This is a genomic window from Stenotrophomonas sp. YJH_SMC_21 (genome assembly GCF_059369555.1).
Genome location: NZ_JCAFSU010000011.1, coordinates 1 through 114,644 on the forward strand (window position 1 = coordinate 1; position 114,644 = coordinate 114,644).

Below are 114,644 nucleotides of genomic sequence, written 5' to 3' on the forward strand. Positions count from 1 at the left end.
ACGCTGGCCTGAAGGCCAAGGGCAAAGCGAGCAAGGTGGCGCTCGTGGCGGTCATGCGCAAAATGCTGGTGATCCTCAACGCCCGTAAGCGAGACGCCGAGGTGGCCCTCGGCTGCCCCTGACAAGACAGTTGCTACTGCCTCCGGTAGTGCCGGCCGCTGGCCGGCAACCCGTATCCCGCCTATCCACGCATGGCGTGGATCTACCGGGCGTCGTCGAGCAGCTGTTCGAGGTCGGCGGTTTCCGCAGCGTCGTTGAAGTGGCCGTCCCCCAGCCGTGCACGCACAAACGCCAGGCCATCCGCCGCCGCCGCGTCCAGCGTGCCGCGATGGTCGACCGGGTAGCGCCGGAACGCTACCGGCTCGCCGCGCAGCGCCAGGCCTGCGGCATACAGCAGGGTGGTCAGATAGGGGACGTCGCGGTCCTCGCTGCCGTGGCCCAGCATCAGCGGTTGGCTGAAACCGCGGCGCGGTACGCCGAGATAGTCGTACAGCACGGCCCAGATGCCCGGCACGCTGGTCAGCGGTGCGGTGAACATGCTGCCGGTATCCGCGCCGTCCAGCGTGGTGGCCAGTTCGCCCAGGCACTGCTCGCGTGCCACTGCCACGCGGGTGCGGCCGGTGTCGCTGAGGACGCGGTCGATCTGCGGCGCAACCTGCAGCAGACCGTCGAGCAGATACGCGTGATACGCGTTGAGCGCGCCAGGATTGGCGGTGCGGTTGTCCGGCTTCATCACCAGTGCGGTCAGCTCGACGGCGGTGGGCGTGCCGGTGGTGAAGCTGCCGCGGTAGTGCAGCGACGGGCCAGCATAGGTGGGTGCCAGATGCCCGGCAGTGAGCGCGGCGGCACCACCCTGCGAATGGCCGACCGAGACCCAGCGCGGCGACAGCGTTGCGGTGCCCAGATACTGGCGGCTGGCTTTGACGAGGTCGATGGCATTGCGCGCGGCAGTGCGCACATGCAGATAGGCATGGTCACCTGGACTGCCGAGGCCCTGGTAGTCCGCAGCAACCACCGCATAGCCCTGTGCCAGGAACTGATCGAGGAAGCGGCCGTCGCGTTCGGGTTGGTAGGGGCCGGACACCGAGGGCGCACAGCGATCCGCGATGCCCTGGGTGCCATGTGCCCAGGACACCACCGGCCAGCCGCCTGCAGGCGGCTGGCCGGCGGGCAGGTACAGCAGGCCGGTGCCTTCGGCCAGCTGGCCGCGATGATCCGGGGTGCGGTAGTGCAGCTTGTAGGCCTGCGCGGCCTTGGATGGCACCCATGACGCGCGATAGGGGGCAGCAGACAGCAGATCGCCCGGTGCGGGTGGGGCAGCCGCCATGGGGCCCGAGGACAGCGCCAGCAGGGCAGTGGCGAGGAGGCAGGCGAGGGGGCGGAAACGACGGGGTGGTGGGGTCATGGGCGCTCCTTCACGGCCGGGATGGCCGTTGCGCCGCAGTGTGGAGGGCCTCGCCTACGCCGATTGAGACCGGCGTCGCATCCGCCGGGGATTCGTAGAATTCCTAGTGTCGTGGTCCATGGGCGCACGAACCCTCCACGCATGGCGTGGATCTGCCGACAAAGAAAAGGCCCCTTTCGGGGCCTTCTTTTACTTCTTTTCCAGTCGCGCGTTGCGCTGGCCGGTGCTGGCGGACTTTTCGCCAGCGAACGGGTTCAGCTTGCGGATCATCCACGGGTACTTCGGCCACTTGCCTTCCAGCCACGGGTGGTCCGGCTGGTTCAGCTGCAGGACGCGGCGGGCGTCGTCGGCCAGGGTCTTGTTGCCCAGGTGGGTGTAGGAATCGGCCAGGACGGCGACGGCATCGTACTGGAACGCGCTCTGCGGATAGGTTTCCAGCAGGTAGTTGGCGCGGCCGGCGGCCGAGACCCAGGCGCCGCGGCGCAGGTAGTACAGGGCGTTGTCCAGCTCATGCTGGGCGAACACGTCACGCAGCTCCAGCATGCGCTGGCGCGCATCGGCGGCGTAGCGGCTGTTCGGGTAACGGTCGACCACGATGTTGAAGTCCGAATACGCCTGGTGCGGCGTGGACAGATCGCGGCGGCTGGCATCCAGCGACCATACGCGGCGCAGGAAAACCGTACTGCGGTTGGAGTTGGCCAGGCCGCGCAGGTAGTACAGGTACGCGATGTTGCGATGGGTCGGGTAGGTACGGATGAAGCGGTCGATGCTGGACACCGCATCGTCGTGCTTGCCGGCCTTGTACTGTGCGTAGGCGGTTTCGATCATCGCCTGTTCGGTATACGGGCCGTACGGATATTGGGCCACGAGGCGGCGGAAGCTGGTTTCAGCCCCGCTCCAGTTGCCACCCTGCATCAGCTTGTGGCTCTTCTCGTACAACTGTTCGACCGGCGTCCCTTCATCGGGGCGATCGCCCTTCTTGGCGCCACGGTGGCAGCCGGTGGCGGCGATGACCAGCACCAGCAGCAGGGCGGTGAGGCGGACGGGCGCGGAGAGCATGGAGGAGCGTCGGATCATGAGGTCAAGGCGGGACGCGGCTGGAATACGAAGGGTCGATGATAGCCTAGTGTCCTGTCCAGCGACTGAAACCGGCCGCCGGGACCCCAAAATTTCAAAGAATGCCCCCTGCCATGTCTGAACAACCCTCTGAATCGGCCCGCCAGGCCATCGTCCCCGACACCGCTGCCGGCCGCCGTTTCGACGCCGTGGTGGCCGAACTGTTCCCCGAATACTCGCGTTCGCGCCTGACCGAGTGGATCAAGGCCGGGGAGGTCCTGCTGGACGGCGCCCAGGTGCGCCCGCGCGATCCGCTGCGCGGTGGCGAGGTGGTGACCCTCAACGTGGTGCTGGAAACCCAGACCGACGCCCAGCCGGAGGACATCCCGCTGGACGTGCTGTTCGAGGACGAGCACCTGCTGGTGATCAACAAGCCGGTCGGCCTGGTGGTGCACCCGGGCGCGGGCAACCACAGCGGCACCCTGGTCAACGCCCTGCTGTTCCGCGACCCGTCGGTGGCGGTGCTGCCGCGCGCGGGCATCGTGCACCGTCTGGACAAGGACACCAGTGGCGTGATGGTGGTGGCCAAGACCCTGGAAGCGCAGACCGCGCTGGTCGAGCAGCTGGCCGCACGCGACGTGCACCGCCAGTACTTGGCCATCGTGATGGGTGCGCTGGTGGCCGGCGGTACCGCCGATGCCCCGATCGACCGCCACCCGCGCGACCGCCTGAAGATGGCGGTGCGCGAGGACGGCAAGGAAGCGATCACCCACTACCGCCTGCGCGAGCGCTTCCGTGCGCACACCGCGCTGGAGTGCCGCCTGGAAACCGGCCGTACCCACCAGATCCGCGTGCACATGGCGCATGTGCGCCATCCGATCATCGGTGACCCGCTGTACGGCGGCGCGCTGAAGCTGCCCAAGGGGGCCAGCGATGAGCTGGTGGCCGCGCTGCGTGGCTTCAAGCGCCAGGCCCTGCACGCCGAGACCCTGGAGTTCACGCACCCGATCACCGGTGAGCTGGTGCGCAACACCGCGCCGGTGCCGGAGGACATGCTGCACCTGATGAAGGTGCTGCGCGAAGACAGCGAGGCCTTCGCCGCGCGCGAGCGGGACCGCTGGTGATGGCCGCCGCGCTGCCCGTGCTGCAGGCGGACTGGCCGGCGCCGCCGGGCGTCCATGCGTTGACCACGCGTCGGCACGGTGCGGGCATTTCGCCGGCGCCGTTCGCGCAGTTCAACCTGGGCAACCGGCACGCGGCCGACGGTGATACCCCAGCCAACGTAGAGCACAACCGCCAGCTGCTGCAGCAGGGGCTGGGGCTGCCCTCGACACCGCACTGGCTGCGCCAGGTGCACAGCAGCACCGTGCTGCGCTTCACCGCGCCGCCGGTGCCCGGCGCAAGCGAGCCGGTGGCCGATGCCGCAGTGACTTCGGTGCCGGGCGTGGTGCTGGCGATCCTGACTGCCGACTGCCTGCCGGTGGTGTTTGCCGCCGCCGATGGCAGTGAGGTGGGCGCGGCCCACGCAGGCTGGCGTGGCTTGGCCGATGGCATGCTGGAGGCCACCGTGGCCGCCATGCAGACGCCGCCGGCGCAGCTGCGGGCTTGGCTGGGCCCGGCCGCCGGACCGGCCGACTACGAGATCGGCGAGGAGGTCTACCACGCCTTCGTCGGCCATGATCCGGCCGCCGAGGCGGCGTTCGTGGCCACCCGCGCAGGCCATTGGAAGGTGGACCTGTTCGCGCTGGCGCGGCAGCGGTTGCAGGCGGCGGGCATGGACCCGGCGCAGGTCCATGGCGGCACGGTGTCGACCATGGCCGATCCGGACCTGTATTCGCACCGGCGCGACCGTCGCACCGGGCGCATGGCGACGCTGGCCTGGATCGCGCCCTGACCTTGCCGCTGTTCGCGCGCGTGCTGGGGCCGGCCTTCGCCACCCTGGCCGCGCCGGTGCAGGCGTTGCATGCCGCGCCGTTGCCCTGCCGCTACGTGGGGCAGGCGCGTATCGTGAGGGGGCGGCACTGGCTGGTGCCGCTGTTGGCCGCGTTGGCGCGGCTGCCGAGGGACGGTGGAGCGTTGCCGACCGAAGTGGCGTTCAGTGCACACGGGCAGGGCGAGCAGTGGGCGCGGCGTTTTGGCCGCTGGCCGATGGTGTCGCGGCTATGGGCGCACGAGGGCTGCCTGCGCGAGCAGTTGGGCGCGGTGCGCTTCGAGTTTGATCTGCAGGCCCGCGAGGGTGGCATCGACTGGTCGGTGCGCCGGGTCTGGGCGTTCGGGTTGCTGCCGCTGCCCAGGCGCTGGTTTGGTGGCGTACGTTGCCGCGAAGCCTGGCAGGGCGAGCGTTACACTTTCCTGGTCGATGTGACGCTGCCCTGGGCGGGAGCCCTGATCCGCTATGAAGGTTGGCTCGAACCGCGGTGAGGCCGCCGCCGAGGCGGGTAGCGCGGTGATCGTATTCGATGGCGTATGCGCGCTGTGCAACCGCTGGGTGCGCTTCCTGCTGCGCTTCGACCGCGCGGGGCGCTACCGCTTTGCGGCGATGCAGGGGCAGCAGGGCAGCGCGATGTTGCGCGCGCACGGGCTGGACCGGCAGGACCCGATGTCGTTCCTGCTGCTGGACGCGCAGGGCGCCTGGACCGATACCGATGCGATCCTGCGCGTGCTGACGGGGCTGGGCAGCGCCTGGCGCCTGATCGGCGTGTTGCGGACAGTGCCGCGTGGCTGGCGTGATGCCGCGTACCGCGCGCTGGCGCGCAACCGCTACCGCTGGTTCGGGCGGCACGACGCCTGTCATCTGCCCGCACCGGAGCAGGCAGCGCGATTCCTGGATTGAATGAAAAAGGGGACGGAGGGGATCAAGGCGTTTGTGCACAAATGCCTTGATCCCCTCCGTCCCCTTTTTTCCTCAGCCTTCCAGCGCGTCCAGATAGCTGCGGCGCCAGTGATTGATGTCGTAGGTGCGCAGGTGATCCATCATCGCGTGCCAGCGTTCCTTGCGCCTGCTCAGTGACATCGTTGCTGCCGTGGCGATGGCGTCAGCCACGCCGTCCAGATCATGCGGGTTCACCAGCAATGCCTGCTTGAGTTCGTCGGCAGCGCCGGCCAGCAGCGACAACACCAGCACGCCGGGATCTTCGGGGTCCTGCGACGCCACGTATTCCTTGGCCACCAGGTTCATGCCATCGCGCAACGGCGTGACCAGGCCGACCGCCGCCGCCCGGTAGAAGCCGGTGAGGGTGGCATGGGTGAAGTTCTGGTTGACGTAGCGCAGCGGCGTCCAGTCAGGTTCGGCGTGGCCACCGTTGATGTGGCCGGCGATCTGTTCCAGCTGGCTGCGCAGCTGCCGGTACTCGGTGACATCGCCGCGCGAGACCGGGGCGATCTGCAGGTAGGTCAGCGAGCCGCGCTGGTCGGGGTGGCGCTCAAGATAGCGCTCGAAGCCAAGGAAGCGTTCGGGCAGGCCCTTGGAATAGTCCAGGCGATCCACGCCGATCGCCAGCTGGCGATCGCGCAGGCTGGCGCGCAGGTTCTTCACGGCGGCCTTGGTGGCCGCGGTGCCGGCCTGGCGTGCGATCAGCTCGGTGTCGATGCCGATCGGGAAGGCGGCGGCACGGAAGCGGCGCCCGCCCGGTGCTTCCAGCTCGCCGTTGTCGAGCACGCGGCCGCCGCCGAACAGGCGCAGGTAGGTCTGGAAGCGATCAGCGTCGCGCTGGGTCTGGAAGCCGACCAGGTCGTAGGCGTACAGCGCGGAGAACAGCCGCAGGTGGTCGGGCATCGCCTGCAGCAGGTCGGCAGACGGCATCGGGATATGCAGGAAGAAGCCTATGCGACAACCGATGCCGCGCTCGCGCAACAGCGCACCGAGCGGGATCAGGTGGTAGTCGTGGATCCAGACGATGTCGTCCTCGCGCAGCAGTGGCGCGAGCTTGTCGGCGAACAGCGCGTTGACCTTGTGGTAAGTCTCGCGGGTGCCGCGGTCGTAGTCGACCAGATCCAGGCGGAAGTGCAGCAGCGGCCACAAGGTGCGGTTGGCGAAGCCGTTGTAGTAGCCATCGACCTCGCGCTTGCTCAGATCCATGGTGACGTAGTCGATGTCACCGTCTTTCTGCCGGTGCAGCGTGCCGCTGCCTTCCTTCACCGTCTTGCCACTCCAGCCGAACCACAGGCCACCGCGTTCCTTCAGGGCAGCCAGCAGGCCGACAGCCAGGCCGCCGGCGCGGTTCTCGCCGGGCACGGCCACACGGTTTGAAACCACGACCAGACGACTCACGATGCCTCCTGCCAGGACCGCGACAGGCGCATTGCGGCGGTGATCAGGCCGACGTGCGAATAGGTCTGCGGGAAATTGCCCCAGGCCTCGCCGCTGTCGAAGGCCAGATCCTCCGACAGCAGGCCCAGGTGGTTGCGCTGCTTCAGCAGCAGCTCGAACATCTCACGTGCTTCATCCATGCGCCCGATCGCGGCCAGCGCGTCGATGTACCAGAAGGTGCAGATGGTGAAGCTGGTTTCCGGCTCACCGAAGTCATCCGGCGCGACATAGCGGTACAGCGAATTGCCATGCTTGAGGTCGCGGCCGATGGCATCGACGGTGGCGATGAAGCGGGCGTCCAGCGCGTCGATGAAACCGATATCGGCCAGCAGCAGCAGCGAGGCGTCCAGCCGATGGCCGCCGAAGGTGTCGGTGAAGTGGCCCAGCTCCTCGTTCCAGGATTCGGCCATGATGCGCGCGTGGATGGTGTCGGCGCGCTCGCGCCAGTAATGCGCGCGGTCATCGCGCTTCAGGCGCACGGCGATCTTGCACAGGCGGTCGCAGGCAGCCCAGCACATCGCGCTGGTGTAGGTGTGCACTTCGGTGCGGCCGCGGAATTCCCACAGGCCGGCATCGGGTACGTCGTGCAGGGCGAAGGCCTGTTCGCCCAGGGGTTCCAGGCGGGCGAAGGTGTGCGCATCACCCGGGTCCTGCAGGCGCCGGTCGAAGAACAGCTGCGTGGAGGCCAGTACCACGCTGCCGTAGACATCGTGCTGGCGCTGCACCCAGGCCAGGTTGCCGCGCCGTACCGGGCCCATGCCGCGATAACCGGACAGGCTGGGTACCTCGTCCTCGTCCAGCTTGGCCTCGAAGCCGATGCCATACAGCGGCTGCAGCGTGCCGTCGGTGGTGGCCAGGTTGAAGATGTAGCCGAGGAACTGTTCCATCGTGCGCGTTGCGCCGAGACGGTTCAGCGCCCGCACCACGAAGGCCGCGTCGCGCAGCCAGCAGTAGCGGTAGTCCCAGTTGCGCACGCTGCCGGGTGCTTCCGGAATGGAAGTGGTCATCGCCGCGATGATCGCGCCGCTGTCCTCGTACTGGCACAGCTTCAACGTGATCGCGCTGCGGATCACCGCGTCCTGCCATTCCAGCGGGATGGACAGGTAGCGCACCCATTCGCGCCAGTAGTCGCGGGTGCGCTGGAAGGCTTCCTGCACATAGCCGCTGATCGAGCGGTTGAGCGACTCATCCACGCCCAGGATCAGGTGGATGGGATGGTTGAGCACGAACGGCAGGCCATCGCGCACGAAGCGCACCGGCACATCGGTGGTCAGCCGCAGCACGTGCTCGGGCAGGATCCAGCGCACATGGTTGCTGCCCCAGGTGGACTCTGGCACGCGTGCGCCCCAGTCGGCCAGCGGGCGCGCACGCACGGTGATGCGCGGGCTGCCGGCCAGCGGACGCACCTGGCGGATCAGGCTGACCGGCCGGTAGAAGCGGTCGTTCTGGCGCCAGCGCGGGGCGAAATCGAGGATTTCCAATGCGCCGCCCTGCGTGTCACGCAGCACGGTGCGCAGGATCGCAGTGTTGGTGAGGTATTCCTGCTCGCTGCTCGCGAAGTCCTCCAGCTCGATGGCGAAGTCGCCGCCGGTCTGCTGGTTGGGGCCGAGCAGGGCGCAGAAGGTCGGGTCGCCGTCGAAGGTGGGCAGGCAGCTCCAGACAACGCGGGCATGTTTGTCGACCAGGGCGCCGAAGCTGCCGTTGCCGACCACGCCCAGATCAAGATCGGGTTGGGTCATCACGCGGTACATCTCGGTTGCGGCCGTGGGGGTTGGCCGGGTCAATAGGCATTCTCACGCAGCCAGGCGTGCACGCTGCGTATGTCGGGCAGCGCGAACACGGCCGCACTGGGTTCACGTTCACCCACCAGCACGCTCCAGCCATGCTGGCCGTTGGCGGCATCGAAGCCGAATTCGTCGGTGAGGTCATCACCGAGGAACACCGGCAGGCGGCCGCGGAAGGGCAGGTACTGCATCATCCGGCGCACGGCACGGCCCTTGTCGGTGCCGACAGGCACGAACTCGACCACATGGTCGCCAGGCTGCAGGCGGTAGCTGGTGCGGCCACGCACGTGGCGGTCAGCGAACGCGCGGACATCGCTGGCGGCGCGCGGCGCACCGCGCCAGTGCAAGGCCAGGCCGACGCCCTTGTCTTCCACCAGCACGCCAGGATGCCCATGGGCGAAGCGCATCGCCTGCTGGTGCAGCGCGTGCAGCCATTCGGCGGTGTCGTCGTCGTGTTCGTCGCGCAGCACACGACCGTCTTCGCCACGCAGCTCATGGCCGTGCAGGCCGGCGGCGGGTAGTTGCAGGGGGGCGAACAGTTGATCCAGCTGTTCAAGCGGGCGACCACTGACCAGTGCCACGGCACCTTCCAGGCGGTCGCTGATGCGGCCGATGGCTTCACGCACATCCGGCAGCAGCTGCACGGCATCCGGGCGTGCAGCGAATTCGATCAGGGTGCCATCGACATCGAGGAACAACGCACAGGCGTCGTCCAGCAATGGCGGTGGCGGACGCAGGGGGAGCGGTTCAGCCATGACGCCCAGCTTGCCAGCGTGGGCGTGTACGCGGGGTCGAGGGCAGGCTACGGCCCTGCTTCGGTGGGTGCCGACCGTTGGTCGGCACGGCAGCAGTGCGGACCAACGGTCCGCACCCACCCAAAGCAGATCCGCACCCGGATCACGAAGTTGCCGGCCAGCGGCCGGCACTGCCGTGTCGTGCGGACCAACGGTCCGCACCTACCCAATGCGATCAGAACGTATAGCGGACGCGGCCGTAGTAGTACGCGCCGTTGCTGCCGATCGGCGATAGCACGTCATACGGCAGGTTGCCGAAGTAGTGGATATCGCTGTTGGATCGATCCGGGTAGTTGTCGGTCAGGTTCTGGCCGCCGATGGCCACGCTCCAGCGCGGAGTGATGCGGTATTCGACCTCCGCATCCAGCTGCCACTCGGCCTGGTAGGTCTGGCGCGGGATGTAGCCGTCACCGAAGTTGAACACGCGGGTGGCGCTGCCGTAGCGGTTCACGCGGGTGCTCAGCGACCAGTGGTCGTTGCTCCATGCGGCCGAGAAACTGCCGCGCGTACGCGGCGTGGCATCGGTAAGCGTGTTGGTCTCTTCGATGCCGAACAGCACGTAGTCCGGGTTCAGCGCGCGCAGCTGGGCCGGGGTGGCCAGCACGTTCTTCAGCGTGGTCTTGGTGTACGCATAGGTGCCGGTCAGCAGCAGCTGGCCGTCGCCCAGCGACTGGCGCCAGTTGCTCACCAGCTCGGCGCCGCGGGTGCGGGTATCGGCGGCGTTGACGAAGAAGCTGGCGCTCTGCAGGCCGCTGACGCCGTAGTTGGCGGCCACGTAGTCGGTCAGCGCATCGCCGGTGATGCTCTCCGACAGCGCGATGCGATCGTCGATGTCGATCTGGAAGAAGTCCAGTGACAGGTCGAAGTGCTCGCCAATTTTGCTGGTGAAGCCCAGCGAGGTATTGATCGACTTCTCCGGCTTCAGGTTCTGCGCACCGAGGCCACGCGCGATCGGGTTGTTGACCGACAACAGGCGGCCCTGCACCAGCTGGCCGCCAGCGTTGTAGCCGGTGGAGGTGGATTCGTAGCCGATCTGTGCCAGCGACGGCGCTCGGAAGTTGTTGGAGATGGCACCGCGCAGCGCGAACGCCGGGGTGAATTCATAGCGCAGGCCGAGCTTGCCGGTCAGTTCACCGCCGAAGTCGTCGTTGTGCTCGTAGCGCGCGGCCAGATCGGTGGAGAACTTCTCGCCGAACTGACTGGACAGGCTGGCGTAGGCGCTGGCGACGTCGCGCGACAGGGTGGCCGCGTCCTGCGGGGTCAAGCCGCCACCGGCCTGCGAACCGGTCGGGCGGTCGGTGTACGGGCCGGCCGCATAGCTGGCCGGGTCGCCGGGACGGGTCTGGTAGCGCTCGTGGCGTGCTTCCACGCCCAGGCCGAGCGTGTGGCTGATGCTGTCGCTCTGGGTGAACACGCGGCTCAGGTCGAGGTTGCCCACGGTCTGCGCGTATTCGTAATCGGCGGTCTTGAAGCGGGTCGGGCTGGTCGGGCCCAGCGAGGCGTTGAGCGAATCACGCAGGCGGTAGGTGAAGTCGTTCTGGCCGTAATCCAGGCTGCCGTCGTAGCTCCATTCGCCCCACTGCCCGCGTACACCGGCCACGGCCTGCACGTCGCGGTTCTCGCCCTCGGAGATCGGCCGGTACCCGTTCGGATAGACTTGCTTCCAGTTGGCCTCGCCATCGGGATAGCGGAAGTAGTTGGCGCCTTCGGTGTCACGCTGGTTGAAGGTACCGAACGCGTAGAACGTCGAGGTCTGTCCCACCGGGATCTCGGTGTTCAGCCACAGGTTGATGTCCTTGCTCTTGCCATCGCCCAGCACGTAGTTGCGCTTGCCCTGCAGCGCCAGGTTGCCCGGGGTCTGGTCCCACGGCGGAATCTGGTCGAAGCCGGCGCGGTTGGTGCCGTTGCGGTGCTTGTATTCCAGGCCGACGCGCAGGAAGCCGCCGTCCTCGCCCAGCGAGGTGCCGACCTTGGCGCTGATATTGCCGGTCTGGCCGTCGGTAAGGGTGCGCCCGATCGGCTTGAGGTCGGTGTGGTTGGCGCCGTAGCTGGCCTCGATCTCGCCACCGTCGCCGCCGTTGTCGAGGATCACGTTGATCACGCCGGCCACCGCATCCGAGCCATACAGCGCACCAGCGCCATCACGCAGTACTTCGATGCGCTTGATCGCGCTGACCGGGATCGAATTGAAATCAACCGGGGTGGTGCCCTTGCCGATCTTGCTGTCGGTGTTGACCAGCGCGGTGTGGTGGCGGCGCTTGCCATTGACCAGCACCAGCACCTGGTCCGGCGACAGGCCGCGCAACTGTGCGGCGCGCACATGGTCGGCGCCACCGGAGTTGGACTGGCGCGGGAAGTTGAACGACGGCAACAGCGCCTGCAGCGCGCTGCCCAGCTCGCCGTTGACCACGCCGGCCTTGCGGATGTCCTCGGCGGTGAGCACATCCACCGGCGAGGTGGATTCGAGCACGGTGCGGTCGGCGGCACGGGTGCCGGTGACGATCACCGTGTCCAGGTTGGTGGCGTCCTGGGCCAGGGCCGGGACGGCGGCGGAGGAAAGCGCGAGGGCGATGGCGAGGCCGAGCGGCGACGCGGGCAGGCGGACGGACATGGGGGCTCCAGCAACAACGACGACGGGGAAGGGGGAGATGGTTTCACTTACATCCATCCGGATGAAGCGATATATTATCTTCGCGTGATGACCGGTGCCGATGCAAGCCCCTGCCGGTCAGGCATGAGTTGATGCCCTGCTGGCATCAGCACGCCGGGCCGGTGGCGCTGTACGCTGCCGGCTCGCCTTGTCCCCCTTCCCCGGAGCTGTACCGATGAAACACCTTGGCCTCGTCTTCGCCGTGCTGCTGGCCACCAGTGGCTGCGCCAGCCTGTCCTCGCAGGCGCCCAGCGCCTATGCCACGGCCACTACCGCCGAACTGAAGGGCGATGCTGCACGCCCGTCCGCCGGCCACGGCTGGGTGCGCAGCGAGCTGTACTTCGGCGTGGGCGAGGAGCAGGGCGCCGGCAACCGCCCGCAGGCCGATACCATCAGCGAGGCGCAGTGGCGCACCTTCCTGGACAAGGAAGTCACTCCGCGCTTCCCGGATGGCCTGACCGTGTTCGATGCCTATGGCCAATGGCTGTTCCGCGGTGATGCCTCGCCCAACCGCCTGCGCACCAAGGTGCTGGTGGTGCTGCACGAGGACACCCAGCAGCGCCGCGCCGACATCGAAGCGATCCGCCTGGCGTGGAAGCAGCAGACCAAGCATCAATCGGTGCTGTGGTCGCGGCAGCCGGTCGAGGTATCGTTCTGAGTTGAAGGTGCCGCCGCGGTGTCGCAGGGAGCAATGATGAATTACAGGGAATGCGTGCTGGGCCTGGTGCTGGCGGGAGTGCTGGCACCGTCGGCGCAGGCAAGTGGCGACGACGGCGAAACGCTGCGGTTCCAGGTGGCCGCGCATGTGCAGGCGCATGCCGATCCGCAGCAGGACGGCAGCATCGCCGTGCAGCTGTCACCGTCGGGCAAGCGCCAGACGCTTGAGGGCGCGGCGGATGCCGATGGCAGTTCGCGATGGGCGCTCGAAGATGTCGATTTCGATGGCTACCCGGAATTGGTCGCACGCGCCCCGGTGGGCATGGTCAACGAAGCAGTGGCGGTGTACCGGTTCGATCCGGCCAGTGCGGGGTTCCGCGCGTTGCAGGCCGACACCCACGGCAAGGACAGTTGCGGTGACCTGATGGGGTTGAGCGTGGATGCTGCCACTCGAACCCTGACCAGCAGCTGCCGCAGTGGCCCGATGTGGTACACCGACCAGTACCGGTTTGCAGGCGCGAAGCTCCATCTGTACCGCTCTGAGAGCGTGCTGATGCTGGGCGATACCTTGAACGCCGCGCTGCAGTGGGAACAGACCGACGAGCAGGGCCCGTTGGCGGTCTGGCGCACGTATGATCCGGCCGGCCGTGTGCTGGAAAGTGCCATCGCCGATGGCCTGGGCGCACCGCCGGATGGGCCGTTGCAGGGGCAGCAGGCGACCGTGGTACCCGCGCGCCTGTTCCTGTTCGACCGGCCCGGCGCGTCCAGCACCAAACGTTACCTGGTGCAGGGGGATCGCGTGGAACTGCTGGATGAACAGGACGGCTGGGTGAAGCTGCGCTACCGCAACCCGAAGCAGGGCGCGGTGGAAGGCTGGATCAACGTCAACGATTGAAGAAAAAGGGGACGGAGGGAATTAAGTCGTTTGCGGCACATACGACTTGATTCCCTCCGTCCCTTTTTTGCAGAGGCATCACTTCATCGGGTCTAGCCTCGGATGTTCCCCCGTTCGAGGATGTATCCGATGAGCAAGCGCGTGGCCGAAATCGTGGTGGACGCCCTGCAGCAGGCCGGTGTCCGCCGTTGCTACGGCATCGTGGGCGATACGCTCAACCATGTGACCGATGCGATGCATGGCAGCGAGATCGCATGGGTGCATGTGCGGCATGAGGAAGTAGCAGCCTTTGCCGCAGGCGCCGATTCGCTGGTGAGCGGCGAACTGACCGCCTGCGCCGGCTCCTGCGGCCCCGGCAGCCTGCATTTCATCAATGGCGTGTTCGAGAGCAACCGCAACCGCGCGCCGATGGTGCTGATCGCCAGCCAGGTGGTGACCAGCGAGCTGGGCATGGAATTCCCACAGGAAGTGGACTTCAAGGCGGTGTACGCCAGTTGTTCGGTGTTCTGCGAGCAGGTGCACAGCGCCGAGCAGGCGCGTCGCGTGGTCACCCTGGCCTGCCAGGCCGCGATCAGCCGCCGTGGCGTGGCGGTGGTGATCCTGCCCGCCGATATCAGCCAGGCCGAAGTGAAGCACGATGTGCCGTTCTCGGTGCATTACACCCAGCCGGTGCTGCGCCCGTCGGATGCTGAGCTGCAGCGCATCGCCGAGTTGCTGGGGCAGGGCAAGCGCATCGGCATCTACGCCGGCGCCGGTTGCCAGGGTGCGCACGCACAGCTGCTGGAACTGGCCCGGCGCCTGCAGGCACCGATCGCGCACACCTCGCGCGCCAAGGATTTCGTTGAGCCGGACAACCCGTACAACATGGGCATGACCGGCATCTTCGGCATCGAATCCGGCTTCCACACGCTGATGGAGTGCGACACGCTGCTGCTGCTCGGCGCCGACTTCGCCTGGGGCCAGTTCTACCCGGACAAGGCCACGATCATCCAGGTCGACCGCGATGGCAGCCATCTCGGCCGCCGCCATCCGGTGAACCTCGGCGTGGTCGGTGACATTGCACCGACGCTGGATGCCTTGCTGCCGATGTTGCCGCCGCGCGAGGACGGCAGTTTCCTGGACGAATGTATCGAACGTCGCGACAAGGCGCTGAAGAAGCGCGAGCAGGAAGAACAGCCGGGCGAGGGCGAGCTTATCCACCCGCAGCATCTGACCGCGCTGCTGTCGAAGTACGCCAGCGACGATGCGCTGTTCACCGCTGACGGCGGCTCGCCGATGGTCTGGGTGCTGCGGCATATCCGCGTCAACGGTCGCCGCCGCACGCTGACCAGCCTGCTGCACGGCACGATGGCCAATGCAATGCCGCAGGCACTGGGCCTGCAGAAGGCGTTCCCCGGCCGGCAGGTGATTTCGCTGTCCGGCGATGGCGGCCTGGCGATGCTGCTGGGCGACCTGCTGACGGCCGTGCAGGAGAACCTGCCGATCAAGGTGGTGGTGTTCAACAATGGCTCGCTGAACTTCGTCGAGCTGGAGCAGAAGGTGGAAGGCCTGCTGGACAACTACACCGACCTGAAGAACCCGGATTTTGGCCGCCTTGCCGAAGTGATCGGTTTCCACGGCCGCACGGTGACGCGCAGCGAGGATCTGGAAGAAGCGGTGCAGGATTTCCTGTCGCAGCGTGGCCCGGCGCTGCTGGACGTGCATACCAGTCGCGCCGAGCTGGTGATGCCGCCGCAGATCGAGGCCAAGCAGGTGGCCGGTACCGCGCTGTATGCAGCCAAGGCGGTGTTGAACGGCCGCTTCGACGACGTGAAGCATCTGCTGGTGGACAACTTCCTGAAGAAGTGAGGGGGTGGTCGATGCAGGGCTGCGCCCTGCACCCGCAGAGGCCAATGCAACAGCCGAAGCAACAGCAACAACCGAAGCAACAGCAACAACCGAAGCAACAGCAACAACCGAAGCAACAGCAACAGCGGGCATTCCGTGGGATGGCAGGGTGGGTCCGGTTGCGGGGGACGCCGTAAACCCGTCCCTGGGGGCTTGGCCGCGGCATCCGTGCCGCGGACACCCCCGCAACCGGACCCACCCCGCCTTCGACAGATTTCTGCGATCTGTCGGAATGGCATGGCCGGTGCCTGATGGGTGTCGACCTTGGTCGACACGGTAGATCCACGCCATGCGTGGATGAACGAATGAATGATCGGAATGATCTTCTGTAGAGCCTGGCCATGCTCGGCTCAGAGGCTTCGCGTACAGCGGCCGAGCAGGGGCTCGGCGCTACAACGAGCGCCTGCCTTTGCTTTTGATCTTTTGATTCTCTTCCGTGGCTGGCACGCGCACGAAACTGTCAGGGGCCGGGCGGGTAGGCTGCGCAGGGGCGTGAGCCGCATGGATGCGGCGACCGAGCTTACAGGGACGTACTTGCAGCGCCCCCCTGCGCAGCCTACCCGCCCGGCCCACCCCCTGAGGTCCGCTGTCCGCGACCAACCCAGCCACGAGGGGCCCCGCCGTTGGCTGGAACCCATCATTCCACCACGGAATTGGCGCGCTGGCCCCGCTGGGCCTACCATCGGCGGTCCCCACCCCCACCGCCCCTTCCATGTCCGCTCCCGCTTCCGCCGCACCGCGTCGCTGGTTCGTCGCCGGCGACTTCAACGGCTTCTTCGGCCTGGTCGTCGACAACCTCTCCATCCTCGGCTTCATCGCCATGGCCCTGGTCGGGATCTTCCAGTTTCCCGCCGACGTGGTGTTCGGCCGCATGTTCCCCGGCACCGCCTTCGGCGTGCTGGTCGGCAACCTGCTGTACACCCTGATGGCGCGCCGGCTGGCCGCGCGTACCGGCCGAGACGATGTCACCGCCATGCCGCTCGGTCTGGATGCACCGACCAGCATCGGCATGGCGCTGCTGGTGCTCGGCCCGGCCTTCCTCGCGTTCAAGCAGCAGGGCATGGACCCGCACGCTGCGGGCATCGCCACCTGGCAGCTGGGCATGGCCGCGCTGGTCATCATCGGCGTGCTCAAGTTCGTGCTGTCGTTCTTCGGCGAAGCGGTCACCCGCGCGCTGCCGCGAGCCGCGCTGCTGGGTTCCATCGCCGGCATCGCGCTGGTGCTGATGGGCCTGCTGCCGCTGCTGGAAACGCTGCGCTCGCCGCTGGTCGGCTTCACCACGCTCGGTTTGCTGCTGTACGTGCTGATCGCCAAGGGCAAGCTGCCGGTGCGTGGCCCGGGCGTGCTGCTGGCCTTCGTGTTCGGCACCGTGCTGTATTACGGCCTCGGCCTGGCCGGGCTGGGCGCACCCGGCTTCCATGTACCGGAGTGGGTGCCGCCGCAGGTGGTGCTGCCGCTGCCGACACTGGGCTTCCTCGACGGCCTGCCCACCGCGATGACCTACCTGCCGCTGCTGCTGCCGTTCGGCCTGCTGATGGTGGTCGGCGGCATCAACGTGTCTGAAAGCGCGCGCGCAGCCGGCGACGACTACCGCACCCGCGACATCCTGCTGGTGGAAGCGGTGGCCACGCTGGTGGCAGGCGTCTGTGGCGGCGTGGCGCAGACCACGCCGTACATCGGCCAGCCGGCGTACAAGCACATGGGGGCGCGCAGCGGCTATACGCTGCTGACCGGCCTGTTCGTCGGCATCGGCGGCATGCTCGGCATCATCTCCGGGCTGGTGCAGTGGCTGCCGCTGGCGGTGCTGGCACCGATCATCGTGTACGTGGCCATCGACATCACCACCCAGGCCTTCCAGGCCACGCCGCGTCACCACACCGGTGCGATGGTGTTCGGTTTCCTGCCGTCGGTGGCGTACCTGCTGGCGATCAAGGCACCCGGCTGGATCGCGCCGGACCAGCTGCCGCAGCTGCTGACCAAGCTCGACGGCCATGGCCTGCCCGAGCTGGCGGTGATCTTCACCCTCGGCAACGGCTTCATCATCACCTCGATGCTGTGGATTTCGGCGGTGGCGGCGATGGTCGATGGCCGCCTGCGCCGTGCCTGCGGCTTCCTGCTGGTGGCTGCGGTGCTGACCCTGTTCGGCCTGATCCACTCGGTGGATCCGCGTGGTGGCATCTACCTGCCGTGGGAGCTGGACGGCCTGGCGCGCATCATCAGCTGGCAGTTCGCTGGTGCCTACGTGGCACTGGCGTTGCTGCTGGGGTTGCTTTCGCTGCAGAAGCAGCCGGTGCAGCCGCTGGGTGAAAACAACTGACCCAACGGTAGTGCCGGCCGCTGGCCGGCATCCTCATGGGCTTCGGTCGGATCGTGCAGCTGCCGGCCAGCGGCCGGCACTACCGTTCGGCGTCCAGTTCCGGGTAGTGGCGGAAGATGCCGTTGGTGTTGAACGGCAACCGCCGCTCCGAGGCCAGATAGGCGGCGATGTTCGGCCGCTTTGCCACCCGCTCCTGCAGCGCACGCAGCAGGGGCAGGGTCGGCGCCAGTGCCTGCATGCGGCGCGGGAACATGTAGTCCAGTCCGCTCAGCAGCTGGAACAGCGACAGATCAACATAGGAATGCTCGCGCAGTGCGTGGCGGCCACCATTGGCGGCCAGCACCTGCTCGAAGTAGCCGAGGAACTTCGGCAGCCGTTCGCTGCGCAGTGAGGCGGCCCGTGCCTTGGCTTCGGTCTTCTGCTCTTCGTAGTACTTCGATGCGGCGATCGGATGGTGGGTGTCGTGCACCTCGGCTACCAGGTCGGCGATGGTCAGCTGCAACTGCAGTGCCTGCACCCGCCGCGAGGCCGCCTGCGGCACCAGGTCCAGCGTCGGGCCGAGGAAATCCAGGATCGCGGCGACCTGTGCAATGACCTGGCGGCCCGCCTTCAGGAATGGCGGCGCGAAGGGCTGCGCACCTTCACTGCCGCCATCGAGAAACGGCTGCATCACCGCATCGCCGTGCACCCGCGCCATGTCGATGTAGTCGACACCGGCATCCTCCAGCGCCAGCCGCACGAACTCGCCACGGCCCTGGATGCCGGTCCAGTAATACAGCGCGTACTGCATGGCAGTGCCTCCACAGAACAAGGCTCACAGCCTCGCGCGCTGCATGCAAAGCAAGTGTGAGCACGGCCTTGCTGCAGGCCTCAACCCGAACGGCAGCGGAACAGGCGGGGAACCGGCTGCAATCGGTGGGGTCACACCTTCACCATGCGTATGGAACGAGGTGCTGCAGCATGCAGAGTGGAAAGGCGGTATGGCCCTGGGTGTTGGGCGTGGTGGTGATCGGTGGTGCCGGTGGTTGGCTGTTCTGCGATCAGCTGAAGCGCCTGGCAGACGGTGTTTCGGTGCCGGTGCAATCAACCCCCGCCAGTACCGGCGCGCCGCCACAACCGCAGGCGGCCGCGCAGCCCGCGCCGGCACCACCGCCGATCAGGCATCCGCTGGATACCGAGGCCGCGGCCGACCCGGCGCTGCCAACGCTGGCCGACAGCGATGCGGCGGCCTGGGGCGCATTGAGCCAGCTGTTCCAGGGCGAGGGGCCACTGACCCTGCTGCTGCGCGACCACCTGATCCAGCGCCTGGTTACCCAGCTCGACAACCTGGACAAGCCCAGCGTGCCGCCGACCGCGCTGGCCGCGCGGCCGCTGCCGGGCAGCCTGCAGGTCGAACCCGCCGAGGGCGGCGAACGCATCGCCGCCAGCAACGCGGCGCGCTACGCGCCCTACGTGCAGGCCTTCACCGCGCTCGACCCGGCGGCAACGGCCACCGCCTACAAGCGCTTCTATCCGCTGATCCAGCAGGCCTATGTGGACCTGGGCCGGCCCGACGGGTACTTCAACGACCGCCTGGTCGCGGTGATCGACCACCTGCTGGACACCCCGGAACTGGCCCAGTCCCCAGTGGTACAGCGCGATGAACGCGGCCGCTACCGCTTTGTTGATCCCACCCTGCAGTCGCGCTCGATCGCGCAGAAGGCGCTGCTGCGGATGGATGCCGCCCAGGCGCGGGCGGTCAAGCAGCAGCTGCGGGCGATCCGCAGCGCGATCACTCGCTGAGCCCGTTCACCGCGTGGAACTGATCGGGATCAACGCGCCGACCACACCGGTTCCGGCATGCTGGCCGAAGCCTGACTGGCCTCGGGGTGCAGTCGCAGCCACCCTTGAAACCGGGTGGGGCAACCGCATCTTTCCAGCATCGCCGGCGCGGGCCGGCCCTGATGACCGATGAGGATTCGCAATGCGGATGGACAAGCTCACCTCGCGTTTCCAGCAGGCGCTGGCAGACGCACAGTCGCTGGCCGTGGGCCGCGACAACAGCATCATCGAACCGGTTCACCTGTTCAGCGCGCTGCTGGACCAGCAGGGCGGCAGCACGCGTCCGCTGCTGGCCCAGGCCGGGGTGAACGTGCCGGTGCTGCGCGAGCGCCTGACCGAGGCGCTGGATGCGCTGCCGAAGGTGTCCGGCCAGGCTGGCAACGTCTCGATGGGCAACGACTTGGGGCGCCTGCTGAACCAGACCGACAAGCTGGCCCAGCAGCACGGGGATGCCTTCATTGCCAGCGAGTGGTTCGTGCTGGCGGCGCTGGACGACGGCGGCACGCTGGGCATGGCGCTGCGCGCCGCCGGTGCCGACAAGACCCGCCTGCAGGCGGCCATCGACAAGCTGCGCGGCGGCGAGAACGTGCAGTCGGAGAATGCCGAGGAACAGCGCCAGGCGCTGGAGAAGTACACCATCGACCTGACCGCGCGTGCCGAGAGCGGCAAGCTCGACCCGGTGATCGGCCGTGACGAGGAAATCCGCCGCACCATCCAGGTGCTGCAGCGCCGGACCAAGAACAACCCGGTGCTGATCGGCGAACCCGGCGTGGGCAAGACCGCGATCGTGGAAGGACTGGCCCAGCGCATCATCAACGACGAAGTGCCCGAGGGCCTGCGCGGCAAGCGCGTGCTGTCGCTGGACATGGGCGCGCTGATTGCCGGGGCCAAGTTCCGCGGCGAATTCGAGGAGCGCCTGAAGGGCGTGCTCAACGACCTGGCCAAGAACGAAGGCCAGATCATCCTGTTCATCGACGAACTGCACACCATGGTCGGCGCCGGCAAGGCCGATGGCGCGATGGATGCCGGCAACATGCTGAAGCCAGCGCTGGCACGCGGCGAGTTGCACTGCATCGGCGCCACCACGCTGGACGAATACCGCAAGTACATCGAGAAGGATGCTGCGCTGGAGCGTCGCTTCCAGAAGGTGTTCGTGGGCGAGCCGTCGGTGGAGGACACCATCGCGATCCTGCGCGGCCTGAAGGAAAAGTACGCGGTGCACCACGGCGTGGAGATCACCGATCCGGCCATCGTCGCGGCTGCGACGTTGTCCAACCGCTACATCACCGACCGCCAGCTGCCGGACAAGGCCATCGACCTGATGGACGAAGCCGCCTCGCGACTGCGCATGGAGATCGACTCCAAGCCGGAAGAGCTGGACCGCCTTGAGCGCCGGGTGATCCAGCTGAAGATCCAGCGCGAGATGCTGAAGAAGGAGAAGGACGAAGCCTCGCGGCAGCGCCTGGCCGACCTGGAGAACGACATCGACGGGCTGGAGCGCGAGTTCTCCGACCTCAATGAAATCTGGAAGTCGGAGAAGGCCGCGCTGCAGGGCGCGACCAAGATCAAGGAACAGGTCGAGCAGGCCAAGCTGGAGCTGGAGGCCGCGCAGCGCCGCCAGGATTTCGCCAAGATGAGCGAGATCCAGTACGGGCTGCTGCCGCAGCTGGAAAAGCAGCTGGCCGCGGCCCAGGAGGCCGAGCACAAGGACTTCAAGCTGGTGCAGGACCGCGTGACCGACGAGGAGATCGCCGAAGTCGTATCGCGCTGGACCGGCATCCCGGTCAACAAGATGCTCGAAGGCGAGCGCGACAAGCTGTTGCGCATGGAAGAGGTGCTGCACAACCGCGTGGTCGGCCAGGAAGAAGCGATCAAGGTCGTCTCCGATGCCGTGCGCCGTTCGCGTGCGGGCCTGTCCGATCCGAATCGCCCGGCCGGCTCGTTCCTGTTCCTCGGCCCGACCGGTGTCGGCAAGACCGAGCTGTGCAAGTCGCTGGCCGAATTCCTGTTCGACAGCGCCGACGCGATGATCCGCATCGACATGAGCGAGTTCATGGAGAAGCACAGCGTCGCCCGTCTGATCGGCGCGCCTCCGGGTTACGTGGGCTACGAGGAAGGTGGCTACCTGACCGAGGCCGTGCGTCGCCGTCCGTACTCGCTGATCCTGCTGGACGAAGTGGAGAAGGCGCATCCGGATGTGTTCAACATCCTGCTGCAGGTGCTGGACGATGGCCGCCTGACCGATGGACAGGGCCGCACCGTGGACTTCCGCAACACCGTCATCGTGATGACCTCGAACCTGGGCTCGCACCAGATCCAGGACATGAGCGCCGACGACAGTCCGGAGGCCTACACGCAGATGAAGGCGGCGGTGATGGGCGTGGTACAGGCGCACTTCCGTCCGGAGTTCATCAACCGCCTGGACGACATCGTGGTGTTCCACCCGCTGGACAAGCAGCAGATCAAGCAGATCGCGCGCATCCAGATGCGTGGGCTTGAGAAGCGGCTGGCCGAGCGCGGATTGAAGCTGGCGGTCTCCGATGCGGCGTTCGACCTGCTCGGCAACGTCGGCTTCGATCCGGTCTATGGCGCGCGCCCGTTGAAGCGTGCAATCCAGTCGCAGCTGGAGAATCCGCTGGCGCAGCAGATCCTGTCCGGTGCTTTCGTCAACGGCGATACCATCGAAGTCGGAAACGACGGCGGCCGCCTGGTGTTCGCCAAAGCGTGATTCACACGGGGCGCTGCCTGGCCGTAGCGCCCCGTTTCCTGCGAAGTGGGCCGGGCAATGCCCGGCGCTCACTCAGAAGCGGTGCGTATAGCCGCTCATCAAGCCGAACTGGTTCGCCTTCTGCACGATCGGGCTGTCGGCGGCATCACCGAGCAGGCGCGTGCCTTCGGCCGAGATGTACCAGTTGCCGTTGCGGCCCACGCGGTGGCTCCACTTCAGACCGACACCGGCACTGACCAGGCCGGCCTTTGGCTTGTGCTCGGCAAAGCCGGTACGCGCCGCCTGTTCCGGGCTGACGCCGTACCAGGTCTGCATGTAGCCGCGGTTGCCGTAGTCGGTGGACACGCTGCCGCTGACCACGCCGCCGGCCAGGTCGAACAGCGGTATGCTCAGGTTCAGATGGATCTGCTGGGTGGCCAGGCCGTTCTCGGCCTTGTCCTCGTCCTTGCGGGTGAACTGCCAGGAGCCGCTCAGCACGGCTTCGCCCAGCGTATAACCAGCCGAGATGCCGACCAGGGGACGGGTATCGATATCACCCATGCCGCGCAGGAAGTCGGAACCGCCGAGCAGCGAGTCCTTTTCCTTGCGGATGCCGCTGGCGCCGACATACGCGCGCACGCGGGTGTGCTCGCCGATGGAGGTGCCCCAGCCAATGCCACTGGTGCCCAGAAACCATCCACCCGGCGAGGTGACATCAAAGGACAACGACGGTGTCGCACGATACTCCTCGCTGCCGCTGTAGCGCGGCGCCACGCCACCGCCGGCAGCGACCTCGAAGGTCCAGTGGTCATCCTTGGCGTGGGCGATCGGTGCGGCGAACAGCGGCAACAGGGCCAGGCAGAGCAGGGCGGGGGAACGGCGAAGCTGGGACATGGAAACTCTCGACAATGGGAGGAAGGCAGCACGCGCATCCGGCGAGTGCTGCAGGGTCGCTAGCGTGGCGATACGCCGGCGACCGATCCGTCCGCAGTTGTGCGGGAGTTGTAATCAACTGTAATCGCGCCCAGGGGCGTTCAGCTGGCAGCCAGCGGCCAGTGCATTTCCATGCGCGCGCCGCCCAACGTGGCGCGGCTGATGCGAAGCTCGCCGCCGTGGCGGACGGCAATGCGGCTGACGATGGCCAGGCCCAGGCCGAAGCCCCCGGTATCGCGGCTGCGGCTGTCGTCCAGGCGGGTGAACGGGCGCATCACCTTCTCGCGATCGGCTTCGGCAATGCCGGGACCGTCGTCATCCACACGCAGGCAGGCGCGGCCGCTGACACCGACCAGCGAGACTTCCACCTGCGAACGCGCATGGCGCAGCGCATTGCCCACCAGATTGCTGAGTGCCAGCTGCAGCAGGCGTGGTTCGGCATCCACCCGCGGCAACGCGCTGGGCTGCACGCGCAGTATCACGCCGGCACGTTCGGCATCACGGCGCGCATCGGCCAGGCAGGCCTGCAGCCAGTCGTTGGCTTCGATGCGTTGCATCGGTTCGCCCTCGCTGGGATGCTCCAGCCGTTCGTAAGCCAGCAGTTCGCTGACCAGCCGGTTGAGCTCGGCCAGGTCACCGTGCAGGCCCCGCGCCAGCCGTTCGCGGCGTTCGCGGTCATCGCTGTCCTGCATCAGGTCCAGGCCGAAGGCCACGCGCGCGATCGGCGTGCGCAGCTCGTGCGAGATCGCATGGGTCAGGTCGCGCTGGCGCTGCACCAGTTCGGCCACGCGTGCCGCCATGCGGTTGGAGTGGTCGACGATGACCCGGATCTGCGAGCGTGGCGAGACCTGCGCACGTGCCTGCAGATCGCCCGAACCGATGCGGTCGGCATGCCGGCGCAGCGCTTCCAGGTCGCGCCAGAGCAGGCGCACCCACGCGTACAGGCTGGCGCCCACCAGCAGCAGGATGCTGAGGTAGGCGGCGATGGTCATGTACGTCGTCATCTGCACCGCGCCAGGCAGGCGCAGGTGCAGCCAGCGGCCATCGCTGCCCTCGATGGGCAGCAGGACCTGCTGGTATTGATCGCGCACGATGAAACCATCGGCCTTCACGGCCACCTGTTCCTGCGCGTCGAGTGCGGGAGGTTTGTCGAGCAGGGTCAGGGCGATGCCGTAGTGTGGCTGCCACTGCTTCAGGCGCTCACGCTGCTGGTCGGCATCCAGGCCGGCCAGGCCACTGCGCAGGGCGTACACCTGACCACGCACCTGCTGGACGAAGACGCGATCCTGCACGGGCGTGTAGATGCCGTCCAGGATGTGGTTGAGGAAGAACACCGACACCAGGAAGCAGGCACCCGTGATAAACCACAACCACAGGAACAGCCGCTTCATGCCGTCCAGGCCGACGGATTGAACTGGTAGCCACGGCCCCACACGGTCTTGATCCGCCGCGGTTCGCGCGCATCATCGCCGAGCTTGCGGCGCAGCTTGCCGATGCTGACATCGACACTGCGGTCCAGGCCGTCAAAGCCGATGCCGCGCACCGCCTGCAGGATCTGGTCGCGCGACAGGATCTGCCCCGGCTGGCTGGCCAGCAGCCACAGGATCTCGAATTCCGTGGTGCCCAGCTCGACCGGTTGACCGTGCAGGTGCACTTCGCGCTGCATGCGGTCGATCAGCAGTTCGCCATGCATCAGACGGCTGGGTGTACCGGTGTTGCTGCTGCCATGGCGGCGGCGCAGCAGGGCGCGCAGGCGGGCCAGCAGCAGGCGTGGCTCGATCGGTTTGTGCACATAGTCATCGGCGCCCGATTCCAGGCCCAGCACCTGCTCGATGTCGTCTTCGCAGGCGGTCAGCATCAGGATCGGCACGTCGGAGAAACTGCGGATCTGCCGGCACACGTCGATGCCGCCGAGGCCGGGCAGCATCAGGTCCAGTACCACCAGCTCGGGCGCATGCTGGCGGCAGGCCGCGCCGGCAAGGTCACCGCGTGCCACATGCTGCACGGCGAAACCATGTTCGTGGAGATAGTCGCTGACCAGTTCGGCCAGGCGACGGTCGTCCTCCACCAACAAGACCTGGGTCGGGGTACCGTTGGCGGTGGGTGTCCAGGGGGATGGCTGCATGCGCGTGAGGCCTCCGTGCCCGGGCAGGAGCGCCCGGCGGCGAAGCCTATCAACGCCCCGTGACCGCTGCCTGAATCGCGGCCAACCTGATAACCCCCGGTATGGACGTCATCGCCAGCAGCTTTCAGCGGCCGGCGACGGCTGGCCTATGGTGGCGGTTTCCCCGGATGGAGCCTGGCGCAATGAGCGACCCGCAGTGGCAACTGGAAACCCTGGCCGTACACGGCGGCTACCGTCCCGACCCGACTACCCGCGCGGTGGCGGTGCCGATCTACCAGACGGTGGCGTATGCCTTCGATGACACCCAGCACGGCGCCGACCTGTTCGACCTGAAGGTACCGGGCAATATCTACACGCGCATCATGAACCCCACCACCGACGTGCTGGAGCAGCGCCTGGCCGCGCTGGAAGGCGGCATCGGTGCGCTGGCGCTGGCCTCGGGGCAGGCCGCGATCACCTATGCCATCCAGACCATTGCAGAGGCTGGCGACAACATCGTCGCCTCCAGCGCGTTGTATGGCGGCAGCCTCAACCTGCTGGCGCACACCCTGCCGCAGTACGGCATCCAGGCGCGCTTTGCTGATCCGGCTGATCCTTCTGCGTTCGCCGCGCTGATCGACGAGCGCACCAAGGCGGTGTTCGTCGAATCGATCGGCAACCCGCGCGGCAACGTCACCGACATCGCTGCGATTGCGGAGGTCGCGCATGCCGCTGGCGTGCCGCTGATCGTCGACAACACCGTGGCCACGCCGTTCCTGCTGCGCCCATTCGAGCACGGCGCCGACATCGTGGTGCATTCGCTGACCAAGTACCTGGGCGGCCACGGCACCAGCCTCGGCGGCGCGATCATCGATTCCGGCCGCTTCGACTGGACCGCACAGCCCCAACGCTTCGCGCGGCTCAACCAGCCCGACCCCAGCTACCACGGCGTGGTCTATACCGAAGCCCTGGGGCCAGCGGCCTACATCGGCCGCGCGCGGGTGGTGCCGCTGCGCAATACCGGCGCTGCGTTGTCGCCGTTCAATGCGTTCCTGATCCTGCAGGGCATCGAGACCCTGGCCCTGCGCATGGAACGCATCAACGCCAACGCACTGGCCGTCGCGCAGTTCCTGAAGTCACACGCAAAGGTGGCGTGGGTGCGCTATGCCGGGCTGGCCGACGATCCCGAGCACGCCGCCGCGCAGCGCTATCTGGGTGGGCACGGCTCGGGCGTGCTGACCTTCGGCCTGCCGGGCGGGCGCGAGGCAGGCGCACGTTTCCTTGACGCGCTGAAATTGTTCACCCGCCTGGTCAACCTGGGCGATGCGAAGTCACTGGCCACCCATCCCGCCTCGACCACCCACCGCCAGTTGGATGCGGCGGAGCTGGCCAAGGCCGGCGTCAGTGAAGACACCGTGCGGCTGTCGATCGGCATTGAACATATCGGCGACCTGCGTGCCGACCTGGAACAGGCCCTGGCCGGCGCCTGATAGCCACACGCTTGGTCGTCATCGCCACAGGCGATCACCACCGGTGCCGCGATGCGCTACGGTGGAACTGCCTCTCCAAGGCGTGGCAACGTGGCGATCCAGATCCCCGGTCGATGCGGGTCGACCGGGGATTTTTCTGTTTCCGAGGTCAGATCCGTTTTCCTGTGGAAAATGGATCTGACCCCATGCACCGCCGTGTCGACCAAGGTCGACACCTACCAGAGCAGGACGCCGTTCCGGCAGATCGCAGGAATCTGTCGAAGGCGGGGTGGGTCCGGTGGCGGGAGTGTCCGCGGCATGGGCCCGAGGCATGCCTCGGGCGGGTTGGGCAGGACGCCCAACCCTGGTCTTGCCGTGTGTGCAAGGACTGCACACACGAGCAAGCCGCGGCCAAGCCCCCATGGAAGGGTTTACGGCGTCTCCCGCCACCGGACCCACCCCGCCATCCCACGGAATGCCTGCTTTTGCCGTTGCAGTTGAAGTTGCTTCAGCAGGTGCAGGGCTGCGAGCCCTGCCGCACGCACACCCCTCACACCACCGGAATACTGTGCTGGCCCAACCCGCGATACGGCGGCGTGGCCATCACCATCTCCGCCAGCGAATACGCCAGCTCACGTTCGGCCATTACCGTGCCATCCGCACCGTGTTCCAGCAGGTGCTTCACTTCCGCGTCGCTGTGCGCACGCGCCAGCAGGGTCAGATCCGGGTTGATCGCCCGCAGCTTGGCCAGTGCCTCACCGGCTTCCAGCGGCTGCGGAATCGCCAGCACCGCGATCTTCGCGCGTTCCGGATGGGCCTCGGCCAGCACCCGGTCGGCAGCGGCACTGCCGCGGATCGCCGCCAGGCCCTTGGCGTGCGCCTGCTCGACGTGTTCCTTGTTGTCATCGATCACCAGCACCGGCACGCCACGGTCGCGCAGCACCTGTGCCAGTTCGCTGCCGACCCGGCCATAGCCGATCACGATGGCGTGGTCATGCAGGTCGCGCGACGGGCCGATCGCTTCGGGCGGCTCGGGTACCTGCGGAGACTGCTCCTGCTTGGCCTGCCAACGGTCGAGCAGGCCGAACACCAGCGGGTTGAGCATGATCGACACCAGCGCACCGGCCAGCACCAGCGACTGGCCCTCCTTCGGCAGGATCTGCAGCGCCACGCCGAGGCCGGCGATGATGAAGGCGAACTCGCCGATCTGCGCCAGGCTGGCCGAGATGGTCAGCGCGGTGCTGGTCGGGTGGCCGAACGCACGCACGATGAAGAACGCGGCGGCTGACTTGCCGAACATGATGATCAGCACCGTGGCCAGCACCTGCCACGGGTGCTGCACGATGATGTTGGGGTCGAACAGCATGCCGACCGACACAAAGAACAACACCGCGAACGCATCGCGCAGCGGCAGCGAATCATGCGCGGCCTTGTGGCTCAGCTCCGATTCGTTGAGCAGCATGCCGGCAAAGAACGCGCCCAGCGCGAACGAGACGCCGAACAGCATCGCCGAGCCGAACGCCACGCCCAGCGCGATCGCCAGCACGGACAGGGTGAACAGCTCACGCGAACCGGTACCGGCGATGCGTTCCAGGATCCACGGGATGACCCGGCGCCCGACCACCAGCATCACCGCCACGAACAGGCCCAGCTGCACGAAGGTCCAGCCGATGTCGGCCAGCACGCTGCCCAGCGAGTGCGATTCCTTGGCCGCGTCGGGGCCGAACACGCCGGCCATCACCGGCATCATCACCAGTGCCAGCACGCAGGCCAGGTCTTCCACGATCAGCCAGCCGACCGCGATCTTGCCGCGCATCGTCTCCAGCAGGCGGCGTTCTTCCATCGCCCGCAGCAGCACCACGGTGCTGGCGGTAGCCAGCGAGAAACCGAAGATGACGCCATGGATGGCCGGCCAGCCCATCAGCGAGGCCACACCCCAGCCGAGCAGGGTGGCGACCGCGATCTGCCCGATGGCACCGGGAATGGCGATGGCCTTGACCGCCATCAGGTCCTTCAGCGAGAAGTGCAGGCCGACGCCGAACATCAGCAGCATCACGCCCAGCTCGGCCAGCTGGTTGGCCAGCGCCTGGTCGGCGACGAAGCCGGGGGTGAACGGACCTACGCAGATGCCAGCAACCAGGTAACCGACCAGGGGAGACAAGCGGAGCTTGTTGGCCAGCGCGCCGAAGATGAAGGCGAGCCCCAGGCCAACGGCAACGATGTTGATCAGGTCGGTGTCATGGTGCATCGGCACTCGCAGGAAATCGGGGGAATGCCCCGATTTTCACCGATGCGGCCAGATACGGCAAACCGGGCCAGCGTATCGGATCGTTGCGTGGGCGGAGCCATCAGTGGTCGGCGTCCGGCCTGGCGTGTGCGGGGCGGTCGAGGGTGGCGCTGTCGGGATCGGACCTGTTTGGGGTGGCCAGTGGCTCTGGACCGTGAACCGCAGCCAGGCCGACGCCACCCGAGAAAGGCACGGGAAGGGGATGGGTTCGATACGCGGCGGTGCCATCGCAGGACCCTTTGCCCCTGTGCGCCAAGGTTTTCAGTCGATGCGACAGCATCCAAGGGCCGGTGGCCGGCCGGGAGGCGCAGGCGACGGTGCTGAAGTTTGCAATCTGGCGGAGGGTTCCTCGAGTCCGGAACACGTCACCATGTGTCCGCTACTCCGTTCTGCTGACCAATCAGAGGGGCCTGCTCTCTCCAGACCGCATGGGCGAACGACCACATGAAGCTTCCCGGCATTGACGTAGTGATTCAGGCGATAGGTCAAGACACAAGCTCGGCGCCCCTGTCCCGCTTGCTCCTTGATCTGGAAATTGGTGAGCGCGACTTTCGTCACTATCCGTTGAAGTTGGCGGGAATGCGGTTCTGGACTGACGAGGAAAATACGCTGCAGTTGGAATTCAAGGACGTCGGGCTGCTGGTGGACATTCCTTACCACGACCTGGACGAAGGGCCCTGGGTACTGACGAGCGTAGCGCTCTGGGGAGCGAGAGTGAGTAAGAAGAACAAAGTCAGGAAGGAGAAGCCTGCCTACTCAGGCCCGTTGCCCTGTGGACTGAGCTTTTCCATGCTGCGCCAGCATGTAAGGGAGCGACTCGCCGCGTTGAGTGCAGGGAATGCTGTTGAAATGGGATTTGATGGTGAGGTGGATGTCTGGTGCGTCAGTGGCTTGGAGCTTGCGGTTGATTTCTCTGGTCCAGATGACTCGATCCGCTGCATCTCGTTGAGCATCCCCATCAAGCGTAGCGATCACCATCCGTAAGCGCTACGTAGGCGCATCTCGCCCATACAGATAGGCGGAATTTCATGAATCATCCCACCGTTGAAGAGTTCATCGCCGCGATCGGTAGAGATTCGGAATCGAAGGAGCTCGAAACCATCTTTTCCAGGATCGGAATCCAGCTTCAGAATCTGGATGATTACCGCCTGGGTGTCAGTGGTCACCGGATCTGGGCAGATGACGCTGCTGGACTGCAGCTTGAATTCAAGGATGCCGGTCTGGTCTCAGAGACCGCCTATCACGACATCGATGATGGCCCCTGGATGCTCACCGACGTGATCTTCTGGGGCTGGCGAAATGACACCGGCACCCAGTATGAAGGGCCGATGCCTTTCGGCCTGAACTTCCTGATGTCCAGGGACCAGATCAGGTCGGACGCATCTGTCGATCTGGGGGCGCCAACGGTGTTTGGTCTGTCTGGCAATGTCGACGCATGGACGCTCGGAAAGCTGGAGCTGGCTGTCGACTACGACGGTGAAAGGGGAGTCCGCTGCGTCAGCCTGGGGCTGCCACAAGAGGAATGAATGGACCTACAGGCGATAACAGCCCTGTTTGGCAGAAGCGCCACTGACCCAGCCGTCTCAACGATGCTGCAGTCGCTTGGCGTCAGGCGAAGGCCAGAGCTGGCCCGGCCTGCCAAAAGCCCTTACGAGACGATTGTGCGTGTGAGCGCGCGGGGCATGCTGTTCTCCTTCAGCGAGCGCAACTACTGGAACGGGCGATCCATTGCTTCGCACGGCAAGAGCGGTGAGCTGATCTTCACCAACGTTGCGGTGACGGCCGGCATTCCGGATGTCATGCGCAGGTACGAAGGCGACCTGCTGTTTGGCCTGCAATGGGAGGACGATAGGACGACAGCGCGCGAAAGGCTCGCCACGGCGGGCTTTGGGGACAGCTTGCACGCCGGCAGGCGTGACGCGTGGTGGTTGCCTGACTACCGCATCCGTCTGACGTATCAGGCTGGATGCATCAAACAGGCAGGAGCGTGTGGGATCTTTGATATCAGCTTGGGAATTCCCATGCATCCATTGGCTTGCGCACCGGCAACGCGCGAGTACCCTTCGGCGGAGCAGGTGCTCGCTGTCCTCGGCAGATCGACCAATGACCCCGATTTCCAGGTCGCGTTCCGGGACCTTGGTCTTGCGAGTCTGATGGCGGAGGCGAGCAGCGAGGTCGTTGATAGATCCGACGAGCATGGCTTCATCCTTTACTTTGACAGTAGGCAGGGCGTGCCCGGTAGCCATCCGGTATGCACCGGCATCAGTTTCGTCCGCGATCGACTGGGAAACTCAAGAGCCTGGGCTGGGCCGCTGCCATTCGGCCTTCAATTCGATGATCCGCCGTCCATTCTCGAAGAGCGCATGGATCAACGAGCCAGTCGTTGGCTTGATGAAGGAACGTTTGGCAGCGCGAGGTGGTCGCTGCCTGGTCTTCAAGTGAGCGTGAATTTTGACAGTCTGGACAACTGTCTCGAGTCTGTCCGTGTGATCGTAGAAGGTCATCGCACGTCCAATTGCCAGCCGCGCGGCTGATCTTGCCCGCAGCACATAACAAAACACCCGCCGGATCACTCCGGCGGGTGTGAGAGATGTGGCTAGGAGTTGCCGGCCAGCGGCCGGCACTACCAGAGCGTCGCTTACCAAGTGTACTTGATCCGCCCGTACACATACGCGCCGTTGAAGCCGAACGGCGAGTAGTTGCTGTACGGCAGCATGCCGAAGGTCGAGTTCTGCAGGTCTTCGGTGCGGTCCGGGTACTTGTCCAGCAGGTTGTCGGCGCCCACGGTCAGGGTCCAGTTGCTGCTCGGCTTGTAGCTGGCCGAGGCATCCACCACCCAGGCGTCGCCGTAGGTCTGGTCACGCAGCGCGGTGGCCGAGTTGCGCACGGTGAATTTGCCGTAGCGGGTGGCGGCCAGGCCCAGTTCCCAGTGGTCCGAACGCCAGGTGCCGCTCAGGATCGCCTTGTCGCGCGGGTAGCTGTCCTCGATGCGGCCAATTTCGTCGCGACCGATCAGCGACTGGGTCAGGCCCAGCGTTCCGAACACCGCCGGGGTGCCGCCGACGCGGCGCACTTCGGTGTCGTTGTAGCTGTACGCAGCGGTCAGCTCCAGGCTGCTGGCGTTGAACGGCACCGTATAGCTGGACACGAAGTCGACGCCACGGGTGCGCGTATCCAGGCCGTTGGTGAAGTAGGAGAAAGCGGTCACCTGCGGCAGGCCCAGGGTGCCCAGCAGCGCGCTGGTGGCCGCGTTGGTGGTGATGCTGGACGACAATGCGATGCGGTCATCGATGTCGATCTGGTAGGCGTCGACGGTGATATACAGGCGGTCGGCCGGCTGCAGCACCAGGCCCAGGCTGTAGGAGGTGGAGGTCTCGGCCTTCAGCGGCGAGGCGCCCAGCGCCTGCGCGGCCGGGCTGGTGGTCGGGAAGGTGCCACGCTCGACGAATACGCCATTGAGGAACTGGCTGGTGACCGCCTGGTAGCCCTGCTGCGCCAGCGACGGTGCACGGAAGCCACTGGAGGCGGTGGCCCGCAGCGCGACCTTGTCGGTGAATGCATAGCGCGCCGACAGCTTGCCGGAGAAGCGGTCGCCGAAGTCCGAGTAGTCCTCGTAGCGGCCGGTGATGCCGGCCGAGAACTTCTCGGTCAGGTCTGCTTCCAGGCCAGCATAGACCGCGTAGTTGTGGCGGTCCGCATGCACTTCATTGGTCGGGGTGAAGCCCGCGAAGCCCTGCGCGCCACTGCCGGTGTACGAGTTCAGTTCGCCCGGGTTCTGGTCCCACTTTTCCTTGCGGTACTCACCACCGAAGGACAGCGTGACCGGGTAGGCCAGGCCCCAGTCCAGCGACTTGGTCAGGTCGGCATTGAAGATGTCCTGCTGGTATTTCAGCGTGCCGTCGTAGAACGAGCGCGGGCTGGTTGCGCCGAGGCTGTAGTTGATGCTGTTGCGGGTGTGGAAGTCGAGGGTGTTCTCACCGTGGTTCAGGCTCAGGTCCCAGGTCCAGCCGTTGTCGGTGTTGCCCTTGACCCCGGCCACCAGCGAGCGGTCCTTCGAATACTGGTTGATCTCCGGCACGAAGCCGTCGGGGTAGGTCTGCGCCAGCAGCGCGCTCTGCCCGCTGTGGTTGCGCGAACGGTAGAACGCGAACGAGGTGATGTCGCGGTTGCTGAGCAGCGCGCTGGCGTAGCCGGTCACGTGGTCGCTGAAGTCGAAGCTGGCGTTGGCCGACGCGGCGGTGGCATCCACGCGCGGGTCGCCGACGATGAAGGTCTTCTGGCCGATGCTGGGGAAGTTGCCGGTGTTCGGGGCGGCGCCGCGGTACGGGCCGGCGCGGTTGCTCTCGTCCTGCTGGCTGATCTGGCCAGCCACGTGCACGCGACCACGGCCGTTGCCGAACTCGACGCCGGTATCGCCGGAGAGCTGGTACTTGTTGCCGTCACCGGCCGAGTACTGGCCGTAGTCCACGGCCAGGCTGCCGCCACGGCCGCTGCCCTTGAGCACGATGTTGATGACGCCTGCAATGGCGTCCGAGCCGTACTGTGCCGACGCACCGTCGCGCAGCACTTCCACACGCTCGATGGCGGCGATCGGAATCGCATTGATGTCCACCGCCGACGAGCCACGGCCGATGCTGCCGTTGACGTTGATCATCGCCGAGGTGTGGCGGCGCTTGCCGTTGACCAGCACCAGCACCTGGTCCGGCGACAGGCCGCGCAGCTGCGCCGGGCGCACGCCACTGGTGCCGTCGGTCAAGGCCGGGCGCGGGAAGTTCAGCGAGGGCAGGGCGCGCGACAGTGCGGTGGCCAGTTCACTGGTGCCGGTGGACTGCAGCACTTCAGGGGTGATGATGTCGATCGGCGACTGCGATTCGGCGACGGTGCGGTCGGCCACGCGGGTGCCGGTGACGATCACCGTGTCCAGGGTGTTGGCGGCGGTGCCGGCCTGCTGGGCAGCGGCAACGAACGGAGAGCCACCGAGTGCGACAGCGACGGCGGCGGCGATCAGGCTGGTCTTGCGGGTCATCGGGATGGGGCTCCGGTTGGCGGGGGTGGCACCGGAATCGACATCACGGGGGTGAGGCGGACGGCGGTTGTTGCGGTGCGCAAGGCAGGAATTAACGGGATATTCAGTGCCTGTCAAATGGTTGCAACAGGAAAAAACGTTGCAGCAGCAACCATTTAGCGGCAGAGGGCAGCGGCGGGAGGTGGGGCCCGGGGGCTGCGCGGGGCCGACGAGGGAGAGAGTTGGCCTGCCGCCGCGCATCCCGGGGCGCGTCAAGTATTCGTTAACGCTAGAATTACGTCGCAGGAACAGTGCTCACCAGCACATTCCATCCGGTTATATGGACCCCTCCCCCGATGATCTCCCTTCGTAATTTCGCCTTGCGCCGCGGCGAGCGGCTGCTGTTGTCCAATGTCGACCTGACCCTGCACGCCGGTTACAGGGTGGGCGTGGTCGGCCGCAACGGTGCTGGCAAGTCCAGCCTGTTCGCGGCGGTGAAGGGCGAGCTGGAGGCCGACAAGGGTGACGTCGACCTGCCCGGCAAGGTCCGTATCGCCAGCGTGGCCCAGGAAACCCCGTCGCTGCCGGACCCGGCGCTGAGCTTTGTGCTGGGCGGGGATACCGATGTGGCTGCGGTGCTGGCTGAAGAGGCTGAAGCAACCGCGCGCGAAGACTGGGAGGCGGTGGCCAACGCGCACACGAAGATGGCCGAGATGGGGGCCTACGACGCCGAAGCGCGCGCCGGCAAGCTGCTGCACGGCCTCGGTTTCCCGGCCGAGACCCACCACCGCGCGGTGTCCTCGTTCTCCGGCGGCTGGCGCGTACGCCTGAACCTGGCCCGCGCGCTGATGATGCCCAGTGACCTGCTGCTGCTGGACGAACCGACCAACCACCTGGACCTGGACGCGGTGTACTGGCTGGAGCAGTGGCTGCTGAAGTACCCCGGCACCCTGCTGTTGATCTCGCATGACCGTGAGTTCCTCGACAACGTGGCCACCCACACCCTGCACCTGCACGGCGGCGGCGCCAAGCTCTACCCGGGCGGTTATACCGATTTCGAGCGCCAGCGCGCCGAACAGCTGCGCCAGCAGCAGATCGCGCACGAGAAGGAACAGGCCGAGCGCGCCCACCTGCAGAGCTTCATCGACCGCTTCAAGGCACAGGCCAGCAAGGCCGCGCAGGCGCAGAGCCGCATGAAGCGCCTGGCCAAGCTGGCCGGCACCGAAGCAGTGCGCGCCGAGCGCGAGTTCCGCATCGAGTTCGCGCCGCCGGCCAAGCTGCCGTTCTCGCTGATCCGCCTGAACCATGTCGAGGCCGGCTACGGCAAGGACGCAGTGATCCTGCACAACGTCGGCTTCGGTCTGGAAGCGGGCCAGCGCATTGGCCTGCTCGGCCCGAACGGTGCCGGCAAGACCACCCTGGTGAAGACCCTGGTGGGCGAGCTGGCACCGATCGTCGGCGAGCGCATGGCGCACCCGGACCTGAAGATCGGCTACTTCGCCCAGCACACGGTGGAGTCGCTGCACGAAGGCCAGTCGCCGATGGAGCATTTCCGCGAGATCGCCCCGGACGCACCGAACCAGTCGTTCCGCGACTTCCTCGGCAAGTGGAACTTCCCGGGTGACCGCGCGTTCGAGCCGGTCGATGGCTTCTCCGGTGGCGAGCGCGCACGCCTGGCGCTGGCGCTGATCGCCTGGCAGCAGCCGAACGTGCTGCTGCTGGACGAACCGACCAACCACCTTGACCTGGAAATGCGCGAAGCGCTGGCCGAAGCATTGGCCACCTTCGAAGGCGCGATCGTGATGGTCTCTCACGACCGCCATCTGATCGGCCTGGTCTGCGATACCTACTGGCGCGTGGCCGATGGCGTGGTCGAGCCGTTCGATGGCGACCTGGATGCCTACGCCGCGTGGCTGCGTACCCGCCCGCAGGCGCAGGGCACCAAGGCGCGCATGGAACAGGTGGAAGAGCCGGTGGTGGTCAAGACCGCCCCGGTGGCGCAGGTGGTGCAGAAGAAGCCGGTGAACCCGCACAAGCTGGCCGCCGCTGAAGCCAAGGTGGCCGAGCTGGAAGGTGCCCTGGCCGAGCTGGACCGCCAGCTGGCCGACCCGGCCAACTACGCCGATGCCACGCGCATGGCCGTGCTTGGCCGCGATCGCGAAACCGCCGCCGCGCAGCTGGAAAAGGCCGAAGCCGCCTGGATGGAACTGCTTGAGTCCTGACCGGTAGTGCCGGCCGCTGGCCGGCAGCGCGATGCGCCCACAACGATCAAGGGATTGCCGGCCAGCGGCCGGCACTGACTACGCGCCCTGTGCCTGCAGCCACTCGCGGAACCGCTTGGCCTGCTCGCGCTCTGCACGCGATCGCAGCCGCGTCAGCCAGTAGCGCCCCAGCTCCAGCGTGGTGCTGAACGGCTGCAGCAGGCGACCCTCGGCCAGTTCCTGCTCGAACATGCGCAGCGGCAGCAAGGCCACACCGGCGCCACCGGCGGCCGCCATCGCGACCGTCAACGAGGAATCGAATACCGGCCCGCGCGCTTCCACGCCGCTGACCCCGGCCGCCTGCAGCCAGCGCGGCCATTCGTCGCTGCGGTAGGAACGAAGCAGCGGCAGCGTGCCCAGGTCGCGTGGCTGTTTCAGGCGCCGCGCCAGCGCCGGTGCGCACAGCGGTGCAAACGGCGCGTCGAGGATCGCCGTGCACGCCTGGCCCTGCCAGTCGCCATCACCAAAGCGGATCGCCAGGTCCAGCCCTTCTCCGGCCAGGTCGATGCGGTTGTTGTGGGTCTGCAGGCGCAGCTCGATGTCCGGGTGCGCTGCCTCGAACGCGGCCAGCCGTGGCAGCAGCCAGCCGGTGGCGAAGGTGCCGACCACGCCCAGGGTCAGCACTTCACGCGCAGGTCCGCCGGTGTAACGCGCGATGCTGGCGGAGATGCGCTCGAACGATTCGTTGAGCACCGGATACAGGGCCGCGCCTTCATCGGTGAGCGCCACGCCGCGCGGGAGGCGATGGAACAGGCGGATGCCGAGCCGGTCCTCCAGCCCACGGATCTGGTGGCTCAGTGCGGCCTGGCTGACACACAGCTCCAGCGCGGCACGGGTGAAGTTCTGGTGGCGGGCGGCGGCCTCGAAGGCGCGCAGCGCGTTCAGTGGCAGGGCAGGGTGCAACATCGCGCAGTCGTGAGCTGGAGTGATGGATGATCCTAACGCTTCAACGAGACATTTCGGAAAATTAAGGGGTTGAATGCGTCAGGCATTAATTGAACTAATGTCTCTCGCAGATTTTTTGCGCTGGTCGCCCCCGATCAAGGCTTCAATAATCGAGCAGTCCCCCAGGAGAACCCGCATGCTCGCCCGTCGCCGATTCCTGCAGTTCAGTGCTGCCGCCGTGGCTTCCTCGCTTGCCTTGCCGCTGCTGGCACGTGCAGCGGGCAAGGCCACCGCCAACGCACCCACCGATGCCGCCATCACCGCCGCCAGTGATTTCGCCGCGCTGGAAAAGGCCTGCGCCGGACGCCTCGGCGTGACCCTGCTGGACACTGCCAGCGGTCGCCGCATCGGTCATCGCCAGGACGAGCGCTTCCCGATGTGCAGCACCTTCAAGAGCATGCTGGCGGCCACCGTGCTCAGCCAGGCCGAACGCATGCCGGCATTGCTGGACAGGCGCGTGCCGGTGGGCGAGGCCGATCTGCTCTCGCATGCACCGGTCACCCGCCGCCACGCCGGCAAGGACATGACCGTGCGCGACCTGTGCCGTGCCACGATCATCACCAGCGACAACACCGCCGCCAACCTGCTGTTCGGCGTGGTCGGTGGCCCGCCCGCAGTGACCGCGTTCCTGCGCGCCAGCGGCGACACGGTGAGCCGCAGTGACCGCCTGGAGCCGGAGCTGAACAGCTTTGCCAAGGGCGACCCGCGCGACACCACCACGCCGGCGGCGATGGCCGCGACCCTGCAGCGCGTGGTGTTGGGCGAGGTACTGCAACCGGCTTCGCGGCAGCAGCTGGCCGACTGGCTGATCGACAACGAAACCGGCGACGCCTGCCTGCGCGCGGGCCTGGGCAAGCGCTGGCGCGTGGGTGACAAGACCGGCAGCAATGGTGAAGACGCGCGCAACGACATCGCCGTGCTGTGGCCCGTAGCCGGAGGCGCCCCGTGGGTGTTGACGGCTTATCTGCAGGCGGGCGCGATCAGCTACGAGCAACGCGCTAGCGTGCTGGCACAGGTGGGGCGGATTGCCGACCGGTTGATCGGATGAGGTAACCGGGGTCATTCAAACGTGGCTTGCCGGATCGGTTCGGCGCGCGCATCCTGCGCGCGTTCGAACCACACGGAAGTCCCCCATGAGCCATGAACTGATCTACCTGCTGCTGATCTTCGCGCTGCTGGTGATTCCGCGCGCGCTGCAGCGTTTCAGCCTGCCCGCGCCGCTGACCTGCCTGCTGTTCGGCATCATCGGCATGCTCTGGCTGGGCGACCAGGCCCACGATGCGGTGATCGGCCTGCTGGCCACGCTGGGCATTTCCTCGCTGTTCCTGTTCGCCGGCCTGGAAGTGGACCTGCAGGCGCTGCGCCGTGGCATGTGGCCGCTGCTGGCGCACCTGGTGATCCGTACCGGCACGCTGTTCGGCGTGGGCTGGCTGGCCTGGCGCTATGCGGGGCTGCCGTGGCAGGCCGCGGGCCTGTTGGCGCTGGCGCTGCTGACGCCGTCCACGGGCTTCATCATGGACTCGCTGTCGCGGCTGGGCCTCAGCGAAGACGAGCGGTTCTGGGTGACCAGCAAGGCCATCGCCGGCGAACTGCTGGCGCTGGCGGCGTTGTTCATCGTGCTGCAGGCCGGTGACCCAGGGCACATGGCGTTGTCCAGCCTGGCACTGCTGGCGATGATGATCGGCCTGCCGCTGCTGTTCATCGCGCTGGGCCGCTGGGTGGCACCGCACGCGCCGGGCTCGGAATTCTCGCTGCTGGTGATGGTCGGCATGGTGGCGGCCTACATCACCTACCTGCTGGGCGTGTACTACCTGGTTGGCGCGTTCATCGCCGGGCTGGTCGCGCGCCTGCTGCACCAGCGCATGCCGCTGCTGGCCTCGCACGAGAACCTGCACGCGCTGCGCCTGTTCGCCTCGTTCTTCGTGCCGTTCTACTTCTTCAACGCCGGCACCAAGGTGCCCGCCGAAGCGCTGAGCTTCGAGGCGCTGGGGCTGGGCATCGTGATCACCCTGGTGGCGCTGCCGCTGCGCATCGGCGTGGTCTGGCTGCAGCGCCGGGTGATGTTCGGCGAGAGCTTCCGCAGCAGCCTGCGGGTCTCGCTGGCGCTGGCACCGACGCTGATCTTCACCCTGGTGCTGGCGGCGATCATGCGTGAGCGCTTCCAGATTCCGGCGGTGCTGTTCGGTGCGCTGCTGCTGTACGCGGCGCTGACCACGCTGTTGCCGTCGCTGGTGTTCCGTACACCGTTTGACGTTGATCCGGTGGAGCAGGAGCCGGCCGGCGAGGGCGAGGCCGCACCGGTGGCGGCGACCGAAGCACTGCCGGCAGCACCGTCTGCCGAGCGCTGAGCGGGACTGGCGCGCGGTTTGCGCCCATCGTCCATGGCCGTTAGGGTTGGGGCATGAGACCGATTGCCGTTGCCACTACTGCCGCCCTCCTGCTCAGCCTCGCTGCGTGCACGCAGCGCTCCGATACAGTCGCTCATGACCTGGCGACCGCACCGGCCGATGCGTTCATGGCCGCCGTCGCCGCACATTGCGGCCAGGCCTACGTCGGCAAGGTGGTGGAGGACACGCCTGCACCGACCTCCAAGGATCCGTTCGCCGGGCAGCGCCTGGTCATGCATGTGCGCGGCTGCGCCGACCCGGCGCACGAGCTGCGCATCCCGTTCCATGTCGGTGATGACCACTCGCGGACCTGGGTGCTGACCCGCACGCCGAACGGGCTGCGGCTGAAGCACGACCATCGCCACGAAGACGGCAGCCCCGACGCGATCACCCTGTACGGTGGCGACAGCACGCCGCCGGGCACCGCCGAGCGCCAGCAGTTCCCGGCCGATGCCGATTCGGTGGCGATGTTCCGCCGTGCCGACATGCTGGCTTCCACGCACAACACCTGGGCAATGGAGATCGATCCGGACCAGACGTTCGTCTACGAACTGACGCGCCCGGACGGCCGCCGCTTCCGCGTCCAGTTCGACCTGAGCAAGCCGGTCGAACTGCCACCGCCACCGTGGGGCGACGACACAGCACCCGCGCCGTGATCCCGGGGTCGGATCCCTCCTGCGGAGGGCTCTGACCCCGACCCTGCACTCACCGCGTGCCGAAGCGCGCCCGGCAGCCGTTGCTCACCCACACCTGGCCACGCGAGTAACCCCAGCTGCGGCCTTCCTGGCAGACGCTGCCCGACAACTGCTGCTGCAGCACCGGCCGGCCCTGGCGCTCATCCCAGTCGCAGGTCTGCGAGCGGTTGTTGTTGCTGCTGCAGGTGACGGAATAGTTGCTGTTGCCACCGCCCCAGCCGCCACCGCCACCGCCCCAGCCGCGGGCCTCGGCGAATTCGGCGCGGCAGCCATTGCTGACCCATACCGCGCCGTTGCGCACGCCCCAGGTACGGCCCTCGTCGCAAGGGCTGCCGGACAACTGGCGGACCAGGCGGGCATTGCGCCAGCCGACCTGGCAGCTGCGCTCGCGGTTGTTCTGGCTTTCGCAGCGGATGGTCTCGCCGGGCCGACCGTTGTTGCCTCCCCAGCCACCGCCATTGCCGCCGCCCCAGCCACCACGGGCCTCGACGAACTCGGCGCGGCAACCATTGGTCACCCAGATGCTGCCATTGCGGCTGCCCCAGGAGCGCCCTTCCTCGCAGGGGCTGCCAGACAACTGACGGACCAGCTGCGCGCCGCGCCAGCCGGTGTTGCAGACCCGTTCGCGGTTGCTCTGGCTTTCGCAGCGGATCACCCCGTTCTGCGCAGAGGCGGACGGGGCGGGCAGGGCAAGGGTGCCCAGCGCACCCAGGCTGAGGGTCACGGCCAGGCTGGCCAGGGACAGCGGTTTCATGGCGGCATCCCATACGGTGGCAGGTGCCCGACTATAGGGAGGGGGACGATCAAGCCGGTGTGACTGGCCGGATTTGCCCCAGCCGGGGCCTCGGCCGCAGAATACGAGGCTTTCCGGCCCCCATCCGGTGCCGGCGTTCTCCAGCGGAGCTTCCCCCCCATGCGTACCCACTTCTGCGGCCTGGTCGACGAGACCCTGATTGGCCAGACTGTCACCCTCGCCGGCTGGACCGACGTGGCCCGTAACCAGGGCGGCGTCTGCTTCATCGATCTCCGCGATCATGAAGGCATCGTGCAGGTGACGGTGGAGGTCGACAATGCCGAAGTGTTCGCGGTGGCCGCGTCGCTGGGCTACGAGGATGTGCTGCAGGTGGAAGGCGTCGTGCGTGCCCGCCACGCGGTGAACGACAAGATGCGCACCGGCAAGGTGGAAGTGATCGCCACCGCCATCACCGTGCTGAACAAGGCTGCGCCGCTGCCGTTCCACGCCCACGAGAACCCGGGCGAGGAAACCCGCCTGAAGTACCGCTACCTGGACCTGCGCCGCCCGGAAATGCAGCGCATGCAGCGCACCCGCATCAAGCTGGTGCAGGCGCTGCGCCGCCACCTGGACGAAAAGGGCTTCCAGGACATCGAAACCCCGATCCTGACCAAGGCCACCCCGGAAGGCGCACGCGACTTCCTGGTGCCGGCGCGCATGCACCCGGGCGAGTTCTACGCCCTGCCGCAGAGCCCGCAGCTGTTCAAGCAGATCCTGATGGTGGCCGGCTTCGACCGCTACTACCAGATCGCGCGCTGCTTCCGCGACGAGGCCCTGCGTGCCGATCGCCAGCTGGAATTCACCCAGCTGGACATGGAATTCGCCTTCGTCCGCGAGCGCGACGTGCAGGATTTCGTCGAGGACATGATCCGCGCCATCTTCAAGGAAGTGGTGGACGTGCAGCTGGACGCCAGCTTCCCGCGCATGACCTGGGCCGAGGCCATGCGCCGCTACGGCTCGGACAAGCCGGACCTGCGCATCGCGCTGGAGCTGGTGGACGTGGCCGAACTGGTCAAGGACAGCGAGTTCCCGGTGTTCACCGGCCCGGCCAATGATGCCGAGGGCCGCGTTGCCGCGCTGCGCATCCCGGGCGGTGCGTCGCTGTCGCGCAAGCAGATCGACGAATACGCCGCGCATGCCGCCAAGTACGGCGCCAAGGGCCTGGCCTACATCAAGATCGCCGACAACGGCGAAATCAGCTCGCCGATCCAGAAGTTCTTCAGCGAAGCGTCGTTCGCCGCGCTGGTCGCCCACGTCGGCGCCGGCAACGGCGACATCGTGTTCTTCGGTGCCGGCGGCTACAACAAGGTCTCCGACTTCATGGGCGCGCTGCGCCTGAAGGCCGGCAAGGACTTCGGCATGGTCGCCGACGGCTGGGCGCCGCTGTGGGTCACCGACTTCCCGATGTTCGAGTGGGACGAGGAAGAACAGCGCTACGTCGCCCTGCATCACCCCTTCACCGCACCGGCCGTGGACGACATCGCCGACCTGCGCGCCAATGCCCGTACCGCCGTTTCGCGCGGCTACGACATGGTGCTCAACGGCAATGAGATCGGCGGCGGTTCGATCCGTATCCACCGTCCGGACATGCAGAGCGCGGTGTTCGAGCTGCTGGGCATCGGTGCCGAAGAAGCCCGTGCCAAGTTCGGCTTCCTGCTCGACGCGCTGAACTACGGCGCGCCGCCGCACGGTGGCATCGCCTTCGGCATCGACCGCATCGCCGCGCTGATGGCCGGCACCGAGTCGATCCGCGACGTCATCCCGTTCCCGAAGACCACTGGTGCACAGGATCTGATGACCGACGCGCCGTCGCCGATCGTCGACGCGCAGCTGGCCGAAGTGCACATCCAGGTTCGCCCCAAGACCAACTGATCAGGAGATCCAGGCAATGACCGAGTTTGCGTTTTCGCTGGAGTGGGAAAAGCTGGGCAATGAAGGCTCCGAGGCCAACCTGGTCACCGAGCGTGCACGCGTGTTCGGCGGTTGGCTGGTCCGCGTCGGTACCAACCCGGCCGCGATGGCCCTGACCTTCGTCGCCGACGGCGAAGGCCGTTGGGATGGAGAAGACTTCGGCGTCGAGGATTACGAGGACGACGAAGAGGAAGAGTACGACGAGGACGAGGAAGGCGAAGAAGACGAGGACGAAGAGGAATACGAGGAAGAGGACGAGGAAGACGAAGAAGCGGAATCGTCGGAAAAGGCTTGACCGCCCCTCCGCGCTGACGTCAACTTGCTGCATGTATTCCATCCGCCGCGCCACCGTGGACGACGCGCCGACCCTGTCGGCGCTGGCCGCCCGCACGTTCACCGAAACCTTCGGCCATCTGTATCCGCCGCAGGACCTGCAGGCCTTCCTTGAGGAGGCCTACACGGTCGAGCGCCAGCGCGTGATCCTGGCCCACCCGGATTACGCGGTGTGGCTACTGGAGCTGGACGGGGAGGCGGTCGGCCATGCCGCCGCCGGTCCCTGTGGCCTGCCGCACCCGGACGTGAAGCCCGGTGACGGCGAACTCAAGCGCCTGTACCTGATCAAGACGCAGCAAAGCTGCGGCTGGGGCAGCCGCCTGCTGGAAACCGCGCTGGCCTGGCTGGAACACGAGGGCCCGCGCACCCTGTGGTTGGGCGTGTGGTCGGAGAACTTCGGCGCACAGCGCTTCTACGCCCGCTACGGTTTCGAGAAGGCCGGCGAATACCTGTTCCCGGTGGGCGACACGAACGATCTCGAATTCATCCTGCGCCGCGCACCGCGCGCGGCCTGATGTTCACTGCCGCTTGCTGCGCGCGCGTGTTCAATCACCGTACGTTCCTGCCCCGCTGACCGCCAGGCTGTTTGCATGACTCCCCCCGTATTGCTGCTGCATGGCATCTGGAATGCCCGCGCCTGGGTCGGGCCGCTGGCCTGGCGCCTGCGCGCGCGCGGCTTCCAGGTGCACGCGTTTGGTTATTCCTCGGTGTTCGGTGGCCCGGACGTGGCCGTACCGCAGCTGCTGGAGCGGCTGGCCGACGCCGGCCCGCTGAGTTTGGTCGGCCACAGCCTGGGCGGGCTGTTGGCGCTGGAAGCGCTGCGGCGCAATCCGCAGCTGCCGGTGCAGCGCGTGGTCTGCCTGGGTTCACCGCTGCGCGGCAGTGGCACCGCGCGCTCGTTGTCCGATCATGGCTGGGGCCTGGCGCTGGGGCGCAGCAGCGAGCTGCTGCTGGACGGCTTGCCGGACTGGCAGGGCAGGGCCGAGGTCGGGCTGATCGCCGGTTCGGTGCCGCATGGTCTGGGCAGCCTGCTGGGCGCGATGGACGACGCCTCCGATGGCACCGTGGCCCTGGCCGAAACCCGTCTGCCGGGCCTGACCGATCATTGCGTGGTGCGCACCAGCCACAGCGGCCTGGTCGTGTCGCCGGATGCCGCGCGGCAGACCGCGCATTTCCTGCGCCACGGCCAGTTCGACCACAGCCGCGACGCCGCCGCCGCGTAATCTGGTAGGGGCGACCGCCCTGGCTCGGTGGGTGCGAACCGTCCTGCCCTGGTGGGTGCGAACCGTTGGTTCGCACGCGCTTCGCCGGGCCATGCCCGACGGCATCTCTCCGCCCTAGACACGGTTGCCGTCCCCGATCAGGTAGAATCCGCGCCTTGATCCTGAAGCAGCCAGACGGTAGCACCCATGGGTAGAGGCCCCTCCATCGAAGCCCGCAAGAACGCGTCCGACGCGAAGCGCGGCAAGATTTTCACCAAGATCATCCGCGAGATCGGCGTTGCCGCGCGCGGCGGTGGAGGCGACCCCAACAACAACCCGCGCCTGCGCGTGGCGGTGGACAAGGGCCTGGCCGTGAACATGTCCAAGGACGTGATCGAGCGCGCCATCAAGAAGGCCACCGGTGAACTGGAAGGCGTCGACTACGAGGAAATCCGCTACGAAGGCTACGCCCCGGGTGGCGTGGCCGTGATCGTCGACTGCCTGACCGACAACCGCGTGCGCACCGTGGCCGATGTCCGCCATGCGTTCAGCAAGTGCGGCGGCAACATGGGCACCGAAGGCTCGGTGGCCTTCATGTTCAAGCGCCTGGGCGTGCTCAGCTTCGCCCCGGGTGCCGACGAGGAAGCCATCACCGAGGCGGCAATCGAGGCCGGCGCTGATGACATCGTGGTCTATCCGGACGATGGCTCGATCGATGTGGTCACCAGCCCTGACGCGTTCAGCGCAGTCAAGGACGCGATGACCGCCGCTGGCCATGTCGCCGACCACGCCGAGATCACCTTCCGCGCCGATAACGACATCAAGGTCGAGGGCGAGGTCGCCCTGCAGGTCAAGAAGCTGCTGGACATGCTGGAAGACCTGGACGACGTGCAGGACGTGTATTCCAACGCCGAGCTCGGCGCCGACGCCTACGCCTGAGCCGTCTTCGACGGCCTGGGCGCGGGCCGTTGAACGGTCACCGCGGACAGTCATGAGCCCATACGCCTGCCAGCGCATTCCGTTCCGCCCCGCCAGGAGTGCAGCATGACCCGCATCCTCGGCATCGACCCCGGTTCGCAGCGGACCGGGGTCGGCATCATTGATGTCGATGCCACCGGCCGCGTCAGCTACGTGCACCACCAGCCGCTGGTGCTGCTGGGCGCTGACGACTTCCCGCAGCGCATGAAGCTGCTGGTGCTGGGCCTGGCCGACCTGTGCCGCGAGTATGAGCCGCAGGAAGTGGCCATCGAACGCGTGTTCATGGCCCGCAACCCCGATTCGGCATTGAAGCTGGGCCAGGCCCGTGGCGCGGCGATCTCGGCGGTGGTGCTGCGCGACCTGCCGGTGCACGAATATGCTGCCAGCGAGATCAAGCTGGCGGTTGTCGGGCGCGGTGGCGCCGAAAAGCAACAGGTTCAACACATGGTCGGGCTCATGCTCAACCTGAAAATCAAGCTGCAGGCCGACGCGGCCGACGCGTTGGCGGTGGCGATCACCCATGCCCACGTAAGGGCGACGGCCAACCGCCTGGGGCTCAGTGCCCGCCAGGCATGGGGCCGCAAATGAGGAGCTGCACGCAATGATCGGTCGACTGCGCGGCATCGTCGCCTACAAGGCGCCGCCGTGGCTGGTGGTGGACGTGAACGGAGTGGGCTACGAACTGGAGGCGCCGATGAGCACCTTCTACGACCTGCCCGAGCTCGGCCGCGAGGTCACCCTGTACACCCACTACTCGCAGAAGGAAGACAGCGTCTCGCTGTACGGCTTCCTGCGTGAAGGTGAGCGGCGCCTGTTCCGCGACGTGCAGAAGGTCAGTGGCATCGGCGCGAAGATCGCGCTGGCCGTGCTGTCCGGCGTCACCGTCGAGGAGTTTGCGCGCATGGTCCAGGCCGGTGACATCACCGCGCTGACCCGCATTCCGGGCATCGGCAAGAAGACCGCCGAGCGCATGGTGCTGGAGCTGCGTGACCGCGCGGCCCAGTTCGGTGCCGGCGGCGCGCTGCCCACCGGCAGTGGCCCGGCCCCGGCCGATCCGCTGTCCGACGCCACCGTGGCCCTGCAGCAGCTGGGCTACAAGCCGGCCGAAGCCGCGCGCATGGCCCGTGATGCCTTCAATGAAGGCGACGAAGTGGCCACCGTGATCCGCAAGGCGCTGCAGTCGGCGCTGCGTTGATCCGCCTTCCTTTCCTTCAACAAACCGCCTGAGCTTCGCCAGGAGTCCCATGTCCAGCAGTCAAACCCCGCACGCAGCCGCCCCCGGCGGCCATGGCCACGCCCCCTCCGCTGGAGGACTGGCGCTGGTCATCGGTGCGATCGGCGTGGTCTTCGGCGATATCGGTACCAGCCCGCTGTACACCCTGAAGGAGGCGTTCTCGCCGCACTACGGGCTCAACAGCGACCACGATACCGTGCTGGGCGTGCTGTCGCTGGCGTTCTGGGCGCTGAACCTGGTGGTGACGCTGAAGTACGTCACCATCATCATGCGCGCCGACAATGATGGCGAGGGCGGCATCATGGCGCTGATGGCGTTGACCCAGCGCACGCTGCGCCATGGCTCGCGCTCGGCTTATGTGGTGGGCATCCTCGGCATCTTCGGCGCCTCGCTGTTCTTCGGCGACGGCGTGATCACCCCGGCCATGTCCGTGCTCAGTGCGGTCGAAGGCCTGGAGGTGGCCGCGCCCGGACTGCATGTCTTCATCGTGCCGGTCACCCTGGTGGTGCTGCTGGCAGTGTTCGCCGCGCAACGCTTCGGTACCGAGAAGATCGGCAAGGCGTTCGGCCCGATCATGGCGATCTGGTTCGTATCGCTGGCGGCGATCGGCATCTACAACATTGTCGATGCGCCCGAGGTGCTGAAGGCCTTCAACCCGTGGTGGGGCATCCGCTTCTTCATGGAGCACGGCTGGCACGGCATCTTCATTCTCGGTGCAGTGGTGCTGGCGGTGACCGGCGGCGAAGCGCTGTATGCGGACATGGGCCACTTCGGCCTGCGCCCGATCCGCCACGCCTGGTACTTCTTCGTGCTGCCGTGCCTGGTGCTGAACTACCTGGGGCAGGGCGCACTGGTGCTCAACCACCCCGAGGCCCTGAAGAACCCGTTCTTCGAGGCGGTGCCCTCGTGGGCGCTGTACCCGATGATCATCCTGGCCACCATGGCGGCGGTGATCGCCTCGCAGTCGGTCATCACCGGCGCGTTCTCGGTCTCGCGCCAGGCCATGCAGCTGGGCTACATCCCGCGCATGCGCATCAAGCACACCTCGCACGACACCATCGGCCAGATCTACATCCCGGGCATCAACTGGGGCATCGCAGTGATGGTGTTCGGCCTGGTGCTGGCGTTCCGTAGTTCGTCCAACCTGGCCGTGGCCTACGGCATCTCGGTGTCGGCCACGATGCTGATCGACACCCTGCTGCTGGCGGTGGTGGCACGTTCGCTGTGGCCGAAGTCGCGTGGCTGGCTGCTGCCGCTGTGCGTGGTGTTCTTCATCATCGACCTTGGCTTCGTCATCGCCAACGGCGCCAAGCTGCTGCAGGGCGCCTGGTTCCCGGTGGTGCTGGGCATCTTCCTGTTCACCATGATGCGCACCTGGCGCCGTGGCCGCGAGCTGCTGCGTGATGAGATCCGCAAGGACGGCATCCGCCTGGATACCTTCCTGCCGGGCCTGATGCTGGCACCGCCGGTACGCGTGCCGGGCACCGCCGTGTTCCTCACCGCCGACCCGACCGTGGCCCCGCACGCGCTGATGCACAACCTCAAGCACAACAAGGTGCTGCACGAGCGCAACGTGTTCCTGCACGTGGAAACCCTGCCCATTCCCTATGCGATGGAAGGGCAGCGGCTGAAGATCGAGTCGGTGGGCGACGAGTTCTACCGGGTCTATGTGCGCTTCGGTTTCATGGAAACCCCGGACGTGCCGCTGGCGCTGATGCGCTCGTGTGACCACGGTGGCATCTACTTCGACCCGATGGACACCACCTTCTTCGCCAGCCGCGAAACCATTGTGGCCACCGCCAACCGCGGCATGCCCATCTGGCGCGACAAGCTGTTCGCGCTGATGCACCGGAATGCCGCGCCCGCGACCGGTTTCTTCCGGATTCCGGGCAACCGCCTGGTCGAACTCGGCGCGCAGGTGGAGATTTAATCTCCGCCTGCGCTACGTCCCACACGCATTCCACCTCATCCCCCGCCTATCGGCGCGCCCCCTTGAAACGCAGGCGCCGTTGGCGCCGGCGTTCCGCGCATTCCACCTTATCCCCCCGCCTATCGGCGCGCCCCCTTGAACAACAAGGGGGCTCCGCTTGCGGAGGCACCGCGCGCCAGAAGCTGAGCCAACTCTCCCCCTCTGTTCCATCCACGCATGGCGTGGATCTGCCGTGTCGACCAAGGTCGACACCCACAAGAGCAGGCACAGGCCACGCCATCCAGACAGATCGCAGGAAACTGTCGAAGGCGGGGTGGGTCCGGTTGCGGGGGCGTGAGCCGCATGGATGCGGCGACCGAGCTTACATGGACGTACTTGCAGCGTCCCCCGCAAGCGGACCCACCCCGCCATTCCCCAGAAAGCCCGCTTCGGCTGTTGCTCTGGATGTTGCCGTTGCCGTTGCCTCTGCGGGTGCCGGGCGCAGCCCGGCCGAAACCCGCACTTTTGCCGCATAATCAGCACATGACCGACGACCGCATCATCGGCGCCGGCGCCACCCGCGAGGATGACGCCGCCGACGCCAGCATCCGCCCCAAGCGCCTTGCCGACTACCTCGGCCAGGTGCCGGTGCGCGAGCAGATGGAAATCTACATCCAGGCGGCCAAGGGGCGTGGCGACGCGCTCGACCACGTACTGATCTTCGGGCCGCCGGGCCTGGGCAAGACCACCCTCAGCCATGTCATCGCCAACGAACTGGGCGTGGCCCTGCGCGTGACCTCCGGCCCGGTGATCGAAAAGGCCGGCGACCTGGCTGCGCTGCTGACCAACCTGCAGCCGCACGACGTGCTGTTCATCGACGAGATCCATCGCCTGTCGCCGGTGGTCGAGGAAGTGCTGTACCCGGCGATGGAAGATTTCCAGATCGACATCATGATCGGCGAGGGCCCCGCCGCCCGCTCGATCAAGATCGACCTGCCGCCGTTCACCCTGATCGGCGCCACCACCCGCGCCGGCCTGCTGACCGCGCCGCTGCGCGACCGCTTCGGCATCGTCCAGCGCCTGGAGTTCTACAGCGTCGAGGAACTGACCCGTATCGTGCGCCGCTCCGCCAGCATCCTCGGCATCGACTGCACCGCCGATGGGGCAGGGGAGATCGCGCGCCGCGCGCGTGGTACCCCGCGTATCGCCAACCGCCTGCTGCGACGCGTACGCGACTATGCGCAGGTCAAGGCCGGTGGCCACATCGACGAGCCCGTGGCCCAGGCCGCGATGAAGATGCTCAAGGTCGACCCGGAAGGCTTCGATGAGCTTGACCGGCGCCTGCTCAAGACCATGGTCGACTACTTCGATGGTGGCCCGGTCGGCATCGAATCGCTGGCCGCGGCGCTGTCCGAAGAGCGTGGCACGCTGGAAGACGTGGTCGAGCCGTACCTGATCCAGCAGGGCTTCCTGGTGCGTACCGCGCGTGGCCGCATGGCCACCCACAAGGCCTACCGGCACATGGGTCTGAAGCCGAAGAACCCGCCGCAGGACCTGTTCGCGGAGGTTCCCGATGTCGGTTGAGCCACTATTCAGTTGGCCGACACGCATTTACTGGGAAGATACCGACGCTGGCGGCGTGGTCTACCACGCCCGCTACGTGGCCTTCATGGAACGGGCCCGGACCGAATGGATGCGTTCGCTCGGCTACGGCCAGGAGCGCATGCGCGCCGAGCACGGGATGGTCTTCGCGGTGCGCTCGATGCAGATGGATTTCATCAGGCCGGCACGGCTGGATGACACCCTGCAGGTGAGCGCCCGCCTGGTCCAGCTGAAGAAGGCCAGCATGGTCTTCGACCAGCAGATCCTGCGCGACGGCGAATTGCTGCTGTCGGCCCAGGTCCGCATCGCCGCACTGGACGCGGCCAGTTTCCGCCCGCGTGGCATGGACGAGGCCGTCCTTGCCGTGCTGCAACCCCACCTCCACCCCGAATCCGAACACTGAGGAACAACGGATGATCGCAACGCTCCTGGCCCTGCAGGCCACGGTCACCGAGGCACTGCCGGCCGACGTCAGCAACGCCGCGACACAGACCCTTGCCCAGGCCACCACCGGCGGCGGCATCAACTACCTCGAACTGATGGCCAAGGCCAGCCTGCCGGTGAAGATCATCGTGCTGCTGCTGCTGGTCGGCTCGTTCGTCAGCTGGGTGATCATTTTCCGCAAGGCCCGCGTGTTCAAGCAGGCCACCCGCGAAGCCGACGAGTTCGAGAACCGCTTCTGGTCCGGCGCGGACCTGGGCAAGCTGTACAGCGCGGCCACCGACCGCAGCCGCAGCGTGACCGGCCTGGAAGCCATCTTCGAAGCAGGGTTCCGCGAATACACCCGCCTGCGTGACAAGCGCCGCCTGGATGGCCGCGCCCAGCTGGAAGGCGCGCAGCGTGCGATGCGCACCACCTATACCCGCGAAGTGGACCAGCTCGAGCGCAACCTGGAACTGCTGGCCAACATCGGTTCGACCGCGCCGTACGTGGGCCTGGTCGGCACCGTGTTCGGCATCATGGTGACCATGCACGACATGATCAGCAGTGGTGCGCAGGCTGGCATCGCCGCCGTCGCGCCGGGCATCTCCGAGGCACTGTTCGCTACCGCCATCGGCCTGTTCGTGGCGATCCCGGCGGTGTGGGCCTACAACCGCTTCACCACGCGCGTTGAGCGCATGTCGGTGCGGTTCGAGACCTTTGCCGAAGAGTTCAGCTCCATCCTGCAGCGCCAGAGCGCTGGCGACGAGTAAGCGCCTGACCCGGGAGTCCAAGCCATGTCCGCTGCCATCGGTCGCCGCAAGCGCCGCAAGCTGAAATCGGAAATCAACGTCGTTCCCTACATCGACGTCATGCTGGTGCTGCTGATCATCTTCATGGTCACCGCGCCGCTGCTCACCCTGAGCTTCGACGTCGACCTGCCGCAGTCCAACGCCAAGGCGCTGGAGAGCAAGCAGGACCCGGTGATCGTCTCGGTGCGGCAGGACGGCCAGCTCAGCCTGAAGCTGCCCGATGCCAAGGAACCGACCGCCGTGTCGGCCGAGGAACTGGAAGGCCGCCTGGCCGGCATCGCCGCCCAGGACAAGGGCGTGCGCGTGATCGTCGCCGCCGACCGTGCCGTGGCCTATGAAAAGGTCATCGCCGCGATGGATGTGATCAAGCGCGCCAAGGTAGACAAGGTAGGCCTGGCCACCGATGCACGCTGACGCCCTGCCACCCCCGCATCAGCGCGAACCCGGCTGGGGCCTGCCCCTGGCATTGGCGTTGCTGGTGCACCTGCTGGTCGCGCTGGTCTTCATCGTGGCCTGGTTCTGGTCGCCCGAGCGCAACACCGACGCCGCCGCCGGTGATCCGTCGGTCGAGGCCAGCCTGGCGCTGTCCGCGTCGGAGGCTTCCGCTGCGCGCCAGGCCCTGCGCCAGTCGGAAAAGCTGGAAGACCTGCCGCCGCCGGTGGCCGAGCCCATCCCGGTGCCGGAAGACACCATTCCGCCGCCGCAGCCGATCCCGGAACCGCGCCCGCAGGACGCGCCCACGCCGCAGCAGCAACAGGCGCAGGAGCGTGTCGCGCAGCCGGATACCAAGGACCAGGAAGCGGTGAGTGCGCTGGCCATCTCCCAGGAGAAGGCCAAGCAGGAACAGGAAGCCAAGCGCCGACAGGAACAGATCGACCTGACCGAACGCAAGCGCCAGGAAGAAGCCGAGCAGAAGCTGCGCCTGGCCAAGCAGCAGGAAGCGGACGAGAAGAAGAAGCAGGCCGAGCAGGAGCGCGTGGCCGCTGACAAGGCCGAGGCCGAGAAGCAGAAGAAGATCGCCGAGATCCGTGCCCGCCGCGAGCAGGCCGAGAAGGAAGCCAAGCTGGCCGAGCAGAAGCTGCGCCAGGTGGCCGCCGCGCGCAATGCCGCCGGCAGTGCCGCTGCCGGTTCCAGTGGTGCCTCGCAGCCGGCCGCCGGTGGCGGTGGCAACAGCGACGACCTTTCGGCCAAGTACGCAGCCGCCATCCAGGCCAAGGTGCTGTCGCAGTGGGTGCGCCCGGATACGGTGCCGTTGGGCCAGCGCTGCCAGATCACCATCACCCAGATTCCGGGTGGTACGGTGATGCAGGCCAAGGTCAGCCCGAACTGCCCGTACGACGAGGCCGGCAAGCGCTCGATCGAGGCCGCCGTGCTCAACGCGCAGCCGCTGCCGTACCGCGGCTTCGAGTCGGTGTTCGCACGCACGCTCAACTTCACCTTCACCGCCCAGGATCGCTGAGGCGGGCAGGGCAGGGTGGCTCTCCGCTGCCCGCGTCCACGGATGTCGCGCTTGCCTCTGGCAGGCCAGGTCTCGGCCGGGCAGGCTGTGGGCTGCTGTCGGACACCGCCCCGCAGGGCGGCGTGACGGGGCACATGGGCGCGATGTTAGCCACGACGTTAACGGTGCGTGAGAGGACGGGCTGGAACTGACCCGGAATTCACGTACCCTTGGTTCATGATTGCGAAGCGGTTCACTGCCGCTTTGTTATCCCTCGTTCCGGTTTCCCCCTATTGAGCGCTCCATGAAAAAGATGCCTCGCTGGCTTGCCGTGTTTGCGGCCCTGTTGCTGCCCTTTGCTGCCGTCGCGCAGCAGAAGGGGCTGGATATCGACATCATCGGCGGCAATGCTTCCGCGCTGCCGATCACCATCGTGCCGATGCCTTACCAGGGGTCGTCGGCTGCACCGCAGACCGACGTCGCCGGCGTGGTCCGTGCCGACCTGGAGCGTTCGGGCCAGTTCCGTACGCTGCCCGAAGCGCAGATCGTCGAGAAGCCGGTGCGCGGCGGCGACATCCAGTTCGCCACCTGGCGCGCGCTGAAGCAGAACTACATCGTGGTCGGCCGCGTGCTCGACGCCGGTGCCGGCGCCTACCGCGTCGAGTACGAACTGTTCGACGTACCCAAGGGCGAGCGCCTGCTGGGCCTGGCGATGACCGCCCGTGGCAACGCCATGCGCGACGTTGCCCACCAGATGGCCGACGCCATCTACGAAAAGATCACCGGTGTGCGCGGCGCCTTCTGGACCCGCATCGCCTACGTGACCGCCAGCGGCAAGGGCGACGCCATGCGCTACGCGCTGATGGTGGCCGACTCCGATGGCTTCAATCCGCAGACCATCGTGCGTTCGGCCGAGCCGCTGCTGTCGCCGTCGTGGAGCCCGGATGGCAGCAAGCTGGCCTACGTCAGCTTCGAGCGTGGCAATTCGGCCATCTACATCCAGAACATCGGTACCGGCGCGCGTGAGCTCGTCACCAGCTTCCGCGGCATCAACAGCGCCCCGGCGTTCTCGCCGGACGGCCGCAAGCTGGCCCTGACCCTGTCGCGTTCGGGCAACCCGGAAATCTACGTGATGGACCTGGGCAGCAAGCAGCTGACCCAGCTGACCAACCACTTCGCCATCGATACCGAGCCGACCTGGGCGCCGGACGGCAGCGCGGTGTACTTCACCTCCGACCGCGGCGGCCGTCCGCAGGTCTACAAGGTCGGCGCGGGCGGCGGCAGCGCCGAGCGCGTGACCTTCCAGGGCAACTACAATGCCAAGCCCTCGGTGTCCTACGACGGCAAGAAGATCGCCGTCGCCCAGGGCTCGGGCAACAGCTACAAGATCGCGGTGATGGACAGCTCGCTGGGTTCGCCGCGCTGGAGCACGCTGTCCCCGGGCTCGCTGGATGAATCGCCGAGCTTTGCGCCCAACGCGAGCATGGTGTTGTACGCCGCCCGCGAAGGTGGCCGTGGTGTGTTGTATGCCGTCTCGGCCGATGCGCGGGTTCGCCAGCGCCTGGTCCTGGCCGATGGTGATGTGCGCGAGCCGGCATGGTCCCCATACCGTACCCAGCGCTAAAAGAGTGTTAATATTTTCGTTGTCTTGAACCCCTCATCGGCCTAGGAGCCACAAAGGTATCGCCATGAACAAGTCCACCCGCGTTCTGCTTGTTTCCCTGCTGTCTGTGGCCGTCCTGGCCGGCTGCTCGAAGAAGGTGAAGGAAGAGCCGGCAGCCCCGGTCGACACCGGCACCTCGACCACCACCCCGACCGGTCCGTCGACCTCGGGCCTGTACGGCCCGGGCGACCTGGATACCGACGCTTGCCTGCGCCAGCGCGTTGTCTACTTCGACCTGGACAAGGAAGACGTGAAGCCGGAATTCCAGGCCATCATGGCGTGCCACGCCAAGTACCTGCGTGACCGTCCGTCCTCGCGCATCACCCTGCAGGGCCACACCGACGAGCGCGGTTCGCGCGCGTACAACCAGGCCCTGGGTGAGCGTCGTGGCAACGGCGTCAACTCGGCCCTGCAGGCCAACGGTGGCTCGGCTTCGCAGCTGACCGTCGTTTCCTACGGTGAAGAGCGTCCGGTCTGCACCGAGTCGAACGAGTCCTGCTGGTCGCAGAACCGTCGCGTCGAAATCGTCTACACCGCGCAGTAATCCATGCGCATTGGCATCAAACTGATGCTGGTCGTTGCGGCAGCCCTCGTGGCTGCCGCACCGGCGCATGCACAGCGACAGAGCCTGGCTGACCGTGTCGGCGCGCTCGAGCAGCAGATGTACAACAACAGTGCCAACCAGGACCTGTTGAACCAGATCAACCAGCTGCGGCAGCAGGTCACCAGCCTGCAGGCCTCGATCGAGCAGTTGCAGCACGACAACGCCCAGCTCAAGCAGTCCGCCCAGGACCAGTACCTGGATCTGGACAGCCGCCTGAACCGGTTGGAAGGGGGCAATGCCGCCCCGGCCCTGCCGCCCGTTCCGGCGAGCGCGCCGAAGGCCGCACCGGCCCCGGCAAAACCCGCAGCGGCGGCCACTTCCGAGCGGCCGCCTTCCGTCCATGGTGATGCTGGCAGCCTTGCCGCCACTGGCGACGAGCGCACCTCCTACAACGTCGCCTTCGATTCGCTGAAGGCCGGCAAGTACGATGATTCGGCACAGCTTTTCCTGAGCTTCCTGCAGCTGTATCCGAACGGCGTCTACGCGCCGAACGCGCTGTACTGGTTGGGCGAGAGCTACTACGCCACCCGCAATTTCCCGATGGCCGAGACCCAGTTCCGTGAACTGCTCGCGCGCTATCCGACCCACGACAAGGCCGCTGGCGGCCTGCTCAAGGTTGGCCTCTCGCAGTATGGCGAGGGCAAGGTCGACCAGGCCCAGCAGACGCTGGAGAGCGTCGTGGCGCAGTACCCGGGCTCGGACGCCGCGCGCACCGCCCAGGATCGGCTGCAGTCCATCCGCCTCGGCAAGCAGATCCGTTGATCCGCTGACCGGGCGTACAATGCGTACCCTGGCGCCGGGCTGATTTCCGGCAGCCTCCTGTAGAGCCGAGCCCATGCTCGGCTGCTTTCGTTTCCGGCGCCGATAAATCGGTCGCCCGTCCCATGAAGAATTGTTTGCCATGACCGCCGTTACCCCGTCCAACGCCGTCGCTACCCCCAGCGACATCGTGCAGTCGCCGCTGCCGCGCCTGAAGATCACCGAGATCTTCACCTCGCTGCAGGGCGAAGCCGATACCGCCGGCTGGCCGACCGTGTTCGTGCGCCTGACCGGCTGCCCGCTGCGCTGCCAGTACTGCGATACGGCCTATGCCTTCCACGGCGGCACCTGGTGGGACATCGACGACATCGTGGCCGAGGTGCTGGCCCAGGGCGTGCGCCACGTCTGCGTGACCGGCGGCGAGCCGCTGGCGCAGAAACGCTGCCTGGTGCTGCTGCAGAAGCTGTGCGACGCCGGCATGGACGTCTCGCTGGAAACCTCCGGCGCGCTGGACGTCAGCGCGGTGGACCCGCGTGTATCGCGCGTGGTCGACATCAAGACCCCGGGGTCGGCCGAAGTGGCGCGCAACCGCTGGGAAAACCTGCCGCTGCTGACCGCACGCGACCAGATCAAGTTCGTCATCTGCAGCCGCGAGGACTACGACTGGGCCAAGGCCCTGGTCGCCGAGCACGAGCTGGTGAAGCGCTGCACCGTGTTCTTCTCGCCCAGCAAGGGCGAGATCACCGCGCGGCAGCTGGCCGACTGGATCGTCGAAGACCGCCTGGCGGTGCGCTTCCAGATGCAGTTGCATAAAATCCTGTGGAACGACGAGCCGGGCCGATGAGCCCGCGCGGCGTTCCCTGATGTAGCTCCGGCGCGGGACAGCGTGCTGGCTTTCCCCTCCCAACCGGATGTTTTACCCATGAAGAAGGCAGTCGTGCTTCTCTCCGGCGGCATGGATTCAGCCGCCGTCATCGCCATGGCCCAGGAACAGGGCTTTGCCGTGCATGCCCTGAGCGTGCGCTATGGCCAGCGCCATACCTCCGAACTGGATGCCGCCGCCCGCGTGGCCAAGGCCCAGGGCGTGGTCGCGCACAAGACCGTGGACGTGGACCTGCGCAGCATCGGTGGCTCGGCGCTCACCGATGACATCGACGTGCCCGAGGCCGGCGGTGCCGGCATTCCGGTCACCTACGTACCGGCGCGCAACACCATCATGCTGTCGCTGGCCCTCGGCTGGGCCGAAGTGCTCGGCGCCAACGACATCTTCTGCGGCGTCAACGCGGTGGATTATTCCGGCTACCCGGACTGCCGCCCCGAGTTCGTGGCCGCGTTCCAGGCGCTGGCCAACCTGGCCACCAAGTCGGGCGTGGAAGGTGCGGGCATCAAGGTACACGCGCCGCTGCAGTTCCTCAGCAAGGGCCAGATCGTCAGCGAAGGCGTGCGCCTGGGCGTGGACTTCGGCCTGACCGTGTCCTGCTACAACGCCGACGCCAACGGCGCCGCCTGCGGCCACTGTGATGCCTGCCGCCTGCGCGCGCAGGGCTTCGCCGAAGCCGGCGTGCCCGACCCGACGCTATACGCCTGATCGCCCTTGGTAGTGCCGGCCGCTGGCCGGCTTCCCTGATGGGTGTGAATTTCCAGATGGTGGGTGCGAACTGCTCCTCGGTGGGTGCGAACCTTGGTTCGCACTCCCCGACCCGCCGGGTAGGTCTGACTCTGGTGGGTGCGAACCGTTGGTTCGCACTCCCTGACCCGCCAGGCATGGCCCGGCGCTACCGCTGCCGCAGCCACCCCGACGCTTCAATAAACATCCGCACCGCCCCCGGATCGGCATAATCCAGCTCGATCATCCGCGCGATCCCAGCCTTCTCATCCTTCTGCTGGCGCATGTACTCCTGCGCGATACGGTAGCCGGCGTAGTACCCCACATCACCCACCCCGAACGGATTACGGGCGCTGTTGTACAGCCAGTTGTCCAGATCCCCGCCGTCCATTTCAGCGACGAAACGCGTGCGGATTTCCGCTTCGTGCGCGGGCCCGTAGCTGTACAGCGGCAACGCCGGCCGACGCCCGCTCAGCCGTTCGGCCACATACTCCGCCACGCCCTCGCGCACCGCGTACTGCGCCAGGCTGCCGGTAGTCTCGCGCTGCTGGGTATGCACGTACTCGTGCAGGTTGTTCTGCGCGTTGTTCGCGCCCGGCCGGCTGTCGTAGAAGATTCGCAGGCGGTCGCGCATGTTCGCCGGCAGCTCGCTCACGTCCACGCGCTCATCGCCCAGCGCCATCTCCGCACCGATCAGTACCTTGTCACCCAGCGTGGTCCCGCCAGTACGCAGCACGCCCACGGCATAGGTGATGGTGGCCGGGCGCAGGGCGGGGTAGAGCGTGCGGAAGGCGGCCAGGTCCCGTTCCAGTGTGGCGCTGGCCTGCTGTGCGTTGGCGGTGAGCGGTCGCACCGAGGTCCAGAAGCGCGGCCACGCGTTCATGGCCTCGGCGTATTCGCGGGCGGTGTAGTTGCGCACCTGCATCAGCGCATGCAGTCCAGGGCTGCCCGGATCGATGTAGCGCTGCTGGACCAGCGCCACTTGGCGCTCGGCGTCGGGTTCGGCGCGCACCGCATCGTAGGTGGCCCAGAAGCGGGCGATGTCGTCGGTGACGACCTGGGACGGGGCAGCCAGGGCTGCGCAGGGCAGCAGCAGGGCGGCAATCAGGCTGAAGGGCAGGCGCATCCGGAATTCCGCGATGGGATCACAGTTGAGATGCGACGTTGGCCCGGAAGGTTTAAGCCCGCGGCCCAGATCGAGGTAGTGCCGGCCGCTGGCCGGCAACCTCGACACACCGGGGTTTCACGCGATCGGCCAAAGTAGGGTAGAATGCCCACCCCGCCGAAAGGCTGGGGTAGTGCAATGGGCCGTTAGCTCAGTCGGTAGAGCAGAAGACTTTTAATCTTTTGGTCGAAGGTTCGAATCCTTCACGGCCCACCAATGCAATCAACGACTTAAAGCGCCCTTGTGGCGCTTTTTTCGTCACGTCCGTAATTCTCTCCGTAATTCCGGTCAATCTTTGCCCCCGCACCTTGCGGGGATGGCATGGCAGCTTTAGCAATTACAGCTGTTCTGGATGTGCACCTGTTTACAGGCTGGCTATGATCCGGCTTGCAGAAGCAGGTATGATCCGCGTTACATCGCACCCAGTAGACAGTGGACGTCAGTGCCTACCATCAATGACTACAAAAGCAAAGGTGCCATACAACACATGGCGCCTTTCCTCGGCGTGTTTTTGGGTGCAGTTCTTGCATGGTATATCGCAGCAAGGATTGATCCCGAGAAGGTAGTTCAACCAGCCGAATGGGCGGTTCGCTTGTTCAGTATCTTGACGGCCACCGTAATGTGGGCATTGGTGACTAGTTGGGCTCAGAAGAAGGAGATGTACGGGGGAGGGCTGGTGGACATGTGCGATAGCCAGGACCGCCGACTGAACGTGGTCCGCCTTTGCTATTTCGGCCTCCTGCTCATCTCGACCGCAGCCCTTGCATCCAAGGATTTCACGCTCTACTGGATCGTGGCAGCGCTACTGTTGCTTTCGGTCGTGTCTGAAATTGGCTGGCGACGGCCAGCCCTGATCTTTGGATGGTGAGATATGAATAAGCTAAAGAAGTTCATAGTATTTGTATGGGGTACAGCGGCTGTACTCTCAACTGGGTTTGCCTTGTCCAAGGTCGCCGCTTCAGAGTATGCGGTGCATATTCCGGTAGTGCTTTTCGCTGGGGGTGTCCTGGCTATAGGTGGGGTTCTTTCTCTCGAACGGCTTCTCAAAGTTGGTGAACATCATTCAGAAAGAGAAGTTTCATTCGAATTTGAGCTCGTTGACCTTGCTTCTAATCATGGGTCTTCCGCCCAGGTGATTATTTTTAAGGCGATAGAAGTGGAAGCGTGGCGAAGAGATGTCCAAGGCAAAATTTGTGCATTCTTGAACTTTCCCGATCCACATTCCTCAAGTCGTCACTCGTCCTTTTCCAACTTTGAGGCTACTCCTCGATGACCGCAGACATCAGGCTTAACGCGTTAGTCGTTTGCGAAGAGGTGCGCCGTGAGGTGGATGGGCGTTGCACAATGATCGGTGTTTGGCCCGACAACGTGATATTTTTGGACTCTGAAACTGGTGGCAAGCATGAGTTCAATTCCCTAAACTTGTACTTCCAGTTTTCCGGTAAGGCTGGCTTGCTTCCAATTCAAGTGCATGTGCGGCTTAAGGATGATGGATACGCGCCCTTCGAGCTGGGCAAAGCCGCCTTTCATGATGACGTGAACGTTGTAAACGTGAGGCTGAAGACTTTTCCCACTTTGGGATTCGGACGTCACGACGTAGAAATAATGGTGGGAAGTGCTGCCTTTAAAACATGGTTTGATGTCGCACGGCGCGAAGAGAGTTTGTCGTAGTTAGGTCTCTCTCAATGCGCGCTTCTAACAAGCATGGCTTAGCTCTTGTCTGTTAGACCTGCAGGGCGAACGCGCGGGACACTCTTGTCATAGACCTTCATCATCGCGTCGGTAACGCCGAGTGCATCTTGGCGCTCGGCGCGATTGCCGACCGTGTCGGTGTCGCCCTTTCGCTTGAGGTCGTGCAGGCTGAAGCGTTCCTTGGCCACGATCACCTCGGAGGCGATTGCGAGCTGGATGAAGCGCTGCCAGGTGCTGTCCAGGCTGGTCTTCTGCAGAGGTTCGCCGTGCTCAGCGAGGAACAGGTGACGTTGGTCGGCCCGCATGTGCACCGGAAGGCTGTGGCGCTCAATGATGGCTTCACGGCGCGCGATCGCGGCATCCCATGCGCCCCGTAGCCGTAGTGTCCATTCCACCAGATTGTCGCGGCTGCGCTTGCGGCGATTGGTGTGCAGCCCCTCGGTGGTGCCTTGTGCCTCGGTAAGCGTTAGCGTCTCAATGCCCCTCAGTCTGCAGAGGTAGCCGAGTTCCATGATCATCCATAGATACGCCGGCACCGATCCCTCGGTCCTAGCCGTTCGCATGGAGCGCTCACGGGCGAATGCCAGCAACTTTGCATATGCTGCATCAGTAGGAAGACGCTGGCGCTTACGCTCCTTCGCCTGTTCCAGCCCCTGCGCAGGATTGCGGTCAACGATTCCCCGGTTGAGCGCCCAACGGAACATCAAGCGCGAGTAGCGCAGCACCTTGTTTGCTTTGGTGGGCGTGCCTGCTGACTCGATCTTATCGATCAAGCGCTGGAAATTGTGGTTGCGCAGCTTCGCAACCTGGAGCTTTCCGAATAGCACCCCAAGGTTTGGGATAGTTGATGAGTACGTTCCGCGCCGACTCGTAGTCGTCACAGGTTCCTGCTGCAAGGCCCTTGAACTTTGCGCTGTCGTGGTACTGGGCGCACACCCACTCCACAGTGCCAGTATTCTCGCCTGGAAGGCCAGAAGATGTGGCAGGTGAAGGAGGTGCGCGCGGCCAACGTACGGCAGGCGAAGCGCTGCGCGGAACGCTGGTGCGCGGCTCGGCTGTATCCCGACCTGCCTCTGCGCCAGGCCGTCGCACTCCTGACCGACAGCACCCCGATCCAGCCGCTGCCGTCATTGCCCGGCCCGCCGCCGACCCGTGAGCAGCAGCAACAGGCACGGCGTCTGGCCGAGGCCGGAGCGAAGGAGGTGGAGCGCATCAAGGCAGCGCTGGAGCCACGTAAGCCGCCATCGGAGGCGAAACCCCGTCCACGGGACGCACGCAAGGCGTGGGTAAGGGCAGGCCTACGCGATCTGTGCGGTTGGTGAGTGGAGAAGGTTCCCGCCCCACGGTGGCTGTCCTTTGCAGGGGTAGAGGCTCTCCTCCGGCGTCCTGACTTGACCTCAGTGCACAGCACGCAAGCCATATAAGCGAAATCGCAGACCTAGGGTGCTGTGGCAAAACGCTACGGCTCTACTACAATCGGGGCCTGCTCGAAGGGATTTCAGTCATGCCATCAGTTCTTGAACAGTATCGCGTAGCCGACTTTATCGAGTGGCACGAACAGCGAAGGTTGGAGCTAAATCCCAACTTTCAACGGGGTTCCGTCTGGACGCCCCCTGCCAAATCATTCTTGATCGACACGGTGCTGCGGCAGCTCCCAATCCCGAAGGTCTTCCTGCGGACCCGGATCGATGTGGCAACACGAAACTCCATCCGTGAAGTCGTTGATGGTCAGCAGAGACTTAGAGCGATACTCGATTTCGCTAATGACAAGTTCGCGTTGTCGAAACGTGCTGGTGAGTATGCCGGCCTGAAGTACTCGGACCTGAGCGACGTTGATAAAGAGAAGTTCCTCGGGTACTCAATCGCAGTGGATCAGCTGGTCAACGCTGATGATGAGGCGGTCCTTGAAGTCTTTGCTCGCTTAAATTCTTACAGCGTTGCACTTAATCCTGCTGAGAAAAGGCATGCCTATTTCCAGGGCGAGTTCAAGTGGGCGGTGCGTGACGCATCTCATAGATGGTCCGTTCTATGGGAGCGGTATGGGGTTATTTCAGTCCGAGATCGTGTTCGGATGCTGGATGATTCGCTGATGGCAGAAATGTTCGGCATCCTTCTTGAGGGTGTGCGAGATGGCGGTCAACCAAAGATCGATTTGTTGTACAAGAAGTACGATAGTGACGCTCTGGTAAACGATAACCTTGTAGCTAAGCTGGATGACGTAATATCCTACTTTGTCGCTCATCTCGCGGATTTCCTTGTTGGGAGCCCCGTGATGCGCGCTCCGCATTTCCTGATGCTGTTCGCAGCCCTGGCTCACGTTCGCTGGGGTATTCCGGACGGCGACGTTGGTCAAATGCCCGCTGCACCAGTTGAGCCGCTCGAAAATCTCGATGTAGTACGTACCAATATTCAAATGTTGGGTGCATACATTGAGGGGGATAATTACCCGGGGCTATATGAGGCATTCCACCTTGCGTCGGCTTCTTCGACTCAGCGAATCTCGTCCAGAAAGGTGAGGTTCCCTATGTTCGTCAAGGCTCTTGGGAATGCTTTGATTTGAGTCATGGCGACTACTTTTATTCGATCATTCAAGCTGGAAACGGAATGGCTTGCGCGAGAGTACGAAAGAGCCGCAGCTTCTGGCATCGATCGAGCCTCTCAGTTGGCGTGCGAGATGGCCATCGTTCGGCTACATGATTCGTGGGCGCGATGCTGCAGAAATATTGTCCTGCGCTCTGCCTGTGGATGCCGGACGCTGGGTGGCGCGAGGGTGCCGGCAGCAGTGGGCGTAACCAATGAGGCCGAAGCACTGGCAAAGTACTTCGCGAGTTTTCGACGTCCCCGTCTGCCACAAGAACCAAAATGGCACTCAGCGAGGGATGCCATTGATGCTGCCCAAAGAATCGATATCAGGAATCGCACCTCAGTTGTGGCTGCTCTTTCATCATCCAACTCGCCAGCAGAGGCGATGAGAAAAGTGCGGAACTACTACGCGCACCGGACCAGAGACACTGTGGCTAAAGCGATGGGTACTGGCTTCTTTCCCACTCTTTCCGTTCCTTCTGTCTTCAACCTCAACGAGCTCGGCGCCGGAGGCGAAACAATCTTGAGGGCTTGGATACGGGAGCTTCGTCTGATGGCAGACGCCGCCATGTTGTAGCGGGTTCCTTACTCCGAAGATGGCGGGTCGGGTGGCAAGAAATGTAAGTTATTGAAATTTAAACTGCAAAGCCGTTGACGTGAGCCTGTATACGCAGTCGCGACGAGCGGAAGCCAGCGCCAACAAGCTTGAGGGCCGTATGCGCCCAGGTGCGTTTTGCGTCGTTTGGCCTCCGTAAAATGGCTCGGGACCAAGACGAGATTCGCGGCGAAGAGAGGCAGTCCTCCGTAAAATATCTGGGGGCAAGTAATTGATTTGTAAGCAAGGATGGGCGGACTTTTAGTATTTTGGTCGAAGGTTCGAATCCTTCACGGCCCACCATTGCATCAATGACCCAGGTCATTCAGAAAGACACCGCCAAGCGGTGCCTTTTTTGTTGCTTGCGCCAACCCCTACTTGGCCTTGGCACCCTGTGCTCGCGCCGCCTCGCGTTCCGCTGCTGCCTGTGCGGCAGAGGCTGCGGCGTTGGCGGCCCGCTCCGCCGCGGCACGATCCGCATCGAACCGCGCCTGCCGCTGGACGCTGTAGGTGCGCTCCAGATCCAGCGAGGCAAGGAAACTGTCGGGATGCTTCGCGGCGCAGGCCTGCTGCACGAGCTGCACAGCGCGATCGGACAGGCCGGGCTGAATGTTGCTGAGCAGGCAATCGGCGTACGGTACGGATGCAGCGGGGCCAGCAGCCAGCGCGGCAACGATCACGACATTCAACATGCAAACCTCCTTGTAGGTTTTGATGGCACTCGGGGGCGGTCCGGCCCCAGTATGGGCCGGTTCGTGGCACGGGTGTATCTACTCCGGCCGCACATCCCGGCACTCCAGCTCCGCCAGCCCGTGGACGGCGAAGAACAGCCCCTCGACCACGTCCTCATCCAGATGGCGTTCCGGCGTTGCCATTGCTCGGCAGCGGTCAGCCGCGTGCAGCATTTCCGCCACGGTCAGCATGCCGATGGCGGACCGTTCCACCCGCGATAGGGCAGCCCCGCGCCCTGCGGAAACGCTGGTTTCAGGCCAGGGCAGGCCATCAACGACTTCGCCCGCGCGGATGCGTTTGAGGCAGCCCAGAAACGTGCTCAGTTCGGGCGAAGGGTTGTCGTCGTCATCGTTGGTGCTGGCGGCGTATGAAGCATAGGGCGGACGGTCGGTCATCTCGGCTTCCTCGGCTCTGGAGTGGGAATGCCACCGCGCAGGGCGGGTGGAGGGCGATGCGTGGCTGCAATCCGGAGTGACATCAAGCAATTGACCGGCGGGCCAGAAGACCCCCACGCACCGACCGCCATGAAGGCCGACGGATCACCCGTCGGCACCATCCAAAGACAGTGCCGACGGGCGAGCGCAAACAACGTGCTTGATAGTCACTTCGGGATTGCGGGCCCGGTGCCACCCGTTGTCGGTGGCGCTGCATGGTGTTTACGCACGAGCTTGGATTTCAATGAGGATTCTCCGAAGAGAAATGCGGAATCCAGGCGTGCGACGATGGTGGCGCAGGCACATCTGATGCAGCAAGCGACAGCACGCGACGTGTTGATGCTTACGTCCGGTTTATCGCGTTGGAAGTTGTCGAGAACAGCTGCTGGCGGCGATCATGCGGTGATGTGTCGCGTGGAAAGTGGGCGTGATTTTCGCCTGCAGTGGTGGCACGGCCTGCGAGTCGTACCCTCGAAAATCGGTGCATCTGCGACGACCGAGGCGTTGGCGTCTGAGCCGGGGCGACGCGGTGTAGAGCCGAGCCATGCCCGGCTGCGGTTTGCGCCAAGGCCTAGCCGAGCGTGGGCTCGGATCTACAGTGATCCCTCCACGCACGGCGTGGATCTACGCATCTGGCAGGGGTGTTGAGCATGCCGAAGCCGCCAATGCCTGCGGCAGGGCGCTATGCTCGGCCTCTTTCCCAGGATGGGTTTTCCCATGCGCTTGATCATGCTGTCGCTGTTGTTGTCCGCCATCTCCGCCGCCCCCTTGATGGCGGCCGAACCTGCACCGACTGCACAGGCCGCCGCCGCCACGCCGCTGGTCATCGGCGAGACCTTCACCATCGAGTCGAAGGCGCTGGGCGAGACCCGTCGTATCAACGTCTACCGCCCGCAGCCGTGGGGGCTGGACCCGAAGGCACCGCTACCGGTGCTCTACATGCCCGACGGCGGCATCGGCGAGGATTTCCTGCATTTGGCCGGGCTGGTGCAGGTGCTCAGCGGCAACGGCAGCATGCGTCCGTTCCTGCTGGTTGGCATCGAGAACACCGAGCGCCGCCGCGACATGACCGGCCCCAGCAAGGACCCGCAGGACCAGAAGATCGCGCCGCGCATCGGCGGCTCGGCGGCCTACCGTACCTTCCTGCGCGATGAACTGATGCCGCAGGTGCGCCAGCGCTACCCGACTACCGACGAACGCGCGTTGATCGGCGAGTCGCTGGCTGGCCTGTTCGTGGTCGAGACGCTGCTGCAGGAGCCGACGCTGTTCAACAGCTACATCGCGCTGGACCCCAGCCTGTGGTGGAACCGTGGCGCAATGCTGGCCGGCGCGGCCAAGCAGCTGCCGGCGGTGACGCGTGCGCAGCCGCGCGTGTTCCTGGCCAGCAGTGGGCAGCCAGAGCTGGCTGCGTCCGCCGCGCAGTTGGCCACGCTGCTGCAACAGGCGTCGCCGTCGCCGCTGGTGAAGTACCTGCCGTTGCCGGAGGAAACCCACGCCACCATCTATCACCCGGCCGCATTGCAGGCGCTGCGCACGCTGTTCCCGGCGCCGCCGCCGGCCTCGCCCTGACCGCACTGGTACCCGCCTGCACACCATGCAACGATGCGGCAGCGGCGCCATCGGGTGCGCCGCCCGCAACGGGAGCGTGTGGATGCAGCGTGTGCGTGGATGGAGTGTGGCGGCCTGCCTGGCCGTGAGTGGCTGTGCGATGTCGGTCGCGCCGCCCGCAGTGCAGAGTGAAGCGAAGGACAGTGCGCCGAGTGCCACGCCGGGTGTGGTGCTGCTGGACACCGAAGCGCTGCGCGTGCACGACCCGGTCGGCCGCGACTATCCGGTCTGGGTGGCGCTGCCGGCCGACTATGCGGCGCATCCGGAAAAGCACTACCCGGTGCTGTACGTGACCGATGCGCTGTACAGCTTCCCGCTGGTGCGCAGCGTGCGCAACATGGTCGGGCAGAAGGGCGTCAACATCGAGGATTTCATCCTGGTCGGGCTGCCGCCGCAGGAAGGCCTGACCTCCAAGCAGAGCCGCTCGCGCGATTACACGCCCAGCGACCCGGCGCGTACCGATCCGCGTGATTACAGCGATGACGTCAGCTACGGCGGCGCGGCGCACTACCGCGATTTCCTCGCTGGGCAGGTACTGCCGATGATCGATGCGCGCTACCGCACCGATCCGGCGCGGCGTGCCTATGCGGGTCATTCCTATGGTGGCCTGTTCGGCGCCTATGTGCTGACCACGCGCCCGGACATGTTCCGCACCTACATCCTGTCCAGCCCATCGCTGTGGTTCGACGACCATCGGGTGCCGCGCATGCAGGCCGAAGCCAAGGCGCCGGCGCAGCCGACCACGGTGGTGCTGTCGGTGGGCAGCTTTGAAACGGTCAAGCCCGAACCGCGCTACTTCACCCGCAACGACATGCTGCGCCACAACGCCGAATTCGCCGAGCAGCTGCGCAGCAGCGGGCGATCGTTGAAGGTGGAGAACATGGTGATCGATGACGAGGATCACTTCACCGTCTACCCGGACATGATCACCCGCGCACTGCTGAAGGTGTTCCCGGGTACCGGACCGTACAGCAGCGGTTGATGATGGGCGCCATCCACGCATGGCGTGGATCTACAGGGCCATTGCAGTAGATCCACGCCATGCGTGGATGAATGCCTCAGGCCGCCTGTGCATCCGGCCCGGTCAATACGCCCACATCGGCGTGCCGGAAGCACAGCCGGATGGCGTCGAGCAGTTCGCTCATGTTGTACGGCTTGGGCAGGAAATGGATGCCGTCGCGCAGCTGCGGCAGCACCTGGTGCTGGTCCATGCCCGACGTCACCAGGATCGGCAGCTGGGGATACAGGCCACGGACCCGGTTGGCGGCTTCAATGCCACTGATCGCGCCCAGATTCACGTCGGTGAACAGCAGGTCGAAACGCTCACCGGCGGCCAGCAGGCCCAGCGCCGCTTCGGCAGAGCTCACGCCCACTACGTGGCAGGCCTGGCTTTCCAGCGCCAGCCGGCTCAGTTCGCGGGTTTCCTCGGCGTCCTCGATGAGCAGGACGCGGGGTTCAACGTGGCGCTTGGACAGCAACATGACGCGACAACTCCGGACAGCAACGGTGAAAAGGCGCGCAAGTATGCGCAAGCCGGTAGTGATCCCGACGTGCACGGCAAGCTAAGCGGGCGTTACAGGCTTCTTTGGCGCCGAAGCCGCACGTGCCAGGCCAGCACCGCGACCGCGAGCAGGGCGGTGCCGATGCGCAGGCTGGTGGCCTGCCAGCCCAATGCGAGGGCGTCATCGAGGCTGAACACATTCCAGGCCAGGTTCATCGAAACATGCAGGACCAGGCCGCACCAGAGCGTGTTGCCGTCAAGGTGGTCGAGCCAGGCGAAGATGAAGCCGCCCAGGGCGATCACCGCGCCGACGAACAGCGCGATGCCGCCACCGTCGAACCCGCCGAAGCCGAGCCAGTGCACCATGCCGAACAACAGCGCCTGCGGCAGTGCAAGCCATGGCCAGGGGCCGCGCACGATCTTCACCAGCAGCACGAAGCCCAAGCCGCGGAAGAGCACTTCCTCGGCCAGCGGGAACAGCACCGCCAGCATCGTGGCATCCAAGACGGTCAGCGCGGTGTTCGGCGTGCCGAGCAGCGCCAGGCCGAGCCAGCAGGGCAGGCTGGCCAGCAACACCCACATTGGACCGCTCCAGCCGTTTGTGCGCAGCCCGAGGCTGGCCAGCAGGCTCATGCCACGGCGCCGCAGCAGCGCGGCCAGCAGCAGTGCCACCAGTACCGCCAGCGCGTTGTCCAACAGGCTGCCGCCATAGGGGATGGGCAGTGCGGGAATCGGTGTGCCGATGGCCGTGGCGATATCGCGCAGGTTCAGGCCAAGGCCGACACCCAGCAGCACCAGCAACAGGCGTGCGGTGGTGGGCAGGCGGGACAACACGGTCATGTACGCATTCCCTGCGGAACAAGGACGCAGCGTGCCACGCGGTATGCATGTGGACACCCGCCGGAAGTCCCTGTGCCATCGGTCACGCGTTGCCGCACAGTCATCGCGGTGCAGGTACAGTCGAAACCAGACCGACAGGAGCAATGCCGATGCTGTGCCCCGTGTGCAAGACCCAGACGCTGCAGATGGCCGAACGCCATGGCATCGAGATTGATTACTGCCCGAGTTGCCGCGGTGTGTGGCTGGATCGTGGCGAGCTGGACAAGATCATCGAACGTGCAGGCGCCGGTGCTGCAGTACCTCCGCCAGCGCCCGTGCAGGCTCAGCCGGCGTCCGCGCCGCCACCGGTGACGCACCGTGATACCCGCCACCTCGGCCAGCGCTACGAGGACAACCGGGGACACGGCTACAAGAAAAAGAAGAAGGACAGCTTCCTGTCGGAGTTGTTCGATTTCTAGTTTGTAGCGTCGAGCCATGCTCGACGTTTGGCGCTAACAGTCGAGCAAGCTTGACTCTACATGGGGCGCGTGATCACGGCCGACGCAGGATGAACTCGCGGTCGTGGGTATCGCCCACGATGAAGTCGTACTCGCCAACCTTGCTGCAGCCATAGCGCGCGTAGAAGCGCTGCGCGCCGAAATTCTCTTCCCACACGCCTACCCACAGGGTGCGGCGCTGCGGCTGGTCCAGCCACGCCATGAACGCGTCCATCATGCGTGCACCATGTCCGCCGTTCTGGTGTCCGGCCAGGATGTAGAACCGCTTCAGTTCGATGTCACCTTCGCATGCATCCGTGTGCGGCAAGGTGTTGGCACCCGCGGCCAGGTAGCCGACCACGGCGTCACCGTCCAGCAACAGCCAGATGGCACTGCGTGGGTCGGACAGTTCGATGCGCTGCGGTTCGCTGCTGTAGTGCGCCTGCAGGAAATCGTGCAGCTCCTGCGGCGGATAGGAATCGCCCCAGGTTTCGTTGTACGTGGCGATGGCGATCGCCGACAGCGCATCGACATCGGCAAGGGTGGCGCGGCGGATCTGCAACGACATGGCGGTGCCTGCATTGGAACGTGGCGCAGTGTAGCCGGCCCCGGCGGCTGCCGGGGCTGGCCATTGCTCACGATCCGCTGCTCAGAACCACATGCGCACGCCGGCCACCCAGCGCGTGTCGCGCGCGTGGTCACCGGCATAGTCGGCGGTGTCGCCAAAACTGCGTTCGTGACTGATGCCGATGTAGGGCGCGAAGCGACGGCTGAACTCGTAGCGCAGGCGCAGGCCGGCCTCTACCTTGTTCAGGCCACGGCCGATGCCGTACTCCTGCTCGTCCTTGGCCGCAACGGTAGCTTCCATCAGCGGCTGCAGGATCAATCGGTTGGTCAGCAGCACGTCGTACTCGACCTCGGCCTTGGCCAGCACCTGGCCGCCGGAGCCCATGTACAGCGTGGCCGAGCTTTCGAACTTGTACGGCGCCAGACCCTGGATGCCGATGGCCGCCCATGTGCGCGAGTCGGACGGGCGGAAGTCCTGGCGCACGCCGACCAGCACGTCCCACCACGGCGACACGCTGCGGCCATACAGTGCTTCCAGTGACGACGATTCGGTGCGGCCGCGGCTGCGTTCGCCATCGGTGCGCAGCCACAGGCGGTTGATGTTGCCGCCGATCCAGCCGGTGGCTTCCCATGCTTGGCCGTTGCTGCTCTTGCCATCCCAATGCTCAAGCCGGTCGATCAGCAGCAGGCTGTTGATCTCCGGCGCGTGTTCCATCGCGCCATGCGCGATCGGCGGGAAGGCGGCAGCGCGGTCGGCATCGGTCGGGACCGGGATCGGTTCGCGCGGTTCGGTGGGTGCAGGCGTGCCATGGCCCATCGCCCCGTGGTCCATCTGCGAATGGTCCATCGCCGCTGGCTGCATCGAGCCATGGTCCATCTTCGAGTGGTCCATCATGGAGTGGTCCATGCCGGCCTGATCCGCCGCACCCATGTCCATCTCCGAATGATCCATCTTTGAGTGATCGACCGGTTCGGCCGGGGTCTTCGCGCTCTTCGCAGGCGCGTTCATCGCGCCCATGTCATGGCCGGCGTGCGACTGCGCGAACACCGGCAACGCGGCGGCGAGGCCCAGGGCCAGCAGGCTGGGGGAAAGCAGTGAACGGCTCATTCTTCGATCCTCACTTCGCGCATCATGCCCGCTTCCATGTGGTACAGCAGATGGCAGTGGTAGGCCCAGCGGCCGAGTGCATCGGCGCGCACGCGATAGCTGCGGCGGGTGCCCGGCGGCATGTCGATGGTGTGCTTGCGGACCTGGAACTCACCTTGCGCGTTTTCCAGATCGCTCCACACGCCGTGCAGGTGGATCGGGTGCTGCATCATGGTGTCGTTGACCAGCACGATGCGCATGCGCTCGCCGTAGTTCAGCCGCAGCGGCTCGGCGCTGGCGAACGGGACGCCATCGAACGACCAGGAGAACTTCTCCATGTGGCCGGTCAGGTGCAGCTCGATCTCGCGGCTCGGCTCGCGGCCATCCGGGTCTTCGAACAGGCTGCGCATCGCGCCGTAGGTCAGCACCTGGCGGCCGTTGTCGCGCAGACCAATGCCGGGGTCGTCCAGCTTCGGTTCGGTGGCCGAGCTCTGCATGTCCACCAGCGGGTTGTTGCGCTCGCTGGCCGGATGCTTCGGTGCCTTGCCGGCAGCATCGCCACCGCCGTGCGCACCGTGGCCCATGCTGGCGCCGCAGCCACCCTCCATGCCCTTCATCGCGGCCATGTCGTGGCCACCATGGCCACCACTGCCCATGTCGTGCCCCATGTCGCTCATCGTCAGCAACGGGCGTGGGTCGCGCGCGGGAATCGGGGCCTGCAGCCCGTGGCGCACCGCCAGCGTGCCGGCGGCGTAGCCGGTGCGGCCCATGTCCTGGCAGAAGATGGTGAAGGCGTCCTGGCCGGTGGGTTCGACCAGCACGTCGTAGGTCTCGGCCGGCGCGATGCGGAATTCGTCGATGCTGACCGGATGGATGTACTGGCCGTCGGCGGCCACCACGGTCATCTTCAGGCCGGGGATGCGCACATCGAAGTAGGTCATCGAGGCGCCGTTGATGAAACGCAGCAGCACCTTCTCGCCGCTGCGGAACAGCCCGGTCCAGTTGCCGGCTGGGGCGGTGCCGTTCATCAGGTAGGTGTAGGTATGCGCGTTGATATCGGAGATATCGGTGGGCGTCATCCGCATCCGGCCCCACATGCCACGGTCGGACAGCGCCGCGGACCAACCGTCGCGTTTCGCGTCGCGCAGGAAGTCGGGCACGGTGCGCTTGTAGTAGTTGTCGTGCTCGGCCAGCTTCTTCATGCGCCGGAACAGCGCGCCCGGATCCATGTCGGTCCAGTCCGACAGCATGATCACGTGCTCGCGGTCGTGGTGGTACGGCGCCGGTTCGGCCGGGTCGATGATCAGCGCGCCGTACAGGCCGGCCTGTTCCTGGAACATCGAGTGGCTGTGGTACCAGTAGGTGCCCGACTGCTTCAGCTGGAAGTGGTAGTGGTAGGTCTCGCCGGGGCCGATGCCGTTGAAGCTCAGGCCCGGCACGCCGTCCATGTTGGCCGGCAGCAGGATGCCGTGCCAGTGGATGGAGGTCGGGTGGCGTTCCAGCGTGTTGCGCACGAACAGGTCCACGGTCTGGCCTTCGCGCCAGCGCAGGATCGGGGCCGGCAACGAGCCGTTGACGGTGATCGCCGGGCGGGTGCGGCCGGTGAAATTGGCCAGCGATTCGCCGATGGCCAGTTCGATGCGGGTATCGCTGAGCACGGCAGGGGCACCGGCCAACCGTGGGGCGGCAGTGGCGGCGGCGAGCGCGCGCTGCGGCACGCCGACAGCGGCGATGCCGGCGACCACGCCACCGGCGGCCAGGCCCTGCACGAACAGGCGGCGCGACGGCATGGGCACAGCGCCCGGACCGGGGGGATTGCGGGTATTCATGGTGGAGACTCCAGACACGGAAAGACGCCGGCAGGCCGCCGGCTCCGGTGCGCAGGGCGCACAGTGCGTGTGGAATCAGCCGATGGGAGGGCGTGAGATCGGCGGCAGCGGCGGCGACGGGCGGCCGGTGGCCGGCATCGGCTGCGGTGCCAGCGACAACGCCGGGCCGGCCATGAACGGCAACGCCTGCACCACCAGCAGCGGGTGCTGGGCGCAGCTGCGCACGCAGTCCTTGATCTGGCAGTGGGCGTCGTGGGCGGGGGCCTTGGCCTGCGGGGCCTGATCGGCGTGCATGGCGGCGTGGTGGTGGCAGTCGGCATTGCCGCCTTCAAGGGCGGCTGCCGCGTGGGCCATCCGGCCCATTTCCTCGTGACCGCTGGCCATGGCCGCGTTCAGCCCGTTGAGCAGCAGGCTGAGCATGAGCACGACACGGAGCAGGGTCGAGGCGAGGGACATGGCGCTAATCTAGCCGCAAGCGGCCGTGGATGCACTTCCGGCTGAATGGCCGGTTCAAGGTTGGACCGGCACCAATGTAGAGCCGAACCCGCGCTCGGCTGCTTCTGCGGCCACGGCAGCCGAGCGTGGGCTCGGTGCTACAGGGAGCCGGGCGTTACCCTTCTTCGCGCACGATCTCGACCAGGCGCGGGCCGTAGCGGCTCAGCTTGGTGCCGCCGATGCCGCCGACCCGGGCCAGTTCATCCAGGCTGGTCGGGCGCTGCTCGGCGATGTTGCGCAGGGTGCTGTCGTGGAAGATCACGAAGGCAGGCACGTTCTGTTCGCGCGCCAGTTCGGCACGCAGGCCGCGCAGGGCGTTGAACAGTGCCAGGTCCTGCGGCAGTACCGACAAGCCGGTGCGCTGCGCACTGCGCTCGCGTCCGCTGGTGCTGCTGGCCGGGTCGCGGCGCATGCTGATCTGGCGGCGGCCGGTCAACACGTCACGGCTGGCATCGGTCAAACGCAGGCCACCGTGGCCCTCGCTGTCCACTTCCAGCAGGCTGGCGGCGACCAGCTGGCGGAACACGCTGCGCCAGGTGCGCGCATCCAGATCGCGGCCGATGGCGTAGGTGCTGAGCTTGTCGTGGCCCTGCTGCTTCACCTTCTCGTTCTCGCTGCCACGCAGGACGTCGATCAGGTGGCCGACGCCGAAGCGCTGGCCAGTGCGGTAGACACAGCTCAGCGCCTTCTGCGCCGGAATGGTCGCGTCCCACGAGGCCGGCGGCGTCAGGCAGTTGTCGCAGTTGCCGCACGGCTGGGGATAGGTCTCGCCGAAACCGGCCAGCAGCACCTGGCGGCGGCACTGCATGGATTCGCAGTAGCCCAGCAGGTGATCGAGCTTGCCCCGCTCCAGCTGCTTGCGTTCTTCGCCGGCCTCGGATTGTTCGATCATCTGCTTGAGCAGTACCACGTCGCCCAGGCCGTAGCACAGCCAGGCCTCGGCAGCTTCGCCATCACGACCAGCGCGGCCGGTTTCCTGGTAGTAGCCTTCCATCGACTTGGGCAGGTCGGTATGCGCGACAAAGCGCACGTCCGGCTTGTCGATGCCCATGCCGAAGGCGATGGTGGCGCACATGACGATGCCGTCCTCGCGCAGGAAGCGGCGCTGGTTGTTCGCGCGCACTTCCGGCGGCAGGCCGGCGTGGTAGGGCAGGGCGTTGAAGCCCTGGCCGCAGAGGAATTCAGCGGTCTCCTCGACCTTGCGCCGCGACATGCAGTAGACGATGCCGGCCTCGCCACGGTGGCCGCGCAGGAAATCGGTCAGCTGCTTGCGCGCGTTGTCCTTCTGCACCACGGTGTAGCGGATGTTGGGGCGGTCGAAGGAGCTGACGAAGTGGCGTGCTTCCTGCAGGTCGAGGCGCTCGGCGATCTCGCGCTGGGTCGGCGGGTCGGCGGTGGCGGTGAGCGCGATCCGCGGGATCTGCGGCCAGCGCTCGTGCAGTACGGTCAGCTGGCGGTATTCCGGGCGGAAGTCGTGGCCCCACTGCGACACGCAGTGAGCTTCGTCGATGGCGAACAGGGCGATCTGGCTGCGCGACAACAGCGACAGGAAGCGGCCGGTCAGCAGCCGCTCGGGAGCGACATAGAGCATGTCCAGCTCACCCGCGAGCAGTTCGCGCTCGACGCGGCCGGCGGTCTCGGCATCCAGGGTTGAATTCAGGTACTCGGCACGCACGCCGAGCTGGCGCAGGGCTTCGACCTGGTCCTGCATCAACGCGATCAGCGGCGAGATGACGATGCCACATCCGTCACGCAGCAGGGCCGGGACCTGGTAGCACAGCGACTTGCCACCGCCGGTGGGCATCAGTACCAGGGCATCATGACCGGCAGCCACATGCTCCACGATGTCCTGCTGCGGACCACGGAAATCGTCGTAACCAAAGACGCGTTGGAGCAGGTCGTGCGCGGGACGGGAAGGCATCCGGCTAGTTTACCTCCCGGAGGCGGCGGCAGGGCTGCGCCCTGCACCTGCTACAAGCCAGAGCAACGTCAAAGGCAACAGCCGGCTCTGGGGTGATTCGTGGTTTGGTGGGGCGGTGTCGGAGTGCGGGGACGCCGCAAGTACGTCCGTGTAGGCTTGGCAGCCGCATCCATGCGGCTGACACCCCGCAATCCGACACCGCCCCACCTTCGACAGTTTCCCGCGGCCGTTGGTGGGTGCCGACCTTGGTCGACACCTCTGTCAGATATCGAATGAATTCATCCGTGTCGACCAAGGTCGACACCTACCAGAGCGGACGCCGTTCCAGCAGATCGCGGAAAACTGTCGAAGGCGGGGTGGGGCCGGTGGCAGGGGTGTCCGCGGCATGGATGCCGCGGCCAAGCCCCCATGGACGGGTTTACGGCGTCCCCTGCCACCGGATCCACCCCGCCAACCCTCAGGAAACCAGCTTCTGCTCTGGCTCTGGCCTTTGATTCAAGGCCTCTGCGGGTGCAGGGCGCAGCCCTGCCGAACACCCCCAACCCTTACTGGAGCAGGGAACGCAGCATCCAGGCGTACTTCTCGTGCGTCTGCAGGCGCTGGGTCATCAGATCCTCCGTCGGGGCGTCGTCCCCCTTGGCCGCCACCTCCAGCACTTCACGTGCCGTACGGCAGACCGCTTCGTTGGCGACCACCAACTGGCGTACCATTTCACGCCAGTCCGCACTGTCGGTCAGGCCCGGTTCCTCGGCGATCGAGGTCAGCGCAGCGAATTCCCGGTAGGAGCCCGGGGCATTGAAGCCCAGCGCGCGGATGCGCTCGGCCACGTCGTCCAGTGCCGCCCACTGCTCGGTGTACTGCGTCTCGAACATGGTGTGCAGCGAGTTGAACATCGACCCGGTCACGTTCCAATGGAAGTTGTGCGTCTTCAGGTAGAGCGTGAACGCATCGGCCTGGAAGCGCGACAGACCGTCGGCGATCTTCTTGCGGTCGCCCTGGGTGATCCCGATATCGATGTTCGGTGCCGACGGTGCCGCCGCAGCAAGCTTCTGCTTGCCGGTCTTGGCCTTGGTCGTGCTCTTGGTCTTCGCCATGGGGTTCCTCCTTGTGGAATCGTTGGCCTTCACAATAAACCGGTCGTGATGACTGGTCGCTTTCAAAGTTTTGAACGAACCGATTGATGAACTCTATCGATAAAAATCCATCGCCCCGCCTGCGCCAACAGCGTGCCGCCATCGACGGCGCCATGAGCCGCGACCGGGGCCGTTTGCTGGGGATGCTCTCGCGTTGCCAGGCCAAGCCACAGGATGCGGCACTGGCCGCCACCTTCGAGCAGGCCTTGCAGGCGTCGGTGCAGCGCCGGCAGGTGCGGGCGCAACAGCAGCCGTCCATTACTCTGGACCCGCAGCTGCCGATTGCGCGTGAAGCCGACGCCATCATCGGGCTGATCCGCGAACATCAGGTGGTGGTGATCGCCGGTGAAACCGGCTCGGGCAAGACCACCCAGCTGCCGAAACTGTGCTTGGCCGCCGGCCGTGGCCAGGCCGGCATGATCGGCTGCACCCAGCCGCGACGGATTGCCGCACGTGCGGTGGCCAGCCGCGTGGCACAGGAACTGCAGAGTGAACTGGGCCAGCTGGTCGGCTACCAGGTGCGCTTCAATGACAAGGTCAGCGAAGACAGCCGCATCAAGTTCATGACCGACGGCATCCTGCTGGCGGAGATCGCCAGTGACCGCTGGCTGTCGAACTACGACACGATCATCGTCGACGAGGCGCACGAACGCAGCCTCAACATCGATTTCCTGCTGGGCTACCTGAAGCAGCTGCTGCGCAAGCGCCCGGACCTGAAGCTGATCGTCACTTCGGCCACCATCGACACCGAGCGCTTCGCCCAGCATTTCGACAATGCGCCGGTGATCAGCGTCGAAGGCCGTACCTATCCGGTGGAAGTGCGCTACCGCGCGCTGGAAGGCGAGGGCGAAGACCAGGGCGAACGCACCGTCAACGACGCCATCGTGTCGGCCATTGACGAGATCACCCGCCTGGATGCGCGCGGCGACGTACTGATCTTCCTGCCGGGCGAGCGCGAGATCCGCGATGCGCACCAGTCGCTGGAACGGCGCAAGTACCGTAATACCGAGGTGCTGCCGCTGTACGCGCGCCTGTCCAACCAGGACCAGGACCGGGTGTTCAACCCCGGGCCGAACCGGCGCATCGTGCTGGCCACCAACGTGGCCGAAACCTCGCTGACGGTGCCGCGCATCCGTTACGTGGTCGATCCGGGCTTCGCCCGCGTCAAGCGCTACAGCCCGCGCAACAAGCTGGACCGCCTGCACATCGAGCCGATCTCGCAGGCCAGCGCCAACCAGCGCAAGGGCCGCTGCGGCCGTATCGCCGAAGGTATCTGCTACCGCCTGTACGCCGAATCCGATTTCCAGGCGCGGCCGGAGTTCACCGATCCGGAAATCCGCCGCTCCAGCCTGGCCGGGGTGATCCTGCGCATGCTGCAGCTGGGCCTGGGCCGGATCGAGGAATTCCCGTTCCTGGAGGCACCGGACGAGCGTGCGGTGGCCGATGGCTGGCAGCAACTGACCGAACTGGGCGCGATCGACGCCGAGCGGCGCATGACCACCATCGGCAAGCAGATGGCACGCCTGCCGGTGGACGTGAAGCTTGCGCGCATGCTGGTGGCCGCGCAAGCTGCCGGCTGCCTGCGGCCGATGCTGGTGATCGCCTCGTTCCTGGGCATCCAGGACCCGCGCGAACGCCCACCCGAAGCGCGTGGTGCGGCCGACAGCGCGCACGCGCAGTTTGCCGATGGCCGCTCCGAGTTCGTTGGCGTGCTGCGCCTGTGGGATGCCTACCGGCAGGCCCATGAAGACCTGACCCAGTCCAAGCTGCGCGACTGGTGCGGACGTCATTTCCTCGGCTTCCTGCGCATGCGCGAGTGGCGCGAGCTGCATCGCCAGCTGCGGCTGCTGTGCGAGGAACTGGGCTGGAAGGAGGAGGCCAGCGAGGCGTCGATGGCGCCGTTGCTGGCCGGCAGCAGTGCGCCGGCCCCGGCGCGTGATGACGCGGCGGCGGTGAAAGCCACCCGGGGCCAGCTGCACCGCGCCGCGCGCCTGGCCCGCGAAGGCAAGGCGGAGACTGCACCGGCGCCGGTGGCCGTGCGCGCTCAGAAGGAACAGGCGCCGGTTGGCGGCGGTTTCAGCGAACGCGTGCGCGCCGCTGCCTACCAGACCCTGCACCGGGCGCTGGTGGCGGGCCTGCCGACGCAGATCGGCCACCGCACCGAGAAGGGCGATTTCCAGGCGCCACGCCAGCGCCGCTTCCTGCCGTTCCCGGGTTCGGCGCTGTCCAAGCGGCCGCCGCCGTGGCTGCTGGTGGCCAATCTGCTGGATACGCAGAAGGTGTGGGGCATGACCCTGGCCGCGATCGAACCGGACTGGGTGATTGCCGAGCTGCCGCACCTGCTGTTGCGCAAGCACTTCGATCCGCACTGGTCGCGCGCACAGGGACAGGTGCTGGCGTCCGAGCAGATCAGCCTGTTCGGCCTGGTGCTGGCGCCGAAGAAGCCGGTGCATTACGGCCGCATCGAGCCGGGCGAGGCACATGACATCTTCGTGCGCCAGGCATTGGTGACCGGCGAGATCAACACCCGCGCCAGTTTCGTGGCCGACAACCAGAAAGTGCTGGAGGTCGCCCGCGAGGAGGAAGCCAAGCTGCGTCGCGCCGGCATCGTCGCCGACGAGGACTGGCAGGCGCGCTGGTACCTGGACCGGGTGCCGCCGCAGATCCATTCGGTTGCGGGCCTGGATGCCTGGTGGAAGGGGCTGGCGCCGGAACAGCGCAAGACCCTGCACTGGTCGCTCGCAGACTTGCTGCCCGGAGAGGGCAGTGAGCAGGAGCGCTACCCGAAATACCTGGCGCTGGGCCAGGCGCGGCTGCCGCTGCACTACCGCTTCGAGCCGGGTGCCGACGATGACGGCGTGACCCTGGACGTGCCGCTGCACCTGCTCAATGCATTGGACCCGGTGCAGCTGGGCTGGCTGGCGCCGGGCTTCGTCGCCGACAAGGCCTCGGCACTGATCCGCAGCCTGCCCAAGGCAATGCGCCGCAACTACGTGCCGGCGCCGGACTTCGGCCGCGCGTTCTACGAGGCGTTCCCGCAGCCCAGCGCCGATGCCATCATCGGCGAACTGGCGCGTTTCCTGTCACGTGCAACCGGTGCCACCGTGACCGCGCTCGATTTCGAGCCGGGTTCGATCGAACCGCACCTGCACATGAATCTGCGCCTGCGCGACGAACAGGGCAAAGTGCTGGCCACCTCGCGTGATCTGGACGCGCTGCGCGCGAAGTTTGGCGGCCGTGCCGGTGATGCCTTCGCTGCACGCGCTGGCCGCGAGATGGCGGCCGATGGCCTGCGTACGTTCCCGGCCACGCCGATCCCGCTGCAGGTGCCTGGCGAAGCCGGCGTGCCGGCCTATCCGGCGCTGCTCGATGAAGGCGACAGCGTGGCGCTGCGCATCTTCGCCGATCGGCAGCAGGCGCAGGAGGCGCACCCGCTGGGTGTGCGCCGGTTGCTGGAGATCGCCCTGGCCGACAAGGTGAAGCAGGCGCGCAAGCAGTTGCCGGTCGGTGCCAAGACCGGTCTTCTCTACGCGGCGATCGAATCGCAGGAGCGGCTGCGCGGCGACCTGGTCGATGCGGCGATGAATGCAGTGCTGGCCGAGGGCCTGGAGGAAATCCGCGATGCGACGGCGTTCGAGCAGCGCCGCGAACACGCTGCCAAGGCCCTGTTTGGCGAGGCGATGTCGCGGCTGAAGCTGGCCGAGACCATCCTGGCGCTGGTGGCCGAACTGAAGCCGATGCTGGAGGCGCCGCTGATGGGCTGGGCGCGCGGCAACCTGGACGACATGGAAGCGCAGCTGGCCGGGCTGATCCACCCCGGTTTCCTGCGCGATACGCCGGCCGACGCGCTGGCGCAGTATCCGCGCTACCTGAAGGCCATGATCCTGCGCACCGAACGCGCCAAGCGTGATCCGCCACGTGACCAGGCACGCATGCTGGAACTGCATCCGTTCCTGGAAGCGCTGGAAACGGCAGAGCAGCAGGGCCTGCGCGATCGCCCGCAATGGCAGGCGCTGCGCTGGGATCTGGAAGAGCTGCGGGTGTCACTGTTCGCGCAGGAGCTGGGGGCACGTACCGGCATTTCGGCGAAGAAGCTGGCGCAGCGGGTGACGGCACTGCGCCAGGCCTCGTAACCCGCGACCCGACCCCGCCGGACGATGACCGGCGGGGTACGGTGGAATGTCATCCACGCGTGGCGTGGATCCACTACTTGGAGCGGCGCACCTTGGGCTGGCTGTTCACGCCTTCCACCTTCATGTACCACACGCCCATCACGCCGGGCTTGATGCTGACCTTGGGCGATTGCTTGCGCACGCCGACCACGCTGGTGCTGTCGGTCTGCTCCCATTCCTGGCCGTTGTCCAGCACGTAGACGCGGCCCTTGCCGAAGCCACGGAACTCGCCCTGCAGCACGCCGGTGATCGGCTCGCTGCTGCCGAAATCGAAGAACCCGCGGTTCTTCACGATCACTTCCTGGCGGCCCTGTTCGCGGGCTTCTTCGCGTACCGCTGCCACAGCCTGGGTCGTCGCCGCTTCAACCTTGCCCTGCAGCCAGCGGTTGAGCGTGGCCAGTTCCTGCGCGCTCAGCTTGTCCAGGCCGGCCGCCTTGAATTCGGTCGGCGACATCTGCTGCTGCAGGTCACCGTCCACCACGCGCTGGGCCAGCGCAGGCGCCGACAGGGACAGCAGCAGTGCGGCGCAGGCCAGCAGCCGTGGACGGAAACGTGGGGCGATCGAGGGCATGGCGGAACTCTCCTGGGTTTGCCGGCGAGTGTAGCGGCATGTCTTCATGCCGGGTGATGGTGGCTGCGGTGATTGTCCCTGAACGGCGCCGGCGCTAGTGTAGGAACCTCTGTCTTGCCTGCTCGATGCTGTGAACCGCGCTTCTGTCCCCGGCCTGGATGCCTTGTTGAACCGTCCCTCCGCCGCGGTGCTGCCCGCTCCGCTGCGCCAGGCCCTGCGCGAACACTGGGAAGCACCGGAGTGCGACCACCAGATGCGCGCCAGCTGGTCGGTGCTGGGAGATACCCTCGATGCACTGTCGATGCTCTCGGCCGACGAAGGCGCGGTGGTTGCCGCGCTGTTGTTCGACCTGCCCGGCCTGCGCGCCAGCCTGGACCAGCTGCCGCTGGGCAACCACAAGGCGGCGGTGATCGGCCTGCTCGACGGCCAGGACGCCGCCGATCCGGTCTGGGCGCTGCATGCTGGCCGCGAGGCCGGGCGCAACAGCGAGGGCCTGCGCCGCCTGCTGCTGGCGATCATCCGCGACCTGCGCGTGGTGCCGATCCTGCTGGCCCGGCAGCTGGCGAGAATGCGCGCTGCCGACAAGCTGGACGACGAGCAGCGCCGGGCGCTGGCGCAGCTGACCCGCGACATCCATGCGCCGCTGGCCAACCGGTTGGGCATCTGGCAGCTGAAGTGGGAGCTGGAGGACCTGGCGTTCCGCCACCTGGAGCCGGAAACCTACCGCCGCATCGCGCGCGAAGTGGACGAAACCCGCGTGGCGCGCGAGCGCTACGTGCAGAACGTGAAGAAGCAGCTGTCGCGCGAGCTGGCCGCACAGGGCATCCATGCCGAAGTGAGTGGCCGCCCCAAGCACATCTACAGCATCTGGCGGAAGATGCAGAAGAAGCGGCTGGCGTTCGACCAGCTGTACGACATCCGCGCGGTGCGGGTGATGGTCGACGACGTCGCCGCCTGCTACGCCGCGCTGGGTGTGGTGCATGCGCTGTGGGCCCCGGTGCCGAGCGAGTTCGACGATTACATCGCACGCCCGAAGGCCAACGACTACCGTTCGCTGCACACCGCCGTGGTCGGCCCGGAAGGGCGCACGATCGAAGTGCAGATCCGCACCCACGAGATGCATTCCCAGGCCGAGCTGGGCGTGGCCGCGCACTGGAAGTACAAGGAAGGCGGCAAGGGCGCGGAAAAGTCGTTCGATCGCAAGATCACCTGGATGCGCCAGCTGCTGGAGCAGGCGCAGGACGGGCAGGGCAATGAACTGGCCGGGGCACTCGACGCCGAGCTGACCGAGGACCGGGTCTATGCGCTCAGCCCGAAGGACGAGGTGCTGGACCTGCCCCAGGGGGCCACGCCGCTCGATTTCGCCTACCAGGTACATACGATGGTGGGCCACCGCTGCCGTGGCGCCAAGGTCAATGGCCGCATCGTGCCGCTGACCTATCGCCTGCGCAGCGGCGACCGTGTCGAGATCCTCACCGGCAAGGAGGCCGACCCCCGCCGCGACTGGCTGATGCCCGCGCTGGGCTTCCTGGCCAGCAACCGCTCGCGCGAAAAGGTGCGCAGCTGGTTCCACAAGCTGGACCGCGCGCGCAACGTGCAGGCCGGGCGCGAACTGCTCGAGCGCGAGCTGAAGCGCCTGGGGCTGCAGCATTCGGATCTGGCGGTGGCGGCGAAGAAGTTCCATGCCGACAGCGTTGACGACCTCTACATCCAGGTGGCGCTGGGCGACACCGGCCCGAACCAGGTCAGCCGTACGCTGCTGGAGGCAGAGCGCGCGGCCAGCCAGCCGGCCCCTGCGCCGGCGCTTCCGCGCCCGACCGCCCGCCGCGAGAACCTGGGCAAGTCCAAGTTCACGGTGCAGGGCGTGGGCAATCTGCTGGTGCAGCTGGCGCGCTGCTGCCAGCCGGTGGCCGGCGAACCGATCGTCGGCTACCTCACCCGTAGCCGCGGTGTCACCGTGCACCGGGCAGACTGTGCCGCGCTGGCCCGGCTGGCGGCCACCAGCCCGCAGCGCATCCTGCCGGTGGAATGGGGCCAGGCCGGGGGCGGCTACGAGGTGGACGTGGTGGTCGATGCGGTCGACCGCCGCTGGCTGCTGAAGGACATCACCAACCTGATCGCCCAGGAAGACGCCTACGTGCTCGACATCCACAGTGACAACGTGCGCAACAGTGGCCGTGCCCATCTGCGCCTGAGGCTGAAGGTCAGCGACTACGACCAGTTGTCGAACCTGCTGGGCAAGCTGGACGCGCTGCCGGGCGTGAGCGAGGCGCGTCGCCTCGGCTGAGCTTCACGCCGCCCCGGCTACCCTGCACGCATGGAACGCGAGCCCCCGCATCGCCCGCATGGCGCTGAACACCCTGCGCTGGATCGCGTCCGCCGCGAAGGCCGCTGGTGGTGGCTGCAGGCACGTCATGCGCGGCGGGTCTGGCGATGGGCGCTGGTCGCGGCGCTGGCGGTGTTCGTGCTGCTGGTGCTGCTGCGCAAGCCGCTGGCCGACTGGTTCTGGGACGAGCCGCAGATCGAACAGCTGCTGGTCGAAGGCGATCGCGCGCTCGCCGCCGGCCGGCTGAGTGCGGCCGACGGCAGTGGTGCGCGGGAGCGCTACCAGGCGGTGCTGGCACTGGATGGCGATCGGCCGCAGGCGCGCCAGGGCCTTGCGCGAACCGCCGCGGCAGCACTGCAGCAGGCCCGCGACAAGCTGCAGGGCGACGATCTGGAGGGCAGCGCGCAGTCACTGGCGCTGGCCCGCGAGCTGCAGGTGCCGCAGGGCGACGCCGACGCCGTGGCCCGTCAACTGCAGGCGCGGCGTAGCGCCGGCGCCGGTATCGGCGCGTTGCTGGCCCAGGCCCGCAATGCGTTCGCGGCCGGCCGGCTGGACGATGGCGACAGCAGTGCGTTGCCGCTGTTCCAGCGCATCCTGGCACTGCAGCCGGACAACCTGCCCGCTCTGGAAGGGCGCGAGGATGCACTGAGCGATCTGCTGCAGCACGCGCGCGCCCTGGCCGGACGCGGGGAACTGGCTGAAGCCGCTGCGACGTTGCAGCGCGCGCGCCTGTTCGATGCAGGCCACGCCGATCTTCCCGCCAGCCAGGAGGCCCTGGCACGGGCGGTCGACGAGCGCTTGCGGCAGGCACAGCGCGCACTTCAGCGACAGCAGCTGGAACGTGCCGCAAAGGGGTTCCTGGCCGTGCTGGCGGTGGCGCCGGACGATCCCACTGCCCAGCGGGGCCGCGAGCAGGTGCTGCAGGCGGTGCTGGCGCGAAGCCAGATCCAGGCCGACGATTTCCAGTTCGAGGCGGCGCAGCGTGATGCCGTGCTGGCCGAAGCACTGGGCGCTTCGCAGGCGGCACGACAGCAACTGGTGCAGCGCCTGCAGCGTGCACGGCAGGCCCGGGAGGCACTGCAGCAGCCCGCAGTGAGCAACGCGCAGCGTGAACGCGAGCTGCGCGATCACCTGCGCCGGATAGAACGCGCCGAGCGCGCAGGCCAATGGATCAGCCCGCCGGGGCACAGCGCATTCGATGCCCTTCGCGAAGCACAGGCGCTGGCACCGCGCGATTCACGTGTGAAGGCCGCGGCCGCGCGCCTGCTGCCTGCCAGTCGCCGTTGTTTCGACGACAATCTCCGGCAGAACCGGGTGCAGGCTGCAGGTGCCTGCCTGCAGGCCTGGCAGACGTTGTCTCCCACCGCTGGCGGCCTGCCTGCGGCCCGCCAGCGCCTCGCGCAGCGTTGGATTGCGATTGGCAGCGAACGATTGGGCAACGGAGATGTCGCCTTTGCCGAACGTGCGCTCCAGCAGGCGGGCGAGCTTGGCGTCGGCCCTTCCAGCAGCGAGTACCAGCAGTTGCGGCAGCGCCTGCGCGACATCGGGGTGTCGTCGCCCTGAGCCCGCCGCTGCCGGAGGGACCGCTATAGTAGCCACCCCTCGCAACATCCCCACGGAGTGCCGATGACCGTCCTTGTTTCCGGAGCCACCAGCCAGATCGGCCGGTTCCTGCTGCCGCGCCTGGTGCAGGCGCATGGGCGGGTACAGGCGGTGAGCCGGCAACCGCAACCGGCACAGGACGGCGTGCAGTGGCTGTGCGGGGACCTGGCGGCTGCGCTGGACAGCGTGCCGTCTCCGGACTGGCAGGCGATTGCCAGCTTCGGCCCCCTTGAAGCATTGGCGCAGTGGTTGTCGCGGCAGACGGCGGCCCCCGCGCGGCAGGTCATCGCCACCAGTTCGATGAGCGTGCTGAGCAAGCAGAATTCCGAGCAGGCCGACGAGCAGGACGTCGTGGCGATGCTGCAGCGGGGCGAAGCGGGCCTGATCGCGCAGGCCGAGCGCCTTGGCATGGGCTGGACGATCCTGCGGCCGACCCTGATCTATGGGGCCGGCATCGACCGCAGCATCACCCCGATCGTGCAGCGTGCGCTGCGTCTGCGCCTGTTTCCGATTCCGCTGGTGGGAGGCCTGCGCCAACCGGTGCATGCCGACGATATCGCCCGCGCCGTGGTGGCCTGCATCGCCACCGGTGCAGCGTCGGCACGGGTGCTGGAAATCGGCGGTGGCGAGCGCCTGCCCTATCACGCGATGTTCCGCCGCGTGCACGCCAGCCTGGCACAGCCGACATTGGCGCTGCCGTTGCCGGGCGCGGCACTGCGGGGCCTGGCCGCGGTGCTGCCGCGGGCGCGTGGTCCGGTGTCACGCCTGCAGCAGGATCTGATTGCGGACAATGGCCCACTGCAGGCGCTGCTGGACGTACATCCGCGGCCGTTCCAGCCCGACGCGGACACGTGGCGACCGATGAGCGCGGCCCAGGCCGTGCAGCGGATCGCTGCGTATCCCGGCAACGGCTAGCCAGCCATCGTATCCATCCTCTTGGGAGGGGCTCTGCTACCATCCCCCGGCCCTTGTTTCCGCGAGTACGTTCGATGCCTGACGCGCCATCCCGATCGGCCCCTGCCGAGCGCATTGGCGTCGCGCTGTGCACCTACAACGGTGCGCGCTACCTGCAGGCGCAGCTGGACAGCATCCTCGACCAGGATCTTCCGGTGAACGAAGTCATGATCGGCGATGACGGTTCCAGCGACCAGACGCTGCAGCTGTTGCAGGCCTTCGTGCCGCGTGCACAGGCGCTGGGCATCGGTGTCGAGATCGTCCAGCACGCGCGCAATCTCGGCTATGTGCGCAATTTCGCCGATGCACTGATGCGTTGCCAGGCCGACATCCTGTTCCTGTGCGACCAGGATGATGTCTGGCATCCGGGGCGTGTCCGCCGCTATGTTCAACGCTTCCGGGCAGACCCGGCCCTGTTGCTGCTGCACAGCGACGCGAGGTTGGTGGATGCGCAGGGCGCGCCGCTTGGCCAGCGGCTGCTGGAGGTACTGGTGGTCCATCCGGCCGAGGTCGAGCTGGAACGCTCGGGCCTTGCGATCGACGCGATCCTGCTGCGCAACTTCATCACCGGTGCCACCTGCGCGCTGCGCCGCGGGCTGCTGGCCGGATCGCTGCCGGTCCCGCCGGGCTGGAGCCACGACGAATGGCTGGCGGTCCACGCATCGCTGCGTGGAGGATTGGACATGCTGGCCGAACCGACCATCGACTACCGGCAGCATGGCAACAACCAGATCGGTGCCAGTCGCCGCGGTTTCCTGCAACGCCTGCGCCATCTCGATCTGTTCGATTCACAGGCGCGCCAGCGCACGGCCGGGCGCCTGCTGGCCCTGGCCGATCTGCTGGGGCAGCGCGGCGTGGTGGTGGCGCCGGAGCGCTTCCAGGGACTTCACGCGCTCGCCTGGCGCATGGCCTGGTCGCGCCTGCAACTGTATCGCCGCGTGGATGTGCCGGCAGGCTGGATCGCCCATGATGCGCCGCGGTTGATCGCACGCCTGGCCAACGTCTGCCTGGCGGGGGGCGGCTGGAAAGGGGGCTGGGCAGCGCTTGCGGGTGCGTGGGCCGGGTGGCGGGCGCCGCGCGCTGCTTGAACTGCAGTGAAACCGCGGGCCATCGCCTGCCAGCCACCGCGGCGCCTGCGTTAGACTCGCCAGACCCTACCCGCCTGCATGCCCGTGCCCCGACGCTACGATTCCGACGACATCGACGATTTCGACGACGACCAGCAGGACGACAGCCCGCTGTGGCGGCGTCGCCTGATCACCTGGAGCATGGCTGCGGTCGCGTTGGGATTGGGCTTCCTGATCCCTTATACGCTGTACCTGAACCAACAGGTGACCCAGCGCTTCGGTGAACTGCGCTGGCAGATCCCGACCCGGGTATATGCGCGGCCGCTGGTGCTCACACCCGGCAAGGCAATGGACGCGGCGACCCTGAAGACCGAACTCGCCGCATCTGCCTACCGCGATGACGGGCAGGGCAAGGAGCCGGCGACCTATGCGGTGAATGGCGGGCGCTTTGTCATTTCCAGCCGTGGCTACAACGATGTGGATGGCCGCGTCGCACCGCGCCGACTGGAACTGTCGCTGGCAGACGGTGCGGTCGCGTCGCTGCGTGATGCCGACAACCGCAAGGCGCTGAAGGCTGCGCGCCTGGACCCGGCACGTATTGCCACCCTGTACGGGCAGAAGCAGGAAGAACGCCGCCTGATCCGCATGGACGAGGCGCCGGACCTGCTGGTGACCGGCTTGCAGGCGGTGGAGGACAAGGACTTCAACCGTCACCACGGCATCGATCTGTCCGGCATCGCGCGCGCGGTGTGGGTGACGGTCCGTTCCGGTGGCCAGAGTCGCCAGGGGGCGTCCACGCTGACCCAGCAGCTGGCCCGCAGCGGCCTGCTCGGGATCGGCAAGGAGCAGACGGTCACCCGCAAATTCAACGAAGTGCTGTACGCGCTGATCATGGAGGCGCGCTACGACAAGCGCACCATCTTCGAGGCCTATCTCAACCAGGTGTACCTGGGGCAGCGCGGCAGCCAGGCCATCCACGGCATGTCTTCCGGCGCCGAGTTCTGGTTCGGCCGTGACCTGCAATCGCTGGAAACCGAGCAGATCGCGCTGCTGATCGGCTTGGTCAAGGGCCCGTCCTACTACGATCCGCGGCGCAACCCGGAACGCGCGCTGGATCGCCGTAATTTCGTGCTGGGCAAGCTGCATGAGGCGACGCTGATCGACGATGCCGAGTACCAGCGTGCGTTGAAGGCGCCGCTGGGCGTGCCCAAGACGCCGGGCCTGGTGGCGGCCAACCGCTTCCCGGCCTATGTGGACCTGGTTCGCCGCCAGCTCGGCCATGACTATCCGGAATCGGCGCTGCAGGGCGCCGGCCTGAGCGTGATGACCGGCATGTCGCCGTCTGCGCAGGCCTATGCCGAAGGCGCGGTGACCCGCACCATCAAGTCGCTGGAAAGCAAGCGCCGTCCCGAACTGCAGGCCGGCATGGTGCTGACCGACGTGCACAACGGTGACGTGCTGGCGGTGATCGGCAGCCGTGAGGTGTCCGAGGTGGGGTTCAATCGAGCGATCGAAGCACAGCGCCCGGTCGGCTCGCTGTTGAAGCCGTTCGTGTACCTGCTGGCGCTGGCGCAGCCGGACCGCTACTCGCTGGCCAGCTGGGTCGACGATTCGCCGGTGACGGTGCAGCTCGGCCGTGGCCGCAACTGGAGCCCGGGCAACGCGGACAACCGCAGCCACGGCACCGTGCGCCTGATCGACGCGCTGGCGCATTCCTACAACCAGGCCACGGTGCGCGTGGGCATGCAGGTCGGCCCCGAGCGTGTGACCCAGCTGATCCACGTGCTGGCCGGCATCAAGGCCGAAGCGAATCCGGCGGTGATCCTCGGTTCGACCGACCAGAGCCCATACGCGATGGCACAGCTGTACCAGTTCCTCGCGTCCGGTGGCGAAATCCAGCCATTGCATGCGGTGCGTGGCGTGCTCGATCCGCAGGGCAAGCTGCTCAAGCGTTACGACAAGACCCCGGCACCGGCCCAGGAAGGCGATTCGATTGCCGCCAACCTGATCAGTGTCGGCCTGCAGCAGGTGGTTGCCAGCGGCACCGCGCAGCGGCTCAACGCCGATGGCCTCAGCCGCCTGCAGCCGGCCGGCAAGACCGGTACCACCAACGATGGTCGTGACAGCTGGTATGCCGGTTACACCGGGGATCACCTGGCGGTGATCTGGATCGGCAACGACCAGAACGAGCAGGCCGGCCTGTACGGTGCCACCGGCGCGATGCGGGTCTGGTCGGGTATCTTCCAGCGTCTTCCCAGTGCGCCGCTGCGGGTCAGCAACAAGGGCCTGGACTGGCAGTCGGTGGCCGCCACCGGCCTCAACACGACTGATGAGGGCTGCCCGGGAGCGCGCCGCTTCCCGTTCGTGGTCGGCTATGCGCCGGCCTATGCGCCCTGTGCACCGGCGGTGTCGCCGGACGGGCAGGGCGAGACCGAAGGCGAGGGTGGTGGCTGGCGCAGCTGGTTCGGCCTGGACCGCAAGCCGGAAGCGCCTGCCGAACCTGCCGCGACGCCCGCCGCCGCCACTCCTCCCCCGAGCCGATGATGCCGATGAACATGCGATCCCTTTTGCAGCCCCTGGCCCTGACCGGCCTCAGCCTGGCCCTGGCCGCCTGCGTGAGCAGTGCGCCGCCGGTGGTCAAGCCGGTCGATACCACCACGCCGGCGCAGCGCCTGGCCGCAGTTGACGCAGCCGCTGGCCCCGATGACAAGGAGTTGTCGGTGCAGCCGTTGCGTGACTCGCAGGTGGAAGATCTGCGGGTGACCGCGCAGGCACAACGCCAGGCCAACGATCTGGCCGGTGCCGCCAGCAGCCTGGACCATGCGCTGGAGATCGTCGCTGGTGACCCGGCGGTGCTGCAGGAGCGCGCCGAGCTGGCGCTGCTGCAGGGGCAGTGGGCGCAGGCGGAGGCGTTCGCGCGCAAGGCGGTCGACCTGGGCTCGAAGACAGGGCCGCTGTGCCGCCGGCATTGGGCGACGATCGAGCAGTCGCGCCTGGCGCGGGGCGAGAAGGAGAATGCGGTGTCGGCGCATGCGCAGATTGAGGGCTGCACGGTGCCGGGGATCAAGCGGTACTGAGTTTCCAGCCAACGGCGCAGCCCCTCGTGGCTGGCTGCTTGGCCGCGTAAAGCAAAAGCCGCGCTTGGCCGGGCGGGGTGGGTTCGCGGGGGACGCCGTAAACCCGTCCTTGGGGGCTTGGCCGCGGCATCCATGCCGCGGACACCCCCCGCGAACCCGCCCCGCCCGACCTCTGACAGTTTCCGTGTGCTGCCAGCCACGGAAGAGAAAAAGAAAATCAAAAGCGGGTCGCGCGCTGCGCGCACTCGTTGTGGGGTCGGATCCGTTTTTCGCAGGAAAACGGCTCCGACCCCTTCTTGTTTCCGTTCCACCCACCGCTTCTGAAAGGGCAGTCGAGCAAGCTCGACTTTGCGAAGCACGTCCCTCCGTCACCGGGAAACTGTCGAAGGCGGGGACTGTGGGTTTGCGGGGTGTCCGCGGCATGGATGCCGCGGCCAAGCCCCCAAGGACGGGTCTACGGCGTCCCCGCAAACCCACAGTCCCCCGCCAGCCCTCCGTGCAACCCAGAGCCATGACCGCCGTTGCCGTTGCTGTTGCTCCGGCTCTGGCTTGAAACGGGTGCCGGGCAGCGCCCGGCCGGGTATCCTTTCCCTCTGATGTCCGACCTTGTCCATGCCAGCCGCGAAGCCCTCAGCGACGGCGGCGCGCTCGCCTCGCACCTGGATGCCTTCGTCCCGCGTCCGGCACAGCTGCACCTGACCGAAGCCATCGCCGATGCGCTGCAGCAGCGTGACCTGCTGCTGGCCGAGGCCGGTACCGGCACTGGCAAGACCTTTGCCTATCTGGTGCCGGTGCTGCTGTCCGGGCTGCGTACCATCATTTCCACCGGAACCCGCGCGCTGCAGGACCAGCTCTACCACCGCGATCTGCCACGGGTGCGCCAGGCGCTGGGTGTCGGCCTGCGCAGTGCGCTGCTGAAGGGGCGCGCGAACTACCTGTGCCGCTATCGCCTGCAGCAGGCGCGCGGCGAGCCGCGTTTTTCCAGCCCCGAACAGGCGGCGCAGTTCCAGCGCATCCTGGCCTGGTCCGGTCGTTCGGAGTTCGGTGACATCGCCGAACTGGAAGGCCTGGCCGATGACTCGCCGCTGCTGCCGATGGTCACTTCCACGGTCGACAACTGCCTGGGTACCGACTGCCCGTTCTGGGATGACTGCTTCGTGGTGCGCGCGCGGCAGCGTGCGCAGGCCGCCGATGTGGTGGTGGTCAACCATCACCTGCTGCTGGCCGATCTAGCCCTGAAGCAGGACGGTTTCGGTGAACTGCTGCCGGGGGCGCAGGCCTTCGTCATCGACGAGGCACACCAGCTGCCCGAATTGGCCGCGCAGTTCTTCGGCGAAGGATTCGGCATGCGCCCTTGGCAGGAACTGGGCCGCGACTGCCTGGCCGAAGCGCGTGGCGTCGGCGGCGCGCAGTCGGCGCTGCAGGAACCGGTCGACCAGTTGCAGCAGGCGCTGCTGGCCCTGCGTTCGGCGATGGAGGGACTGCCGCCGCGTGGCACGCAATGGCGCGCGTTAGCGATGCCGCAGGTGCGCGATGGATTCGATACGGTGATGGCGGGGTTGGTGACGCTGGAGCAGGCACTGCAGCCGCTGCGCGAAGCCGCGGCGGGCCTGGATGCCTGCCATGCGCGGGCGCGCGAGGCGGTCTCGCGGCTCAGCCGCTGGCTGGGCGATGACGAACCTGCCCTCGATTTCGATACCGACCCGGCGGAAACCGCCACTGCCGCTGATGTGCTCTGGTACGAGCTCACGCCACGTGGTTTTCGCTGCCAGCGCACGCCGATGGATGTGTCCGGCCCGTTGCGTGAGCATCGCGAACGCAGTCGCGCGGCATGGATCTTCACCTCGGCGACGCTGACCGTGGGCGGTGGCTTCGACCACATCGCCACCCGCCTGGGCCTGGACGATCCACACACGCTGGTCCAGCCAAGCCCGTTCAATTGGCCGGAGCAGGCGCTGTGCTACCTGCCCGAAGGCCTGCCTGATCCGGCTGCGCGGGGCTTCGGTACTGCGTTGATCCAGACCCTGCGGCCGGTGTTGCAGGCGTCGCAGGGCAGGGCATTCCTGCTGTTTGCCTCGCACCGTGCATTGCGCGAGGCCGCCGAGGCACTGCGTGATGGGCCATGGCCGTTGTTCGTGCAGGGCGAGGCGCCGCGCGCGACGCTGTTGCAGCGCTTCCGCGAATCGGGCAATGGCGTGCTGCTGGGCTCGGCCAGTTTCCGCGAGGGCGTGGACGTGGTGGGCGAGGCGCTGAGCGTGGTGATGATCGACAAGCTGCCGTTCGCGGCACCGGACGATCCGGTGTACGAGGCACGGCTGGAGGCGATCCGCAGCCAGGGTGGCAATCCGTTCCGCGATGAGCAGCTGCCGCAGGCGGTGATTGCGCTGAAACAGGGCGTCGGTCGCCTGATCCGCAGTGAGAGCGACCGTGGTGTGTTGGTATTGTGCGACCCGCGCCTGCTCAACCGTGGCTATGGCCGGGTCTTCCTCGATTCACTGCCGCCATTCCGCCGTACCCGCAGTCTGGCCGATGTGCAGGCCTTCTTTACGCCACAATGGGCGCCCGTGGCCGATGGTGCGGCTGCTCCGGCCGCCGTTGCGACCGGCCCCGAGCCGGCGCCCGGTGCCACGTTCCCCCTGTTCTGACCCGATCCGATGAAACTGCTCGCCTTTGAAACCGCCACCGAAGCCTGTTCCGTTGCCCTGCATGTCGATGGGCAGGTGCTGGAACGCTTCGAGATCGCCCCGCGCCGGCATGCCGAACTGAGCCTGCCGTGGGCGGAGGCGCTGCTGGCCGAAGCCGGCATCAGCCGCCGCCAGCTGGACGGTATCGCGCTCAGCCGCGGCCCGGGTGCGTTCACCGGCGTTCGCCTGGCGATCGCCATCGCGCAAGGCATTGCGCTGGCACTGGATCGGCCGTTGCTGCCGGTCTCGACGCTGCAGGTGCTGGCGCTGCGGGCACCGGCGGACGAAACGCAGATCCTGTCGGCGATCGACGCACGGATGGGGGAGTTGTACGTCGCGCGCTTCGAGCGTGTAGACGGCCTGCCGGTGGCACGCGATCCCGAGCGCGTGTGCGCACCCGCTGCGGTCGCGCTGCCGGAAGGGATGTCGGCCTACGGTGTCGGCACCGGTTTCGGTGCAGCCGAGGGGGCACTGGTGACCCAGCTGGGCACCGGCCTGCGCGGCTTTGATGCGACGGCGCTGCCGCGGGCGTCGGATGTGTTGGCACTGGCGGTGCCGGCGTTCGCTCGCGGCGAAGCCATTGCACCGGAGAAGGTCGAGCCGGCGTACCTGCGTGACAATGTGGCGCTGACCCTGGTCGAGCAGCAGGCCGCGCGCGAGGCGAAGGCGAAGGCCAACGGCTGAGCCCCTCGTGGCGGGATTGGTCGCGTAGATCAAAAGCCGTGGTTTGGCCGGGCGGGTGGGCTGCGCAGGGGGCGCTGCAAGTACGTCCCTGTAAGCTCGGTCGCCGCATCCATGCGGCTCACGCCCCTGCGCAGCCCACCCGCCCGGCCTCTGACAGTTTCCGTGTGCGTCCGCCACGGAAAATCAAGAAAAGAAAAGTCAAAGTCAAAAGCGGGTCGCTTCGCTCACATCCACGCGTGGCGTGGATGTGTGTCGACCAAGGTCGACACCTATCAACAGCGGAGCGGGACGTGATGCGCCGCGATCTGTCAGAGGTGGGGCGGTGTGGGCTTGCAGGACCGTTGGCGCCATGGGCCCGAGGCATGCCTCGGGCGGGTTGGGCAGGACGCCCAACCCCGGTCTTGCCGTGTGCGCAGGACAGCGCACACGAGCAAGGCGCCATCGAGCCCCCAGGGATGGGTTTACGGCGTGTCCTGCAAGCCCACACCGCCCCGCCAAACCCACAGCCCAACCGCCGCTGTTGCTGTTGCTTCAGTTGTTGCTGTTGCCTCCAGCGGGTCCCGGGCCGCAGGCCCGGGCAACAAAACCCTACCGGTCGTCGTGCAGGGTGCCGCCCGGCAGGAACACCCACGTACGGGTAACCTGCAGGATGTCGATCTCATCCTCGGTCTTCGGCAACGGCGGGAACGGCTGCGCCAGCTGCACCACCCGCAGGGCGGCCTCATCCAGCAACGGCGTACCGCTCGAACGCAGGATCCGGCTGCTCTCCACGCTGCCATCGCGGCGCACGCCCACGCTGATCACCACCTGGCCGCCGAGGCGGCGCTGCCGCGCCTCATCCGGGTAATTCAGGTTGCCTACCTTCTCGGCACGGTCGACCCAGGCGCGCAGGTAATTGGCATAGGCATACTCACGCGTGCTGGCCGACACGAACTTGCGGTTCGGGCGCTTGGCGTACTGCGCCGAGCGCAGATGTACTTCGGCAGCCAGCCGCGCCATCTCCACGTCGCGCTGTTCGCGTGCGCTCAAGGGCGCATCCGGTTCGGGCTGATCCGGCGTGGGGCGGGACTGCGCCTGCGCCACCACCTCTTCGCCATTGCGGCTGCTGACCACCCGTGCCTGTGGCGGCGGAACCGGAGCGGCCGATTGCTGCTGCTGTGGAACCGGGCTGATTCCGGACTGGGCCTGCGGCACGATGCCGGCCTGGCTGTCGCGCGGACGCTGTGCGCGGTCGTGCTCGCCACCGCCTTCCTGGTTGGCCGCGGCCAGGAAATCGGCCTGCTTCGGGGTCAGCGCGGTGCGGGTCTGGCTGAAGATGACTTCCAGTGTCGGCACCAGCGGCGCATCGCCCTTCACGGCGAAGCCCACGCCCAGGATCAGCAGGGCGTGGACCAGCACCGACAGCGCGATGGTCGCCCCCAGCCGTTGCGCTTCGCGCGGCGGCGGGGGCAGGACGGCAGGTGCGGCAGACATCAGCGCAGGCCGGCCTCGAGTGCGTCGAACAGGGTGCCGGCGATGTTCAGGCCGTACTGCGCGTCCAGTTCGCGCACGCAGGTCGGGCTGGTCACGTTGACCTCGGTCAGGTAATCGCCGATCACGTCCAGGCCGACGAAGCGCATGCCGCGGCGCTTCATCTCCGGGCCGACCTGGGCGGCGATCCAGCGGTCGCGCTCGCTCAGCGGGCGGCCTTCGCCGCGGCCGCCGGCGGCCAGGTTGCCACGGAATTCATCACCCTGCGGGATGCGCGCCAGGCAGTAGTCGACCGGTTCGCCATCGACCAGCAGGATGCGCTTGTCGCCGGCGGTGATGTCGGGAATGAACTTCTGGGCCAGCGCCAGCTTGCGGCCGCCGTCGGTCAGGGTTTCCAGGATCACGTTCAGATTCGGATCGCCCTGGCCGCTGCGGAAGATCGAGCGGCCGCCCATGCCGTCCAGCGGCTTCAGCACGGCCTGGCCGTGCTCCAGCGCAAAGGCCTTCAAGACCTTCGCGTCGCGGCTGACCAGGGTCGGCGGACAGCACTGCGGGAACAGCAGCGCGGCCAGCTTCTCGTTGTAGTCGCGCAGGCCCTGCGGGTTGTTGACCACGCAGGCGCCAGCCGCTGCGGCCACGTCCAGCACCTGGGTGTCGTAGATGTATTCGGCGTCGACCGGCGGGTCCTTGCGCATCAGCACGATCTGGCCGGGGCCGAACTCGGTGCGGCTGAACGCGCCCAGCTCATACCAGCCGGCCGGGTCGTCGCGCACCTGCAGCGGCGCGGTCTGGGCCACCGCTACGCCACCCTCCAGGGCCAGGCCGCCCGGGCGCACGTAGTGCAGGGCATGGCCGCGGCGCTGGGCTTCCAGCAGCATGGCGAAGGTGGTGTCCTTGGCGATCTTGATGTGGGCGATGGGATCCATCACCACGATGACGTTCAACGGCATGGGCGCACCTGTCAGGCAAGGCGTTGATGGTAGCGGCAACGCCGCTCGCGCGCCTCCCCGCCGTCCTGCAACGCAGCGTCCGCCCGGCGGTCGCGCACGCATTGCGAAACCCGTCACGTTCAGGAGGGTGCCATGCCCCGCGCCATGGGGCGGCCTTGAAGCGGGCGCGGAAAGTGCGATATAGATACGCTTTCGTAGCGGCCCCCGCCAGAGATCGGGCCGTGCGCTTGGGGATAGGCAATGACTGAAAACACGACTGCGGGCGGGGAACTCGCAGGACTCCGGGTGATGGTCATCGATGATTCGAAGACCATCCGCAGGACTGCGGAAACGCTGCTCAAGCGCGAAGGCTGCGAGGTGGTCACCGCCACCGACGGCTTCGAAGCGCTTGCGAAGATCGCAGACCAGCAGCCGCAGATCATCTTCGTCGACATCATGATGCCGCGCCTGGACGGGTACCAGACCTGTGCGCTGATCAAGGGCAACCAGCTGTTCAAGGCGACCCCGGTCATCATGCTCTCGTCCAAGGATGGCCTGTTCGACAAGGCGCGGGGACGCATCGTCGGCTCGGAGCAGTACCTGACGAAGCCTTTCACGCGTGAAGAACTGCTGGGTGCCATCCGCACATACGTCAACGCCTGACCAGGGGGGAAAGGCACAATGGCTCGTATCGTTCTGATCGAGGATTCACCGACCGACCGCGCGGTGTTCACCCAGTGGCTGCGCCGTGCCGGCCACGAGGTGCTGGAGGCGGACAATGCCGAGGATGGACTGCAGCTGGTCCGCGACCAGGTGCCGCAGCTGGTGCTGATGGACGTGGTACTGCCCGGCATGAGCGGCTTCCAGGCCACCCGCGCGATGGCCCGTGATGCGGCGATCAAGCACATCCCGGTGATCATCGTCAGCACCAAGGCGATGGAAACCGACAAGGCATGGGGCCTGCGCCAGGGCGCGGCCGATTACATCGTCAAGCCGCCGCGCGAGGATGAACTGATCGCGCGGATCAACGAACTGGTGGCCTGATGCGCTCGCCCTTCGACATTCTCGAAGCCTACGAACGGCGCAGCCTGGCCCACGCGGTGCAGCTGCCCGAGCGGCAGTTCGCCCAGGACCTCTGGCGTGGCGTGGGTTACCGCGTCGGCCAGCGCCGGCTGGTGTCCGATTTCCGCGAAGTGGTTGAAATCGTGCCGATGCCGCCGGTGACCCCGGTGCCGTGCGCGCAGCCGTGGCTGCTGGGCGTGGGCAATCTGCGCGGTAACCTGTTCCCGGTGGTCGACCTGAAGTACTTCCTGGAAGGCACGCGTACCGTGCAGCAGGAAGGCCAGCGCGTGCTGATCATGCGCCAGGCCGGCGGCGACGTCGCCCTGACCATCGATGAACTGTTCGGCCAGCGCAGCTTTGAACTGGACCAGCAGATCGCGGCCGGCACGCTGGCCGAAGGGCGCTACGGCCACTTCGTCGATCGCGCCTTCCACGCCGACGGCCACGACTGGGGCGTGTTCTCCCTCTCGCTGCTGTCGCGTACCCCTGAATTCCGGCAAGCCGCGGCCTGAGGCCGGGCATCGCCCCCTGCATTGAAGATCGAGGTTGAACGATGAGTACTGCTTCGGACGCCACCAAGACCGGCAAGCTGCGGCTGGGCGGCAGCAACCTCTGGCTGTTCCTGCTGCTGGCATCGATGATCCTGTTCGGCGTCAACACCGGCGTCGCCACCTGGCAGGGCAGTCGCCTGGCCGATGCCGGTTCCAAGGCGGCCGACCTGCAGGTGCTGTCACAGCAGCTGGCCAACCAGGGCCGTGACGCGGTGGGCGGCAACGCGCAGGCGTTCACCGCTTTCAAGGCGACCCGCAACGCGATCGAACAGAACGTGTCGACACTGCAGGGGCGCTACGGCAAGGAGCCGGGCGTGTCCGGTGCCATCGCCACCCTGGGCGAGACCTGGGCGCCGCTGGGCAAGCAGGCCGGGCAGCTGGTCGCCAGTGAACCGGCGGTGCTGGCGCTGGCTGGCAACGCCAACAACTTCACCGGTGCGGTGCCGGGCCTGCAGGCCCAGCTGAACGAGCTGGTGCGTGCGATGTCGGCCTCCGGCGCGCCGTCGTCGCAGGTGTACAGCGCCCTGCAGCAGGTGGTGGTGGCCGGCTCCATGGCCCGTCGCGTGACCGAAATGCGCGCCGGTGGCAGCGCCGCAGCGACGTCCGGCGATGCACTGGCACGCGACATCACCGTGTTCTCGCAGGTGCTCGACGGCCTGCGCAACGGCAACGAGGAACTGGGTATCACCGCCGTGCGCGGTGCCGCCGCCGTCGCCGCACTGGAGCAGTCGCAGCAGAAGTGGGAAGCGATGAAGCAGGACGCTGACGCGATCCTGGCCAGCTCGCGCCAGCTGTTCGCGGCGCAGTCCGCCGCCACCGCGCTGGGCCAGGGTTCGGCCCACATGCTGGATGACAGCCGCAAGCTGTTCGACGCGTTCTCCTCGTTCGGCTCGGTGTCTGACACCCGCCTGTTCCCGAACTTCTGGATCGGTGTGGTGTCCGGTGCGCTGTCGCTGATCGCGATCATCGGCTTCGTTTCCACCAACGTGCGCAGCCGCTCGCGCGAGCAGGAACTGCGTTACCAGACCCAGGTGGAATTCAACAGCCGCAACCAGCAGGCGATCATGCGGCTGCTGGACGAAATCTCCTCGCTGGGTGAGGGCGACCTGACGGTGAAGGCCTCGGTGACCGAGGACATGACCGGCGCCATCGCCGACGCGATCAATTACGCCGTCGACGAGCTGCGCCACCTGGTGACCACCATCAACGACACCTCGGCCAAGGTCGCGCTGTCCACCCAGGAAACCCAGGCCACCGCCATGCAGCTGGCAGAGGCGGCGGGCCACCAGGCCAACCAGATCACCTCGGCGTCGGACCGCATCGGCGAAATCGCGGCGAGCATCGAACAGGTGTCGCGCAACTCGGCCGAGTCGGCCGACGTGGCACAACGTTCGGTGGTGATCGCCGCCGAAGGTGCCGGCGTGGTGCGCGAGACCATCCAGGGCATGGACCAGATCCGTGACCAGATCCAGGAAACCTCCAAGCGCATCAAGCGCCTGGGTGAGTCGTCGCAGGAAATCGGCTCGATCGTGGAACTGATCAACGACATTTCCGAACAGACCAACATCCTGGCGTTGAACGCAGCGGTCCAGGCGGCCTCGGCAGGTGAAGCGGGCCGCGGTTTCGCGGTCGTGGCCGACGAAGTGCAGCGCCTGGCAGAACGTACCTCCGGCGCGACCCGACGCATCGAGAACCTGGTGCAGGCCATTCAGGCCGATACCAACGAAGCGGTCACCTCGATGGAACAGACCACCGCCGAAGTGGTGTCCGGTGCACGCCTGGCCGAGGATGCCGGCACCGCGCTGACTGAGATCGAGCGCGTGTCCAATGCACTGAACACCCTCATCAAGAACATCTCCATCGCCGCCCAGCAGCAGTCGGCTGCGGCCTCGGACATCACCCGCACCATGGGCGTGATCCGGCAGATCACCGGCCAGACCTCGCAGGGTGCCGGGCAGACCGCCGAATCGATCGGCCACCTCGCGCAGCTGGCGGCCGACCTGCGTCGTTCGGTCGCCGACTTCAAGCTGCCGGCGTGACGCGGGCAGGGCGGCGAGCAAGGAACCAGTCGATGAAGCATTTCCATTCCCCACGCCAGAACTCGCGCGGCTTCCGCGCGGCGGCGAACGGAGCGCGTCCATGAGCAGTCTGCGCGATGCGATGAGCCACGCAGCGCTGGGCTGGGTCAAGCCCGAGCTGGACGAGACCCTGCGCCAGGTGCGCAACGAAGTCGAGTACTACGCGGAAGACCCGACCGACGCCAGCCGCATGCGCATCTGCGCCGGCTACCTGCACCAGGTACAGGGCACCCTGCGCATGGTCGAGCTGTACGCCCCGGCCATGGTGGCCGAGGAGCTGGAACAGCTGGCCAATGCCATCGGCGCCGGTGGCGTGGCCGATCGGGATGAAGCCTGCGCGACCTTGATGCGTGGCAGCGTGCTGCTGCCCGATTACCTGGAGCGCCTGCAGAACGGTCACCGTGACATCCCGATCGTGCTGATGCCGCTGCTGAACGAGATCCGTGCCGCACGTGGCGAAGAGGGCGTGCATGACAGCGTGCTGCTGGCATTCGCACCGGACAGCATCACCGCCACCGAGGCCGAGCTGGACCATGCCCGTGGCAGCCTGAGCGGGCGCAACCGCGAGCTGCTCGATACCGTGGGCAGTGCAGTGAAGGAAGAATTGCTGCGCATCAAGGATGCGCTGGACCTGCACCTGCGTACCGGCGGTGCGCCGGAGCAGCTGCAGACCCAGGCCAACGAGCTCGGTGCGGTCGCCGATACGCTGGGCATGATGGGCCTGGGCGTGGCCCGCGGCGTGGTCGTGCAGCAACGTGATGCCCTGCGTGGCGTGGTCGAGGGCCGCCAGCAGATCGACGAAAACCTGCTGCTGGATATCGCCGGGGCGCTGCTCTACGTGGATGCGTCGCTGGATGACCAGGTCGCCCACCTGGGCGCCGGCGGCAGTGGCCAGGACGATCCGAGCGCAGTGGAGAACCGGCGCACGGTAGAGGTGCTGGCGCACGAGGCCATCGCCAACTTCGCCGCCGCGCGCGAGCACTTCGTCGCGTTCATTGAAACCAGCTGGAACCATGCCGAGCTGCACGACGTGCCGCGCCTGCTGGGCGATGTGTCCGGTGCGCTGCGCATGCTCGACCTGGGTACCGCCGCCGATTACCTGCGCGGTGTGCAGCAGTACATCGAAGCCGAGCTGATCGGTCGCCAGCGCGTGCCGAGTGGCCGCCAGCTGGACACGCTGGCCGACGCCATGGCCAGCCTGGAGTACTACCTGGAAGCCCTGCGCGACCGTCGTCCGGGTCGCGAGGACATCCTCGACATCACCCGCAGCAGCCTTGAGGCGCTGCGCTACTGGCCGTTGCCGGACCACGATGCGGCTGAGCCGGCAGCGTCCGTGCCGCAGTCGATCGAGCGTGAGCCGGTCGTGCTGCAGGGCGAGGCACTGCAGCCAGAGCACATCGAGATCCCGGTACAGTCGGCCGCGCCGGCACCCGGTGAGGTGCCGGTACCGCTGCCGGACTTCACCTTCGATCCGCCACCGCCCAGGCCTTCGCCTGCAGCGGCGGACAACAGCTTGATGTTCGGTGGGCTGGAATCCGTCGCCTCCGCGCCGCTGTCGCTGCGTGACGAGTCGGATGCACCGCTGGTCTTTGCCGCCTCCAGTGCACCTGCACCCGAGGTCCCGCAATGGGATCTGGCACCGTTCCATCCTGAGACCGATCCGCTCGCTCCAGCGGACGATGAGCGCAGTCCGACGTTTGCCAGCTTCGATCCGGTCAGTTTCGAACAGCTCGATGCAGGGCAGGGGGCCGCCACCCAGTGGACACTGTCAGAGGCGGCTCTGCCAGTGCAGTCCAATGCGACAACCGGCCTGGACGTAGAGGACGCCGCCGACGCCTCGCTGTCCATCGAGACCGGCGCGCATGACGCACCGGGGTTCGACCCGGTGGCCGCCGAACATGACGCGGTTTCTGCAAGTGACGACGTCGTGTTCCGTTTCGATGCCGATGCGCTGGACAATGCCGACGACGTGTTGTCGCTGCATGCGATGGAGGCATTGTCGCTGGAGGACGCTGCCGGGCTGCATCCGTCGCTGGAGAGCGTCGATGCCACTGCCCCTGCGGTGGTGGAAGAGAGCCCGGCTGCCGCAGAGCCGGACATCACCCCTGTGGATGTGCCGGTGGAAGCGCCCGCACCGCTTGCCGATGTGCCGGCAGCGGCGGTGTCGATGATCGACATCGACACCATCGCACCGATTGATTTCAGCGAAGCCGACGCGCAGTTCTTTGCCGAGCTGAGCGCTGCCGCCGCGGACTTCAATCCGCAGGCGACCCCGACGCCGGCCGATGCGGAAGCGCTAGTCGCCGTGGGCAGCGCGGAAGATGCAGACGCCGGCTTCGAGGCCGGCTTCGACGACGATGCCGAGAACATCGACGAGGACATCCGCGAGGTGTTCCTGGAAGAGTTCGACGACGAACTGGCCAACCTCGGAACGTTGCTGCCGGCATGGCGCATGCAGCCGGACAACATGGACCGTCTGCGTCCCATCCGCCGCATCTTCCATACGCTCAAGGGCAGTGGCCGACTGGTCGGTGCACGCACCCTGGGCGAATTCGCGTGGAAGATCGAGGGCATGCTCAACCGCGTGCTCGACGGCAGCCGCCCGGCGACGCCAGCCGTGCTGGCCATGGTCGACAACGCGCATGCCGCGCTGCCGCAGCTGAACGCCGCGTTGCGTCATGGCCAGCGGATCAGCGTGGACCTGCAGGCGATGCAGGCCATTGCCGATCGCGTCGGCGCGGGTGAGGAAACCTATTACGTACCGCTGCCGGTTGCGGCCGCTCCCGCCGCACCGGTGGTCGAAGCCGATGGCGAGGACGAGATCAGCCGCATTCTCGAAGCCGAAGCAATGGCGTCGGTGCAGGCTGAAGCCGATGCGGACCCGGCGCCCGAAGCATTGGGCACGCCGGCCAACATCGACAGCGTGCTGCGCGAGATCCTGGAAGCCGAAGTGGAAGTCCACCAGGCGACCCTGCAGGACTGGCTGCGCTTGGCACAGCAGGCGCCGCAGCCGGTCAGCGACGCGCTGTTGCGCGCGGTGCACACCATGAACGGCGCCTTCGCGATGACCGAAGTGCCGGAAATCACTGCCGTTACCGGCGGTGCCGAGTCCTACATCAAGCGCGCGCTGGCTGCAGACGTGGTGCCGGGCGACGAGGGCGTGGCTGCGCTGGATGCGACCGCGCAGGCGATCACCGCGACCATGGAAGCGCTGCAGGCCGAGCAGCCGCGCATCACGCCACAGGAAGCGCTGGTACAGCGCCTGCAGGCGCTGGCCGGTGAACTGCCGGAAGCGCGCTGGCCGATGGTCGGGCTGGAGGACGAAGATGAAGAGGGCATCGCGCTGGCGCCCGATGTCGGGCGGGCATCCGAAGCCGAAGCGCCGCTGGCCGGGCTGGACACGCTGGACGAAACCAGCATGGCGTCCGCTTTCGATGTGGCGCCCGATCTCATTGCCGAGCCGCAGCCGCTTGCCGAAGATGCGCTGGAACCGGTTCCAGCTGCAACCGACCCGCAGACGCTGAACGTCGCAGCCGACAGCGGCCTGGACGTGGGCGAGCTGACCGCCAGCGACGATCTTTCGCGTTACTTCGACGCCGGCTGGCCGTCGGTGCCGGGCGAAGGTGAACCTGCCGTGGCGGACCCCGGCGCGATTGAATCGATCCAGCCGGTCGAGAGTGCGCCTGTTGTCGAAGTGGCCGAAGCAGATGCCGTGCCCACGATCGCGACGGTCGACGACGCTGATCTGACCATGGCCGACGATCTGTCGCCCTACCTCGACGCCAGTGCGCTGCCGGTGGATGACCGCGACGCGGAAGAGCGGCCGGTATCTGCGGAAGTTGACGCGATCGACCTGAATACGCCGTTGTCCTTTGATTCGGGCAGTGGCGATGACAGCGTCATTGACGCCGCTGCTGCACTGCCACTCGACAGCGGGCTGTCGAGCCTGCAGGATGAAATGGCTGCGCCGGGTTTTGCAGAACCGGTCACGCTGGCAGCCGCGCTCGAGGCCGGCCTGCACGTGATCGAAGAAGAGCAGACCCTGGACGACGACGGGCAATGGCCCGTGCTCGGCCTCCAGGCCAGCGAACTCGCGCCGGGCGAGGCGGAAGCCTTTGCCGAGGATGCGGACGTCGGCGGGGAGGCGGCGGTCGGCGAAGGAGAGAGCGCCGATCAGCCGTCCCCGGCGACGGTGAACGAGGTGAGCGCTGCCGAAGCACTGCAGGCCACCGCCGAGCCGGTGCGGTTCTTCGAACTGGAAGAAGCGCCGGGGCAGGGCACGGCCAACACCGATGCCGAACCTGCCGAGGCCGACGCCGGAGAGCGGGCGCCGCTCCACGATGAAGCCTCCACCCTGGAAGACACCGCGGATGGCGCCGATGCGCTCGACTTCAGCGTGTACGACCGCGAACTGGTCGACATCTTCGTCGAGGAAGGCAAGGACCTGCTCGACCACTGCGATGGCCTGATCAGCGAGCTTCGCAATGCGCCGCAGGATCGCGAGGTGCTGGCCGGCCTGCAGCGTGACCTGCACACCCTGAAGGGTGGCGCACGCATGGCCGGCATCAATGCCATCGGCGACCTTGGCCACAGCATCGAATCCCTGCTGGAAGCCGTGGCGGCCGGCCGCACCGAGATCGAACGCCGCGACGTGCAGCTGCTGGAGCGCGGCTTCGACCGCCTGCACCAGCTGCTGACGCGGACCGGTGCCCACCGCGTGGTGGCGCCTGCACAGGATCTGGTGGAGGCCTTCGAGGTCCGCACCACCACCGATATCGCGGCGGCCGCTGCGGCCGCGCGTGCGGCCAGCGAGGCCGAGGCCGTGCCGGCACAGGCTGTGGGCCCGCTGACGACGCCGGCCGATGCCCCGCTGTCGGCACCACTGCCGGCCGAAGGCGTGGCCGACGAAGATCCGCTGGCGCGTCCGCAGCAGGAGCAGGTGCGGGTGCGCGCCGACCTGCTCGACCGCCTGGTCAACCATGCCGGTGAAGTGGCGATCTATCGCTCGCGTCTGGAACAGCAGCTGGGTGCCTTCCGTGGTGCCATGGCCGAACTGGAGCGCACCAATGCGCGACTGCGCGACCAGCTGCGCCGACTTGACCTGGAAACCGAGGCGCAGATCGTCGCCCGCTACCAGCGCGAGCAGGACCAGGCGGACCAGAAGTTCGATCCGCTGGAACTGGACCGTTTCTCCACCCTGCAGCAGCTCAGCCGTGCGCTGAACGAGTCCGCCGCCGACCTTGGCGGCCTGCAGGGCGTCCTGGACGATCTGTCGCGCCAGTACGACTCCCTGCTGCAGCAGCAGTCGCGCGTGAGCTCGGAACTGCAGGATGGCCTGATGCGCGCGCGCATGGTGCCGTTCGACGGTCTGGTGCCGCGCCTGCGCCGCGTGGTCCGCCAGTCCGGCATGGATACTGGCAAGCAGGTCCACCTGACCCTGGAAGGTACCCACGGCGAACTGGACCGCAACGTCCTCGACCGCATGGTCGCGCCGCTGGAACACATGCTGCGCAACTCCGTGGCGCATGGCCTGGAGGCGCCGGAACAGCGCCGCGCCGCCGGCAAGCCGGAGGAGGGCGAGATCGCCATCCGCCTGCACCGCGAAGGCTCGGAAATCGTGCTGGAAGTGGCCGACGACGGCGCCGGCCTGGACCGCGAGGCGATCCGCCGCCGCGCCATCGACCGTGGCCTGCTGGCTGCCGATGCGCAGCCGAACGAGCAGGAACTGGACAACCTGATCTTCGCCTCTGGTTTCACCACCGCCGACCAGGTCAGCCAGCTGGCCGGCCGTGGCGTGGGCATGGACGTGGTGCGCAACGAAGTGCGCCAGCTGGGCGGTTCGGTCGATATCCAGTCAGTGCGGGGCCAGGGCGTGCGCTTCACCCTGCGCCTGCCGCAGACGCTGGCGGTCACCCAGGCGGTGTTCGTGCAGATCGGCGAAACCAACTTTGCGGTGCCGGTCGCATCGGTCAGTGGCATCGGCCGCCTGTCGCGCGAGCGTTTCGAAGCGGCCGACAGCAGCTATCGCTACAGCGGCGAGGACTATCCGCTGTACGACCTCGGCAGCCTGGTCGGGCAGGCCCCGGCGCGTGCCGATGGCCAGGACCAGGTACCGCTGCTGCTGGTCCGTGCTGGTGACCTGCGTGCCGCCGTGGCGATCGACCAGGTGCTGGGCAACCGCGAAATCGTGGTCAAGCCGGTCGGCCTGCAGATCGCGTCGGTGCCGGGCATCTACGGTGCAACCATCACCGGCGATGGCCGCGTGGTGGTGATCCTGGACGTCGCGCCGCTGGTGCGCCGCTTCCTCGCCAACCCGACGCTGCCGGTGCTGGCCAACGCGCCACGCCAGGAGCGCCAGGTGCCGCTGGTGATGGTGGTGGACGATTCGCTGACCATGCGCAAGGTGACCGGGCGCATCCTCGAACGCCACAACTTCGAGGTCAGCGTCGCCCGCGACGGCGTGGAAGCACTGGAGCGCCTGGAAGAACGCGTGCCCGACCTGATGCTGCTGGACATCGAGATGCCGCGCATGGATGGTTACGAGCTGGCCACCGCGATGCGTGCCGACCCGCGCTACAAGGACGTGCCGATCGTGATGATCACCTCGCGCAGCGGCGACAAGCACCGCCAGCGCGCCTTCGAGATCGGTGTGCAGCGCTACCTGGGCAAGCCGTACCAGGAGCTGGACCTGATGCGTAACGTGTACGACCTGCTGGGGATCGCCCGTGTCCGTGAGTGAAGCCCAGGCGGCCCCGGCCGTCGCCCTGCTGGCCCGTCCTGGCGCGGCGCGCGAGCGCCTGCGCGAGGCGTTGTCGCATGCCGATGTGCAGCTGGTGCTGGAAGACGACCCCAATGGCCTGGAGCCGCAGCTGCTGCAGGACGCGCGTCCACAGTTCGTGGTGATCGCGCTGGAAGCGGCCATCGAGGATGCTCTGGAGCGGCTTGAAGCGGTGCTGTCCGCACCAGGCCTGACCCTGGTCTTCGACGAAGCCGAGCTGGCGGCGCGCCGTGATGGTTGGGAGGCACAGCGCTGGGGCCGCCACCTGGCCGCCAAGCTGCACGGCCACCAGCAGGTGCTGCCGCCGGGTGCGGAAGACGAACCCGCCCTGCAGCTGGAACCGGGCCACCCGGCACCGCCGCCGGCACCACGGGAAGAAGCGCTCCAGCCGCATCTGGACCAGGCATTGAGCTGGGCCGACGAGGTGCCGGCGGACAGCCTGTATGCGCCACCGGCGCACCTGCACGAACCGATCGCGCTGGAGCAGGCACTGGCCGCGCTGCAGCCGGTGGTGGCGGAGCCGCTGGAGGCAGCGCCGATGCAGCCGGTTGCCACACCGGCAACGCCGCCGGTGTCCTTCGACCACACCGCGTGGTCACTGGTCGAGGACGTAGCAGACGCACCCGCAGCCACCGGGTACAGCGCCGCGATGGAAGCCCCGCTGCCGTCCTTCGATACCGATCACCTCAGCCTGGTGGACCTGGACACTGCGGCGCCTGCGGGCGCACGTGCCGGCTCGCTGCTGGTGCTGGCCGGCATTGGCGGCCCGGATGCGCTGCGCCGCCTGCTCGGTGCGCTGCCATCGTCGCTGAGCGTGCCGGTGCTGGTGCACATGCGCCTGGACGGTGGCCGCTACGGCAACCTGGTCAAGCAGATGGCACGGGTGTCGCCGCTGCCGGTGCAGCTGGCCGAAGCCGGCCAGCGTGCAACACCCGGTGAAGTGCACGTGCTGGCCGATGACATCGGCGTGCAGGCCGCCAGCGACGGCCTGTATTTCGTCAGCGACGCGCAAGGCATTTCGATTGCCGGGCTGCCGGCCGACCACACTGCGCTGGTCCTGCTCAGCGGCGCCGACCTTGCGCATGTGGGTCCGGCGCTGGATCTGGCCGCCGCCGGTGCCTGGGTGGCCGGGCAGGTCGGCGAGGGCTGCTATGACCCTGCCGCAGCCACGGCGGTGGTCGCCGCTGGCATGGTGGCGGGTGAGCCACAGGAACTGGCGCAGGCCATCGCCTCGCGCTGGGGCGTGGAAGACGATAACGGAGAGGCACCATGAGCTATGCCAGCAATGACGAAATCCGCGGCGTCCTGATCCAGGCCGGCAACGAGCGCGTGCTGCTGCCCAATGCCACCGTGGCCGAAATGATGTCGCGGGTGCCGGTGCAGCCGGTTTCCGACGCCCCGCGCTGGCTGGTCGGCGAAATCGGCTGGCACGGCTGGCAGGTGCCGCTGGTGTCGTTCGCGCGCCTTTCCGGCCTGGGCGAGGAAGCCGTGGGCGGCCACAACAAGGTCGTCGTGCTGAAGGCCCTCAGCGGCAACGCGCAGCGCCCGTACTACGCGCTGCTGACGCAGAATTTCCCGCAGTTGATCTCGGTGCCGCGCGATGGCCTGCTGGCCGATGCTTCCGAGGAAACCCTGCCGCAGATCGTGCACATGCGCGTGCTGCTGGGTGAGCAGAGCGCGCTGCTGCCGAACCTGGATGCGTTGGAAGCCGCGCTGGATTCGCTGGCGGCCTGATCGGCAATCCGCCGGTCGGGTTCCCGGTAGTGCCGGCCGCTGGCCGGCAACCTCATGATCCCTTGGATGCCGGCCAGCGGCCGGCACTACCACCAATCAACCTTATCCCAGGTCGCCCAACCGCGCCTGCAATGCCGCGATCGCGGCCAGCCCGGCGGTCTCCGTGCGCAGGATGCGCGGCCCCAGCTGCAGGCCCTGGAATCCTGCCGCTGCCAGCTGATCCCGGTCGCGCGGCGACCAGCCGCCTTCCGGGCCGATCGCGATCACGATGCCGCCCGTCGGCGCCGCGTCGAGCGTCGACAGGCGATGGGCACCGTGCGGGTCCAGCGTCAGCCGCAGCGTATCGGCCGGCAGCGTCGCCGCCGCCTGCGCCAATGACACCGGCGAGCCCACCTGCGGAATGCGCGCGCGCCCGGACTGGCCGCAGGCCGAGGTCACCACGTTATTCCAGTGCGCTACGCGCTTCTCCGCGCGCGCGGCATCCAGCTTCACTTCGGTGCGCTCGGCATTCACCGGAACGATGGCGCTCACGCCCAGCTCGGTGGCCTTCTGCAGGATCAGGTCCATCTTCTCGCCTCGGGCAATGCCCTGCAGCAGAGTGATCGCCAGCGGCGATTCGTTGTCCACCGCCTGCACCGCATCGATGCGCACCTGCACCTCGCGCTTGCCGGCGGCAGTCAGCGTGGCGCTGTAGTCGTGGCCATCGCCGTTGAACAGCACGCAGGTATCACCCTCGCGCAGGCGCATCACCCGCACCAGATGGTTGGCCGTCTCTTCCGGCAGGGTCACGGTCTGGCCGCTGTGCAGCGCCAGGTCGATGGGGCAGCGGGTCACGCGCATGCAATCGCCTCGTCAATCGCCGCCAGCGTGGTATGTGCCAGCAGCTCCAGTTGTTCGTCATCCACGCAGTAGGGTGGCATCCAGTACAGCACGTCGCCCAGCGGACGCAGCACCACGCCACGTTTCAGCGCAGCCTTGTAGGCGTGCAGGCCCAGTCGCAGCGCCGGATCGAACGGAGTGCGCTTGTTGCCATCACGCGACAGCTCGAAGGCCACCACCATGCCGGCCTGGCGGACGTCGGCCACGTGCGGATGGTCGCTCAATGGCGCAGCCAGCGCGCCCATCACCGAGGCGATGCCACGGTTGCGGGCGATCACATCGTCGTCGCGGAAGATGTCCAGCGTCGCCAGCGCAGCCGCACAGGCCAGCGGGTTGCCGGTGTAACTGTGCGAATGCAGGAAGGCGCGCTCGCGAGAGTCATCAAGGAAGGCGTCGTACAGCGCCTGCGTGGCCAGCACCGCGGCAAGCGGCAGGAAGCCGCCGGTCAGGCCCTTGGACAGGCACATCAGGTCCGGCATCACCCCGGCCTGCTCGCAGGCGAACAGGGTGCCGGTGCGGCCGAAGCCGGTGGCGATCTCGTCGGCGATCATGAATGCGCCGTGCGCATCACACAGTTCGCGCACCCGCTGCAGGTACACCGGGTCATGCATGCGCATGCCGCCGGCGCACTGCAGGCGCGGCTCCAGGATCACCGCGCAGATCTCGCCGGGATGCTGGTCAAACAGGGTGGCCAGACCATCAGCGGCCTGGCGTGCGCGATCAGCCGCACTCTGGCCCGGCTCGGCCAGGTAGGCATCGGGCGAGGGCGCGAACAGGCCTTCGGCCAGCAGCGGCGCGTAGACGCGGCGGTACAGCGGAATGTCCGCCATCGCCAGCGCTCCAAGGGTCTCGCCGTGGTAGCCGTTCTCCAGCGCGATGAAGCGCGTGCGCCGTGGCTCGCCGCGGTTCTGGAAATACTGGAAGGCCATCTTCAGCGCGACTTCAACGCCGGCCGAGCCGTTGTCGGCGTAGAACACCTTGGCCAGCGGCTCGCGGCCGGGCTGGCGTGGCGCCAGCGCCAGCAGGCGCTCGGCCAGGGTGATCGCCGGCTCATGGCCGAAGCCAGCCAGCATCACCTGTTCCAGCTGCCCGGCCTGCGCCGCGATGGCGCCGCCGATGCGCGGCTCGGCATGGCCGAACAGATTGGTCCACCAGCTGCTGACGGCGTCCAGATAGCGGTTGCCGTCGTGGTCGATCAGCCATGCGCCTTCACCACGGGCGATCGGCACCAGCGGCAGGGTATGTGGGTGCTCACGCATCTGCGTGCACGGATGCCACAGCACCTGCAGGTCGCGTTGCCGCCAGTGCTGGGCCAGCGGGGAGGGGGTTGGGTCTGCTAGCATTTCGGGCTCATGAACATGTTGCTGCCTGCACATTCTATCGGCCCCGGCGCTGGCGCCGGCCGCCGCGGAGATTCCGCATGAACGATGACCGTGCCGGCCGGCGCTTGCCGATCATCCATCGGATCACCGATGAGGAGAACGGCCCCTTCCAGCGCCAGCACCTGGACCTGGAGTTCTCCAACGGTGAACGCCGCCGCTTCGAACGCCTGGTCAGCCGTGGCCATGGTGCGGTGGTGGTGGTGCCGATGCTCGATGACGAGACGGTGCTGCTGGTGCGTGAATACGCCGCCGGCATGCACCGCTATGAACTGGGCCTGGTCAAGGGCCGGATCGACGCCGGCGAAACCCCCGGGGAGGCCGCCGACCGCGAGCTGAAGGAAGAGGCCGGGTACGGTGCACGCCGGGTCGACGTGCTGCGCGCGATGACCCTGGCCCCCACCTACATGAGCCACCAGTCGTGGCTGGTGGTGGCACGCGACCTGTATCCGGAAAAGCTGGCCGGCGACGAGCCGGAAGAACTGGAGGTGGTGCCGTGGAAGCTGGCCGAACTGGACCAGCTGATGCTGCGCGAGGACTTCTCCGAGGGACGCTCGCTGGCGGCGCTGTTCATCGCTCGCCAGTGGCTGCAGGGAACGCGATGATCAAACTGACCACGGACCTGCGCGAGACCGCCATCGCCATCGCCCAGGAAGCCGGACAGGCCATCATGCAGGTGTACGCCGATGGCTTCGAGGTGCAGATCAAGGACGACGACAGCCCGGTCACCGCCGCCGACCTGGCCGCCAACCAGGTCATCGAACTGGGCCTGCGCCAGCTGACCCCGGACCTGCCGATCCTGTCGGAGGAATCGGCGCAGGTGCCTTGGGAGCACCGCCGCCACTGGGGCGCGTACTGGCTGGTGGATCCGCTCGACGGCACCCGCGAGTTCGTCAAGCGCAATGGCGAGTTCAGCGTCAACATCGCCCTGATCTACCAGGGCGCACCGGCTTTCGGCGTGGTGCTGGCGCCGGTCACCGGCATCGTCTGGCACGCCATGCGTGGCGAGCTGGCCTATCGCCGGCAGGGCCTGCACGACACCGTGCTGCGCACCCGCACGCCGGCCACCGCCCCGCTGCGCGTTGCCGCCAGTCGTTCGCACCGCTCGCCGGAAACCGAGGCGCTGCTGGCGCGCATGGGCCGCATCGAGACCATCGCGCAGGGCTCGTCGCTGAAATTCTGCCGGATCGCCGAAGGCGGCCTGGATGTCTACCCTCGGCTGGGCCCGACCTCCGAATGGGATACCGCTGCCGGCCAATGCGTGCTGCATGCCGCCGGCGGCGCCGTGCTGTCGGCCGCGACCGGCAAGCCGTTCCGCTACAACCGCCGCGAAACCCTGTTGAACGGCGATTTCATTGCCCTTGGTGATACCAGCCTGCCATGGCGCGACTGGTTGTCCGACTGACCCTGGAGGCCGCATGAGCGCGCACGACACCCCCACCACCGGCAGCGCCGCCGCCCACGAGCTGGAGCGCCTGCTGGCGATCATGGCGCGCCTGCGCGACCCGCAGGGCGGCTGCCCGTGGGATCTGGAGCAGAACTTCGCAACCATCGCGCCGTACACCATCGAGGAAGCCTACGAGGTGGCCGATGCGATCGACCGTGGCGATCTCGACGATCTCTGTGACGAGCTGGGCGACCTGCTGCTGCAGGTGGTGTTCCATGCGCGCATGGCCGAAGAGCAGGGGGCCTTTGCCTTCGCCGAGGTCGCACGCGCGATCAGCGACAAGATGCAGCGCCGTCACCCGCACGTGTTCGCCGACGTGAGCGTCGACGATGCCGACGGCGTGACGCGCAACTGGGATGCGATCAAGCGTGCCGAGCGTGCCGCCAAGGGCGAGCAGGACACCTCCGCGCTGGCCGGCATTTCGCGCGGGCTGCCGGAATGGCAGCGGGCGGTGAAGTTGCAGTCGCGTGCGGCCAAGGTCGGCTTCGACTGGCCCGGCCCGTTGCCGGTGCTGGACAAGGCGGCCGAGGAACTGCAGGAACTGCGCGAGGAGTTCGAGCGCGGCGATATCGCGGGCAACAAGGCGCGGCTGCAGGAAGAGCTCGGCGACCTGCTGTTCGTCTGCGCCAACCTGGCGCGCCATGCCGACATCGACCTGGGTGCGGCGCTGCGCGGGGCCAACCACAAGTTCGAACGCCGCTTCCGCGCGATGGAAGCGCAGGCCGACGCGCAGGGTGGGGCGCTGGCTGCGATGGACCTGGATGCGCAGGAAGCGCTGTGGCAGCACGCCAAGGCAGCAGAAAAAGCGTGAAGACGCTTGGCCTGTTCCTGCTGACCGCGCTGGCCGAGATCGTCGGCTGTTACCTGCCATGGTTGTGGCTGCGCAAGGGAGGCAGCGTCTGGCTGCTGCTGCCGGCCGCGGCCAGCCTGGCCCTGTTCGCTTGGCTGCTGACTCTGCACCCGACTGCCAGTGGACGGGTCTATGCCGCCTACGGTGGCGTGTACATCGGCACCGCGCTGTTCTGGTTGTGGCTGGTCGACGGCATCCGCCCCAGCCGCTGGGACCTGTTCGGTGCAGCCCTGTGCCTGGCCGGCATGGCGGTGATCATGTTCGGGCCGCGCACCTCATCGGTGTAGAGCCGGGCCATGCGTGGCTGCGCCTCCTTCCGACCGCGCTGGCGCGCGCAAGCCGGGCATGGCTCGGCGCCACAAGGTCAGCGATGGTGCATGATGGCGACGACCCTGGTTCCCGGAGCACGCGCATGTCCCGCTTCGCCAGCTTCCGCGAGTTCTATCCGTTCTACCTCAGCGAGCATCGCCACCCGGTATCGCGCCGGCTGCACTTCATCGGCAGCTGCGGCGTACTGCTGCTGGTCGCGGCAGCGATCCTGCGTGGGCAGCCGGTGCTGCTGCTGGCTGCCCTGTTCTGCGGTTACAGCTTTGCCTGGGTTGGCCATTTCTTTTTCGAGAAGAACCGCCCGGCCACCTTCCAGCACCCGCTGTACTCGTTCATGGGCGACTGGGTGATGTTCGCCGACATCCTGCGCGGGCGCATGCCCTGGTAGCTCCGCTGTGAATGCGGCCTTCACGCGCTATGCTGGGGCCTGGACGTCATAGATAAGGAAAGCAAGATGTTCCCGACCATGTTCTTTACCGTGGTGCTGGCCTTCGTGGCCGTGGTGATCCTGTTCAAGGCGGTACGGATGGTGCCGCAGGGGTACGAATGGACCGTCGAGCGCTTCGGGCGCTACACGCACACCATGACCCCCGGCCTGCACTTCCTGATTCCGATCGTGTACGGGGTCGGGCGCAAGGTGAACATGATGGAGCAGGTGCTGGATGTACCCAGCCAGGAAGTGATCACCAAGGACAACGCCGCCGTGCGCGTGGACGGCGTGGTGTTCTTCCAGGTACTGGATGCCGCCAAGGCTGCCTATGAGGTGGCCAACCTGGAAGTGGCGATGATCGCCCTGGTGCAGACCAACATCCGTACCGTGATCGGTTCGATGGACCTGGATGAATCGCTCAGCCAGCGCGAGGTGATCAATGCCCAGCTGCTGAGCGTGGTCGACCATGCCACCAACCCGTGGGGTGTGAAGGTCAACCGCATCGAGATCCGCGACATCCAGCCGCCGCGCGACCTGCTGGATGCGATGGCGCGGCAGATGAAGGCCGAGCGCGAGAAGCGCGCGCAGATTCTAGAGGCAGAGGGTTCACGCCAGTCGGAGATCCTGCGTGCCGATGGCGAAAAGCAGGCCACCGTGCTGGAGGCCGAAGGCCGTCGCGAAGCTGCATTCCGCGATGCCGAGGCGCGCGAACGCCTGGCCGAGGCCGAAGCAATGGCGACCAAGGTGGTGTCGGCGGCGATTGCCGAGGGCGACGTGCAGGCGATCAACTACTTCGTTGCCCAGAAGTACGTGGAAGCGTTCAAGGAGCTGGCCAGTTCGCCGAACCAGAAGCTGGTGCTGATGCCGATGGAGGCCAGTGGCGTGATCGGTTCGATCGCCGGCGTGGCCGAACTGGCGAAGCAGGCGCTGGCCAGCCAGGACAACAAGGCCGCCGGCAAGCGGCCGCCGCCGCTCGGAGGCTGACATGCGCTGGGAAGTCGTCGGTTGGGGCGCGCTGGCGCTGCTGCTGTTTGCCGCCGAGGCGTTGGCGCCCGGGGCGTTCATGCTGTGGATCGGCATTGGCGCGGCGGCGGTGTTCGTACTGGTTGCGGTGTTCAGCGGCATTCCATTGCTGTGGCAGGTCGTTGCCTTCGTCGTGCTGAGCGTTGTCTCGATCCAGTGCTACCGGCGCTGGGGCAAGGCAAGGGCGCGACCCAGCGATGCACCGTTGCTCAACCGCCGCGCCGAACAACTGGTCGGACGGGTGGTGCCGTTGCAGCAGGGTATCGTTGGTGGGCAGGGC

Annotated in this window: 98 protein-coding genes, 1 tRNA gene and 1 pseudogene (1 of these 100 running past the window's edge); 69 read left to right on the forward strand and 31 right to left on the reverse strand. The window is 66.9% G+C overall.

Annotated elements, in window-relative coordinates; all coding sequences use genetic code 11:
• A pseudogene (locus AC5P67_RS14315) lies at positions 1-122 on the forward strand (IS110 family transposase); the annotation flags it as partial.
• An 80-nt stretch (positions 123-202) separates the two neighbouring features.
• Here the strand turns inward: AC5P67_RS14315 and AC5P67_RS14320 are convergent.
• Both AC5P67_RS14320 and AC5P67_RS14325 read right to left on the reverse strand, forming a co-directional pair.
• Complete coding sequence (locus tag AC5P67_RS14320) at positions 203-1,405, reverse strand: lipase family protein (protein ID WP_495214813.1); 1,203 nt, start codon at positions 1,403-1,405, stop codon at positions 203-205.
• Between the two features lie 189 nt (positions 1,406-1,594).
• On the reverse strand, positions 1,595-2,482 hold the full coding sequence (locus tag AC5P67_RS14325) for an outer membrane protein assembly factor BamD (protein WP_032966965.1): 888 nt from the start codon (positions 2,480-2,482) through the stop codon (positions 1,595-1,597).
• Between the two features lie 113 nt (positions 2,483-2,595).
• Here AC5P67_RS14325 and rluD point away from each other — a divergent pair, with 113 nt between their 5' ends.
• From rluD to AC5P67_RS14345, 4 genes are read left to right on the forward strand one after another with little or no spacing between them, the layout of a single operon-like run.
• Positions 2,596-3,585 (forward strand): 23S rRNA pseudouridine(1911/1915/1917) synthase RluD, encoded by a 990-nt coding sequence (gene rluD, locus AC5P67_RS14330; protein ID WP_005410789.1) that lies wholly within the window; start codon positions 2,596-2,598, stop codon positions 3,583-3,585.
• Entirely contained in the window at positions 3,585-4,355 is a 771-nt protein-coding gene (pgeF, locus tag AC5P67_RS14335) for a peptidoglycan editing factor PgeF (protein ID WP_049395382.1), read from the forward strand. The genes rluD and pgeF overlap by 1 nt, the downstream gene beginning before the upstream one ends.
• Positions 4,356-4,357: 2 nt before the next feature.
• Complete coding sequence (locus tag AC5P67_RS14340) at positions 4,358-4,882, forward strand: DUF4166 domain-containing protein (protein ID WP_329750956.1); 525 nt, start codon at positions 4,358-4,360, stop codon at positions 4,880-4,882.
• The gene (locus AC5P67_RS14345; protein WP_329750955.1) at positions 4,857-5,294 is read left to right on the forward strand and encodes a thiol-disulfide oxidoreductase DCC family protein; all 438 of its coding nucleotides are present in this window, start codon (positions 4,857-4,859) and stop codon (positions 5,292-5,294) included. Before AC5P67_RS14340 ends, AC5P67_RS14345 begins: the two co-directional genes overlap by 26 nt.
• Before the next feature lie 72 nt (positions 5,295-5,366).
• Here the strand turns inward: AC5P67_RS14345 and otsA are convergent, their stop codons facing one another.
• The 4 genes from otsA to AC5P67_RS14365 all read right to left on the reverse strand — a co-directional run bounded on the left by otsA (position 5,367) and on the right by AC5P67_RS14365 (position 11,959).
• Positions 5,367-6,731, reverse strand: a complete 1,365-nt coding sequence (gene otsA, locus AC5P67_RS14350; RefSeq protein ID WP_005410785.1) for an alpha,alpha-trehalose-phosphate synthase (UDP-forming) — start codon at positions 6,729-6,731, stop codon at positions 5,367-5,369.
• Positions 6,728-8,509, reverse strand: a complete 1,782-nt coding sequence (locus tag AC5P67_RS14355; RefSeq protein WP_005410784.1) for a glycoside hydrolase family 15 protein — start codon at positions 8,507-8,509, stop codon at positions 6,728-6,730. The genes otsA and AC5P67_RS14355 overlap by 4 nt, the downstream gene beginning before the upstream one ends.
• Before the next feature lie 41 nt (positions 8,510-8,550).
• Entirely contained in the window at positions 8,551-9,309 is a 759-nt protein-coding gene (gene otsB, locus AC5P67_RS14360) for a trehalose-phosphatase (protein WP_012481087.1), read from the reverse strand.
• 214 nt (positions 9,310-9,523) lie between these two features.
• A complete protein-coding gene (locus AC5P67_RS14365) occupies positions 9,524-11,959 on the reverse strand; it encodes a TonB-dependent receptor plug domain-containing protein (protein ID WP_012481086.1) in 2,436 nt (811 codons plus the stop codon).
• 214 nt (positions 11,960-12,173) lie between these two features.
• On the opposite strand from AC5P67_RS14365, the gene AC5P67_RS14370 reads away from it, so the two are divergent.
• The 4 genes from AC5P67_RS14370 to AC5P67_RS14385 all read left to right on the forward strand — a co-directional run bounded on the left by AC5P67_RS14370 (position 12,174) and on the right by AC5P67_RS14385 (position 17,754).
• Positions 12,174-12,656, forward strand: coding sequence for a DUF3574 domain-containing protein (locus AC5P67_RS14370; RefSeq protein WP_012481085.1), 483 nt, complete (start codon positions 12,174-12,176; stop codon positions 12,654-12,656).
• Positions 12,657-12,692: 36 nt separating this feature from the next.
• Positions 12,693-13,550, forward strand: coding sequence for an SH3 domain-containing protein (locus AC5P67_RS14375; RefSeq protein WP_044571436.1), 858 nt, complete (start codon positions 12,693-12,695; stop codon positions 13,548-13,550).
• A gap of 129 nt (positions 13,551-13,679) precedes the next feature.
• On the forward strand, positions 13,680-15,398 hold the full coding sequence (locus AC5P67_RS14380; protein WP_180882626.1) for a thiamine pyrophosphate-dependent enzyme: 1,719 nt from the start codon (positions 13,680-13,682) through the stop codon (positions 15,396-15,398).
• A 751-nt stretch (positions 15,399-16,149) separates the two neighbouring features.
• Positions 16,150-17,754, forward strand: coding sequence for a SulP family inorganic anion transporter (locus AC5P67_RS14385; RefSeq protein ID WP_495214815.1), 1,605 nt, complete (start codon positions 16,150-16,152; stop codon positions 17,752-17,754).
• Between the two features lie 79 nt (positions 17,755-17,833).
• On the opposite strand, the gene AC5P67_RS14390 is transcribed toward AC5P67_RS14385, so the two are convergent.
• Positions 17,834-18,544 carry a glutathione S-transferase gene (locus tag AC5P67_RS14390; RefSeq protein ID WP_099524750.1) on the reverse strand — a complete coding sequence of 237 codons (711 nt, stop codon included), beginning with the start codon at positions 18,542-18,544 and terminating at the stop codon, positions 17,834-17,836.
• A gap of 170 nt (positions 18,545-18,714) precedes the next feature.
• Here AC5P67_RS14390 and AC5P67_RS14395 point away from each other — a divergent pair, with 170 nt between their 5' ends.
• Both AC5P67_RS14395 and clpB read left to right on the forward strand, forming a co-directional pair.
• Positions 18,715-19,536 carry a DUF3014 domain-containing protein gene (locus AC5P67_RS14395; RefSeq protein ID WP_480984712.1) on the forward strand — a complete coding sequence of 274 codons (822 nt, stop codon included), beginning with the start codon at positions 18,715-18,717 and terminating at the stop codon, positions 19,534-19,536.
• 181 nt (positions 19,537-19,717) lie between these two features.
• The gene (gene clpB, locus AC5P67_RS14400) at positions 19,718-22,303 is read left to right on the forward strand and encodes an ATP-dependent chaperone ClpB (protein ID WP_012481080.1); all 2,586 of its coding nucleotides are present in this window, start codon (positions 19,718-19,720) and stop codon (positions 22,301-22,303) included.
• Between the two features lie 72 nt (positions 22,304-22,375).
• Here clpB and AC5P67_RS14405 read toward each other — a convergent pair whose 3' ends face one another.
• From AC5P67_RS14405 to AC5P67_RS14415, 3 genes are all read right to left on the reverse strand, one after another.
• Positions 22,376-23,176 (reverse strand): MipA/OmpV family protein, encoded by an 801-nt coding sequence (locus AC5P67_RS14405; RefSeq protein ID WP_099527680.1) that lies wholly within the window; start codon positions 23,174-23,176, stop codon positions 22,376-22,378.
• 140 nt (positions 23,177-23,316) lie between these two features.
• Positions 23,317-24,606, reverse strand: a complete 1,290-nt coding sequence (locus AC5P67_RS14410) for an ATP-binding protein (protein WP_049395425.1) — start codon at positions 24,604-24,606, stop codon at positions 23,317-23,319.
• On the reverse strand, positions 24,603-25,340 hold the full coding sequence (locus tag AC5P67_RS14415) for a winged helix-turn-helix domain-containing protein (RefSeq protein ID WP_005414287.1): 738 nt from the start codon (positions 25,338-25,340) through the stop codon (positions 24,603-24,605). The genes AC5P67_RS14410 and AC5P67_RS14415 overlap by 4 nt, the downstream gene beginning before the upstream one ends.
• Positions 25,341-25,522: 182 nt before the next feature.
• Between AC5P67_RS14415 and AC5P67_RS14420 the strand changes: the two genes are divergently transcribed.
• Positions 25,523-26,809 carry an O-acetylhomoserine aminocarboxypropyltransferase/cysteine synthase family protein gene (locus tag AC5P67_RS14420; protein WP_005410771.1) on the forward strand — a complete coding sequence of 429 codons (1,287 nt, stop codon included), beginning with the start codon at positions 25,523-25,525 and terminating at the stop codon, positions 26,807-26,809.
• Between the two features lie 529 nt (positions 26,810-27,338).
• Here AC5P67_RS14420 and ybaL read toward each other — a convergent pair.
• Positions 27,339-29,036: a YbaL family putative K(+) efflux transporter gene (gene ybaL, locus AC5P67_RS14425; RefSeq protein WP_005414286.1), complete on the reverse strand. Its 1,698-nt coding sequence runs from the start codon at positions 29,034-29,036 to the stop codon at positions 27,339-27,341.
• Positions 29,037-29,519: 483 nt separating this feature from the next.
• Here ybaL and AC5P67_RS14430 point away from each other — a divergent pair, with 483 nt between their 5' ends.
• The 3 genes from AC5P67_RS14430 (at position 29,520) to AC5P67_RS14440 (ending at position 31,609) form a co-directional block, all read left to right on the forward strand.
• Positions 29,520-30,059 carry a hypothetical protein gene (locus tag AC5P67_RS14430; protein ID WP_049411116.1) on the forward strand — a complete coding sequence of 180 codons (540 nt, stop codon included), beginning with the start codon at positions 29,520-29,522 and terminating at the stop codon, positions 30,057-30,059.
• 44 nt (positions 30,060-30,103) lie between these two features.
• Positions 30,104-30,601: a hypothetical protein gene (locus AC5P67_RS14435; protein ID WP_111173678.1), complete on the forward strand. Its 498-nt coding sequence runs from the start codon at positions 30,104-30,106 to the stop codon at positions 30,599-30,601.
• A gap of 156 nt (positions 30,602-30,757) precedes the next feature.
• Positions 30,758-31,609: a hypothetical protein gene (locus AC5P67_RS14440; RefSeq protein WP_227843754.1), complete on the forward strand. Its 852-nt coding sequence runs from the start codon at positions 30,758-30,760 to the stop codon at positions 31,607-31,609.
• A gap of 104 nt (positions 31,610-31,713) precedes the next feature.
• Here AC5P67_RS14440 and AC5P67_RS14445 read toward each other — a convergent pair whose 3' ends face one another.
• Positions 31,714-34,101, reverse strand: a complete 2,388-nt coding sequence (locus AC5P67_RS14445) for a TonB-dependent receptor plug domain-containing protein (protein ID WP_262101762.1) — start codon at positions 34,099-34,101, stop codon at positions 31,714-31,716.
• A 335-nt stretch (positions 34,102-34,436) separates the two neighbouring features.
• Here AC5P67_RS14445 and AC5P67_RS14450 point away from each other — a divergent pair, with 335 nt between their 5' ends.
• On the forward strand, positions 34,437-36,302 hold the full coding sequence (locus AC5P67_RS14450) for an ABC-F family ATP-binding cassette domain-containing protein (RefSeq protein WP_005414284.1): 1,866 nt from the start codon (positions 34,437-34,439) through the stop codon (positions 36,300-36,302).
• Between the two features lie 78 nt (positions 36,303-36,380).
• Here AC5P67_RS14450 and ampR read toward each other — a convergent pair whose 3' ends face one another.
• Positions 36,381-37,247, reverse strand: coding sequence for a LysR family transcriptional regulator AmpR (ampR, locus tag AC5P67_RS14455; RefSeq protein ID WP_495214819.1), 867 nt, complete (start codon positions 37,245-37,247; stop codon positions 36,381-36,383).
• Between the two features lie 175 nt (positions 37,248-37,422).
• On the opposite strand from ampR, the gene blaL2 reads away from it, so the two are divergent.
• The 3 genes from blaL2 (at position 37,423) to AC5P67_RS14470 (ending at position 40,329) form a co-directional block, all read left to right on the forward strand.
• A complete protein-coding gene (gene blaL2, locus AC5P67_RS14460) occupies positions 37,423-38,334 on the forward strand; it encodes a L2 family extended-spectrum class A beta-lactamase (RefSeq protein ID WP_012481073.1) in 912 nt (303 codons plus the stop codon).
• A gap of 85 nt (positions 38,335-38,419) precedes the next feature.
• Positions 38,420-39,634 (forward strand): cation:proton antiporter, encoded by a 1,215-nt coding sequence (locus tag AC5P67_RS14465; protein WP_495214821.1) that lies wholly within the window; start codon positions 38,420-38,422, stop codon positions 39,632-39,634.
• Between the two features lie 53 nt (positions 39,635-39,687).
• Positions 39,688-40,329, forward strand: coding sequence for a hypothetical protein (locus AC5P67_RS14470; protein ID WP_099527675.1), 642 nt, complete (start codon positions 39,688-39,690; stop codon positions 40,327-40,329).
• A gap of 49 nt (positions 40,330-40,378) precedes the next feature.
• On the opposite strand, the gene AC5P67_RS14475 is transcribed toward AC5P67_RS14470, so the two are convergent.
• The gene (locus tag AC5P67_RS14475; RefSeq protein WP_005414281.1) at positions 40,379-41,122 is read right to left on the reverse strand and encodes a DUF3011 domain-containing protein; all 744 of its coding nucleotides are present in this window, start codon (positions 41,120-41,122) and stop codon (positions 40,379-40,381) included.
• A gap of 159 nt (positions 41,123-41,281) precedes the next feature.
• Here AC5P67_RS14475 and aspS point away from each other — a divergent pair, with 159 nt between their 5' ends.
• The 18 genes from aspS to queC all read left to right on the forward strand — a co-directional run bounded on the left by aspS (position 41,282) and on the right by queC (position 57,614).
• Positions 41,282-43,033 carry an aspartate--tRNA ligase gene (gene aspS, locus AC5P67_RS14480; protein ID WP_043035111.1) on the forward strand — a complete coding sequence of 584 codons (1,752 nt, stop codon included), beginning with the start codon at positions 41,282-41,284 and terminating at the stop codon, positions 43,031-43,033.
• A 16-nt stretch (positions 43,034-43,049) separates the two neighbouring features.
• Positions 43,050-43,367, forward strand: a complete 318-nt coding sequence (locus AC5P67_RS14485) for a hypothetical protein (RefSeq protein WP_005410761.1) — start codon at positions 43,050-43,052, stop codon at positions 43,365-43,367.
• A gap of 31 nt (positions 43,368-43,398) precedes the next feature.
• A complete protein-coding gene (locus tag AC5P67_RS14490; protein WP_005410760.1) occupies positions 43,399-43,920 on the forward strand; it encodes a GNAT family N-acetyltransferase in 522 nt (173 codons plus the stop codon).
• 75 nt (positions 43,921-43,995) lie between these two features.
• Positions 43,996-44,628 carry an esterase/lipase family protein gene (locus AC5P67_RS14495; RefSeq protein ID WP_024958675.1) on the forward strand — a complete coding sequence of 211 codons (633 nt, stop codon included), beginning with the start codon at positions 43,996-43,998 and terminating at the stop codon, positions 44,626-44,628.
• A gap of 186 nt (positions 44,629-44,814) precedes the next feature.
• Positions 44,815-45,546 carry a YebC/PmpR family DNA-binding transcriptional regulator gene (locus AC5P67_RS14500; protein ID WP_005414277.1) on the forward strand — a complete coding sequence of 244 codons (732 nt, stop codon included), beginning with the start codon at positions 44,815-44,817 and terminating at the stop codon, positions 45,544-45,546.
• A 105-nt stretch (positions 45,547-45,651) separates the two neighbouring features.
• The gene (ruvC, locus tag AC5P67_RS14505; RefSeq protein ID WP_005410757.1) at positions 45,652-46,173 is read left to right on the forward strand and encodes a crossover junction endodeoxyribonuclease RuvC; all 522 of its coding nucleotides are present in this window, start codon (positions 45,652-45,654) and stop codon (positions 46,171-46,173) included.
• Positions 46,174-46,186: 13 nt separating this feature from the next.
• Positions 46,187-46,780, forward strand: a complete 594-nt coding sequence (ruvA, locus tag AC5P67_RS14510; RefSeq protein ID WP_005410756.1) for a Holliday junction branch migration protein RuvA — start codon at positions 46,187-46,189, stop codon at positions 46,778-46,780.
• Between the two features lie 49 nt (positions 46,781-46,829).
• On the forward strand, positions 46,830-48,749 hold the full coding sequence (locus tag AC5P67_RS14515; protein WP_049396251.1) for a potassium transporter Kup: 1,920 nt from the start codon (positions 46,830-46,832) through the stop codon (positions 48,747-48,749).
• A 522-nt stretch (positions 48,750-49,271) separates the two neighbouring features.
• The gene (gene ruvB, locus AC5P67_RS14520) at positions 49,272-50,312 is read left to right on the forward strand and encodes a Holliday junction branch migration DNA helicase RuvB (RefSeq protein WP_005410754.1); all 1,041 of its coding nucleotides are present in this window, start codon (positions 49,272-49,274) and stop codon (positions 50,310-50,312) included.
• On the forward strand, positions 50,302-50,733 hold the full coding sequence (ybgC, locus tag AC5P67_RS14525) for a tol-pal system-associated acyl-CoA thioesterase (protein WP_062605806.1): 432 nt from the start codon (positions 50,302-50,304) through the stop codon (positions 50,731-50,733). The genes ruvB and ybgC overlap by 11 nt, the downstream gene beginning before the upstream one ends.
• A gap of 10 nt (positions 50,734-50,743) precedes the next feature.
• The gene (tolQ, locus tag AC5P67_RS14530) at positions 50,744-51,523 is read left to right on the forward strand and encodes a protein TolQ (RefSeq protein WP_005410752.1); all 780 of its coding nucleotides are present in this window, start codon (positions 50,744-50,746) and stop codon (positions 51,521-51,523) included.
• 24 nt (positions 51,524-51,547) lie between these two features.
• Entirely contained in the window at positions 51,548-51,976 is a 429-nt protein-coding gene (gene tolR, locus AC5P67_RS14535; RefSeq protein ID WP_005410751.1) for a protein TolR, read from the forward strand.
• Positions 51,966-53,021, forward strand: coding sequence for a cell envelope integrity protein TolA (gene tolA, locus AC5P67_RS14540; protein WP_005410750.1), 1,056 nt, complete (start codon positions 51,966-51,968; stop codon positions 53,019-53,021). Before tolR ends, tolA begins: the two co-directional genes overlap by 11 nt.
• Before the next feature lie 283 nt (positions 53,022-53,304).
• Entirely contained in the window at positions 53,305-54,624 is a 1,320-nt protein-coding gene (gene tolB, locus AC5P67_RS14545) for a Tol-Pal system beta propeller repeat protein TolB (RefSeq protein WP_005410749.1), read from the forward strand.
• 64 nt (positions 54,625-54,688) lie between these two features.
• On the forward strand, positions 54,689-55,207 hold the full coding sequence (gene pal / locus AC5P67_RS14550) for a peptidoglycan-associated lipoprotein Pal (RefSeq protein ID WP_005410748.1): 519 nt from the start codon (positions 54,689-54,691) through the stop codon (positions 55,205-55,207).
• A gap of 3 nt (positions 55,208-55,210) precedes the next feature.
• On the forward strand, positions 55,211-56,029 hold the full coding sequence (gene ybgF / locus AC5P67_RS14555; RefSeq protein WP_005414274.1) for a tol-pal system protein YbgF: 819 nt from the start codon (positions 55,211-55,213) through the stop codon (positions 56,027-56,029).
• Positions 56,030-56,168: 139 nt separating this feature from the next.
• Entirely contained in the window at positions 56,169-56,870 is a 702-nt protein-coding gene (queE, locus tag AC5P67_RS14560; protein WP_099473404.1) for a 7-carboxy-7-deazaguanine synthase QueE, read from the forward strand.
• Positions 56,871-56,948: 78 nt separating this feature from the next.
• Positions 56,949-57,614: a 7-cyano-7-deazaguanine synthase QueC gene (gene queC / locus AC5P67_RS14565; RefSeq protein ID WP_005410745.1), complete on the forward strand. Its 666-nt coding sequence runs from the start codon at positions 56,949-56,951 to the stop codon at positions 57,612-57,614.
• Between the two features lie 187 nt (positions 57,615-57,801).
• Here the strand turns inward: queC and AC5P67_RS14570 are convergent, their stop codons facing one another.
• A complete protein-coding gene (locus AC5P67_RS14570) occupies positions 57,802-58,758 on the reverse strand; it encodes a DUF2268 domain-containing protein (RefSeq protein ID WP_262094570.1) in 957 nt (318 codons plus the stop codon).
• A gap of 179 nt (positions 58,759-58,937) precedes the next feature.
• On the opposite strand from AC5P67_RS14570, the gene AC5P67_RS14575 reads away from it, so the two are divergent.
• The 4 genes from AC5P67_RS14575 (at position 58,938) to AC5P67_RS14590 (ending at position 60,468) form a co-directional block, all read left to right on the forward strand.
• Positions 58,938-59,013, forward strand: a tRNA-Lys gene (locus AC5P67_RS14575).
• A 271-nt stretch (positions 59,014-59,284) separates the two neighbouring features.
• Positions 59,285-59,665 (forward strand): hypothetical protein, encoded by a 381-nt coding sequence (locus AC5P67_RS14580; protein ID WP_262094572.1) that lies wholly within the window; start codon positions 59,285-59,287, stop codon positions 59,663-59,665.
• Positions 59,666-59,668: 3 nt separating this feature from the next.
• A complete protein-coding gene (locus tag AC5P67_RS14585) occupies positions 59,669-60,070 on the forward strand; it encodes a hypothetical protein (RefSeq protein ID WP_262094574.1) in 402 nt (133 codons plus the stop codon).
• Positions 60,067-60,468: a hypothetical protein gene (locus AC5P67_RS14590; protein WP_262094576.1), complete on the forward strand. Its 402-nt coding sequence runs from the start codon at positions 60,067-60,069 to the stop codon at positions 60,466-60,468. The genes AC5P67_RS14585 and AC5P67_RS14590 overlap by 4 nt, the downstream gene beginning before the upstream one ends.
• Positions 60,469-60,506: 38 nt before the next feature.
• Here the strand turns inward: AC5P67_RS14590 and AC5P67_RS14595 are convergent, their stop codons facing one another.
• On the reverse strand, positions 60,507-61,370 hold the full coding sequence (locus tag AC5P67_RS14595; protein ID WP_423172702.1) for a phage integrase central domain-containing protein: 864 nt from the start codon (positions 61,368-61,370) through the stop codon (positions 60,507-60,509).
• A 96-nt stretch (positions 61,371-61,466) separates the two neighbouring features.
• Here AC5P67_RS14595 and AC5P67_RS14600 point away from each other — a divergent pair, with 96 nt between their 5' ends.
• Together AC5P67_RS14600 and AC5P67_RS14605 are read left to right on the forward strand one after the other, a co-directional pair.
• The gene (locus AC5P67_RS14600; protein ID WP_262094580.1) at positions 61,467-61,811 is read left to right on the forward strand and encodes a hypothetical protein; all 345 of its coding nucleotides are present in this window, start codon (positions 61,467-61,469) and stop codon (positions 61,809-61,811) included.
• Between the two features lie 182 nt (positions 61,812-61,993).
• Entirely contained in the window at positions 61,994-63,049 is a 1,056-nt protein-coding gene (locus AC5P67_RS14605; RefSeq protein ID WP_262094582.1) for a DUF262 domain-containing protein, read from the forward strand.
• A gap of 992 nt (positions 63,050-64,041) precedes the next feature.
• Here AC5P67_RS14605 and AC5P67_RS14610 read toward each other — a convergent pair.
• Positions 64,042-64,359: a hypothetical protein gene (locus tag AC5P67_RS14610; protein ID WP_262094583.1), complete on the reverse strand. Its 318-nt coding sequence runs from the start codon at positions 64,357-64,359 to the stop codon at positions 64,042-64,044.
• Positions 64,360-64,437: 78 nt separating this feature from the next.
• Positions 64,438-64,794 carry a hypothetical protein gene (locus AC5P67_RS14615; RefSeq protein ID WP_262094584.1) on the reverse strand — a complete coding sequence of 119 codons (357 nt, stop codon included), beginning with the start codon at positions 64,792-64,794 and terminating at the stop codon, positions 64,438-64,440.
• A gap of 756 nt (positions 64,795-65,550) precedes the next feature.
• On the opposite strand from AC5P67_RS14615, the gene AC5P67_RS14620 reads away from it, so the two are divergent.
• Entirely contained in the window at positions 65,551-66,402 is an 852-nt protein-coding gene (locus AC5P67_RS14620; RefSeq protein WP_262094585.1) for an alpha/beta hydrolase, read from the forward strand.
• Positions 66,403-66,484: 82 nt separating this feature from the next.
• Positions 66,485-67,423 (forward strand): alpha/beta hydrolase, encoded by a 939-nt coding sequence (locus AC5P67_RS14625; protein ID WP_262094586.1) that lies wholly within the window; start codon positions 66,485-66,487, stop codon positions 67,421-67,423.
• Between the two features lie 76 nt (positions 67,424-67,499).
• Here AC5P67_RS14625 and AC5P67_RS14630 read toward each other — a convergent pair whose 3' ends face one another.
• Together AC5P67_RS14630 and AC5P67_RS14635 are read right to left on the reverse strand one after the other, a co-directional pair.
• A complete protein-coding gene (locus AC5P67_RS14630; RefSeq protein WP_005414268.1) occupies positions 67,500-67,922 on the reverse strand; it encodes a response regulator in 423 nt (140 codons plus the stop codon).
• 92 nt (positions 67,923-68,014) lie between these two features.
• Positions 68,015-68,782, reverse strand: a complete 768-nt coding sequence (locus tag AC5P67_RS14635) for a CPBP family glutamic-type intramembrane protease (RefSeq protein WP_262094587.1) — start codon at positions 68,780-68,782, stop codon at positions 68,015-68,017.
• Between the two features lie 149 nt (positions 68,783-68,931).
• On the opposite strand from AC5P67_RS14635, the gene AC5P67_RS14640 reads away from it, so the two are divergent.
• The gene (locus tag AC5P67_RS14640) at positions 68,932-69,240 is read left to right on the forward strand and encodes a TFIIB-type zinc ribbon-containing protein (protein ID WP_044570743.1); all 309 of its coding nucleotides are present in this window, start codon (positions 68,932-68,934) and stop codon (positions 69,238-69,240) included.
• Between the two features lie 73 nt (positions 69,241-69,313).
• On the opposite strand, the gene AC5P67_RS14645 is transcribed toward AC5P67_RS14640, so the two are convergent.
• The 6 genes from AC5P67_RS14645 to AC5P67_RS14670 form a co-directional block, all read right to left on the reverse strand.
• Positions 69,314-69,826 carry a GNAT family N-acetyltransferase gene (locus AC5P67_RS14645; RefSeq protein WP_262094588.1) on the reverse strand — a complete coding sequence of 171 codons (513 nt, stop codon included), beginning with the start codon at positions 69,824-69,826 and terminating at the stop codon, positions 69,314-69,316.
• Between the two features lie 81 nt (positions 69,827-69,907).
• On the reverse strand, positions 69,908-70,933 hold the full coding sequence (locus AC5P67_RS14650; RefSeq protein ID WP_495214832.1) for a copper resistance protein B: 1,026 nt from the start codon (positions 70,931-70,933) through the stop codon (positions 69,908-69,910).
• Entirely contained in the window at positions 70,930-72,741 is a 1,812-nt protein-coding gene (locus AC5P67_RS14655; protein WP_227415653.1) for a copper resistance system multicopper oxidase, read from the reverse strand. The genes AC5P67_RS14650 and AC5P67_RS14655 overlap by 4 nt, the downstream gene beginning before the upstream one ends.
• 75 nt (positions 72,742-72,816) lie before the next feature.
• Positions 72,817-73,197 carry a CopL family metal-binding regulatory protein gene (locus AC5P67_RS14660; protein ID WP_099524736.1) on the reverse strand — a complete coding sequence of 127 codons (381 nt, stop codon included), beginning with the start codon at positions 73,195-73,197 and terminating at the stop codon, positions 72,817-72,819.
• Between the two features lie 154 nt (positions 73,198-73,351).
• On the reverse strand, positions 73,352-75,157 hold the full coding sequence (recQ, locus tag AC5P67_RS14665) for a DNA helicase RecQ (protein ID WP_099524734.1): 1,806 nt from the start codon (positions 75,155-75,157) through the stop codon (positions 73,352-73,354).
• Between the two features lie 545 nt (positions 75,158-75,702).
• The gene (locus AC5P67_RS14670; RefSeq protein ID WP_005410730.1) at positions 75,703-76,251 is read right to left on the reverse strand and encodes a Dps family protein; all 549 of its coding nucleotides are present in this window, start codon (positions 76,249-76,251) and stop codon (positions 75,703-75,705) included.
• An 86-nt stretch (positions 76,252-76,337) separates the two neighbouring features.
• Here AC5P67_RS14670 and hrpA point away from each other — a divergent pair, with 86 nt between their 5' ends.
• The gene (hrpA, locus tag AC5P67_RS14675) at positions 76,338-80,423 is read left to right on the forward strand and encodes an ATP-dependent RNA helicase HrpA (protein ID WP_241889332.1); all 4,086 of its coding nucleotides are present in this window, start codon (positions 76,338-76,340) and stop codon (positions 80,421-80,423) included.
• Between the two features lie 73 nt (positions 80,424-80,496).
• Here hrpA and AC5P67_RS14680 read toward each other — a convergent pair whose 3' ends face one another.
• Complete coding sequence (locus AC5P67_RS14680; protein ID WP_005410728.1) at positions 80,497-81,033, reverse strand: hypothetical protein; 537 nt, start codon at positions 81,031-81,033, stop codon at positions 80,497-80,499.
• A gap of 130 nt (positions 81,034-81,163) precedes the next feature.
• Here AC5P67_RS14680 and AC5P67_RS14685 point away from each other — a divergent pair, with 130 nt between their 5' ends.
• The 8 genes from AC5P67_RS14685 (at position 81,164) to tsaB (ending at position 93,427) form a co-directional block, all read left to right on the forward strand.
• A complete protein-coding gene (locus AC5P67_RS14685) occupies positions 81,164-83,320 on the forward strand; it encodes a bifunctional (p)ppGpp synthetase/guanosine-3',5'-bis(diphosphate) 3'-pyrophosphohydrolase (RefSeq protein ID WP_032965949.1) in 2,157 nt (718 codons plus the stop codon).
• Between the two features lie 30 nt (positions 83,321-83,350).
• The gene (locus AC5P67_RS14690) at positions 83,351-84,922 is read left to right on the forward strand and encodes a hypothetical protein (protein WP_099484100.1); all 1,572 of its coding nucleotides are present in this window, start codon (positions 83,351-83,353) and stop codon (positions 84,920-84,922) included.
• A 63-nt stretch (positions 84,923-84,985) separates the two neighbouring features.
• Positions 84,986-85,876: an SDR family oxidoreductase gene (locus AC5P67_RS14695; protein ID WP_005414259.1), complete on the forward strand. Its 891-nt coding sequence runs from the start codon at positions 84,986-84,988 to the stop codon at positions 85,874-85,876.
• Positions 85,877-85,950: 74 nt separating this feature from the next.
• The gene (locus tag AC5P67_RS14700; protein WP_241889333.1) at positions 85,951-87,003 is read left to right on the forward strand and encodes a glycosyltransferase family 2 protein; all 1,053 of its coding nucleotides are present in this window, start codon (positions 85,951-85,953) and stop codon (positions 87,001-87,003) included.
• Between the two features lie 84 nt (positions 87,004-87,087).
• On the forward strand, positions 87,088-89,526 hold the full coding sequence (mrcB, locus tag AC5P67_RS14705) for a penicillin-binding protein 1B (RefSeq protein ID WP_049459537.1): 2,439 nt from the start codon (positions 87,088-87,090) through the stop codon (positions 89,524-89,526).
• Positions 89,523-90,059: a hypothetical protein gene (locus tag AC5P67_RS14710; protein WP_005414256.1), complete on the forward strand. Its 537-nt coding sequence runs from the start codon at positions 89,523-89,525 to the stop codon at positions 90,057-90,059. The genes mrcB and AC5P67_RS14710 overlap by 4 nt, the downstream gene beginning before the upstream one ends.
• Before the next feature lie 596 nt (positions 90,060-90,655).
• Positions 90,656-92,704, forward strand: a complete 2,049-nt coding sequence (gene yoaA, locus AC5P67_RS14715; protein WP_012481048.1) for a DNA repair helicase YoaA — start codon at positions 90,656-90,658, stop codon at positions 92,702-92,704.
• 9 nt (positions 92,705-92,713) lie between these two features.
• Positions 92,714-93,427, forward strand: a complete 714-nt coding sequence (tsaB, locus tag AC5P67_RS14720) for a tRNA (adenosine(37)-N6)-threonylcarbamoyltransferase complex dimerization subunit type 1 TsaB (protein WP_099523213.1) — start codon at positions 92,714-92,716, stop codon at positions 93,425-93,427.
• Between the two features lie 588 nt (positions 93,428-94,015).
• Here the strand turns inward: tsaB and AC5P67_RS14725 are convergent.
• Together AC5P67_RS14725 and gshB are read right to left on the reverse strand one after the other, a co-directional pair.
• Positions 94,016-94,900 (reverse strand): energy transducer TonB family protein, encoded by an 885-nt coding sequence (locus tag AC5P67_RS14725; RefSeq protein WP_049459282.1) that lies wholly within the window; start codon positions 94,898-94,900, stop codon positions 94,016-94,018.
• Positions 94,900-95,847 carry a glutathione synthase gene (gene gshB / locus AC5P67_RS14730; protein WP_005410718.1) on the reverse strand — a complete coding sequence of 316 codons (948 nt, stop codon included), beginning with the start codon at positions 95,845-95,847 and terminating at the stop codon, positions 94,900-94,902. The genes AC5P67_RS14725 and gshB overlap by 1 nt, the downstream gene beginning before the upstream one ends.
• Positions 95,848-96,087: 240 nt before the next feature.
• On the opposite strand from gshB, the gene pilG reads away from it, so the two are divergent.
• The 7 genes from pilG (at position 96,088) to AC5P67_RS14765 (ending at position 108,029) form a co-directional block, all read left to right on the forward strand.
• A complete protein-coding gene (pilG, locus tag AC5P67_RS14735) occupies positions 96,088-96,489 on the forward strand; it encodes a twitching motility response regulator PilG (RefSeq protein ID WP_005418455.1) in 402 nt (133 codons plus the stop codon).
• A gap of 18 nt (positions 96,490-96,507) precedes the next feature.
• On the forward strand, positions 96,508-96,870 hold the full coding sequence (locus AC5P67_RS14740; RefSeq protein WP_005410717.1) for a response regulator: 363 nt from the start codon (positions 96,508-96,510) through the stop codon (positions 96,868-96,870).
• A complete protein-coding gene (locus AC5P67_RS14745) occupies positions 96,870-97,400 on the forward strand; it encodes a chemotaxis protein CheW (RefSeq protein WP_005410716.1) in 531 nt (176 codons plus the stop codon). The genes AC5P67_RS14740 and AC5P67_RS14745 overlap by 1 nt, the downstream gene beginning before the upstream one ends.
• A gap of 41 nt (positions 97,401-97,441) precedes the next feature.
• The gene (locus tag AC5P67_RS14750) at positions 97,442-99,478 is read left to right on the forward strand and encodes a methyl-accepting chemotaxis protein (RefSeq protein ID WP_005410715.1); all 2,037 of its coding nucleotides are present in this window, start codon (positions 97,442-97,444) and stop codon (positions 99,476-99,478) included.
• Between the two features lie 100 nt (positions 99,479-99,578).
• Complete coding sequence (locus AC5P67_RS14755; RefSeq protein ID WP_495214836.1) at positions 99,579-106,256, forward strand: Hpt domain-containing protein; 6,678 nt, start codon at positions 99,579-99,581, stop codon at positions 106,254-106,256.
• A complete protein-coding gene (locus AC5P67_RS14760; RefSeq protein WP_024958139.1) occupies positions 106,243-107,568 on the forward strand; it encodes a chemotaxis protein CheB in 1,326 nt (441 codons plus the stop codon). Before AC5P67_RS14755 ends, AC5P67_RS14760 begins: the two co-directional genes overlap by 14 nt.
• Entirely contained in the window at positions 107,565-108,029 is a 465-nt protein-coding gene (locus AC5P67_RS14765; protein WP_005410712.1) for a chemotaxis protein CheW, read from the forward strand. The genes AC5P67_RS14760 and AC5P67_RS14765 overlap by 4 nt, the downstream gene beginning before the upstream one ends.
• 102 nt (positions 108,030-108,131) lie before the next feature.
• Here the strand turns inward: AC5P67_RS14765 and AC5P67_RS14770 are convergent, their stop codons facing one another.
• A complete protein-coding gene (locus AC5P67_RS14770) occupies positions 108,132-108,869 on the reverse strand; it encodes a 16S rRNA (uracil(1498)-N(3))-methyltransferase (protein ID WP_005414248.1) in 738 nt (245 codons plus the stop codon).
• Entirely contained in the window at positions 108,860-110,251 is a 1,392-nt protein-coding gene (bioA, locus tag AC5P67_RS14775; protein WP_033833434.1) for an adenosylmethionine--8-amino-7-oxononanoate transaminase, read from the reverse strand. Before bioA ends, AC5P67_RS14770 begins: the two co-directional genes overlap by 10 nt.
• Before the next feature lie 77 nt (positions 110,252-110,328).
• Between bioA and nudE the strand changes: the two genes are divergently transcribed.
• From nudE to AC5P67_RS14810, 7 genes are all read left to right on the forward strand, one after another.
• Positions 110,329-110,892, forward strand: a complete 564-nt coding sequence (gene nudE / locus AC5P67_RS14780) for an ADP compounds hydrolase NudE (protein ID WP_005414246.1) — start codon at positions 110,329-110,331, stop codon at positions 110,890-110,892.
• The gene (gene cysQ / locus AC5P67_RS14785) at positions 110,889-111,692 is read left to right on the forward strand and encodes a 3'(2'),5'-bisphosphate nucleotidase CysQ (RefSeq protein WP_005410708.1); all 804 of its coding nucleotides are present in this window, start codon (positions 110,889-110,891) and stop codon (positions 111,690-111,692) included. The genes nudE and cysQ overlap by 4 nt, the downstream gene beginning before the upstream one ends.
• A 13-nt stretch (positions 111,693-111,705) precedes the next feature.
• Positions 111,706-112,545, forward strand: a complete 840-nt coding sequence (gene mazG / locus AC5P67_RS14790; protein WP_099523529.1) for a nucleoside triphosphate pyrophosphohydrolase — start codon at positions 111,706-111,708, stop codon at positions 112,543-112,545.
• The gene (locus AC5P67_RS14795; protein ID WP_061478892.1) at positions 112,542-112,871 is read left to right on the forward strand and encodes a YnfA family protein; all 330 of its coding nucleotides are present in this window, start codon (positions 112,542-112,544) and stop codon (positions 112,869-112,871) included. Before mazG ends, AC5P67_RS14795 begins: the two co-directional genes overlap by 4 nt.
• 125 nt (positions 112,872-112,996) lie before the next feature.
• Positions 112,997-113,299 (forward strand): Mpo1-like protein, encoded by a 303-nt coding sequence (locus AC5P67_RS14800; protein ID WP_005410705.1) that lies wholly within the window; start codon positions 112,997-112,999, stop codon positions 113,297-113,299.
• A 66-nt stretch (positions 113,300-113,365) separates the two neighbouring features.
• Entirely contained in the window at positions 113,366-114,325 is a 960-nt protein-coding gene (locus tag AC5P67_RS14805; protein WP_005410704.1) for an SPFH domain-containing protein, read from the forward strand.
• Position 114,326: 1 nt separating this feature from the next.
• On the forward strand, positions 114,327-114,644 hold the 5' portion of the coding sequence (locus tag AC5P67_RS14810; RefSeq protein WP_043034496.1) for an NfeD family protein. 132 nt of this gene lie beyond the right edge of the window; only the first 318 of its 450 coding nucleotides appear in the window; its start codon is at positions 114,327-114,329; its stop codon lies off the right edge, out of view.

Coding starts and splice junctions, on each gene's coding strand:
- AC5P67_RS14320 (WP_495214813.1), bottom strand. CDS start 1,405: ATGACCCCACCACCCCGTCGTTTCCGCCCCCTCGCCTGCCTCCTCGCC.
- AC5P67_RS14325 (WP_032966965.1), bottom strand. CDS start 2,482: ATGATCCGACGCTCCTCCATGCTCTCCGCGCCCGTCCGCCTCACCGCC.
- rluD (WP_005410789.1), top strand. CDS start 2,596: ATGTCTGAACAACCCTCTGAATCGGCCCGCCAGGCCATCGTCCCCGAC.
- pgeF (WP_049395382.1), top strand. CDS start 3,585: ATGGCCGCCGCGCTGCCCGTGCTGCAGGCGGACTGGCCGGCGCCGCCG.
- AC5P67_RS14345 (WP_329750955.1), top strand. CDS start 4,857: ATGAAGGTTGGCTCGAACCGCGGTGAGGCCGCCGCCGAGGCGGGTAGC.
- AC5P67_RS14355 (WP_005410784.1), bottom strand. CDS start 8,509: ATGACCCAACCCGATCTTGATCTGGGCGTGGTCGGCAACGGCAGCTTC.
- otsB (WP_012481087.1), bottom strand. CDS start 9,309: ATGGCTGAACCGCTCCCCCTGCGTCCGCCACCGCCATTGCTGGACGAC.
- AC5P67_RS14365 (WP_012481086.1), bottom strand. CDS start 11,959: ATGTCCGTCCGCCTGCCCGCGTCGCCGCTCGGCCTCGCCATCGCCCTC.
- AC5P67_RS14370 (WP_012481085.1), top strand. CDS start 12,174: ATGAAACACCTTGGCCTCGTCTTCGCCGTGCTGCTGGCCACCAGTGGC.
- AC5P67_RS14375 (WP_044571436.1), top strand. CDS start 12,693: ATGAATTACAGGGAATGCGTGCTGGGCCTGGTGCTGGCGGGAGTGCTG.
- AC5P67_RS14380 (WP_180882626.1), top strand. CDS start 13,680: ATGAGCAAGCGCGTGGCCGAAATCGTGGTGGACGCCCTGCAGCAGGCC.
- AC5P67_RS14385 (WP_495214815.1), top strand. CDS start 16,150: ATGTCCGCTCCCGCTTCCGCCGCACCGCGTCGCTGGTTCGTCGCCGGC.
- AC5P67_RS14390 (WP_099524750.1), bottom strand. CDS start 18,544: ATGCAGTACGCGCTGTATTACTGGACCGGCATCCAGGGCCGTGGCGAG.
- AC5P67_RS14395 (WP_480984712.1), top strand. CDS start 18,715: ATGCAGAGTGGAAAGGCGGTATGGCCCTGGGTGTTGGGCGTGGTGGTG.
- clpB (WP_012481080.1), top strand. CDS start 19,718: ATGCGGATGGACAAGCTCACCTCGCGTTTCCAGCAGGCGCTGGCAGAC.
- AC5P67_RS14405 (WP_099527680.1), bottom strand. CDS start 23,176: ATGTCCCAGCTTCGCCGTTCCCCCGCCCTGCTCTGCCTGGCCCTGTTG.
- AC5P67_RS14410 (WP_049395425.1), bottom strand. CDS start 24,606: ATGAAGCGGCTGTTCCTGTGGTTGTGGTTTATCACGGGTGCCTGCTTC.
- AC5P67_RS14415 (WP_005414287.1), bottom strand. CDS start 25,340: ATGCAGCCATCCCCCTGGACACCCACCGCCAACGGTACCCCGACCCAG.
- AC5P67_RS14420 (WP_005410771.1), top strand. CDS start 25,523: ATGAGCGACCCGCAGTGGCAACTGGAAACCCTGGCCGTACACGGCGGC.
- ybaL (WP_005414286.1), bottom strand. CDS start 29,036: ATGCACCATGACACCGACCTGATCAACATCGTTGCCGTTGGCCTGGGG.
- AC5P67_RS14430 (WP_049411116.1), top strand. CDS start 29,520: ATGAAGCTTCCCGGCATTGACGTAGTGATTCAGGCGATAGGTCAAGAC.
- AC5P67_RS14435 (WP_111173678.1), top strand. CDS start 30,104: ATGAATCATCCCACCGTTGAAGAGTTCATCGCCGCGATCGGTAGAGAT.
- AC5P67_RS14440 (WP_227843754.1), top strand. CDS start 30,758: ATGCTGTTCTCCTTCAGCGAGCGCAACTACTGGAACGGGCGATCCATT.
- AC5P67_RS14445 (WP_262101762.1), bottom strand. CDS start 34,101: ATGACCCGCAAGACCAGCCTGATCGCCGCCGCCGTCGCTGTCGCACTC.
- AC5P67_RS14450 (WP_005414284.1), top strand. CDS start 34,437: ATGATCTCCCTTCGTAATTTCGCCTTGCGCCGCGGCGAGCGGCTGCTG.
- ampR (WP_495214819.1), bottom strand. CDS start 37,247: ATGTTGCACCCTGCCCTGCCACTGAACGCGCTGCGCGCCTTCGAGGCC.
- blaL2 (WP_012481073.1), top strand. CDS start 37,423: ATGCTCGCCCGTCGCCGATTCCTGCAGTTCAGTGCTGCCGCCGTGGCT.
- AC5P67_RS14465 (WP_495214821.1), top strand. CDS start 38,420: ATGAGCCATGAACTGATCTACCTGCTGCTGATCTTCGCGCTGCTGGTG.
- AC5P67_RS14470 (WP_099527675.1), top strand. CDS start 39,688: ATGAGACCGATTGCCGTTGCCACTACTGCCGCCCTCCTGCTCAGCCTC.
- AC5P67_RS14475 (WP_005414281.1), bottom strand. CDS start 41,122: ATGAAACCGCTGTCCCTGGCCAGCCTGGCCGTGACCCTCAGCCTGGGT.
- aspS (WP_043035111.1), top strand. CDS start 41,282: ATGCGTACCCACTTCTGCGGCCTGGTCGACGAGACCCTGATTGGCCAG.
- AC5P67_RS14485 (WP_005410761.1), top strand. CDS start 43,050: ATGACCGAGTTTGCGTTTTCGCTGGAGTGGGAAAAGCTGGGCAATGAA.
- AC5P67_RS14490 (WP_005410760.1), top strand. CDS start 43,399: ATGTATTCCATCCGCCGCGCCACCGTGGACGACGCGCCGACCCTGTCG.
- AC5P67_RS14495 (WP_024958675.1), top strand. CDS start 43,996: ATGACTCCCCCCGTATTGCTGCTGCATGGCATCTGGAATGCCCGCGCC.
- AC5P67_RS14500 (WP_005414277.1), top strand. CDS start 44,815: ATGGGTAGAGGCCCCTCCATCGAAGCCCGCAAGAACGCGTCCGACGCG.
- ruvC (WP_005410757.1), top strand. CDS start 45,652: ATGACCCGCATCCTCGGCATCGACCCCGGTTCGCAGCGGACCGGGGTC.
- ruvA (WP_005410756.1), top strand. CDS start 46,187: ATGATCGGTCGACTGCGCGGCATCGTCGCCTACAAGGCGCCGCCGTGG.
- AC5P67_RS14515 (WP_049396251.1), top strand. CDS start 46,830: ATGTCCAGCAGTCAAACCCCGCACGCAGCCGCCCCCGGCGGCCATGGC.
- ruvB (WP_005410754.1), top strand. CDS start 49,272: ATGACCGACGACCGCATCATCGGCGCCGGCGCCACCCGCGAGGATGAC.
- ybgC (WP_062605806.1), top strand. CDS start 50,302: ATGTCGGTTGAGCCACTATTCAGTTGGCCGACACGCATTTACTGGGAA.
- tolQ (WP_005410752.1), top strand. CDS start 50,744: ATGATCGCAACGCTCCTGGCCCTGCAGGCCACGGTCACCGAGGCACTG.
- tolR (WP_005410751.1), top strand. CDS start 51,548: ATGTCCGCTGCCATCGGTCGCCGCAAGCGCCGCAAGCTGAAATCGGAA.
- tolA (WP_005410750.1), top strand. CDS start 51,966: ATGCACGCTGACGCCCTGCCACCCCCGCATCAGCGCGAACCCGGCTGG.
- tolB (WP_005410749.1), top strand. CDS start 53,305: ATGAAAAAGATGCCTCGCTGGCTTGCCGTGTTTGCGGCCCTGTTGCTG.
- pal (WP_005410748.1), top strand. CDS start 54,689: ATGAACAAGTCCACCCGCGTTCTGCTTGTTTCCCTGCTGTCTGTGGCC.
- ybgF (WP_005414274.1), top strand. CDS start 55,211: ATGCGCATTGGCATCAAACTGATGCTGGTCGTTGCGGCAGCCCTCGTG.
- queE (WP_099473404.1), top strand. CDS start 56,169: ATGACCGCCGTTACCCCGTCCAACGCCGTCGCTACCCCCAGCGACATC.
- queC (WP_005410745.1), top strand. CDS start 56,949: ATGAAGAAGGCAGTCGTGCTTCTCTCCGGCGGCATGGATTCAGCCGCC.
- AC5P67_RS14570 (WP_262094570.1), bottom strand. CDS start 58,758: ATGCGCCTGCCCTTCAGCCTGATTGCCGCCCTGCTGCTGCCCTGCGCA.
- AC5P67_RS14580 (WP_262094572.1), top strand. CDS start 59,285: ATGGCGCCTTTCCTCGGCGTGTTTTTGGGTGCAGTTCTTGCATGGTAT.
- AC5P67_RS14585 (WP_262094574.1), top strand. CDS start 59,669: ATGAATAAGCTAAAGAAGTTCATAGTATTTGTATGGGGTACAGCGGCT.
- AC5P67_RS14590 (WP_262094576.1), top strand. CDS start 60,067: ATGACCGCAGACATCAGGCTTAACGCGTTAGTCGTTTGCGAAGAGGTG.
- AC5P67_RS14600 (WP_262094580.1), top strand. CDS start 61,467: ATGTGGCAGGTGAAGGAGGTGCGCGCGGCCAACGTACGGCAGGCGAAG.
- AC5P67_RS14605 (WP_262094582.1), top strand. CDS start 61,994: ATGCCATCAGTTCTTGAACAGTATCGCGTAGCCGACTTTATCGAGTGG.
- AC5P67_RS14610 (WP_262094583.1), bottom strand. CDS start 64,359: ATGTTGAATGTCGTGATCGTTGCCGCGCTGGCTGCTGGCCCCGCTGCA.
- AC5P67_RS14615 (WP_262094584.1), bottom strand. CDS start 64,794: ATGACCGACCGTCCGCCCTATGCTTCATACGCCGCCAGCACCAACGAT.
- AC5P67_RS14620 (WP_262094585.1), top strand. CDS start 65,551: ATGCGCTTGATCATGCTGTCGCTGTTGTTGTCCGCCATCTCCGCCGCC.
- AC5P67_RS14625 (WP_262094586.1), top strand. CDS start 66,485: ATGCAGCGTGTGCGTGGATGGAGTGTGGCGGCCTGCCTGGCCGTGAGT.
- AC5P67_RS14630 (WP_005414268.1), bottom strand. CDS start 67,922: ATGTTGCTGTCCAAGCGCCACGTTGAACCCCGCGTCCTGCTCATCGAG.
- AC5P67_RS14635 (WP_262094587.1), bottom strand. CDS start 68,782: ATGACCGTGTTGTCCCGCCTGCCCACCACCGCACGCCTGTTGCTGGTG.
- AC5P67_RS14640 (WP_044570743.1), top strand. CDS start 68,932: ATGCTGTGCCCCGTGTGCAAGACCCAGACGCTGCAGATGGCCGAACGC.
- AC5P67_RS14645 (WP_262094588.1), bottom strand. CDS start 69,826: ATGTCGTTGCAGATCCGCCGCGCCACCCTTGCCGATGTCGATGCGCTG.
- AC5P67_RS14650 (WP_495214832.1), bottom strand. CDS start 70,933: ATGAGCCGTTCACTGCTTTCCCCCAGCCTGCTGGCCCTGGGCCTCGCC.
- AC5P67_RS14655 (WP_227415653.1), bottom strand. CDS start 72,741: ATGAATACCCGCAATCCCCCCGGTCCGGGCGCTGTGCCCATGCCGTCG.
- AC5P67_RS14660 (WP_099524736.1), bottom strand. CDS start 73,197: ATGTCCCTCGCCTCGACCCTGCTCCGTGTCGTGCTCATGCTCAGCCTG.
- recQ (WP_099524734.1), bottom strand. CDS start 75,157: ATGCCTTCCCGTCCCGCGCACGACCTGCTCCAACGCGTCTTTGGTTAC.
- AC5P67_RS14670 (WP_005410730.1), bottom strand. CDS start 76,251: ATGGCGAAGACCAAGAGCACGACCAAGGCCAAGACCGGCAAGCAGAAG.
- hrpA (WP_241889332.1), top strand. CDS start 76,338: ATGAACTCTATCGATAAAAATCCATCGCCCCGCCTGCGCCAACAGCGT.
- AC5P67_RS14680 (WP_005410728.1), bottom strand. CDS start 81,033: ATGCCCTCGATCGCCCCACGTTTCCGTCCACGGCTGCTGGCCTGCGCC.
- AC5P67_RS14690 (WP_099484100.1), top strand. CDS start 83,351: ATGGAACGCGAGCCCCCGCATCGCCCGCATGGCGCTGAACACCCTGCG.
- AC5P67_RS14695 (WP_005414259.1), top strand. CDS start 84,986: ATGACCGTCCTTGTTTCCGGAGCCACCAGCCAGATCGGCCGGTTCCTG.
- AC5P67_RS14700 (WP_241889333.1), top strand. CDS start 85,951: ATGCCTGACGCGCCATCCCGATCGGCCCCTGCCGAGCGCATTGGCGTC.
- AC5P67_RS14710 (WP_005414256.1), top strand. CDS start 89,523: ATGATGCCGATGAACATGCGATCCCTTTTGCAGCCCCTGGCCCTGACC.
- yoaA (WP_012481048.1), top strand. CDS start 90,656: ATGTCCGACCTTGTCCATGCCAGCCGCGAAGCCCTCAGCGACGGCGGC.
- tsaB (WP_099523213.1), top strand. CDS start 92,714: ATGAAACTGCTCGCCTTTGAAACCGCCACCGAAGCCTGTTCCGTTGCC.
- AC5P67_RS14725 (WP_049459282.1), bottom strand. CDS start 94,900: ATGTCTGCCGCACCTGCCGTCCTGCCCCCGCCGCCGCGCGAAGCGCAA.
- gshB (WP_005410718.1), bottom strand. CDS start 95,847: ATGCCGTTGAACGTCATCGTGGTGATGGATCCCATCGCCCACATCAAG.
- pilG (WP_005418455.1), top strand. CDS start 96,088: ATGACTGAAAACACGACTGCGGGCGGGGAACTCGCAGGACTCCGGGTG.
- AC5P67_RS14740 (WP_005410717.1), top strand. CDS start 96,508: ATGGCTCGTATCGTTCTGATCGAGGATTCACCGACCGACCGCGCGGTG.
- AC5P67_RS14745 (WP_005410716.1), top strand. CDS start 96,870: ATGCGCTCGCCCTTCGACATTCTCGAAGCCTACGAACGGCGCAGCCTG.
- AC5P67_RS14750 (WP_005410715.1), top strand. CDS start 97,442: ATGAGTACTGCTTCGGACGCCACCAAGACCGGCAAGCTGCGGCTGGGC.
- AC5P67_RS14755 (WP_495214836.1), top strand. CDS start 99,579: ATGAGCAGTCTGCGCGATGCGATGAGCCACGCAGCGCTGGGCTGGGTC.
- AC5P67_RS14765 (WP_005410712.1), top strand. CDS start 107,565: ATGAGCTATGCCAGCAATGACGAAATCCGCGGCGTCCTGATCCAGGCC.
- AC5P67_RS14770 (WP_005414248.1), bottom strand. CDS start 108,869: ATGCGCGTGACCCGCTGCCCCATCGACCTGGCGCTGCACAGCGGCCAG.
- bioA (WP_033833434.1), bottom strand. CDS start 110,251: ATGCTAGCAGACCCAACCCCCTCCCCGCTGGCCCAGCACTGGCGGCAA.
- nudE (WP_005414246.1), top strand. CDS start 110,329: ATGAACGATGACCGTGCCGGCCGGCGCTTGCCGATCATCCATCGGATC.
- cysQ (WP_005410708.1), top strand. CDS start 110,889: ATGATCAAACTGACCACGGACCTGCGCGAGACCGCCATCGCCATCGCC.
- mazG (WP_099523529.1), top strand. CDS start 111,706: ATGAGCGCGCACGACACCCCCACCACCGGCAGCGCCGCCGCCCACGAG.
- AC5P67_RS14800 (WP_005410705.1), top strand. CDS start 112,997: ATGTCCCGCTTCGCCAGCTTCCGCGAGTTCTATCCGTTCTACCTCAGC.
- AC5P67_RS14805 (WP_005410704.1), top strand. CDS start 113,366: ATGTTCCCGACCATGTTCTTTACCGTGGTGCTGGCCTTCGTGGCCGTG.